General features: G+C 38.7%; 89 protein-coding genes and 5 tRNA genes (2 of these 94 running past the window's edge). 66 read left to right on the forward strand and 28 right to left on the reverse strand.

All coding sequences use genetic code 11. The features are described from left to right. On the reverse strand, positions 1 to 305 hold the 5' portion of the coding sequence (gene purM, locus MS2017_RS01990; RefSeq protein ID WP_122951094.1) for a phosphoribosylformylglycinamidine cyclo-ligase. 697 nt of this gene lie to the left of the window's left edge; the window shows 305 of its 1,002 coding nt (coding positions 1-305); it begins with the start codon at positions 303 to 305; its stop codon lies off the left edge, out of view. Positions 306 to 349: 44 nt separating this feature from the next. On the opposite strand from purM, the gene MS2017_RS01995 reads away from it, so the two are divergent. From MS2017_RS01995 to MS2017_RS02010, 4 genes are all read left to right on the forward strand, one after another. Continuing rightward, a complete protein-coding gene (locus MS2017_RS01995) occupies positions 350 to 916 on the forward strand; it encodes a CDP-alcohol phosphatidyltransferase family protein (protein WP_071565224.1) in 567 nt (188 codons plus the stop codon). Beyond that, positions 913 to 1,596 (forward strand): DnaA regulatory inactivator Hda, encoded by a 684-nt coding sequence (gene hda, locus MS2017_RS02000; RefSeq protein ID WP_071565225.1) that lies wholly within the window; start codon positions 913 to 915, stop codon positions 1,594 to 1,596. Before MS2017_RS01995 ends, hda begins: the two co-directional genes overlap by 4 nt. A gap of 110 nt (positions 1,597 to 1,706) precedes the next feature. Beyond that, positions 1,707 to 2,000 carry a hypothetical protein gene (locus MS2017_RS02005; protein WP_164707569.1) on the forward strand — a complete coding sequence of 98 codons (294 nt, stop codon included), beginning with the start codon at positions 1,707 to 1,709 and terminating at the stop codon, positions 1,998 to 2,000. Positions 2,001 to 2,340: 340 nt separating this feature from the next. Continuing rightward, the gene (locus tag MS2017_RS02010; RefSeq protein ID WP_122951096.1) at positions 2,341 to 4,026 is read left to right on the forward strand and encodes a multiheme c-type cytochrome; all 1,686 of its coding nucleotides are present in this window, start codon (positions 2,341 to 2,343) and stop codon (positions 4,024 to 4,026) included. A 13-nt stretch (positions 4,027 to 4,039) separates the two neighbouring features. On the opposite strand, the gene MS2017_RS02015 is transcribed toward MS2017_RS02010, so the two are convergent. After that, the gene (locus tag MS2017_RS02015) at positions 4,040 to 4,444 is read right to left on the reverse strand and encodes a hypothetical protein (RefSeq protein ID WP_122951097.1); all 405 of its coding nucleotides are present in this window, start codon (positions 4,442 to 4,444) and stop codon (positions 4,040 to 4,042) included. Between the two features lie 467 nt (positions 4,445 to 4,911). On the opposite strand from MS2017_RS02015, the gene cysG reads away from it, so the two are divergent. Next, positions 4,912 to 6,303 (forward strand): siroheme synthase CysG, encoded by a 1,392-nt coding sequence (cysG, locus tag MS2017_RS02020; protein ID WP_122952209.1) that lies wholly within the window; start codon positions 4,912 to 4,914, stop codon positions 6,301 to 6,303. Here the strand turns inward: cysG and MS2017_RS02025 are convergent. After that, complete coding sequence (locus MS2017_RS02025) at positions 6,300 to 6,527, reverse strand: YgaP family membrane protein (RefSeq protein WP_306822005.1); 228 nt, start codon at positions 6,525 to 6,527, stop codon at positions 6,300 to 6,302. The two genes, cysG and MS2017_RS02025, sit on opposite strands and share 4 nt — an antisense overlap. Positions 6,528 to 6,638: 111 nt before the next feature. On the opposite strand from MS2017_RS02025, the gene MS2017_RS02030 reads away from it, so the two are divergent. The 18 genes from MS2017_RS02030 to MS2017_RS11870 all read left to right on the forward strand — a co-directional run bounded on the left by MS2017_RS02030 (position 6,639) and on the right by MS2017_RS11870 (position 27,814). Then, positions 6,639 to 6,723, forward strand: a tRNA-Leu gene (locus tag MS2017_RS02030). Between the two features lie 191 nt (positions 6,724 to 6,914). After that, positions 6,915 to 7,733 (forward strand): phosphoserine phosphatase SerB, encoded by an 819-nt coding sequence (serB, locus tag MS2017_RS02035; protein WP_122951098.1) that lies wholly within the window; start codon positions 6,915 to 6,917, stop codon positions 7,731 to 7,733. Between the two features lie 6 nt (positions 7,734 to 7,739). Continuing rightward, on the forward strand, positions 7,740 to 9,650 hold the full coding sequence (locus MS2017_RS02040; protein WP_122951099.1) for a heme lyase CcmF/NrfE family subunit: 1,911 nt from the start codon (positions 7,740 to 7,742) through the stop codon (positions 9,648 to 9,650). Further along, positions 9,647 to 10,852, forward strand: coding sequence for a c-type cytochrome biogenesis protein CcmI (gene ccmI, locus MS2017_RS02045; RefSeq protein ID WP_122951100.1), 1,206 nt, complete (start codon positions 9,647 to 9,649; stop codon positions 10,850 to 10,852). Before MS2017_RS02040 ends, ccmI begins: the two co-directional genes overlap by 4 nt. Then, entirely contained in the window at positions 10,849 to 11,976 is a 1,128-nt protein-coding gene (gene dapE / locus MS2017_RS02050) for a succinyl-diaminopimelate desuccinylase (protein WP_122951101.1), read from the forward strand. The genes ccmI and dapE overlap by 4 nt, the downstream gene beginning before the upstream one ends. Before the next feature lie 5 nt (positions 11,977 to 11,981). Continuing rightward, a complete protein-coding gene (gene trmD, locus MS2017_RS02055; RefSeq protein WP_071565235.1) occupies positions 11,982 to 12,671 on the forward strand; it encodes a tRNA (guanosine(37)-N1)-methyltransferase TrmD in 690 nt (229 codons plus the stop codon). A 315-nt stretch (positions 12,672 to 12,986) separates the two neighbouring features. Then, on the forward strand, positions 12,987 to 13,325 hold the full coding sequence (locus MS2017_RS02060) for a P-II family nitrogen regulator (protein WP_071565236.1): 339 nt from the start codon (positions 12,987 to 12,989) through the stop codon (positions 13,323 to 13,325). Between the two features lie 11 nt (positions 13,326 to 13,336). Further along, the gene (locus tag MS2017_RS02065) at positions 13,337 to 14,611 is read left to right on the forward strand and encodes an ammonium transporter (protein WP_098008914.1); all 1,275 of its coding nucleotides are present in this window, start codon (positions 13,337 to 13,339) and stop codon (positions 14,609 to 14,611) included. 415 nt (positions 14,612 to 15,026) lie between these two features. After that, positions 15,027 to 15,536, forward strand: coding sequence for a hypothetical protein (locus MS2017_RS02070; RefSeq protein WP_122951102.1), 510 nt, complete (start codon positions 15,027 to 15,029; stop codon positions 15,534 to 15,536). After that, positions 15,533 to 22,738, forward strand: a complete 7,206-nt coding sequence (locus MS2017_RS02075) for an FG-GAP-like repeat-containing protein (RefSeq protein ID WP_122951103.1) — start codon at positions 15,533 to 15,535, stop codon at positions 22,736 to 22,738. Before MS2017_RS02070 ends, MS2017_RS02075 begins: the two co-directional genes overlap by 4 nt. A gap of 218 nt (positions 22,739 to 22,956) precedes the next feature. Continuing rightward, positions 22,957 to 23,502 carry a hypothetical protein gene (locus tag MS2017_RS02080; protein ID WP_122951104.1) on the forward strand — a complete coding sequence of 182 codons (546 nt, stop codon included), beginning with the start codon at positions 22,957 to 22,959 and terminating at the stop codon, positions 23,500 to 23,502. A gap of 3 nt (positions 23,503 to 23,505) precedes the next feature. Next, positions 23,506 to 23,949 carry a hypothetical protein gene (locus MS2017_RS02085; protein ID WP_071563521.1) on the forward strand — a complete coding sequence of 148 codons (444 nt, stop codon included), beginning with the start codon at positions 23,506 to 23,508 and terminating at the stop codon, positions 23,947 to 23,949. A gap of 590 nt (positions 23,950 to 24,539) precedes the next feature. Next, positions 24,540 to 24,716 (forward strand): hypothetical protein, encoded by a 177-nt coding sequence (locus tag MS2017_RS11070; RefSeq protein ID WP_164707570.1) that lies wholly within the window; start codon positions 24,540 to 24,542, stop codon positions 24,714 to 24,716. A 79-nt stretch (positions 24,717 to 24,795) separates the two neighbouring features. Next, entirely contained in the window at positions 24,796 to 25,230 is a 435-nt protein-coding gene (locus MS2017_RS02090; RefSeq protein WP_164707571.1) for a hypothetical protein, read from the forward strand. A gap of 1 nt (position 25,231) precedes the next feature. Then, positions 25,232 to 25,648 (forward strand): hypothetical protein, encoded by a 417-nt coding sequence (locus MS2017_RS02095; protein ID WP_122951106.1) that lies wholly within the window; start codon positions 25,232 to 25,234, stop codon positions 25,646 to 25,648. A 489-nt stretch (positions 25,649 to 26,137) separates the two neighbouring features. After that, positions 26,138 to 27,142: an IS5 family transposase gene (locus MS2017_RS02100; protein WP_122951107.1), complete on the forward strand. Its 1,005-nt coding sequence runs from the start codon at positions 26,138 to 26,140 to the stop codon at positions 27,140 to 27,142. 163 nt (positions 27,143 to 27,305) lie between these two features. After that, positions 27,306 to 27,440, forward strand: coding sequence for a hypothetical protein (locus MS2017_RS11765; RefSeq protein WP_277424492.1), 135 nt, complete (start codon positions 27,306 to 27,308; stop codon positions 27,438 to 27,440). Positions 27,441 to 27,640: 200 nt separating this feature from the next. Next, a complete protein-coding gene (locus MS2017_RS11870; protein ID WP_122951108.1) occupies positions 27,641 to 27,814 on the forward strand; it encodes an IS3 family transposase in 174 nt (57 codons plus the stop codon). A gap of 425 nt (positions 27,815 to 28,239) precedes the next feature. Here MS2017_RS11870 and MS2017_RS02110 read toward each other — a convergent pair whose 3' ends face one another. Further along, on the reverse strand, positions 28,240 to 28,752 hold the full coding sequence (locus tag MS2017_RS02110; RefSeq protein WP_122951109.1) for an Lcl C-terminal domain-containing protein: 513 nt from the start codon (positions 28,750 to 28,752) through the stop codon (positions 28,240 to 28,242). 235 nt (positions 28,753 to 28,987) lie between these two features. Further along, positions 28,988 to 30,610, reverse strand: coding sequence for an Lcl domain-containing protein (locus MS2017_RS02115; protein WP_122951110.1), 1,623 nt, complete (start codon positions 30,608 to 30,610; stop codon positions 28,988 to 28,990). A 791-nt stretch (positions 30,611 to 31,401) separates the two neighbouring features. Between MS2017_RS02115 and MS2017_RS02120 the strand changes: the two genes are divergently transcribed. From MS2017_RS02120 to MS2017_RS02155, 9 genes are all read left to right on the forward strand, one after another. Then, positions 31,402 to 31,932, forward strand: coding sequence for a hypothetical protein (locus MS2017_RS02120; protein WP_122951111.1), 531 nt, complete (start codon positions 31,402 to 31,404; stop codon positions 31,930 to 31,932). After that, positions 31,932 to 32,288, forward strand: a complete 357-nt coding sequence (locus MS2017_RS02125; protein WP_071565013.1) for a hypothetical protein — start codon at positions 31,932 to 31,934, stop codon at positions 32,286 to 32,288. Before MS2017_RS02120 ends, MS2017_RS02125 begins: the two co-directional genes overlap by 1 nt. A gap of 244 nt (positions 32,289 to 32,532) precedes the next feature. Next, a complete protein-coding gene (gene dapA, locus MS2017_RS02130; RefSeq protein ID WP_071565016.1) occupies positions 32,533 to 33,426 on the forward strand; it encodes a 4-hydroxy-tetrahydrodipicolinate synthase in 894 nt (297 codons plus the stop codon). Beyond that, positions 33,423 to 34,556, forward strand: a complete 1,134-nt coding sequence (gene bamC, locus MS2017_RS02135; protein WP_076982515.1) for an outer membrane protein assembly factor BamC — start codon at positions 33,423 to 33,425, stop codon at positions 34,554 to 34,556. Before dapA ends, bamC begins: the two co-directional genes overlap by 4 nt. A gap of 45 nt (positions 34,557 to 34,601) precedes the next feature. Continuing rightward, positions 34,602 to 34,751: a hypothetical protein gene (locus tag MS2017_RS11075; protein WP_164707573.1), complete on the forward strand. Its 150-nt coding sequence runs from the start codon at positions 34,602 to 34,604 to the stop codon at positions 34,749 to 34,751. Positions 34,752 to 34,783: 32 nt separating this feature from the next. Next, a complete protein-coding gene (locus MS2017_RS02140; RefSeq protein ID WP_122951112.1) occupies positions 34,784 to 36,676 on the forward strand; it encodes a helix-hairpin-helix domain-containing protein in 1,893 nt (630 codons plus the stop codon). A gap of 241 nt (positions 36,677 to 36,917) precedes the next feature. After that, the gene (locus MS2017_RS02145) at positions 36,918 to 37,265 is read left to right on the forward strand and encodes a P-II family nitrogen regulator (protein ID WP_071565011.1); all 348 of its coding nucleotides are present in this window, start codon (positions 36,918 to 36,920) and stop codon (positions 37,263 to 37,265) included. A 12-nt stretch (positions 37,266 to 37,277) separates the two neighbouring features. After that, positions 37,278 to 38,492, forward strand: a complete 1,215-nt coding sequence (locus MS2017_RS02150; protein ID WP_071565010.1) for an ammonium transporter family protein — start codon at positions 37,278 to 37,280, stop codon at positions 38,490 to 38,492. Positions 38,493 to 38,771: 279 nt separating this feature from the next. Beyond that, positions 38,772 to 39,356, forward strand: coding sequence for an ANTAR domain-containing response regulator (locus tag MS2017_RS02155; protein ID WP_098008896.1), 585 nt, complete (start codon positions 38,772 to 38,774; stop codon positions 39,354 to 39,356). On the opposite strand, the gene tatC is transcribed toward MS2017_RS02155, so the two are convergent. The 7 genes from tatC to gorA form a co-directional block, all read right to left on the reverse strand. Beyond that, positions 39,353 to 40,237 carry a twin-arginine translocase subunit TatC gene (gene tatC, locus MS2017_RS02160; RefSeq protein WP_122951113.1) on the reverse strand — a complete coding sequence of 295 codons (885 nt, stop codon included), beginning with the start codon at positions 40,235 to 40,237 and terminating at the stop codon, positions 39,353 to 39,355. The genes MS2017_RS02155 and tatC overlap by 4 nt on opposite strands. Further along, positions 40,221 to 40,502, reverse strand: coding sequence for a Sec-independent protein translocase protein TatB (tatB, locus tag MS2017_RS02165; RefSeq protein ID WP_122951114.1), 282 nt, complete (start codon positions 40,500 to 40,502; stop codon positions 40,221 to 40,223). The genes tatC and tatB overlap by 17 nt, the downstream gene beginning before the upstream one ends. After that, a complete protein-coding gene (locus MS2017_RS11770; protein ID WP_277424493.1) occupies positions 40,495 to 40,617 on the reverse strand; it encodes a hypothetical protein in 123 nt (40 codons plus the stop codon). The genes tatB and MS2017_RS11770 overlap by 8 nt, the downstream gene beginning before the upstream one ends. A 21-nt stretch (positions 40,618 to 40,638) precedes the next feature. After that, positions 40,639 to 40,839, reverse strand: coding sequence for a twin-arginine translocase TatA/TatE family subunit (tatA, locus tag MS2017_RS02170; RefSeq protein ID WP_371852050.1), 201 nt, complete (start codon positions 40,837 to 40,839; stop codon positions 40,639 to 40,641). A gap of 16 nt (positions 40,840 to 40,855) precedes the next feature. Next, entirely contained in the window at positions 40,856 to 41,173 is a 318-nt protein-coding gene (locus MS2017_RS02175; RefSeq protein ID WP_071565006.1) for a phosphoribosyl-ATP diphosphatase, read from the reverse strand. Continuing rightward, positions 41,166 to 41,546 carry a phosphoribosyl-AMP cyclohydrolase gene (hisI, locus tag MS2017_RS02180; RefSeq protein WP_071565005.1) on the reverse strand — a complete coding sequence of 127 codons (381 nt, stop codon included), beginning with the start codon at positions 41,544 to 41,546 and terminating at the stop codon, positions 41,166 to 41,168. The genes MS2017_RS02175 and hisI overlap by 8 nt, the downstream gene beginning before the upstream one ends. 260 nt (positions 41,547 to 41,806) lie before the next feature. After that, complete coding sequence (gene gorA / locus MS2017_RS02185; RefSeq protein ID WP_122951115.1) at positions 41,807 to 43,138, reverse strand: glutathione-disulfide reductase; 1,332 nt, start codon at positions 43,136 to 43,138, stop codon at positions 41,807 to 41,809. Positions 43,139 to 43,447: 309 nt separating this feature from the next. Here gorA and MS2017_RS02190 point away from each other — a divergent pair, with 309 nt between their 5' ends. Continuing rightward, entirely contained in the window at positions 43,448 to 44,098 is a 651-nt protein-coding gene (locus tag MS2017_RS02190) for a transposase (protein ID WP_122951116.1), read from the forward strand. Positions 44,099 to 44,119: 21 nt separating this feature from the next. Here the strand turns inward: MS2017_RS02190 and prfB are convergent, their stop codons facing one another. After that, a complete protein-coding gene (gene prfB / locus MS2017_RS02195; protein WP_122951117.1) occupies positions 44,120 to 45,214 on the reverse strand; it encodes a peptide chain release factor 2 in 1,095 nt (364 codons plus the stop codon). 69 nt (positions 45,215 to 45,283) lie between these two features. Further along, positions 45,284 to 45,544 (reverse strand): 30S ribosomal protein S15, encoded by a 261-nt coding sequence (gene rpsO / locus MS2017_RS02200; protein ID WP_071564799.1) that lies wholly within the window; start codon positions 45,542 to 45,544, stop codon positions 45,284 to 45,286. A gap of 154 nt (positions 45,545 to 45,698) precedes the next feature. Here rpsO and MS2017_RS11080 point away from each other — a divergent pair, with 154 nt between their 5' ends. After that, complete coding sequence (locus tag MS2017_RS11080) at positions 45,699 to 45,845, forward strand: hypothetical protein (RefSeq protein ID WP_164707574.1); 147 nt, start codon at positions 45,699 to 45,701, stop codon at positions 45,843 to 45,845. Here MS2017_RS11080 and MS2017_RS02205 read toward each other — a convergent pair. After that, entirely contained in the window at positions 45,842 to 46,738 is an 897-nt protein-coding gene (locus tag MS2017_RS02205) for an LpxL/LpxP family acyltransferase (protein WP_071564798.1), read from the reverse strand. The two genes, MS2017_RS11080 and MS2017_RS02205, sit on opposite strands and share 4 nt — an antisense overlap. 38 nt (positions 46,739 to 46,776) lie before the next feature. On the opposite strand from MS2017_RS02205, the gene dnaG reads away from it, so the two are divergent. After that, complete coding sequence (dnaG, locus tag MS2017_RS02210) at positions 46,777 to 48,582, forward strand: DNA primase (RefSeq protein WP_122951118.1); 1,806 nt, start codon at positions 46,777 to 46,779, stop codon at positions 48,580 to 48,582. A 248-nt stretch (positions 48,583 to 48,830) separates the two neighbouring features. Here the strand turns inward: dnaG and MS2017_RS02215 are convergent, their stop codons facing one another. From MS2017_RS02215 to MS2017_RS11085, 6 genes are all read right to left on the reverse strand, one after another. Then, positions 48,831 to 50,708 carry a peptidoglycan D,D-transpeptidase FtsI family protein gene (locus MS2017_RS02215; RefSeq protein WP_071564796.1) on the reverse strand — a complete coding sequence of 626 codons (1,878 nt, stop codon included), beginning with the start codon at positions 50,706 to 50,708 and terminating at the stop codon, positions 48,831 to 48,833. Next, positions 50,708 to 50,980, reverse strand: coding sequence for a cell division protein FtsL (locus MS2017_RS02220; RefSeq protein ID WP_071564795.1), 273 nt, complete (start codon positions 50,978 to 50,980; stop codon positions 50,708 to 50,710). The genes MS2017_RS02215 and MS2017_RS02220 overlap by 1 nt, the downstream gene beginning before the upstream one ends. Further along, complete coding sequence (gene rsmH / locus MS2017_RS02225; protein ID WP_071564794.1) at positions 50,974 to 51,909, reverse strand: 16S rRNA (cytosine(1402)-N(4))-methyltransferase RsmH; 936 nt, start codon at positions 51,907 to 51,909, stop codon at positions 50,974 to 50,976. The genes MS2017_RS02220 and rsmH overlap by 7 nt, the downstream gene beginning before the upstream one ends. Beyond that, positions 51,906 to 52,358 carry a division/cell wall cluster transcriptional repressor MraZ gene (mraZ, locus tag MS2017_RS02230; protein ID WP_122951119.1) on the reverse strand — a complete coding sequence of 151 codons (453 nt, stop codon included), beginning with the start codon at positions 52,356 to 52,358 and terminating at the stop codon, positions 51,906 to 51,908. Before mraZ ends, rsmH begins: the two co-directional genes overlap by 4 nt. A 13-nt stretch (positions 52,359 to 52,371) precedes the next feature. Next, a complete protein-coding gene (locus tag MS2017_RS02235) occupies positions 52,372 to 52,551 on the reverse strand; it encodes a hypothetical protein (protein WP_071564792.1) in 180 nt (59 codons plus the stop codon). Between the two features lie 328 nt (positions 52,552 to 52,879). Then, positions 52,880 to 53,032: a hypothetical protein gene (locus MS2017_RS11085; protein WP_164707575.1), complete on the reverse strand. Its 153-nt coding sequence runs from the start codon at positions 53,030 to 53,032 to the stop codon at positions 52,880 to 52,882. Between the two features lie 184 nt (positions 53,033 to 53,216). Here MS2017_RS11085 and MS2017_RS02240 point away from each other — a divergent pair, with 184 nt between their 5' ends. The 27 genes from MS2017_RS02240 (at position 53,217) to dnaE (ending at position 104,463) form a co-directional block, all read left to right on the forward strand. Continuing rightward, the gene (locus MS2017_RS02240; RefSeq protein WP_122951120.1) at positions 53,217 to 56,057 is read left to right on the forward strand and encodes a cadherin repeat domain-containing protein; all 2,841 of its coding nucleotides are present in this window, start codon (positions 53,217 to 53,219) and stop codon (positions 56,055 to 56,057) included. A gap of 174 nt (positions 56,058 to 56,231) precedes the next feature. Continuing rightward, positions 56,232 to 57,458: a malic enzyme-like NAD(P)-binding protein gene (locus tag MS2017_RS02245; RefSeq protein ID WP_122951121.1), complete on the forward strand. Its 1,227-nt coding sequence runs from the start codon at positions 56,232 to 56,234 to the stop codon at positions 57,456 to 57,458. Between the two features lie 350 nt (positions 57,459 to 57,808). Beyond that, positions 57,809 to 57,893, forward strand: a tRNA-Tyr gene (locus MS2017_RS02250). 22 nt (positions 57,894 to 57,915) lie between these two features. Next, positions 57,916 to 57,989 (forward strand) — tRNA-Gly (locus MS2017_RS02255). 36 nt (positions 57,990 to 58,025) lie between these two features. Further along, positions 58,026 to 58,101 (forward strand) — tRNA-Thr (locus MS2017_RS02260). A 30-nt stretch (positions 58,102 to 58,131) separates the two neighbouring features. After that, positions 58,132 to 59,322 carry an elongation factor Tu gene (gene tuf / locus MS2017_RS02265; RefSeq protein ID WP_122951122.1) on the forward strand — a complete coding sequence of 397 codons (1,191 nt, stop codon included), beginning with the start codon at positions 58,132 to 58,134 and terminating at the stop codon, positions 59,320 to 59,322. Positions 59,323 to 59,408: 86 nt separating this feature from the next. Continuing rightward, positions 59,409 to 59,484: transfer RNA gene (locus tag MS2017_RS02270), tRNA-Trp, on the forward strand. A gap of 40 nt (positions 59,485 to 59,524) precedes the next feature. Beyond that, complete coding sequence (secE, locus tag MS2017_RS02275; RefSeq protein WP_241156948.1) at positions 59,525 to 59,875, forward strand: preprotein translocase subunit SecE; 351 nt, start codon at positions 59,525 to 59,527, stop codon at positions 59,873 to 59,875. A 13-nt stretch (positions 59,876 to 59,888) separates the two neighbouring features. Beyond that, a complete protein-coding gene (gene nusG / locus MS2017_RS02280; protein WP_071564682.1) occupies positions 59,889 to 60,422 on the forward strand; it encodes a transcription termination/antitermination protein NusG in 534 nt (177 codons plus the stop codon). 81 nt (positions 60,423 to 60,503) lie between these two features. Beyond that, positions 60,504 to 60,932: a 50S ribosomal protein L11 gene (gene rplK / locus MS2017_RS02285; RefSeq protein ID WP_071564683.1), complete on the forward strand. Its 429-nt coding sequence runs from the start codon at positions 60,504 to 60,506 to the stop codon at positions 60,930 to 60,932. Position 60,933: 1 nt separating this feature from the next. Beyond that, positions 60,934 to 61,629, forward strand: a complete 696-nt coding sequence (gene rplA / locus MS2017_RS02290; RefSeq protein ID WP_071564684.1) for a 50S ribosomal protein L1 — start codon at positions 60,934 to 60,936, stop codon at positions 61,627 to 61,629. Positions 61,630 to 61,910: 281 nt separating this feature from the next. After that, entirely contained in the window at positions 61,911 to 62,432 is a 522-nt protein-coding gene (gene rplJ / locus MS2017_RS02295) for a 50S ribosomal protein L10 (protein WP_071564685.1), read from the forward strand. A 23-nt stretch (positions 62,433 to 62,455) separates the two neighbouring features. Beyond that, the gene (gene rplL / locus MS2017_RS02300) at positions 62,456 to 62,833 is read left to right on the forward strand and encodes a 50S ribosomal protein L7/L12 (RefSeq protein WP_071564686.1); all 378 of its coding nucleotides are present in this window, start codon (positions 62,456 to 62,458) and stop codon (positions 62,831 to 62,833) included. 161 nt (positions 62,834 to 62,994) lie between these two features. Continuing rightward, positions 62,995 to 67,077, forward strand: a complete 4,083-nt coding sequence (rpoB, locus tag MS2017_RS02305) for a DNA-directed RNA polymerase subunit beta (protein ID WP_071564687.1) — start codon at positions 62,995 to 62,997, stop codon at positions 67,075 to 67,077. A gap of 13 nt (positions 67,078 to 67,090) precedes the next feature. Further along, the gene (gene rpoC, locus MS2017_RS02310; protein ID WP_122951123.1) at positions 67,091 to 71,281 is read left to right on the forward strand and encodes a DNA-directed RNA polymerase subunit beta'; all 4,191 of its coding nucleotides are present in this window, start codon (positions 67,091 to 67,093) and stop codon (positions 71,279 to 71,281) included. 92 nt (positions 71,282 to 71,373) lie between these two features. Beyond that, positions 71,374 to 72,834: an anthranilate synthase component I gene (gene trpE / locus MS2017_RS02315; protein ID WP_071564689.1), complete on the forward strand. Its 1,461-nt coding sequence runs from the start codon at positions 71,374 to 71,376 to the stop codon at positions 72,832 to 72,834. Between the two features lie 124 nt (positions 72,835 to 72,958). Then, positions 72,959 to 73,303: a sulfur oxidation c-type cytochrome SoxX gene (gene soxX, locus MS2017_RS02320; protein ID WP_071564690.1), complete on the forward strand. Its 345-nt coding sequence runs from the start codon at positions 72,959 to 72,961 to the stop codon at positions 73,301 to 73,303. Between the two features lie 17 nt (positions 73,304 to 73,320). After that, positions 73,321 to 73,764 carry a thiosulfate oxidation carrier protein SoxY gene (gene soxY, locus MS2017_RS02325; RefSeq protein WP_071564691.1) on the forward strand — a complete coding sequence of 148 codons (444 nt, stop codon included), beginning with the start codon at positions 73,321 to 73,323 and terminating at the stop codon, positions 73,762 to 73,764. A gap of 26 nt (positions 73,765 to 73,790) precedes the next feature. Beyond that, entirely contained in the window at positions 73,791 to 74,093 is a 303-nt protein-coding gene (gene soxZ / locus MS2017_RS02330; RefSeq protein ID WP_071564692.1) for a thiosulfate oxidation carrier complex protein SoxZ, read from the forward strand. 27 nt (positions 74,094 to 74,120) lie between these two features. Further along, complete coding sequence (gene soxA, locus MS2017_RS02335) at positions 74,121 to 74,984, forward strand: sulfur oxidation c-type cytochrome SoxA (protein WP_122951124.1); 864 nt, start codon at positions 74,121 to 74,123, stop codon at positions 74,982 to 74,984. 11 nt (positions 74,985 to 74,995) lie between these two features. After that, positions 74,996 to 75,343 carry a putative periplasmic lipoprotein gene (locus MS2017_RS02340; RefSeq protein WP_071564694.1) on the forward strand — a complete coding sequence of 116 codons (348 nt, stop codon included), beginning with the start codon at positions 74,996 to 74,998 and terminating at the stop codon, positions 75,341 to 75,343. A 632-nt stretch (positions 75,344 to 75,975) separates the two neighbouring features. Beyond that, the gene (locus MS2017_RS02345; RefSeq protein WP_122951125.1) at positions 75,976 to 81,801 is read left to right on the forward strand and encodes a beta strand repeat-containing protein; all 5,826 of its coding nucleotides are present in this window, start codon (positions 75,976 to 75,978) and stop codon (positions 81,799 to 81,801) included. A 594-nt stretch (positions 81,802 to 82,395) separates the two neighbouring features. Continuing rightward, entirely contained in the window at positions 82,396 to 88,224 is a 5,829-nt protein-coding gene (locus MS2017_RS02355) for an FG-GAP repeat protein (RefSeq protein ID WP_122951127.1), read from the forward strand. Positions 88,225 to 88,807: 583 nt separating this feature from the next. After that, positions 88,808 to 94,930: a beta strand repeat-containing protein gene (locus MS2017_RS11090; RefSeq protein ID WP_164707576.1), complete on the forward strand. Its 6,123-nt coding sequence runs from the start codon at positions 88,808 to 88,810 to the stop codon at positions 94,928 to 94,930. Positions 94,931 to 95,506: 576 nt separating this feature from the next. Beyond that, a complete protein-coding gene (locus tag MS2017_RS02365; protein WP_122951128.1) occupies positions 95,507 to 99,541 on the forward strand; it encodes an FG-GAP-like repeat-containing protein in 4,035 nt (1,344 codons plus the stop codon). 436 nt (positions 99,542 to 99,977) lie between these two features. After that, positions 99,978 to 100,736, forward strand: coding sequence for a class I SAM-dependent methyltransferase (locus tag MS2017_RS02370; RefSeq protein ID WP_071565036.1), 759 nt, complete (start codon positions 99,978 to 99,980; stop codon positions 100,734 to 100,736). A gap of 262 nt (positions 100,737 to 100,998) precedes the next feature. Beyond that, a complete protein-coding gene (gene dnaE / locus MS2017_RS02375) occupies positions 100,999 to 104,463 on the forward strand; it encodes a DNA polymerase III subunit alpha (RefSeq protein WP_071565037.1) in 3,465 nt (1,154 codons plus the stop codon). Here dnaE and MS2017_RS02380 read toward each other — a convergent pair. From MS2017_RS02380 to MS2017_RS02400, 5 genes are all read right to left on the reverse strand, one after another. Further along, positions 104,460 to 104,696 carry a DUF1059 domain-containing protein gene (locus MS2017_RS02380; protein WP_071565038.1) on the reverse strand — a complete coding sequence of 79 codons (237 nt, stop codon included), beginning with the start codon at positions 104,694 to 104,696 and terminating at the stop codon, positions 104,460 to 104,462. The genes dnaE and MS2017_RS02380 overlap by 4 nt on opposite strands. Before the next feature lie 108 nt (positions 104,697 to 104,804). Continuing rightward, positions 104,805 to 105,293 (reverse strand): RDD family protein, encoded by a 489-nt coding sequence (locus MS2017_RS02385; RefSeq protein WP_122951129.1) that lies wholly within the window; start codon positions 105,291 to 105,293, stop codon positions 104,805 to 104,807. A 478-nt stretch (positions 105,294 to 105,771) separates the two neighbouring features. After that, positions 105,772 to 106,281: a hypothetical protein gene (locus MS2017_RS02390; RefSeq protein ID WP_122951130.1), complete on the reverse strand. Its 510-nt coding sequence runs from the start codon at positions 106,279 to 106,281 to the stop codon at positions 105,772 to 105,774. A 143-nt stretch (positions 106,282 to 106,424) separates the two neighbouring features. Further along, complete coding sequence (locus MS2017_RS02395) at positions 106,425 to 107,534, reverse strand: PIN domain-containing protein (protein WP_122951131.1); 1,110 nt, start codon at positions 107,532 to 107,534, stop codon at positions 106,425 to 106,427. Positions 107,535 to 107,836: 302 nt separating this feature from the next. Continuing rightward, positions 107,837 to 109,978, reverse strand: a complete 2,142-nt coding sequence (locus MS2017_RS02400; RefSeq protein WP_241156966.1) for a DNA internalization-related competence protein ComEC/Rec2 — start codon at positions 109,976 to 109,978, stop codon at positions 107,837 to 107,839. Between MS2017_RS02400 and MS2017_RS11095 the strand changes: the two genes are divergently transcribed. Beyond that, a complete protein-coding gene (locus MS2017_RS11095; RefSeq protein ID WP_164707578.1) occupies positions 109,929 to 110,111 on the forward strand; it encodes a hypothetical protein in 183 nt (60 codons plus the stop codon). The genes MS2017_RS02400 and MS2017_RS11095 overlap by 50 nt on opposite strands. Before the next feature lie 352 nt (positions 110,112 to 110,463). Here MS2017_RS11095 and coaBC read toward each other — a convergent pair whose 3' ends face one another. Together coaBC and ribD are read right to left on the reverse strand one after the other, a co-directional pair. Next, positions 110,464 to 111,654 carry a bifunctional phosphopantothenoylcysteine decarboxylase/phosphopantothenate--cysteine ligase CoaBC gene (coaBC, locus tag MS2017_RS02405; protein ID WP_071565041.1) on the reverse strand — a complete coding sequence of 397 codons (1,191 nt, stop codon included), beginning with the start codon at positions 111,652 to 111,654 and terminating at the stop codon, positions 110,464 to 110,466. After that, positions 111,651 to 112,700 carry a bifunctional diaminohydroxyphosphoribosylaminopyrimidine deaminase/5-amino-6-(5-phosphoribosylamino)uracil reductase RibD gene (gene ribD / locus MS2017_RS02410; RefSeq protein ID WP_277424503.1) on the reverse strand — a complete coding sequence of 350 codons (1,050 nt, stop codon included), beginning with the start codon at positions 112,698 to 112,700 and terminating at the stop codon, positions 111,651 to 111,653. Before ribD ends, coaBC begins: the two co-directional genes overlap by 4 nt. A gap of 50 nt (positions 112,701 to 112,750) precedes the next feature. Between ribD and recA the strand changes: the two genes are divergently transcribed. The 3 genes from recA to MS2017_RS02425 form a co-directional block, all read left to right on the forward strand. After that, entirely contained in the window at positions 112,751 to 113,776 is a 1,026-nt protein-coding gene (gene recA, locus MS2017_RS02415) for a recombinase RecA (protein ID WP_071565043.1), read from the forward strand. After that, positions 113,769 to 114,182: a regulatory protein RecX gene (locus MS2017_RS02420; protein WP_420885961.1), complete on the forward strand. Its 414-nt coding sequence runs from the start codon at positions 113,769 to 113,771 to the stop codon at positions 114,180 to 114,182. The genes recA and MS2017_RS02420 overlap by 8 nt, the downstream gene beginning before the upstream one ends. A gap of 675 nt (positions 114,183 to 114,857) precedes the next feature. Further along, positions 114,858 to 115,343: the 5' portion of a class I SAM-dependent methyltransferase gene (locus tag MS2017_RS02425; protein ID WP_164707579.1), read on the forward strand. The gene runs 363 nt beyond the window's last position; 486 of the gene's 849 nt are visible here — the first part of the coding sequence; it begins with the start codon at positions 114,858 to 114,860; the stop codon falls past the right edge of the window.

Genomic DNA, 115,343 nt, shown 5'->3' on the forward strand with positions numbered 1-115,343 from the left:
AATAACGGCTCTGCCCCTTGTACAATTAAATCATTGACACACATTGCCACCAAGTCAATGCCGATGGTATCGTGTTTATTAAGCATTTCAGCCACTTTAAGTTTGGTGCCAACACCATCAGTGCCTGAGATTAGCACAGGGTTTTTGTATTTGTTGATTGGCAATTCAAACATAGCGCCAAAGCCTCCTAGCCCTGCTAGTACACCATCTCTAGCAGTAGATTTGGCAATGGGTTTAATTTTTTCAATTAAATCATTGCCTTTGTTAATATCAACACCAGCATCTTGGTAAGTTAATGACGACATAGGTTTTTTTCCGTATAATTAATTTATTTTTCAACTGTCTAAAAATGAGCTTTTCTTCTCTTCCAAACGCACTGTCAATTTTACGCATTATTTTAACAGTACCTGTGGTTTTATTTTTGTTAAATCATCAGTTCTCTTGGGCGCTGATGTTGTTTTTTATTGCAGGTATTACCGATGCTTTAGATGGTTGGATTGCCAAGCGTTATTCATTTCAAACTCGATTAGGCTCTATGCTTGACCCAGCCGCTGATAAATTGTTATTGGTCAGCAGTTTTATAACGCTTTATATGATTGACTTATTGCCACTGTGGTTGTTGGCGTTGATTTTCCTACGAGATGTGATGATTGTCTCAGGTACAGTGGGTAGTTTTATGGGTAGCGGGCAATCTAAAAGTCTCTTATTAGCCCCCTCTAAACTGTCAAAAATTAACACCGCATTGCAAATCACATTGGTGTTATTCTTAGTCATTATGCAGTTATACCCCGCATTGTCCCAATGGGAAATGATTCTTTTTATTATCGTTGCCACCTCAACCATGTTAAGTGGCGCTGATTATATTTGGATTTGGACTGAAACAGTTCTACATCAAGAAAAACAACAAAAAAAATGAAGCAACTTAGTTTGCCAGTATTGCTCAATGCTAAAATGCGATTAAGTAATTTTGTTGGGGCTAAAAATAACCAAATTGTAACCCTGATCAACACACTATTTAACGATACCCACTCTAATGTAGTGGTAATTTCTGGCGACAAATCCAGCGGTAAAACACACCTTTTACAAGGTTGCACCTTTACCGCAATGGACAAGCAACTGAGCGCCGTTTATATTGACATTAAAGAAGAATTACCCACAGATTTCCTCGCCCAATTGTCTACAAATGACTGGGTATGTATCGACAATATTGAAGATGCAAATAACACACAACAACAAGAATTATTTGATTTATACAACCAAATCAAACACACACAAACCAAACTCATTATTAGCACACACCATTTACCAGCAGAATTAAACCTACTAAAAGACCTAAAAACCAGATTGTCTTTAGCCGTCAATTTCACCCTTGAAAATTTAACCGATGAACAAAAAACCGCCATTTTACAAAGCAAAATGACAGACAAAAACATCAATATTGACCCCAAAATATACCCTTATTTGTTCAAACATTATTCAAGAGATTTAAACGATTTACTCAACGCCATTAACCAACTAGACAAAGCATCTTTACAGAGGAAAAGCAATATCACCGTTCCATTGGTAAAACAAGTATTGGATTTTGACAACGACTAGAATGTGTTGTTTGAAGGGGCTTAAAAAAATCATTATCATTGTTCAATGCAGATTGGTTAAAAGTAAAGTCTCTTTATTTTTTTAAGTGTCAATCACTATGTCAAAATCAGTTGCCAAAATTAAAACCACTTCAAAAAGATATATTTGCTAATGAATCCAACAGAGTTAATTTTAATGCTGTAGCAGGTGAAAAAGACAAATACCCTTTACTTGGGCAGGAAAAAAACAATCTTTTTGAGTCATTTCACGCCCTTCATACGACACTCAATCCAAAAATCGATGAATCGGCTGATTTTGACAACGCTCAAAACCTCTTTATTGGAGGCGATTATTTTGAACGCATTGGTGTAACTGTATTTACTAACCACTCCTTTATACTGAGACCTTTGCATAAATATAAATAATCATCAAGAATCCACTTTTCACCCACTTGGTAATTTTTTAAACCCAGCCTTAGCCCCGCTAGGACAATATTTAAGAAAATTACCAAGTGGGCAAAAATTGAATTTTGCTAATCATCCATATTTATGCAAAAGTCTCATACTGTCATTTTACCCACTAGAGTAGTTAGGCATCCATTCTGTTGCTGTGTTTTGACAAGTTTTTCTTTGTATTTTTTATAATTCAACGGTCTCACGATCCTGTTTTTGAATTTGAAAAGAATATTTTTTTGACAAAACAATATATTTTCTAGTAGAATTATAGAACTTAACCATAATCTCGATTAAATAAAAGGAATTATTAATGAACACACAAAAGAGGATAAGTATCGCTAAAAATACAACACTAAAACTCTCCATCATCTTATCAGCTTTTGCGTTAGTTTCTTGTGGCGGAGGGAAGCCACCTGAGGCACCGCTCTTGCCAACAACCTTTCAAAGTGCTACATTTTCTAGTGCAGATAATTGTGCAATGTGTCATGATAATCTGACAGACTCAAGTGGCAATCCTCATTCTATTGTAAAAGACTGGAGGGCAACGATGATGGCGAACTCTAGTAAAGATCCATTTTGGATTGCAAAAGTTAGTAGTGAACTCAAAAGAACACCGAATATCAAAGATAAAATTAACGACAAATGTTCAGCATGCCATACGCCAATGGCAAATGTGGAGAGTAAAAAAAGCTCTATTGCGCCTAATATACTTGCTAGCAACGATGGGTTTTTAAAAGAAGATAATCCATATCACAAGCAAGCAGTTGATGGTGTCTCTTGTACATTTTGTCATCAAATCAAAAAAACCGAAGATTTTGGAACTGAAGCAGGCATGTCTGGGAATTATGCTGTTGAATCTTTTGTTAATTTAGTAGACAGAAAGCTTTATGGGCAGTACACTGACCCATATATTCGACCCATGCAAAAACATGTGTCGTTCACACCTACTCAATCAGACCATATAAGCAAATCTGCGCTATGTGCTACTTGTCACAATTTAAAAACACCTTATGCAGATGCTTCTGGAAATTTAGTAGCGAATGGGGAGTTTCCTGAGCAAATGCCTTATAGCGAATGGCAACATAGTAATTTTGATGATGAGGGCACATCGCCTAAGAGTTGTCAAACTTGCCATATGCCAAAAATTGCCAGTACAAAAATCTCCAATAGACCTAAATCTTTATCTGCCAGGTCTAATTTTTCTAAACATAATTTTTTAGGTACGAATAATTATATGTTAGATATATTCAAGAATAATGCCACCGAATTGGGTGTTTCTGGTGTTGATTTTGACACTGCAATTCGTGACAATAGGGCGTTTTTAAAAACGGCTACAACAATTGATATCGAGGGGCAATCTATTGCCAATAATATCTTAACGGTTACAGTTAAAGTTAACAACCTTTCGGGGCATAAAACCCCAACCTCTTATCCTTCAAGAAGGGCTTATTTACATTTATTATTAACAGATAAAACTGGTAAAGTTGTTTTCGAATCTGGAAAAACAAATGCCAATGGCTCTATTGTTGGCAATGATGCTGATAGTGATTCATTGAGTTATGAGCCTCATTACAATACAATCAACAGCCCGCAGCAAGTGCAAATTTATGAAGCAATTATGGTTGATACTGACGCTACATTGACCTACACTTTGTTAAGAGCAAAAACTTATAGTAAAGATAATAGACTGCTACCACAAGGATTTAACAAAGACACGGCAAATGCTGATATTGCTGTACATGGAAATGCCGCAACAGATGGTAATTTCATCGGCGGCAGTGATGATATAAATTATCAAATAGATATTTCCGAGGCATCCGAAGGTGCATTGACGCTAAAAATTGACTTAAATTATCAAACGGCTTCTTATCAATATTTACAAGATTTGTATAAAGACAAAGATTTGGAAGAAGTATCAAGATTAAAAAAATATTTAGATAAGAGTAATATTTTATTTGAAACGCTGAGTAGTCAAACTAAAGACATTACACATTAAAACGGTGTAAATTTTAACGCACTCTAAACTTAAACTTGGCAATTCTGGGCATTAGTTTTGAAAAAGGCAGTTTTTTAAAATCGCCATATTGATGCTTAATTGTATTAACCAGTGTGGCAATATCATCAATGTTATCAGCAGGAGATTGATGAATGATTTCTTGCAAAGCCAGCAAGCCGCCCATTTTAATTTTTGCTTGTTGTCCGACTGACAGATTGGATTGATGGTGTGATTTTAGTGCAAAGTTGCCATTGTTTCTAAGTTGCTGATACAGTGATTGGCAGTCGTTGGAGGTGGACTCATTGAGGCAAGTGCCAAATTCTTTTTCAGCAATGCAGTCTTTAGCGGCAAATTCACAGCCACAGCGACCACTTAAAATTAAATGTGAAAAAGGGCAGGTATAATGCTTGCTTGACATACGCAGACATTTTACACAGTGTGGAGACTTTTATATAATGCCATTTTCAAAAATAAACCAAACAATCTGGTACTTATTCTCACCCCAAGTATTAAGCACTACATTGAGCTCTTTGCGTCAATATGAATAATCGTCAAAAATCCACTTTCACCAAATTGGCAATTTTTTAAACCCAGTCTTAACCCTGCTAGGATAAGGTTTAAGAAAATCACCAAGTGGGCAAAAATTGAATTTTGCCAATCTATGTTTATGCCAAGGTCTCATATTATTCATTTTATTTTTGAAAAGGGTATAAATATGAGCAATCATTAAAAATTCACTTTATCCAGCAGTCTCAGAAGGGTAAATTCAGTCTTGGCTTTTGTTGGGGTCAATTGTTAATGGCGTAAAAATTGAATGACGCTAACCATCCATATTTATGCAAAGGCCTTTATAATACCTACTTTGAGTTTAGCGTGAAATGGCTTATGAATTACTTTCCTATTTTTATTGATATCACCCAAAAATCTTGTTTGGTTGTGGGCGGGGGCGATATTGCTTATCGAAAAATCAATTTATTATTAAAGGCAAATGCACAAATTACTTGTGTATCACCTGCGTGCTGTGATGGCGTTATTCAGTTGGCAAAAGACAATAAAATTAATTTGTTAACAAAAGCATTTGAGGCGAGTGATGTTACCACTCAAGTGCTGATTGTTTCTGCTACCGATGATGCTACACTTAATACGCAAGTATCTGAGTTGGCAAAAACTGCCAATATTCCTGTTAATGTGGTGGATTCCCCTGATTTGTGTAGTTTTGTGATGCCATCTATTGTTGATAGAAGTCCGATTGTTATTGCTATTTCATCTGCGGGCAAGGCGCCTGTGTTAGCGCGATTAATTCGTGCTAAACTAGAAAGTACCATTCCAAATGCTTATGGCAAATTGGCAACGCTTGCTGGTAATTTCAGAGGTCAAGTGAAGGCTAAATTTAGTCACATTGAAGACCGTCGTTATTTTTGGGAAAAAGCATTTTCGGGCGTGGTGGCAGAAAAAGTGTTTGCTGGTAAAGTTGAGGAAGCGCAAGCAGATTTACAAGCACAACTTGATGGGAGTACGGACAGTGATATTGGTGAAGTTTATTTGGTTGGCGGTGGTCCAGGGGATCCTGATTTATTGACCTTTAAAGCCTTGCGTTTAATGCAGCAAGCGGATGTGATTTTGTATGACCGTTTGGTTTCAGATGAAGTTATGGAATTGGTGAGGCGTGATGCTGAGTTGATTTATGTCGGTAAGGAGCGGGACAATCACAGTGTGCCACAAGATGGTATTAACCAATTATTGGTAGATTTGGCTAGGCAGGGCAGACGCGTTTGCCGTCTTAAAGGCGGCGATCCATTTATTTTTGGGCGTGGTGGTGAGGAGATTGAAACTCTGGCTGAAAATAACATTCCTTTCCAAGTTGTTCCAGGTATTACCGCTGCCTCTGGTTGTTCAACTTATTCAGGTATTCCGCTTACACATCGAGATTATTCACAATCCTGTCGGTTTGTTACTGGACATTTAAAAGACGGCAGTATGAACCTGCCTTGGAGTGAATTAGCAGTTGAACAACAAACCATCGTTTTCTATATGGCACTTAAAGGCGCACAGCATCTTTCAGAACAATTACAAGCACATGGGATGCGTGGCGATATGCCAGTTGCTTTAGTTGAAAAAGGCACCACACCTGAACACAAGGTGCATACTACCTCGTTGGCACAACTACCTGACTTAGTGGCAAACGAAACTATCCACGCACCTACTTTAATTATTGTAGGTGAAGTGGTTAAGTTAAGAGAAAAGCTAAATTGGTTTGACGCTAAGAAGCCGTCTTAAGAACAACAATCGTTGTCTTTCATACCTAATGCTTTAAGGATTTTAGCGGCTGGGCAAAACCCTGTAAACGATGATTGAAATAAATTAAAACCAACGAAGAAACTCAGCCACAGCCAATTTGGCTCATTGAAGTTGATGCCGCTTAATAGTAGTGAACCCATGATAAAAATCCCTGCTATTGCCATTACTGTGTTATTTACTGTCATTTTGTTGTCTTTTGTCATTATAAAGTTTGCATTTTAGCATTTTCAAAGTGAGACCTTTGCATAAATATGGATTCTTGATGATTATTTATATTTATGCAAAGGTCTCAAAGTGTATAATGCCACTTTTACGCGGGAGTGGTGGAATTGGTAGACACGCTGGATTTAGGTTCCAGTGCCGAAAGGCGTGAGAGTTCGAGTCTCTCCTTCCGCACCATATTACAGACTAATACCATTTTCAAGAAATAAACCAAACAATCTAGTACTCACCCTCATCCCAAGCATTAGTAGTAAAAGTATCCATGTTATCAAAAGTAGCACAGGTATTTTTACTACTAATGCTTGGGTGATTATAAGCCCTATATTATTCATTTTATTTTTGAAAATGGCATAACTAGCAAGTGACCTATGAATACGATTATTCTACACAGTCAAGACCAACAATTAGCAACACAAATATCAGAAAAAATTGCAGCGAGTGTTGAGGAAAAATCAACGCATTTTCGCCTGCACGCTGATTACTCGGCGCCTCTTGATGATTTAAGAAATGAGTTTCGGGTGGATATCAATTATTTGCCTGCGTTTGATTTTTCTAAGGCAGGGTTGTTTGTGAGCGACATGGATTCAACTTTGATTAATATTGAATGTATTGATGAAATTGCAGATTTTGCCCACCTTAAACCACAGGTGGCTGAGATTACTGAAAGGGCAATGCAGGGGGAATTGGATTTTAGTGCGTCTTTGATTGAGCGAGTTGCTTTATTGCAAGGTTTGGACATAGCAGTATTAAACCGAGTTTATGTTGAGCGATTGAAGGTTAACAAGGGCGGCGAAGCATTGATTCAATTTTTAAAAACGCAACACATAAAAACAGCAGTGGTATCAGGTGGGTTTACTTACTTTACTCAACGATTAGCGCAAGATATTGGACTGGATTATAATCGTGCGAATACATTGGCAATTGAGGATAATCGATTAACAGGAAAGGTTAAGGGGGGTATTATTGATGCAACTGCCAAGGCTGAGTTTCTTGCCGAGTTATGTGCAAAACACCAAATATTGCCGCACCAAGCAATTGCAATAGGGGATGGGGCAAACGATTTAGAAATGATGGCAGTGGCAGGCTTGTCGGTGGCTTATCGTGCCAAACCCGCAGTGCTTGAATATGCAGATATCGTGATTAATTATGGTGGTTTAGATATAATGGTAGACTTTTTTGAAGAGTAATTAGTTATGTTGCCTGAAATTGGACATTTTGCGTTAATTTTAGCCCTGATAGCAACTGTGTTTCAGGTGGTATTGCCTAGCGTGGGTTTGTGGCGGGGAAATTTTGCATTAACGCAAGTCTCTAGACCCTTATTGTGGATGCAGTTTTTTTGGATTTTGGTGTCATTTGCACTGTTGATGAATGCCTTTTTGGTTGATGATTTTTCTGTTAAATATGTGGCCAGTAATTCTAATACTCAATTACCTGATATCTTTAAGATGTCTGCCGTTTGGGGTGCGCATGAAGGCTCTTTGTTATTGTGGGCGCTGATATTATCAGTTTGGAGTGTGGCAGTATCAATTTTTTCTAAGCGTTTGCCGTCAGAGGTATTAAACCATATTTTGATTATATTGGGGCTGATTAGTATCGGCTTTTTGTTGTTTTTATTATTAACTTCTAATCCATTTGAACGCCTTGATATTATCCCTATGCAGGGGCGAGAGTTAAACCCGTTATTGCAAGATTTTGGTTTGATTATTCACCCACCTATGTTGTATATGGGGTATGTGGGCATGGCAATACCTTTTGCTTTTGTGTTGTCATCGCTTATTCGTGGGCAATTAGATTCTACTTGGTTAAGGTGGTCGCGTCCGTGGACATTGGTGGCTTGGGCGTTTTTAACCTTTGGTATTACGCTGGGTTCTTGGTGGGCTTATTACGAACTTGGCTGGGGTGGCTGGTGGTTTTGGGATCCTGTAGAAAATGCTTCGTTTATGCCATGGTTGGTGGCGACTGCACTGGTGCATTCTTTAAGCGTGAGTGAAAAGCGTGGTGCATTTAAGCATTGGACGGTGTTGTTGGCGATTTCTGGATTTTCTTTGAGTTTGTTGGGTACATTTTTGGTGCGCTCAGGTATTTTAACTTCGGTACATTCATTTGCTGCAGATCCTGAGCGTGGTTTATTCATTTTGATATTTTTGATAATTGTGGTTGGCGGTTCGTTAGGGTTGTATGCGTGGCGTGCTAATTCAATGCGTAGTAATCATAGTTTTGCGCCACTGTCCAGAGAAAGTGGATTATTGGTGAATAATATTTTATTAGTCGCAGCGATGTTGAGTGTGTTCTTAGGTACGCTATATCCATTGTTATTAGATTCATTGGGATTGGGAAAAATTTCAGTGGGTGCACCCTATTTTGATGCAGTATTTACCCCGATTATGATCCCCGCTGTGTTGGCGATGGCGCTTGGTGGATTTTTGCGCTGGAAAAAAGATAAGTTGGATAGGGTGGTGGATGTTATCATTCACACGGTATTTGTTGCGGCAACGATAACGCTTATTGCCTATTTCTCAATAGACAATACTTATGTGGTATTGGCCATATTTTTGTCTTCATGGATTGTACTTCATTCGCTATTGTTATTAGTGCAGAGATTGCGTCAAAAAGGCAATCCAGGTATTGCATTTTTAGGTATGGTGGTGGCACACATCGGTATTGCGGTATTTTTATTTGGTGCAACTATAACAACGCAATATGGTGTGGAAAAAGACATTAAGATGTCGTTGAATGAAACCGTTGAGATTGAAGGTTATGCATTTACCTTTAGGGGTGTTTCAGCACTCAAAGGTGCAAACTATACAGGCAATAAGGGCATGATTGATGTGGCATATCAAGGTGAAAAAATTGCCACTTTAGAGCCTGAAAAACGCCAATATGTAACGGGTATGCCAATGACTGAAGCAGCAATTGACCCGTCATTATCCCGTGACCTTTATGTTGCCTTAGGCGAGTCTTTGGGAGCAGGAGCGTGGAGTTTGAGATTGTATTATAAGCCCCTTATAAGATGGATTTGGCTAGGAGGCTTGTTGATTATGTTGGGCGCATTATTGGCGGCCTTTGATAGGCGCTATCGCTTAAAAGTAAGGAGAAAATCATGAGTTTATATGGTTGGTTTGCCATAATGTTAGCGGTGTCATCGGTGTGGTTGATTTGGTTTTTGTATCGTCCCTTAAAGGGCAATACATTGGATCTGGAAGCATCTAATATCGCACTAGGAAAACAAAAGCAAACGGAATTAGAGCAAGATTTACAAAGAGACTTGATTGATGACAGTGCGTTTGAGCAAGCCAAGGATGAAATTGCCCAAGTATTGGCTGTTGAAATGACGCAAACAATCACAACAGTTGAGGCTCAAAAACCTATTGCAATATGGCTAAGTGTAGTGCTTGTGGCGATGTTATCGGGTGCATCTTTGGTTGTGTATCAAGCACTTACTGCGCAATCAATCACTGCACAAAATGCGACAATGGCGCAGACTTTGCAAGCGCAAGAGCCGCCAACTTTGATGCAAAGTATTGTTAAAATCAAAAAGCATTTAGAAGAAAATCCTGATGATGCAAAAGCCTGGAAAACATTGGGTTTGGCGCTGTTTGATGCTGATAATCTTACCCAATCTTTAGAGGCGTATGAGCGCTCTTATCAATTAAATCCAAAAGATGTGGGTATGTTGGTTGAGTATGCTTCAACTTTGGCAAAATCTCAGGACAATCAATTTAAGGGTCGTGTTTCTACTTTAGTGCGTGAAGCGCTGGAGATTAATCCAAATTCTACAGATGCGTTGTATTTGGCAGGTTGGGTTGCGGCTAATTTACAACGATTAGAGTTAACACAGATGCTTTGGAAAAAAGCGTTGTCGTTATTGCCCGAGAATCAAGCTGAGAGAATGACTTTGCAGCGTATGCTGGATGAGTTGGCGCAAATACAAAATAATGGTGTTGCCGAATCTGTGAAAGACAAGCCAGCAGCGCAACATCAAGTGGTGATTAAAGTGGCGTTGTCTGAGCATTTGCGTCAGGCGAAGTTTAAAGACTATTATTTAATGGTGTATATTAAAGCGGCGCGTGGCAGACCGATGCCGATAGCCATTCAGAAGATTAAGTTAAAAGATTTCACAGGTATTGTTACTTTAACCGATGCAAACTCAGTGATGCCAACTAGAAAATTATCCCAGTCATCACAAGTGCTTGCTGTAGTGCGCCTTAGTCAGTCTGGTTCAGCAATGCGACAAGCGGACGATCTTGAGGCACTTAGTCAGGTTATTGATGTGAAAGACAATCCAACGGTAGAATTAAAATTATGACAAATAGTGTATTGCAATTAGCCAAAGAGTTGATATCTATTGATTCAATCACCCCAAATGACAAAGGTTGTCAAATTTTAATGACCGATAGATTGAAAAAAATCGGCTTTAAAATTGACGATTTAAAATTCGGTGAAGTTGATAATTTTTGGGCAAAACGAGGCGACCATTCACCTACATTTGTATTTGCAGGTCATACCGATGTTGTGCCAACGGGAGAACATTGGAACACCGATCCTTTTAAACCAGAAGTCATTGATGGATTGTTATATGGTCGTGGTACCGCTGATATGAAGGGCTCGTTAGCGGCAATGATAATAGCAACCGAACGATTTGTTGAAGATTTTCCAGCACACAAAGGCAGCATTGGTTTTCTCATTACTGCTGATGAAGAAGGCATTGCAGTGGAAGGTACAGTTAAAGTTTGTGAGTATCTAAAAGCGCAAAATCAGGCAGTGGATTATTGCTTGGTAGGCGAGCCATCTTCAAGTAAGCAATTAGGCGATGTCATTAAAAATGGCAGACGCGGCTCACTTAATGGCACACTTACCTTACTAGGAAAACAGGGGCATATTGCCTATCCACATTTGGCCAATAATCCTATTCATTTGTTGGCACCTGCCTTAAATAGTTTGATTGCCGAAGTGTGGGATGAGGGTAATGATTATTTTCCAGCCACCAGTTTTCAAGTGTCCAATGTTCATTCAGGCGCGGGAGTGACCAATGTTATTCCAGGTGAAGTGGAAATGGTTTTTAATTTTCGCTATTCAACCGCATCCACCCACGAAGGCCTGCAAAAAAGAGTGGGCGAAATTCTAGATGCACATGGGCTTGAATACAAAATCGATTGGAACCATTCAGGCTACCCCTTCCTAACGCCAAAGGGCGATTTGGTGAGCGCTTGCACTCAAGCGATTAAAACAGTGAAAGGCATTGACAGTGAATTATCCACCTCAGGTGGCACCTCTGATGGACGCTTTATTGCCCCTATATTAGATGCACAAGTGGTAGAACTCGGCCCTCTTAATGCCACTATTCATCAAGTTGATGAGTGTGTGAGTGTTAAAGACTTGGAAGATTTGAGTGTCATTTATTATCAAATTCTTAAAAATATTCTTCTTTAAAAGCAATGCATTTTGATGTCATTACCCTGTTCCCTGAGATGTTTTCAGCGATTACAGGGGAAGGGGTAATTGCTCGTGGGATTAAAAAATCACTGTTGTCTATTAATACTTGGCAATTACGCGATTTTAGCAATAACAAACATCGCAATATTGACGATGCGCCGTATGGTGGTGGCGCAGGTATGGTAATGCAAGTTAAACCTATTCGCGATTGCCTTAGTCACATCAAACAAAACAACCCCGATACAACCGTTATTTATCTCTCGCCACAAGGGCAGAAGTTGGATAATAAGCTGGCTATTGAGTTGTCTAAACTTAAGTCAATTACTTTGTTGTGTGGGCGTTATGAGGGCATTGATGAGCGGGTTATTCAGCACGATATTGATAGAGAAATATCAATTGGCGATTATGTTATTAGTGGTGGCGAATTGGGTGCAATGGTGGTGATTGATGCAGTTAGTCGACAAATTTCAGGCGTGTTAGGTAATCAAGATTCACTAAACGATTCATTTTCCAATGGTTTGTTAGATTATCCACATTACACCCGTCCTGAAACAATTGATAATCAAAGTGTGCCAGCAGTTTTATTGAGTGGTCATCAAGCAAATATTGACGCTTGGCGGGCAGAGCAAGCCAAGAAAAATACACGCAAAAAGCGTCCTGATTTACTTATACCATTTTCAAAAATAAAATGAATAATATGGTGCTCATAATCATCCCAAGTGTTAGTAGGAAAAATACTTAGAATGAGAATGAGCGTTAGATTGTTTGATTTATTTTTGAAAATGGTGTTAGTTGAGACGCTAAAAACTAGACTTATTAAGTAAATTGTAGGGGTCTTTATAAATATAGATGATGAGCAAAATTCAATTTTTTCCCTTCTAGAAAAGGAGCTACTGGGTATCGCTGGAAAAATTGCCAAGTGAGTGAAAAGTGGTTTTTTTGATGATTGCCCATATTTATGCAAAGGTCTCGTATAATAGACTTTTTTAATTATAAGGGAAAAGTATATGAAATTTGTAACAGCAATTCTCAGACCACATCAATTGGACGATGTGAGAGAGGCTTTATCAGAAGCGGGAGCACCTGGTATCACTGTCACTGAAGTGAAGGGTTTTGGTCGTCAAAAAGGGCATACAGAAATGTATAGAGGCGCAGAATATAAAATTGACTTTTTACCTAAAATTAAATTAGAAATTGCGATTCCAGCCTCAAAACTAGACGGTGTTATTGAGGCAATCAGCAATACTGCTAACACCGGCAAGGTAGGTGATGGCAAGATTTTTGTTAGTAATTTAGAAAAAGTGGTACGCATTAGAACGGGCGAAACCGACCAAGACGCACTATAAAAGGACAAAAAATGAAGAAATTATTAATGTTATTGGCGTTAATGCCAATGGGGGTATTTGCTGATGATTTAAATGGTGCAAATACATCGTGGATTTTAACTTCGACGGCGTTAGTATTGTTTATGAGCTTACCAGGATTAGCGTTGTTTTATGGCGGTTTGGTTCGTAGTAAAAACATTTTATCGGTGTTAATGCAATGTTTTTCTATTGCTGGCATTGTGTCGGTTTTGTGGTTAATAGTTGGTTATTCCATTGCCTTTGCTGATGGTAATGCATATTTTGGTAGTTTGTCTAAATTTATGCTTTCAGGTGTTTTAGAGGGTTCATTAAGTGGCGATATTCCCGAGAGTTTGTTTGCCTTGTTCCAAATGACTTTTGCGATTATTACGCCAGCGTTGATTGTGGGCGGCTTTGCGGAAAGAATGAAATTTTCAGCAGTCCTGTTGTTTAGTGCCATTTGGTTGATTGTGGTTTATGCTCCCGTTACGCATTGGGTATGGGGTGGCGGATGGCTGCAAGAAATGGGTTTATTAGATTTTGCCGGTGGTACAGTGGTACATATTACTGCAGGTGTTGGCGCCTTGGTTGCGGCAATTGTTCTTGGTCCACGAAAAGGATTCCTTACCACACCAATGCCACCGCACAATATGACCATGGTGGTAACGGGTGCAGGTATGCTATGGGTCGGCTGGTTTGGTTTTAACGGCGGTTCAGCGCTGGCAGCGAATGGCGATGCAGCAATGGCAATGCTAGTCACACATATTTCAGCGGCAACAGCAGCGATGGTATGGATGTTTTATGAATGGGTTAAGTTTGGCAAGCCAACCGCCTTGGGTACAGTAACAGGTATGGTTGCTGGTTTGGGTACTATTACGCCAGCATCTGGTTTTGTCGGCCCTGCAGGTGCATTGGTAATTGGCGCTATTGCAGGCATTGTTTGTTTTAATGCAGTGATTATTATTAAGCAAAAATTTAAAATTGACGATTCGTTAGATGTTTTTCCAGTGCATGGTGTGGGCGGTATTTTAGGCACAATGTTGGCTGGTGTGTTTGCTTCAAATGAGTTGGGTGTTTTTAGTGGACAAGGTCTGGCAAAAGGTATGACCATTATTTCACAACTTAATGTGCAATTTATTGGCGTAATCGCCACTTTTGCTTATACCGCAATTGCAACTTATATCATCCTTAAGATTGTTGGTATGATTACTGGATTGAGAGTCAGTGCAGAGGAAGAACAACAAGGTTTAGATATCACTTCACACGAGGAAGTGGGTTACAATTTATAGACTGTACTTTTAAACTTAAAACCCGCTGAAATTTTGTTTCAGTGGGTTTTTTTGTGTCTAAAAAAGTTATTATTTGCATAAGATTTTTGTATAAATACGGATGATTGGCAAAATTTAATTTGCACCCTAGAAGATTGTTGTGTAGTGCTAGCTCAATTGGCGATTTTTTTAAAACTTGTTTTAACAGGGGAAGGGCGGTTGCAAACCGTTCCCTATGGCAGAATTTACTCTTATGAAGACTACTTTTGTGTCGCTAGAAAAATTCTAAGTAAGTGAAAAAATGGATTCTTGATGATTATTTATATTTGTGTAAAAGGTTCGCTAATATTAAAAAATACTATCATCTTATGGGCATAACTCTATTTTTTATTTAAAGCCTTGCAATTCTCTAAATTTTAATCTACAATAAGGCACTATGACCCAAGTGCAACAAAAAAAATTCATCGCTGTTACCATCGTTATCATCCTAGTAGGTTTGATTTTCTCTCTCAATATAGACAATCCAATTCAGTCCAATACCACCTCGGTATTTAACACTTCTAACACCGAAACAACGCCAAACAATACACAATTAAACACACAATCCAGCACTTCAAAAACAACACTTAACAACAAACAAAATAACAACCCCTTTGACCCAAGCCAAGCCAATACCACCAACACCACCAATCCACACTTCCCCCCAGGTTTTCCCAAGCCCTTTCCTCCATTAGACCCAGAAAAACTCAAAGAAACCGATGATTTAATTGCCACAGGCGATGCCATCGTTGCAAAAATGGATGCCCTAATTGCCACACTTGATTTACCCAAAATCAAACTAAGCAAAGCTGAGCAAGCCCAATTAGACACCCAGCGTCAAGCCCAACAAGCCAAACTGGATGAAATTAAAGCCCAATTAGAGGCACTACAAGGAGATTTACCGTGACTGATTTATTCAAACAATCTATTAATTTAACCCTACCAATTTTACTGGTTTTATTATTAGGCACCCCTACTCAAGCAACCGCAAACATTGACACCACCGCACTAGTTGGCAGCACCGCAGGCAGTTTCAGCGTCAACCAAGGCACAGCAAACTACGCCATCCCCATTACCGTGCCACCAGGCATAGCTGGCATGAAGCCCGAACTTAGCATTAACTATAATTCCAATATGGGCAATGGACAATTAGGAGTAGGCTTTAGCCTAGGTGGCTTGTCTGCCATCCATCGTTGTGCCAAAACTATTGCCACTGATGGCGTAAAAGGCGGTGTTAACTATGACAATAACGACAAATACTGTTTAAACGGACAACGCCTCATTGCCATCTCTGGCACAAACGGACAGTCAGGCAGCGAATATCGCACTGAAATGAACAGTTTCAGCAAAATTAAATACAATGGCAATTATTGGACCGTAAAAACCAAATCAGGGCAAACTTTTAAGTATGGCAATACCCAAGATTCCAAAATTGAAGCACAAGGCAAATCAATCGTCAGGCTTTGGGCGGTAAATAAAATTATTGATGCTACTGGCAATGCTATTAACTATATTTACAATGAAAACAATGCGAATGGCGAATACACACTTAGTAGTATTAATTATGCCGACAGTTCGATTGGTCTTACTTACGAGGGTAGAAGTGATGCTTCCACCTCTTATCAAGCAGGCAGTAAACTGCGACAGACTAAACGCTTAAGCAATATCACTACCTATGTAAATAACAATATTGTCAGAACCTATGATTTAGAGTATCAATACTACAGTACACCTAAAAAGAGTCAATTAATCTCAATTAAAGAATGTGTTAATGGGCAATGTTTGCCGAAAACTGAGTTTGAATGGAAGGTAAGTAATATGGCCAGCTGGCAATCAGCGCCCCAATATACGCCACTTTATCATATAGCGGCTGATAATGCTGGAGATGTAGGTGCACGCTTTCAAGATGTTAATGGTGACGGCTTGGTTGATATGATTTACCATCGATGGATAGATGGCAATAACACGCAAAAAGGAGCTTATTTAAATACTGGGAATGGCTGGCAATCAGCACCTCAATATACACCACCTTATCATATAGCGGCTGATAATGCTAAAGATTTAGGTGTACGCTTTCAAGATGTTAATGGTGACGGCTTGGTTGATATGATTTACCATCGATGGATAGATGGCAATAACACGCAAAAAGGGGCTTATTTAAATACCGGGAATGGCTGGCAATCAGCACCTCAATATACACCACCTTATCATATAGCGGCTGATAATGCTAAAGATTTAGGTGCGCGCTTTCAAGATGTTAATGGTGACGGCTTGGTTGATATGATTTACCATCGGTGGATAGATGGTAATAACACGCAAAAAGGGGCTTATTTAAATACTGGGAATGGTTGGCAATCAGCACCTCAATATACACCACCTTATCATATAGCGGCTGATAATGCTGGAGATGTAGGTGCACGCTTTCAAGATGTTAATGGTGACGGCTTGGTTGATATGATTTACCATCGATGGATAGATGGTAATAACACGCAAAAAGGGGCTTATTTAAATACTGGGAATGGTTGGCAATCAGCACCTCAATACACACCACCTTATCATATAGCGGACGATGACAGTAAAGATACGGGTGTACGCTTTCAAGATCTTAATGGTGATGGCTTGGTTGACATGATTTATCGTCGATGGATAGATGATGATAACACACAAAAAGGAGCTTATTTAAATACTGGGAATGGTTGGCAATCAGCACCTCAATACACACCACCTCATCATATAGCAGCTAATGATACTGGAGATGTGGGGATGCGCTTTCAAGATCTTAATGGTGATGGCTTGGTTGACATGATTTATCGTCGATGGATAGATGATGATAACACACAAAAAGGAGCTTATTTAAATACTGGGAATGGCTGGCAATCAGCACCTCAATACACACCACCTCATCATATAGCAGCCGATGATACTGGAGATGTGGGGGTGCGCTTTCAAGATCTTAATGGTGATGGCTTGGTTGACATGATTTATCGTCGATGGATAGATGATGATAGTACACAAAAAGGGGCTTATTTAAATACTGGGAATATAATTTTTAAACTAACTTCTATCACCAACGGCTTCAACATTAAAACCACCATCAACTACAAACCCCTAACCAACCCTTCAGTTTACACCAAAGGCACTAACAGCAATTACCCCAACATTGACACCCAAAATGCCCGCCAAGTTGTCTCTTCCGTGGTCACTGATAATGCCATAGGTGGACAAAGCACCACCACTTATAAATACGGCAACGCCAAGGTAAACATTAAAGGCAGAGGCAGTTTAGGCTTCGGCTGGATCGAGAAAAAAGACCTACAATCCAACAAACTCACTCGCACTCAATACAATCAAACTTATCCTCATATCGGTCAAATCGCTTTCAACAAGGAATACATTGAACAAAACGGCAGTCGTCAATTGTTAAACAGTCAAACCAATACTTATCAAGACAAAATAAGCCATAGTAACAAAATACACACTTCTTACCTAACTCAAAGCCAAGAAAAATCCTACGATTTCAACTCAGGCAACCTACTAACAACCATTACCACTCAACAATCCAATATTGACAATTACGGCAATATCGGCACTGTCAAAGTCACCACCACAGGCAAAAACGAAACTTTCATCAAAACCACCCAAAACACTTATAACAATAACACCACCAAGTGGCACCTAGGCAGACTAACCGCCGCCACAGTAACTCACCAAGCCCCCAATACCCCTAACATAATACGCACCTCTCACTTCACTTACAACAACAAAGGCCTGCTCAAATCAGAAATCATTGAACCTAACACTACCAAAGCACTAACAACCACCTATGAATACGACAGTTTTGGCAACAAAATTAAAGCTACCACTAGTGCTAACGGCATTACCAACAGAAGCACCACTACTGAATACAGCACCAACGGCAAATTCCCCATCAAAACCACCAACGCCCTAGGGCACTCAGAAACCAAAACCTTTGACAGTAAAACTGGCAATATTCTAACCCTCACAGGTCCCAACGGTTTAACCACCACTTGGCAATACGACGCCTTAGGCAGAAAAAAACTAGAAATCCGAACCAGCACTACCACTAGTACCCATTACCAATGGGCAGAAGACGACTCACCCAACAGCCTATACAAAGTTATCACCACAACCAGCGGATCCAGCCCCAAAACCACCTATTTTGACGCCTTCAACCGCAAAGTCAGAGAACAACACACCGGCTTTGACGGCCGTAAAATCAACAGCGACACTTACTACGATAATCTAGGCAGAGTAAATCGTGCCACCTTGCCCTACTTTACAGACGAACAAGGCTACTTTATCACCACCCAATATGACGCTATCGGCAGACTCGCCAGCATCACCAAACCCGCCGACTACGGCAAAACCGCCACCGATTCCACCACTTACAACGGCTTCACCACCATCAGCACCAACGCCCTAGGCCACCAAAAAACCACCACCAAAAACGCCATTGGCAAAATCATCCGCATAGACGAACCCGAAAGCGCTTGGCTCATCCACACACACGACGCCATCGGCAACCTCATTCAAACCAATGCTGGCGGTGTCACCACCAGCATGACCTACGACAACCGTGGCAACAAAATCTCAATGAACGATCCCGACATGGGCAGCTGGACTTACACCTACAACGCCCTAGGCGAACTCATCAGCCAAACCGATGCCAAAAAACAAACCAGCACCATGACCTACGACAAACTCGGCAGAATGACCCAAAGAGTCGAAGGCGAAGGCACCACCAATTGGATCTACGACACCCAAACCAAAGGCATCGGCAAACTTACCTCTGTTACCGCCCCCTTAGGCTACAAAAAAGAATACCATTACGACAACCTAGGCAGAGTCAGCAAAACCACCACGCGCGCCAACAACCAAAGTTTCAACATTCGCAACCAATACGACCAGTATTCTCGCCTCAGCATCCAAACCCGTCCACAAGGCTTCAAAGTAGAAAATGTCTACAACCAATACGGCTACCTAATCGCAAAGCGTGCCCCTAAATCACAGGTTAATGACTATGACTGGACACATTTAACGCAATTAACACAACAAAGTTTAACCAATGCAACAGAAGCATCAACCAGAGCCAATGAATCCGAGGAAAGAGCTAACCTTTACCTCTCTCGTGCCAATACCTATAGACAATATGCAAATTCTGCCAACAATACATCAGCACAATTTACAAAAAAAGCACAAGCGCTTAGAAACAATGCTGATTTACTTGAAGAAGTAGCCAGCCAATTACAAAAAAAGGCAAAGTCATACACCGATTCAAGCAAGGCTTATCTTATTGCAGTGAGACGCTTCCAACATTTATCCAATGTTAATGTAACAAACAACAAAGCCAGAAGTTATATTGATAGTAATACTAATAGCAAGATAGGGGATCGTAGTTTTTCTGACACGAACGGTAATATTAATGCCAAATCCAACACCAACGGTTACGCATGGTGCAACAATCAAGCCGCCTGTGTTTATTGGGCAAATTCGTCAAGGCAAAATGCTGCCCATTATGCAAATCAGGCAGAACAAACGCTAGAATTAGCACAAAAATATATCAATTCCTCAGACACAGAAAGACAAACCTTTGCCAATCAAGAAGCAGGTAATTACGACCAAAGAGCCCGTAGCAACGCTAACAATGCAGTGCATTACACTAACAAATCGCATGAATATTTAGAACAAGCCCAAAAGTTTATCAATCAAGCAAAATACTGGCGCAAATCAGTAGTCAATAAAAACCACTACCAAGCCATGCTCGCCGACACCAACAACATCTACTTCTGGCGCGCCAAAAGCAGAGACGCCGCAGGCCGCCTCACCGGCCACATCATCGGCAACGGCTTATCCACTGAACAAGAATACAACCCAGCCACAGGTCACTTATTCACCATCAAATCAGGCTTTAACCCCACCAGGGAAATCCGCAGTCTTGAATACGAATACGACCTAATGAACAATGTCACCCAACGCCAAAACCACCAAAGCGGACTCACAGAAGACTTTCAATACGACCAACTAGACAGACTAACCCAATCCAACACCACAGGTACCATAGAAGGCGTCACCCATAACAACAGCACCAACTTCCAATACGACATCAACGGCAACATCACCCACAAATCCGACATCGGCAATTATCGCTATAACGCCCAAAAACCCCACGCCATTGCCTCAATTAACAACAATCCATCCTCAACCTCTTCCCCATCAACCGATGACTATAACGCCAACACCACAACCACAGGCATGTTCACCATTAACAGCAGTGTCACCGGCAACATCGAAACAGCAAATGACAAAGATTGGTTTAAAATAATCCTAACAGCAGGCCAGCAAGTAACCTTTGACCTAGGAGGCAAACCAACCCAATCTGGCACCTTGTCAGACCCTTACCTCAGAGGTATCTATGACAACACCGGCACCCTCATCTCAAACACAACCAGCGACGATGGCGGCATTGGAAGCAACTCAAAAGTCACCTTCACTGCCAACACAAGCAACACTTACTACATCTCAGCAGGCGCTTACAGCAACAACACAGGCACCTACACCCTAACAGCAACAGTAACCGGTAGCAACGCCAACATCACCCTAAACCCATCAGACAATTACCTCTACGACGCCAACGGCAACATGACCCAAAACAACAACAAACTCATCCAATGGACCTCCTTCAACAAGCCCAAACGCTTCACCAATAGCAACAGCAACGACACCACCACCTTCGCCTACGCCCCCAACAGAAACCGATACCAAAAAACCCAAACCAAAGCCAACAGCAACACCACCATTACCACCACCTACATCGGCAAACTCTACGAACAAATCAAACAAAACACCAGCACCGAACACAAACACTTCATCTACGCCGACGGCCAACTCATCGCCATCAACATTAAAACCAACACCACAGCAAACACACCCTCCATCCCCGACAAAACCCGCTACCTCCACTACGACAACCTCGGCTCCATCGACACCATCACCGACGGCCAAGGCAACATCGTCGAACGCATGGCATACACCGCCTTCGGACAAAGACGCCAAGGCGATTGGCGTGCCAACGACCCACTACTCCCCATCATCCCAACCCTAACCAACAGAGGCTTCACTGGACACGAGCACATTGATGAAATGGGCTTTATTCATATGAATGGACGGGTGTACGATCCACAGATAGGACGCTTCCTTAGTGCCGATCCAACCATTCAACATCCTTATAACACGCAAGACTACAATAGATATTCTTATGTCACCAATAATCCACTTAAGTATGTGGATATGAATGGGTTTGGCTGGCTGAGCAAGACTTGGGGGAATGTAGTCAAATTTTCTAAAAAATACGGTAGGCAGATGATGGCAGTAGTTGCCGCTTACTATACCGCAGGTGCAGTTAATGCCTGGATGATTGGTTCACAATGTGTTGCAGTAGGCTCTACTGTTGCTATTAACGCTTCAATTGTTGCAGGTGCAGCAGGCGGCGCTACCTTTGGGGCAAGTAACACTCTACTTCATGGTGGCAGTATTTCTGATGCTATCAAATCTGCCGCAACTGGCGCTGTTGCTGGCGCAATTAGCGGAGGTATTGCGGGAGGTTATGGCGATACTTGGAACATACAAAGAATTGGATCGAGTGCTTTTGGTGGTGGTATCTCAGCTGAGTTACAAGGAGGTAGTTTTAAAGATGGGTTTAAGGCTGGAATAATAAGTGCTTCACTTAGGCATCTTTATAATAAAACCGTGAGTTTTGATATTGATGGTAGAGCTGGGATCGGAGCCGCTGCGCCGATTAAAGGTAGAATCGGTAATCCAATTAAAGGCATGATTAATGTTGGAGGTCAAATAGATCCGGAAAATACACTTTATGAAGGAGAATTAGTCAGCAAAATTCTAAATGTTGCCCCATTGGGTATTAATGCAGTCGCTGGACTACATGATATGTTTCAAGTTTCTCTAGAACGCTGGGATGGCATTTGGGCTAGAACGGTTTTTAATTTTCCAGGAATGATACCAGCAGCTGCTATCACCTATGGTGGCATGATTGACAGTTATGGAATTAGTAGCCAGTTAGTGGCTAGATAACTGTTAACCATGCCATTATATAATTCAAAGATAACAATAAGCAAGTTGTTTTTATAATTGATCAGGATTATTGGACTTGTCTTGAAATATTAAAAAACAAAAGGAGTGTCCTTTTAAATAAGAGAATAAAGAAAATACCATTCTTTTATTGCAAACAAAATAAAGGATGAGTGGCAATTTTATAGAATGTTTTATGGGTTCAAGCAGCAGAAGGGCACATGGATAAAGGCCGAGATTGTTCAGATATTGTAAGGCGAACAGATATTGCCACTGCAACAGGTGGGGTTGTAGCAGAGTTAGGTGGGGGTAAATTTGCCAATGGGGCGCTTAGTGCGGCTTTTGTGTATTTGTTTCGTGAGTCGATGCATACTACCAGACAAGCATTAAAAATTCAGTTTAGAGGTGGAACAAAAACAGAAAGAGTTGGCGTGCTGTCAGACTTAAACGATATTTTTGGAACAAAAAGAAGGGCTAAAATGTTATCTAATACTCAATCACCCCTTGTTATAGATTTATCTGTTAAAAATAGAGCATACATACAAAATGTTCCGAGTGACACTATTTATATTGACCTAAATTTTCACCCAAAAATATCTACAGATTCAGGTGGTATTCCTGCCACTACAAGAAGAATATTGTCTCATGAATTAGGACACTCTGTTTTTGGAGCGTTAGATGATGGAATAAATCGAATGAATAACATTAATTTAAATGAGAACCCTATTATGAATGAACTGGGTATGCCATTGCGCTTGGAGTATTAAAAAATGAAAAAAAATACTATAATGACAATATTAATTTTGTTTTCTTTATTTTCTTCTATAGTACGAGGTAAGGCAAATGACACGAATCAATTTTTTACTTATAAAAAAACTCAGAATATTGGCGTACGCTCTATTCCAATTTTTACAGAAACATTTATCCCTCATACAACTATAATAGTTGATAAACTAAAGCAACGGCAACTTAGTAATTTACAATCAGAAAATTTACTAAAAATAATAAATAAAAATGCAAAAGGAAAAGGAAGTAGTGGATTTGATTTTCGCAGCGTAAGGGTAAAAATTGCTCTTGCAGATGGGGAAACAATTTACTTAGATAAATACGGTCAGATTCTTTATAATGGATACTTAGAAAATAGTATAGGCTTAAAAGCTCTTTCGGAAATTGATAATTTACTAGAGAATATAATGGGGGCAGACTACTTTTAAAGGAAATAGTAAAATAATTGGCAGACTTAAAAAAGTGCCGGCGCCTTTTTTTTCTTTAAAAAAACTCAGAAAATTAGTGTAGTAAATTTGCATTCATAAACGCACCACTTGGTTTAACCACAAAGAATGTATTTTGGCTTGGCTCTAGGTCAAGCCAAAAGCCAAAAATACATTCAATCTTTGAATTTAGGCTCAAAGATTAGCCAGTGTTTTATAATCATTGGTTTTTGCTTAGAAAACAGGTGGGATTATGCACAAACAATTAACCTTTGAAAAATAAGGGGACGCTACCCTTTTTAAGGAAATAGTAAAATAATTGGCAGACCTAAAACAGTAGTGGATTTTTGTTTGAGTGGTTAGGAGGTTCTGTAGGAAAGTTTGAAAAGCTTATGGTGCGTAACCGCGAACTCTTAGGGTTGTTGGTATGGTAGCCGCATTTGCAGTCGTTGCACTCTCTGTCAGATTAACACACCTCAAAGGCGATAGAAAGTGATGTAATTAAAGCAGGGATAACTGCGGGATTAGCCTCACTTGCTTCAGTTTATGCCTCAGAATATGTCGCAGGAATAAGTGGTGGCGCTGGACAAGTAATGGTCGGAGGTCTTTCTGGAGGGGCAATCAGTCTAATATCAGGTGGAAACTTTCAAGACGGGTTTATTGGCGGACTTGTAGGTACAATGGCAGGTGGATACATGGGTCAAAGTAGTGTTGGATGGGCAGGGCGCATAGCCATTGCCGCTGCAGCAGGTGGGGTTGTAGAAGATTAGGCGGGGTAAATTTGCCAATGGGGCGCTTAGTACGGCTTTTGTGCATTTGTTTCGTAAGTCAACGAGACCTGCGCAGGGGTTGAAGGTTTCTAATGGTGGGAAAAAATTGTATAGAATTGGCATACATAGCAATGTTAAATCAAATGCAGATTTTACAGATGGACATGTTTGGTTATCATCAGAAAAAAGTGGCACTAATGGAATGGGAACCTATGGTTTATGGAATAATAATTCTGGTGTTTTCGGGGTATTATCAAGCGGATTAGGAAATGGTGTTATATTGAATAAAGAAGGGGCATATCGACCTCAAGCAAGTAAATTTTTTCTAATTGACCGAGTTCAATATAACACATTTCAGAATTATATTAATACGCCTGATACATGGTATATAACTAATACATGTGCCGAATGGGCAAGAGATGCCATTTATGCAACAACAGGTAACTATTTAGATGTAGATGATAATTTTGGTATAGAAACTCCTAGAGAGCTTTCTAGAACATTGGGGAAATAATATGTTTAAAATTACACTTTTGCTTATAGTATTACTTGCTAGTTGTTCAAACAATAACACTCAAAGAGTAGAAAAAGATTTTTTACTTGAGTTAATGAGTTCCAATCCAAACAACAATTCATGTCATTGGTCTTGCAATACAGTAGTACTTCCTCAGGAAAAAAAGAACGATGCTTATGTGAATTTATATTACCATTGCATCCCCGTCCCTCTGGATGGAAAACCAAGGGGGAGCGTGCTCATTGAAAAATATGATTTAGAAATTTTAAGAAAGGAATACGAAAGCATTGATCCTGTAGTTATACACAAAGGTATTGAGATAAACCTCCCTCAAGAATCCTTACCTGAAGGTCAATGGGGACCGATTAAGAGCTATATAGACGACAACTTCTTTAACAATAAGTTCTACGCTGTTTAATACCATGTTGTTTTGTCAGTTTGTTTAAGCGATTAATAATCTTGATTACCAGTTTGGCATTTGAAATAAGGGGACGCCACCCTCTTTATGATAAAATACTCAAATGTCAAGACATGACAAGTCCAAAGGCATATTTGCCAACATTCCACACTAGGTACTGTAAATTCAACATAAACATTTTTTTGCTTGCAAAAATATGCACAGTAAAAAACAAAAAGATCTTGAATTTACATCAAATAAGTATAAAACTCAAAACCCCTCTATTTAAAAATTCAACAAGGTAGAATTTTGCTCTATGCAAACCCAAATTAATATACACCGCAACATTCAAAGGCCTCATATGTCAAGCACCTACCTTGGGGCATCCTAACAAAGACCCCTGCATTAAACTAAAAAACCCAACAAAAAATCACAAATCAACCCTCAAAACCTTATGCAAACATTAGCATTTATGATAAAATACTATAATTATCAGACACTTACAAAAAAATGCGAGTTAAAACCACTCAAGAACAAACCTTTGCTGATAGTTTTATCAACATACCAAACTCCCAACTAGACATCATTAACAAAGTTATCGATTGGGAAGTTATAGCCAAAGATCTGTCTCATATTAAAGTTGACTATTCTGCTGTTAGTCTGTTTAAAGCGCTATTAATAGGCACATGGCACAATCTCTCTGATGAGAAGTTGGCTGATAGTCTTAGTAGAGATTTAGTCTTTATTAACTTTTGCAACTTTAGCCTAAGTGGCAACAAACCTGATGCTACAACCATTGGCAGATTTAGAACCAAACTAATCAAACAAAATCTATTTGATAGACTTTTGAGTAGCATCAATCTTATGCTTGAGAACAATCAACTCAAACTCTCTAATGGCAAACATGTTGCCATGGATGCAACCTTAATTCAAAGTGCTAGACGCACTAAGAAGATTATTACAACACACAAAACTGGTGAGGTTTATGAGATTGATAGTAACCCAATTCAATATTCAGATGATAAAGATGCAAGATGGACATTTAAGGCGGGAAAATACACTTATGGATATTCATCAGTAGTAACAACTGATGCCAATGGATTAATTAACAAAGCCACTACGCACCCTGCTAATGATAGTGAAATGACTCATTTTGAAGAAAATGTTAAACAGGCAGGCAATCAAAAAGGCGTAAGAGTTTTATACGACAAAGGAGCAGCCTCTCAAGCTAATAGTGAAGCACTTAAAGCACAAAAGTTAAGAGATGGTATTATGCGCAAAAAACCCAAAGGCAAGCAAATGAGTCATTGGCATAAATTACGCAATAAAGCAATCAGCAAAAGAAGGTTTGTGGTTGAACGCACCTTTGGTACGCTCAAACGCACTTATGGTTTGGCAAGAAGTCGTTATATTGGTTTAGAGAAAGTTGCCAGCGAAGTTAATCTTAAAGCTATTGCTTATAATCTAGTTAGAGCGGCGAATGTTTATATTAACAAGGGATTAAATACAGCCTAGGGATTATTGTGTCTTTTTTGTGGAAACAGTACAAAAAAGAGTAGAAAATGAGCGATTTATAGTTGATATTGATGATTTTTTTAATGAAAGTTGGATTTTATATGTTTTTTGACTTTGAAAAGTCAAAAATTGAGGGTTTTGGGTTTTGATGGTTGGTTTTGGGATGCTATGCAGGGGTCTTAACACCCTAATCAACGACGATGGTGGTATTGGGCGCAACTCAAAAATTACCTTCACTGCCAATACAAGTAACATTTACTATATCTTAGCAGGTGCTTATGGCGACAAAATAATCTAACAGCAACAATAACAGACAACAACGCCAACATCACACCCAACCCATCAGACAATTACCTCTACGACGCTAACGGCAACATTGTAATCCCCCGTTTTCCGTACAACTCTAAAGTAGAAGCTTGACTGTTTGCAGTCATTTTGTTACGCCACTTTTGCTCTTGGCGGTATTCCACCCAGTGCAAAATGTGAAAAAAAGTTTATCTGAACGAGTATCAATCTATTGGTGAGTTGATCGTTGATGTGGATGATTATATTGAGTTTTACAATCATCGAAGATTTTATGAAACATTGGGGTATAGAAAACCAATGGATGCGTATCGGGAGAGTAGCATTAAATCAAGAAAAGGCGAAGGCTTTTTAAAATGGACTACATAAGAAATTTTAAAAAGTTGTCAGGGTTTTTGGGTGATGTATAAAACACCAAAACCAGCGGTTACACCAGTTTGACTAGGCTATCTACTACCATATTTCCCAACGGCTGTATCTTGGGAAAATATTGTCCACAGTAAAGCCAAGATGGTAATAAATAAACTCAATTCTATCGAGAAAATTTTGGATTTAAAGCATCTTATTGGATATTTTTAGCAATGACTGGCATAGATTCTCGTCAATTAGAGGTGGCGTGTTTGTCAAACTCACTATTTTTTTATTTCATCTAAAATGCCACCTTTCAGATGAAAGAGTAACTACATACCAGCAAAGTATTCTCTTAAAATATGATACTTATTTATTTTCATCACCTTATATCTTGGAGAAATATTAAACACAATAATCTGTTTTCTTGGAAAATCTTATTGTGCCTAGGGTTTAAACTGTCCAAGGCGAACTAGGCGAACCCCAGATTTTTCAAAGGAGCGTTTCTTCTCTCTCTCGCTGCCACTGAGAAAACGCACTTGAAGTGATTTGTGTTTGCGGAGATAACTAGGCGAAGACGACCAAAAAAAAGCAGAGGGCGTATTAGGGAACAACCTTTTATTGATACTTGGGCTGTGACAATTGCGCTTAACAAGGCTTGCTAATTCTTTGATATTTGGTAAGCGCCAATCATTATATCCTGCAAATTTACTTTCCTTTGCTGATCTTAATGCTTTCCTCCAAGTTACTTTAGAGGCGCCTCCTTTTGAGCATTGAATGTCTTCTAATCCCTCAGCACATCTTTTCCACATTAATTTGGTTTGTTTGTCAACGACAGTTCCATCATAATTATTATCATAACGACTGTTTCCCCAATTATCGACAATATTAGGGTTGCAAATTTGGGCGTTTGCCAAACCTGATAAAAATACTAAAGTAAAAAAAAATGATGTTTTCATGGTTATATTCCTATGGTTAAAAAATTGCCAAGTTAGATGGATTCTATTGCTGATATCTCGATCCAATTTAAAGTCGTTAGAAAAATTACTTAACTCCTTGTTATTTAAGGTGGTTACATATAATTCGATTGTTTTTTCTCTGTATTTTCAAATAAATACTTAAGAAATATTTGGATAACATTATCGTTAAACACAAAGGCTTTTAGAATTTTTTGCATGGCAAGAACATTCATAACTATTCCCCGAAACGCACTAAGCGTATCTTGCCACCTTTGTTGGCATCTCTACGCATACCATGACCGTCAGAGAAAGATATTCCCCATGGGTTACTTGTGAATTTACCAAGGCTAGGTGATTGACCAACATCAGGTGAGGACGACCAGAAAAAACTAGCAGGTGTACGGGGGAAATAAGTCTGATCTATACTAGGGGAACTAGAATAATCAACGATACTCCTAAGCTCTTCAATCGTTGGCAATCGCCAATCCTTTTTGCCACATAAACCTATCTTATTTATCTTGTTTACAAATGACTGGGTGCTCTTTTTACAAACGCCTTTTACCTCTAAAAGACCAGGCAGTCCGAACATGTCCAGAACTTTTTTAGCGCTGCTTTCATGACAAAACATAGTATTCGCCTTGCCACCATAATTTTCTTCATCTGTATTATGCCAATAGTAGAGATCCCACTCATTATGTAAATCAAAAACTTTGGGGATTTTTCTTTCCCATACAAGTCCAGTTACCTCATCTTTAACACAAGACCAATTTGTTGCAGTAGCTGCGAGTGGTGCACCTGTATTGCTGATTTTGGTGAAACTAAATCCCGCATGCCCATCACTGTCATTATTATGCGTTGCATCACGCCCTTGATGACAATCTTGCTTGCTTTTTATGTTGCTAGTGCAGTCAATATCATTACCTTTTTTGCCACGATTTTTCTTCGTAAGATCTGGCTCATATCCTCCAAAAGTAATACCTGTGTCGTTAAGCACGCCAAGTCCAGCTCGAGGTGTGACTTTTACTTGCTTACTCACATGACCCTCTACACCTTGAGAATCAACAGGGGTTACAACAACATAGTATTGTACATTATTAGACAAACCTTTAATCGTATAATCATAATTGTTACCATTCTTACACTTGGGAGAATTGGAGCATTTTTGTACTTTGGCATTTGGAATGAATGTGCCATCCTTTAAAGTTGAGTAGTTAACAATATGACCATCTAAAGATTTAAAACTTTGTTGTGCATAATATATATTGTAAGATTTCGCAGGAGAAAATGTATTCCAAGATACTTTGATTTGCCCATTACCTGCCACTGCCTTCGGTTTAAAAGGGCCTAACACCTGAACTTCGGATAGAGATAGGAAATTCTTATTAAGTAACTGTATTTTAACATAGCGACCTATCTTGCCTTTTTCACCTAATTTAATAGTCTTTTTGGGATGAGGCACAGTATGAAAGTCTTGTTGATAAGTGTGCTCATTAAAGTTTCTTTTAGAAGAGATGCTGACTCTATAGTTATTTATTCTCTCCATACAACATGCAGTACGGTTAAATATATTGATTTGGTTGATAACTTGCTGACTGCCCAAATCAACCATCCACCAAGCGCCTTTTTCTTTTTTAGTGTGGGTAATACCATTGGTTTTCCAAGATCCTGCGGTGTTGCCATTAACTGCATTTTTAGCAAAGTAGGCAAAAGGATACCCGTTGCTGGATTGAGTAGCATATTCGCCATAGGCTAAATTACTATAGGTTAAATTACTGTTAGCATGAACTGTGGTAGTAATGAGGGATGCTGTTAGTAGTAAAATACGACTAAGATTTTTGTTGATAACTATTAAGTTCATTGCGTTTTCCTTTTTAATTGGATTTATTTGATTAATTTAGATTTAACACAGTAAAATGATAACGCATCATTAAACTCTTGTCAAGTGCTTTTAGACTCAACAAGTTGCAAAGTTTTTTGTATTGGGTTATGATGAATTTATCACTCAGATTGAAGCACAACTTAAATGCAGAATTAAGCCAAAAACCAAGGGGAAAACCAAAGAAGTTTAAGTAACAAGGTAGAGTCGAATAACATTCACCCTTTTTTGATTTATGAAAAATAAAAACAGAAGCCGAAAAAGCACTTATTTAAAATTAATAAAAAGAGACATAAGTAAATGAAAATGTTCTTGATAGGGCGATAAAGAGCCACTCTAGATATTTTAAAGGCTTTAAATGAATAATATTTGAAACGGTTTGGTACAATCATAGATGTTATAAGTAGCCTATATAGAGACCTTTGCATAAATATGGATGATTAGCAAAATTCAATTTTTGCCCACTTGGTAATTTTCTTAAACCTTGTCCTAGTAGGGCTAAGGCTGGGTTTAAAAAAATTACCAAGTGGGTGAAAAGTGGATTCTTGATGATTATTTATATTTATGCAAAGGTCTCTTAATAATAATCCGTGCGAATTTTCGGCTTATATATACGATAATTTGAGAAACGATACCGTATTGCCAGCAGAAGCAATATGCGTATGCAGATTTTTGATGATGAGGATGATTATTACTTTCATTCCCAAGTTCCGCTTGAGAATGTGTATCAAAACCCCTTCATTTAAAAACTCAACAAGGTAGAATGCCACCTCATGCAAACCCAAATCAACATATGCCACAACACCCAAAAGATTCATACCTCAGGCGCCTACCTCAAAGACACTCGTGACAACACTAACGCCCTAATCTCAAATACAATCAACACCAATAGTGGCATTAGGCACAACTTAAAAGCCACCCCCACTACCAGCACAAGCGACACTCCCTATATCTCAACAGGCACTTGCAGTAACAACTACACCCTAATAGCAACAGTAACCAGTAGTAACGCCAATATCACGCCAAATCCATCAGGCAATTGCCTCTACGACGCCAACGGCAACACGACCCAAAACAACAAACTCATCCAATGGATTTCCTTCGACAAACCTAAGTGCTTCACTAAAGCCAGTAGCAACAATGCTACCACCTTTGCCTGCACCCCTAATAGAAGCCGATACCAAAAAAACCCAAACCCAAACTCAAACCAAAGCCAACAGCAACGCCACCGTTACCACTACCTACATCAATTTTGGCATCAAAACCCCCGGAGAGTTTTTCAGGACTTTGGGGTATTAATATAATGCATAAAACTATATTTCTGTTTGCAGCGTTACTTATTAATGGGTGTGGAAACAATGTTGAAATTCAAAGAGTAAATAAAGGATCGTTGCTTGAATTAATACACCTTAATCCAAAGAATAATCTATGTTATTGGCATTACGATATATTAAGATCTGAGAGAAGAATTGATGGCTACATTAATTTAGATTATACATGCTCTCCTTCTGCTAACTATCAAGGAAGTACGCTATTTTACAAATATAGACTAGAAATCTTAAAAGAAGAATATGAGGGCATAAATGCCACAGTTATGTATAAAGGAAAAAAGATGTCCATCCCTAAGATTCAACACCCTTTTCCATTCATAGATATCTGAACGCCTAACTTTTAGTCGTTTTAGCGTGTATCTCGCTGGTGTACTAACTGCCTTGGTATTAAATTACATTACCCCAAAACCCCTGACAACTTTTTAAAATTTGTCTTTTATTCAACATCCATGCCCAATGCAGAGGATTGTAGGGAATTGCTGGATATTGCTAGAAAATTGCCAAGTAGGTGAAAAAAAATGGATTCTTGATGATTATTTGTATTTATGCAAGGGTCTCATATATAATAAGGCGATGAAAATTGAACACCCATTAACAGGCGCAATGGTCGCCCTAATTACTCCGATGTTTGCAGATGGCTCAATAGATTTTGACGCCTTGGCAGACTTGATTGAATTTCATATTGAGAATGGCACTAAGGCTATTGTTTCTATGGGAACTACTGGCGAGAGTGCAACATTAAATCAGATTGAGCATATCAAAGTAATGCAAAAAACCATCGATATTGCCAAAGGGCGTATTGCTATTATTGCAGGCACAGGTGCCAATTCTACTGCCGAGGCGATTGAACTGACTCAGGCTGCTAAAGATATGGGGGCAGATGCGTGTTTATTGGTTACACCTTATTACAATAAGCCGACACAAGAGGGGTTGTACCAACATTACAAAGCCATTGCCGAGGCGGTTGATATTGACCAAATTTTGTATAATGTGCCAGGTAGAACGGCAGTGGATTTGTCTGTAGAAACTACCGTGCGTTTGTCTGAAGTTGATAATATTATTGGCATCAAAGATGCTACGGGGGATTTGAAAATTGCACAGGCATTAATAGACCATTGCCCAGCAGATTTTTTATTGTATAGTGGCGATGATGCAACCGCAGTTGAATTTATCTTAATGGGTGGCCATGGCGGTATTTCAGTAACGAGTAATATAGCGCCAAAAGAGCTGTCAAATGCCTATCAAGCGGCTTTTGAGGGTGATGAAAAAATGGCTCAAGAGATTGATGCAAATTTACACAATTTACATCAGCATTTATTTATTGAGTCAAATCCAATTCCAGTGAAATGGGCTATGTATAAAATGGGAAAATGTGGAAGTGGCATTCGCTTACCTTTAACAAAATTATCACCGAACGCTCGAGATATATTAGAGCAAGATTTAGTCAATTTAGGGATTTCAATATGATAAAAATATTCGCAATTACCTTACTTACCTTTTCTGTAATGGGTTGTTTTTCATTGGACCAAGACGAAAATAATAAACCAGTAAACCTTGGCGAAAGAGACATTCAATATTATGCAAATAAAACAGTAACTTCTTTAGAGGTGCCACCAGATTTAACGCAACCAAATTCTCAAGATGCCCTTAAATTGAATGAGTATGTATCGAATATTGCAGAAAATACAATTAGTTTTTCTAAGAATGATGCTGTTGCAGGCAGTGCGTCAAAAGCTTTGGATGCATCTATTGATGTTCAAGTTAAAAAAATGGGTCAAATTCGTTGGTTAGTGGTTGATAAAAAGTTAGGTGTGGTGTGGGATTTGGCACAATCTTTCTTTGAGTCGCATGGTTTTGAGATTAAAAAAACCAATAAAAAAATTGGCATAATGGAAACAGATTTTTTAGAAAATCGTCCTGAAATTCCAGATCAATCTATTGGTTTTCTTAGATCAATGTTGAAAAAGGCAGTTTCTGCAAGATATGCATTGCCAACTATTGACAAATACAGAATAAGAATTGAACCTACAGATGACGACAAGAAAACCGAAGTGTATCTAACACTAAGTTCTATGGAAGAAGTGATTACCGATTCAGGCAGTGAAAATGAAAATACTATTTGGCAGGTTCGTTCCAAAGATGAGACACTAGAAACTGAAATGCTGTATCGTTTTATGCTTTATCTTGGCAGCGATCAAGCACAAGCAAGAAATCAAATTGTTGCCACCCAAAAGAAAAGAAAATCAAATGTAGAGTTAGTTGAAGGGGTTGGTGGCTATGCAAAACTTAAATTTTCTTTAGATAAATACAACACTTGGGAGAGTGTTGGTTGGGCGCTTGATCAATTGGGTATTGATGTTGAAGATAAAGATATGAGAGAAGGCAGTTTTTATATCAATATTGCCAAGGAAAAAGACAAAGGCATTTTTTCAGATCTTTTTGGTGATGATGCGATTAAGGAATCATACCAAATTGTTGTGAGACAGATTAGCAGCGAGACAACAGAGGTGTATTTTAACGATTTGTCTGAACAAGATAATGAGGAGACAGTTGACTTTAGTCACGAGTTATTGGGCAATATAGCCGACCAATTTTAGTAAGGGCAGTCATATTTTCTTTTAATTAGAGACCTTTGCATAAATATGAATAATCATCAAGAATCCACTTTTCATCCACTTGGTAATTTTTTAAGCCCAGCCTTATTCCTACTAGGACAAGGTTTAAGAAAATTACCAAGTGGGCAAAAATTGAATTTTGCTAATCACCCATATTTATGCAAAGGTCTCAATTAGTAGGTTTATAAAATCTAACTACAGTAACCATTATGCAAAAATCTTTTATTCAGCAAATTATTCAGCAAGACATTTCACTGGATGATTTAACAGATGAAGATTTGGCACAATTTTGTCAAACTGCCAATCTTGCTTATCGAGCAGGCGAGCCTATTGTTAGCGACAAGGATTATGATTTTATTTATCTTGCTGCACTCAAGGAAAGACTACCACATCATTCATTATTTCAATCTGTAGAACCAGAAGGGCAAGGTTTTTCTGAAGAAAAGGTGTTGCTACCAGAAATTATGTTGTCTATCGATAAGGCGTATTCGTGGCAAGAAATAAGCAAATGGTTGGAACGCATTCAAAAATCTGCCTCCATTATAGACCTTGCTAATAACAAAATTCAAATCAAAGCCACGCCTAAGTTAGATGGCTTTGCAGGTTATGATGATGGTAAAAAACTATACACTAGAGGGGATGGCAAAAAAGGCAGTGATATTAGTCGTGTGTTTGAGCGTGGATTGCAAATTTATAATGATTCTGAGCGTGGGCAAGGTGCAGGTGAAATTGTGGTTAAGAAAAGTTATTTTGAATCTCATTTGTCTGATGACTTTGAATATCCGCGCAATTTTCAAGCAAGCCTTATCAAAGAAAAAGAACTTGATATTAAAGCACAACAAGCGATTGATGCTAAAGCTGCTTTGTTTGTGCCTTTTGCCCAGTTGCCAACCAAGTTAGTTGATATGAGTGAATTAGAGGGGCAATTTACACAAATTGTTGATTACATATTGGAAAGTGTTGATTTTGATGTAGATGGCGTGGTGTTTGCAGTAACCGACGATGCGTTGAAAAATTGTATGGGTGCCAATCGAAAGTTTCATCGTTGGCAAATTGCTTTTAAAGAAAATAGAGACAAGGCACAAGTCAAGGTTCTGTCAGTTACCCCTCAAGTTGGACGCACAGGCAAAATCACTCCTGTGGCAGAATTAGAGCCAACTTTGCTTAGTGGTGCAACCATTCATCGTGCAACAGGACATCATTACGGCTTAGTTAAAGAGCAAGGATTGGGCAGTGGCTCAATCATCGAGTTAACCCGTTCTGGTTTGGTTATCCCTAAAATCAATCAAGTTTTAAAATCAGCACCGACCGATATTCCAGCAGTTTGCCCAAGTTGTAGCGAACCGTTGCAATGGGAATCTGATTTTTTAATGTGTATTAATCACCAAGAATGCCCCGCACAAGTTATTGGGAAAATGGCGTATTTTTTTAAGATACTCGCCAATAATGATGGTTTTGGCATTGCTACTATTGAAAAATTATACGAACAAGGTATTCGTAAAATTTCAGAAATTTATGCCTTGAATGCAGAGCGTTTAATGGCAATGGGTTTTGGCGAAAAAACCAGTAGCAATCTAATTGGGCAATTAGAAAGGTCAAGCGCCGAGCAGATTGAAGATTGGCGCTTTTTAGCAGCATTCGGCGTTGTTAGATTGAGCATAGGAAATTGTGAAAACTTACTCAAAGCCTATCCACTCAGTGATATTTTTGCACTTAATATTGAGAAAATAGCGGAAATTGAAGGTTTTGCCGAACTCACTGCACATGCTATTGTTACAGGACTTAAAAGCATTAAAGATGAATTTGAATTATTAAGCCAACGCAATTTTAATTTAGAATTAACGCATTTGCAAAAAGATTTGGTGGCATTTGCACATGAACTTAACGGTAAAAAAGTGGTCTTTACTGGCAAGATGAATACCCCAAGAGAGGCGATGAAAAAACACGCTAAATCTATTGGCATTCAAGTGGCAACCAGTGTAAGCGCAAAAACAGATTATTTGATAATAGGTGAAAAAGTAGGGGATAAAAAAATTGAAAATGCAAAAAAATTCGGCGTAGAAATATTGACTGAAGAAAAGTATTTGGCAATCGTTCAATAATAAACGCTTGACAAAAAAATTATTTAATCTATAATTTCGCCTTAGTTACTTTCCAATGGTGGAATTTAATACAAAACATTGACGTTTATTCGAACTTTTTAATTAAGGGGTTTGGGTAAGCGTTTTTTTTTGCCAGTTTCAAGGTGGAACTGAAAAAAAGGTATAGAAGCCAACAACTGTGTTTGCATATTTTGCAAGTGTGGCTGTTGGCTTTTTTTGTTTTTGAAAATAGGAGAATTATATGAAAATGATAACAGCAATCATCAAGCCTTTTAAGCTTGATGAAGTAAGAGAGGCTCTATCTGAAATTGGTGTTTCAGGTATTACGGCGACAGAAGTTAAAGGCTTCGGTCGTCAAAAAGGCCATACAGAACTTTATCGTGGTGCAGAATATACAGTGGATTTTTTACCAAAAGTTAAACTGGAAATTGCGATTAGTTCAGACCAAATTGACAGTGTGATTAAGGTCATTAGCACATCGGCGAAGTCTGATGGCGAAGGAAAGATTGGTGATGGTAAAATTTTTGTTAGCAATTTAGAGCAAGTTGTCCGCATTAGAACGGGCGAAACTGGCGCAGTTGCACTTTAAGGGGAAATAATTATGGAAAATACAATATTAGAAATGCAATTTGCCATCGATACTTTTTATTTTTTAGTAATGGGTGCGCTGGTAATGTGGATGGCAGCAGGCTTCTCAATGTTAGAAGCAGGCCTTGTTAGAAGTAAAAATACCACAGAAATTTTAACTAAAAATATCGGATTGTTTGCCATTGCTTGTACCACTTATATGATATATGGTTATGACTTAATGTATGGTGGCGGTGTATTATTAGATGGCATTAATGGACAAGGTGATACATATTCAAATGCAGCAGATTTTTTCTTCCAAGTAGTATTCGTTGCAACAGCAATGTCAATTGTCTCTGGTGCGGTAGCTGAAAGAATGAAATTATTTTCATTTTTTGCTTTTGCCTTGGTATTTACTGCCATTATTTACCCATTAGAAGGCGCATGGACTTGGGGTGGCGAGGCAGTATTTGGACTCTTTAAATTGTCTGACTATGGTTTTTCTGATTTTGCAGGCTCAGGTATTGTGCATATGGCAGGTGCAGCAGCAGCACTCGCAGGCGTTATTCTCTTAGGCGCCCGTAGAGGAAAATATAACAAAGACGGTTCGTCGAACGCTATCATGGGTGCAAATATGCCCTTAGCAACACTAGGTACATTTATTTTATGGATGGGTTGGTTTGGCTTTAACGGTGGTTCTGTTTTGGCAATGGCAAGTAAAGAAAGTGCCAATGCAGTAGCAATGGTGTTTTTGAACACCAATGCAGCAGCAGCAGGTGGTGTGATTGCAGCATTGTTGTTAGTCAAAATATTATGGGGCAAAGCCGATCTTACTATGGCGCTGAATGGTGCATTAGCAGGTTTGGTTGCTATTACCGCAGGTCCTGATATGCCGAGTGCATTAGAAGCAACTTTGATTGGTGCAGTAGGGGGTATTTTGGTGGTATTTTCAATCTCAGTTCTAGACAGAGTGTTTAAGATTGACGATCCAGTTGGTGCGATTTCTGTGCATGGTGTGGTTGGATTATGGGGCTTATTAGCAGTGCCATTGACCAATCCTGATGTGTCATTTACTGGACAATTACTCGGTGCTGCCACTATCTTTGTTTGGGTATTCGGTGCATCTTTTGTACTTTGGTTGGCTATTAAGACAATTATAGGTGTTCGTGTTTCAGAGCAAGAAGAAGCGGAAGGTGTTGATGTTTCAGAATGTGGATTACACGCTTATCCAGAATTTACAACTAAGTAAGAAAATAAGTTATAAATATGGATGATTAGCAAAATTCAATTTTTGCCCACTTGGTAATTTTCTTAAATCTTGTCCTAGGGCTGGGTTTAAAAAATTATCAAGTGGGTGAAAAGTGGATTCTTGATGATTATTTATATTTATACGAAGGTCTCAAGTTAGAACTATTATGCTTTTGCAAAGAGTATAAATCTTTCTAATTTTCTAAAAAAATTCATTATTTTTTTTACCTTGCAAATGCAAGGTTTTTTTTCGCTTAAAAAACGGTATAATTCGCCCTCTATGAATATAGCACTTAAAATCATTCTTGTTGATGAAAACACAGGCCGCTCGGCGATGTTGCGTCGCGCCTTACAAGACAAAGGACATGAAGTGATTTGTCGTATGGACAGTAGTGCTAATTTGCAAAATAGCAATGAAATGACCCATGCAGATGTGGTGATTGTGAATGCAGATATCCCCGATGAGGAGGTATTTGCAAATTTAACTGATATCAACAAAACCAAGCCCAAACCGATTGTAATGTTTACTGAGGAATCTAACTCTGAGATGACAAGTTCAGCGATTAAATCTGGTGTAAATGCCTATATTGTTGATGGCCTTGAAGAGAATCGTGTGCAGCCGATTATTGATGTTGCAATGGCACGATTTAGAGAGTTTCAAGCGCTTAAGGATGAGTTGGATGCAACACGCAATCAACTTTCAGAGCGTAAAGCCGTTGAAAAAGCCAAGGGTTTATTGATGCAACGCAAGAACATTAGTGAAGATGAGGCTTACCAGTCTTTGCGTAAAATGGCAATGGATAAAAATAAACGCATTGTTGATGTGGCAGAAAGTGTGATTAACGCTTTTGAACTTTTAGGCTAGTCTTCGCTTTTGTCTAATTTTGTAAATTCTTCTTCGATTTTATCCATTTCATCGTCCAATTCATCTTCGTCCCAGTCTTCTTCTGTGCCTGAATCTGGTGAATGAGTTGGATCATTATCGGTTGGCTGTGTTGATGTTTGCTCTTTCTTTTGAGAGGTAAACATCGGTGCGAAAATTAACCCTGCTTCAAACAGCAGCCACATTGGAATAGCAATCAATGTTTGTGAAATAATATCAGGTGGCGTAAGTAACATTCCCAAGACAAATGCACCAATGACCACATAAGGGCGGTTCTTTTTGAGTTTTTCAATGGTTGTCATATTAAACATAATGATTAATATAGTAGCAATCGGCACTTCAAATGCCACACCAAATGCAAACGATACCTTTAAGACAAAATCTAAATAATATTGAATATCAGGGGTAAAGTCCACCACACTAGGTCCAATACTAGACAAAAAGCCAAAAATAACTGGGAAAACAACATAGAATGAAAACAACAAACCCACATAAAACAACAGCGTGGAGGAAATTACCAGCGGCACAATCATTTGTTTTTCGTGCTTGTAGAGTGCAGGTGCAATAAACGACCAAATTTGATAAAGCAAATAGGGCATTGCCAAATATACCGCAATAATAAGCGTCATTTTTAGCGGTGTTAAAAAGGGTGATATGATGCCAATGGCAATAATATTGCTGTCTGCAGGTAAGACATTGATAATCGGTGCAGCAATAAAAGCATACACTTCATTGGCAAAGGGAAATAACCCCGCAAAGATAATTAAAATGGCGATCACCGAATGTAACAAGATGTTACGCAGTTCAATCATATGTTGAACAAAGCTCATATTTTTAACTTCGGTACTATGATTTTTCGACATCTTTTTTAATATCGTTGACCGCTTTCTTGGTGTCGTCAAATACCTCTAAAATATTGGTATTTTTATCCATGGTGTGTAAATGTTTTTTAATCTCATCAGTGTCAATTTCTGCATCAATATCCGCTTGAACTTTAGCAACAAATTGTTTGGCTTTGCCAACATAGCGTCCAACCGTTCTCGCAATGGCAGGCATTTTTTCAGGGCCGACGATAATCAGCGTAATGACACCAATTAAGGCAAATTCCCAAAATCCAATATCAAACATAGCTTATTTTAAAGCCTTCGTATAAATACGAATGATTGGAAAAAATCAACTTTTCCCCGCTTAGTGGAAGAACCAAAGCTGGGTTTAAAAAAATGAGATTTTGATGATTGTTCATATTTATTACAAAGGTTTTGGTTTATACTTTGTCTTCTTCTTTGACAATTTTGGCGTCAATAACACTGTCTTTGTCATCAATTTTTTCACTTTCTTTCATTGATTTTTTAAAGCCTTTGATAGCACCACCTAAGTCACCACCAATATTTTTAAGGCGTTTACCGCCAAATAATAATAAGACAATGACTAAGATAATAATCAGTTCAAATGGTCCTGGCATCATATTTTTCTCCTGTTATTTAGTTATTTCTGTTGGCTTTTTCTTGTAAACCTGATAAGCCAAATCGTTTTGATAATTCTTGCGTTATTTCATTGATTTCAATGTCTTTATGGCGTAATAATACCAGTGTATGAAACCATAAATCTGCTACTTCGTAGATGATTTTTTCTTGTTCGCCACCTTTGGCTGCTATGATTACCTCAGCGGATTCTTCGCCAATTTTCTTTAAGATTTCATCTAAGCCTTTGTGGTATAAAAGCGCAACATAAGAATCCTCCGCCTCTGCACTTTTGCGCTGCTCCAATATGTGTTCTAATTTTTTTAAAATATCATCCATAAATGTCTTTTGGGTCTTTTAATACTTTGGTAATTGTTTGCCATTTGTCATTGTCTAATTTTTGAAAAAAACAAGACTTCCTTCCAGTGTGGCAAGCAATTCCCCCTGTTTGCACTACTTTGAGTAGGATGACATCATCATCGCAGTCGGTATAAATTTCTTTAATCAATTGTGTGTGTCCTGATTCCTCGCCTTTAAACCACAATTTTTTGCGTGAACGGGAATAATATATGGCTTGCTGCTTTTCAATCGTTAACAACAAAGCCTCCTCGTTCATCCATGCAAACATCAAAATTTCACCTGTCTCAAAATCTTGGGCAATGGCAGGAATTAATCCTTTCTCGTCAAATCGAATTTTCTCTAGTGCATTCACTCAGTATTAACAACTTATAAAATGAATGATTTTACCGCTAGTTTGCAACTTTAAATGAAATTATTTATTTTGAGACCTTTGTATAAATTATGAATCATCATCAACAATCCACTTTTCACTCACTTGGTAATTTTTTAAACCTAGCCTCGGCTTTGCTAGAACAAGGTTTGAAGAAATTCTCAATTAAGTAAAAATTGAATTTTACTCATCAATCATATTGACGCAAAGATCTCATTCAAGTACCAACCAGCAATTAAATATTAACGCATTGTTACCAATTCTTCGGCACTGGTTGGGTGAATTGCCACGGTATCGTCAAAGTCTTTTTTAGTTGCTCCCATCTTAATTGCTACCGCAAAACCTTGTAACATTTCATCAGCACCATGTCCTATGATATGACAACCGACCACTTTTTCATCTTCACCCACACACACTAATTTTAGTGCAGTTGTGGTTTTATGCTTAAGTAGTGCGTCTGCCATTGGTGTGAATTCTGATTGATAAATTTTAACTTGATCAAATTTATCATGCGCTTCATTTTCGGTTAATCCGATAGTGCCAATGGGCGGATGAGAAAATACCACAGTGGCAATATTGTTGTAATCCAAATGTCTATCGGTCATATTATTATACAACCTATCAGATAATCTTCTGCCAGCAGCAATGGCAACTGGTGTAAGTGGTGCGCGACCCGTGGCATCGCCAAGTGCAAAAATATTGTCAATATTGGTCACTTGAAATTTATCTGTTTGGATAAAGCCACGCTGGTTACATTTTACGCCTGCATTTTCTAAACCAAGATGTTGTGTCATTGGATTTCTGCCAACTGCCCAAATAATTTCATCAAAACCAGAAAACTCACCTTTGTTAGTTATTAAAGTTTTATGGTCAGTAACTTTTTCAATTTTTGAACTGTGGTGAATAGTAATACCATGCGCCACATAGTCTTTATCCAAGGCTTGTTGGATGATGGGGTCAAATCCCCTAAGTAAAGTATCAGCACGACCAAAAATATGTACTTCAGCGCCCAAAGCATTTAACACACCAGCAAGTTCCACACCAATATAGCCGCCACCAATCACAGCTACTTTTTTTGGCAAATCTTCTAATTCAAAAAAACCATCTGAAGTGATGCCGTATTGCGCACCTTCGATATGTGGCACAGCAGGCTCACCTCCAGGGGACAGTACAATATGTTTTGCCGTGTAAGTCTCACCGTTCACTGACACCGTATTTTTGTCTATCAATTTGCCAAAGCCATGAATATAATCAATGCCCAAATCTTCTAAATAACCGTCATACCAACTGGTGATATTTTTAATATATTTTTCACGCCCTTGCTTGAGTTTTTCCCATGAAAAGTTTTTGACATCAATTTCAAAGCCAAACCCTTGTGCATTATTAATCTGCGTAGCAGCATTAGCCGCAAACCACATTACTTTTTTCGGTACACAACCCACATTCACACAAGTACCACCTACAGTTTTCACCTCAACAACCAAGCATTTTTTCCCATATTCCGCCGCACGCTCTACAGCAGACAAGCCACCAGAACCCGCACCAATTGCAATCATGTCGTATTTTTTATTCATTTATTCCTCGTAAAAAAAGGACTTAATTGCCCTTAAAATTTAATGCATAATGAGTTTATCAGTAAAAAAATACCCCTTAACCCTTTACCAAAAATATCACTCTTTTCAAACACCTGTCAACACACAATTTTTTCCTATGCACCTCAACAAGCCCAACGCAATAATTATACCAATCAATTACCTTTTAATTTACCCATATAAACGCCAAATACCTCAGCATCCCATTCAAATAAACACCCCTCTAATTAACAAGAAGTTTTCTACATAAATATAATAACACTATAGAGGCCTTGCCTCTATAATTACATTATGTCAATTAGAACAACAGTTTTTGTGAAGGGTGAGTATTACCATATTTTTAATCATGGTGTGGAGAAGCGTACTATTTTTGAAGAAGAGCAAGATATGCATTATTTTTTAGATAGAATGCAAGATTTTAATGTTGCAGAAGCCATAGGTGGAAAATATGTTCAAAACTTGAAAAAGAACCAATGTAGAGGCAAGGCCTCTATATTGGTTGAGATTGTTGCTTATTGTTTGTTGCCTAATCATTTTCATTTGATATTAAAGCCAGTGGTTGATAATGGCGTGAGTCAATTTATGCATAAAATTTGCACGGGATATGTTATGTATTTTAATAAGCGTTATGCGCGTAATGGGGCTTTATTTCAGGGGAAATTCAAGGCAAATAGATTAGATGGAGATGAGGCGTTGGCGTTTTTATCTGTGTATGTTAATTTAAATTTTAAACATCATAAATTGGATCCTGAGCGGTATTTGATTCGCTCTAGTTTCAAGGAATATTTACATCCTGAAAATCCAAGTATTTGCAATGTGAAAATTATTAAAGACATCGTGCACGAATGTGGCGGCGTTGAACAATATCGAAAATATGCCAAGCAACAATCACAATATTTTTTGGAGCAAAAAGAAGCTATTAAGCAATTGGCAGAATTATAGAGGCCTTGCCTCTATAATTGGTTAGAGGCCGGCTTTTAGGCTGGCTTCGATAAATTTGTCTAAATTTCCGTCTAAAACATCGCCAGTATTTGAACTTTCTACGCCGGTGCGAAGGTCTTTGATGCGGGATTGGTCGAGGACATAGGAGCGGATTTGGTGCCCCCAGCCGATGTCGGATTTGGTGTCTTCTAGGGCTTGATTTTCGCTGTTGCGTTTCTGTATTTCTAGTTCGTATAATTTGGATTTTAATTGTTTCATGGCTTGGTCTTTGTTGGCGTGTTGGCTGCGGCCGTCTTGGCATTGTACGACGGTGTTAGTGGGTAGGTGGGTGATGCGTACGGCAGAATCGGTTTTGTTGACATGTTGTCCGCCTGCGCCAGAGGCTCGGTAAGTGTCTAGGCGAATGTCGGCTTTGTTGATTTCAATGTCGATATTGTCGTCAACTTCGGGGGAGACGAATACGGAGCAAAAGGAGGTGTGGCGTTTGCCGTTGGCATTGAAGGGGGATTTTCGCACGAGGCGATGAATGCCGATTTCACTACGAAGCCAGCCAAAGGCATATTCTCCTTCAAAATGAATGGTGGCAGATTTAATGCCGGCTACTTCGCCAGCAGAGGCCTCCATTAGTTTGACTTTGAAATTGTGTTTTTCACCCCAGCGTAAATACATGCGTAATACCATTTCTGCCCAGTCTTGTGCTTCGGTGCCACCTGAGCCAGATTGAATGTCTAAATAAGCGGAGTTGGCATCTAAATCACCGCTGAACATGCGTTCAAATTCAAGTTTTTCAATGGCAGATTGAGCGATATTTAAATCATCAATAACGCCATTTGCTGTATCTTCATCGTTTTCAGATTGTGCCATATCTAGCAGTTCTGTTGCATCTTCCAAAATGGCATTGGCTTGGTCAAAAATTTGGCAAACCGTTTCTAAGGTTGACTTTTCTTTGCCGAGTGATTGCGCTACTTCTAGGTTAGACCAAATATTTGGGTTTTCCATTTCTAATAGCACTTCTTCTAAGCGGCCACGCTTTTCTGTTAAATCAAGATGTTGAGATAATGCAGTTGAGCGCTGAATTAGGTCGTCAATTTTTTGATAAGTGGGTGAAAGTTCCATAATGATATTTTAATGAAGTTCAGAAACAAAAAAAGCCCCAAATGGGGCTTTTTTATCGCATCGTAAAAATTACTTTCTAAGTCCTAAGCGAGAAATTAAACTTGAATAAGCAGGCACATCATTGCCCTTAAGGTAAGTCAATAACTTTTTGCGCTGAGAAACCAAACGCAACAAACCTCTTCTTGAGTGATGGTCTTTTTTATGTGTTTTAAAATGTTCTGTTAAATGCTTAATGCGAGCAGTTAGCAAAGCAACTTGAACATTGGTTGAGCCAGTATCGCCTTCAGCAGATTGGTATTCTTTAATAATTGCTTGTGTGTTAATTGACATAATAGTGTTTATTTTGGTTAAAAATATAAAAAAAGCAATTATACGCTAATTGCTTTTGGTTTGCTAATATTTAGTGGAGAATTTTGCATAATAATATGAGCAATGCCATTATTCAAAAATAAAATGAGTAATATAGTGAGGCCTTTACATTAATATGAAGAATTATCAAGAATCCACTTTTCACCCAATTGGTAATTTTTTAAACCTAGTTTTAACCCTGCCAGAACAAGGTTTAAGAAAATTACCAATTGGGAAAAAATTGAATTTTGCTAATCATCCATATTTATACAAAGATCTCTAATAAAAATATTTTTCATTTTCAGGGCGACTTTTAAAACGCCGATGAATCCACAAATATTGCTCAGGTGCTTGAAGAATTTGCATTTCTAATATGCGATTGGTAATACTGGCGTTGTCCCGAGCATCTGCCAAAGGGTAATCTTTTATCGGATGAGAGAAATTTAATTCGTAACCCGATGTTTTGCGTGAAAAAGACAGAGGGATAACCACAGTATTTTCAATATTTGCCAGTTTTGCGGTAGCGTTAATAGTGGCGGCTTGCACGCCGAAAAATGGGGCAAAGGTTGAATTTTTAGTGCCTAAATCTTGGTCAGGTGCATACCAAATAGGCAATCCAGATTTAAGTGTTTTGATAATCGTTCTTGGGTTCTTGGCTTTAATCATGGTTGAGCCGTATCGGGTAAGTTGTTTGGTCATTTCTGCATCAAATAGTGCGTTGTTTTGTGGTCGATAAACATCAGCAACCTTAAAATTTTGTAGCAATATTCTGCCAGCCAGCATCATTGTGGTGAAATGTCCTACCAGTAGAATTACATTCTTTTTTTGTGCCAAGGCCTCCTCTAAGATGTGTGCATTGTTAATGTTATAACGCCTTCTTAGCGTGTCATCATCTAGGTAAAAACTGTTTGCCGATTCAAAAAAAGAAATACCAAGGGATTCAAAGTTTTGCTTGGCTAAATGCTGGACTTCAGCTGGGCTTTTATGGGGAAAGCATTTGGCAATATTGACGAGTGCAATTTTTCTAAATTTACTTAGCAATCGATACAAAACACGCCCCATGATTTTACCTATAGCCACTTGTGTTTTAAAAGAAAGCTTGGCGCCTAACTTCATTAAAGCAATTAAAATCCAAGTTGGCATAAATTTAAGGTGATAAAAATTCTGTTTTTTCATTAAAATGTATTTTTTATTGTGTCAGTATTGCCCATAATTTGCCTTATATTAGTCAAAATTTTATTAACGATTTACCCAATCAAATTGACATTGTTGATTTGATTAGTAAGCGCTTAACGCTTAAAAAAACGGGCAATAGTTATCGTGCGCCTTGTCCATTTCATGGGGGCAAAAATCCCAATTTTGCCGTGAATGGACATGAGCAATTTTATCATTGTTTTAAATGCGGTGAGAGCGGTGGTGCAATTAGTTTTGTGCAAAAGTACGATAATTTAGACTTTGTGGAGGCGGTTGAAGCCATTGCCAGTGAATTTGGGCTTAAGGTTGAATACGACAGCAAGACCAAACCCGTTGACCCTAAATTAGAGCGCTATCGTGCTTTATCTGAGAAAGTGAGTGAATTTTACCAGCAACAACTTAAAAATTCTCCAGCCAAAGAAAAGGCCGTGAATTATGCAAAAAATCGAGGCATTAACGGCGAAATTGCCAAGCGTTTTGATTTGGGTTTTGCACTACCGAGTAACAAGGATTTGTTGTTACATTTTGAGAATACTCAGCAGGATGTTGCTGATTTAAAGGCGCTAGGGCTGATTAAAACTGGCGAATATGGCGACTACGATTTTTTTCGTGATCGCCTAATGTTCCCTATTCACAATAGCAAGGGCAGTGTTATTGCCTTTGGTGGGCGTGCATTTGATAACAAGGCTAAGGCGAAGTATCTTAATTCTCAAGAAAGTCCTATTTTTTCTAAGTCAAGAGAGTTGTATGGCTTACATCATGCACGCAAGTATTCACGCACAACAGACTATATTTTGGTTGTTGAGGGTTATATGGATGTGGTTGCATTACATCAGGCTGGCATTACCAAGGTGGTGGCAACATTAGGGACAGCAACCACTCCAGAGCATTTGCAAACACTGGCACGCACCACCAGCGTTATTGTCTTTTGTTTTGATGGGGACGATGCAGGGCGTGCGGCTGCTTGGAAGGCGTTGAAGATTGCATTGCCGATGATTAAATCAGGTTTGCTGGTTAAATTTTTATTTTTACCTGATGGCGAAGATCCTGATACTTTGGTCAAAAAAGAGTCAACATCGGCATTTGAAAAGCGCATTAAAACAGCGCAGGCATTGTCAAAATTTTTATTTGCACACATTCAGGCAGAAGTGGATTTTAATACTATTGAAGGCAAAACCTCATTTTTAGAAAAAGTATTGCCGCTGATTGCATTGGTAACTTATAACACTTATCAACAACAGTTGTTAGAAGGGGTGGCACAAGTTGTAGGGCAAAGTATTGAGCAAGTTAAAGCCGTTTTTACCAAGCAAGTAAAGGAGGTACAAATACAGGCACCAGTCGTAACAGAATACGAGCCACCTATGCCTGACTTTGCAGATGAGGGTTATGGGGATTATGCTGAATTTAACGCTGCACCTAGGGAAAATAAGTCGGTTAACGCCTCAATGGCAAAAATGATTAGTTTGTTATTGAATTATCCGTCGCTGGCTGATGGTACTGTTGAAGTGCGGGTGCGTAATATTGAAAAATCAGAAGTGTTATTGGAATTAGTGCGTTCAGCGGAAATAGAGGAAGATATTTCGCAAGAAGATTTAATTCAGCCTTTTAAGTCTAAGTCAGGCGTTTATCAGCGTCTACAAGAATTGTGTGTACTTACACCATATTTAAGTGAAAACCAAGCCAAGGATGAATTCTTATCTGCCTTAAATGCAGCAGAACGATATCAGGAAAGTGCGAGAGTAAAAGACTTAATATCAAATGCTAATACGGAAGAAGCACAGCGAAAAGTAATGGAAGGCATTCAAAAAAGTAAAGGTAAAAAATAGCCTTTAGAGGCATAATGTCATTTTCAAAAAAATAAACTCAACAATCTGGTGCCGATATTTGGGTACTTATAGATACTGAGACCTTTGTATAAATATAAATAATCATCAAGAATCCACTTTTCACCCACTTGGTAATTTTTTAAACCCAGCCTTAGCCTTGCTAGGACAAGGTTTAAGAAAATCACCAAGTGGGCAAAAATTGAATTTTGCTAATCATCCACATTTATGCAAAGGTCTCACTATGCTGTTCATTTTTTAGACAATCGCTCAATAGACTGATCACTATTTAGAATATTTTCCATGGCATCCTTAAACACCATTGCTGCAGAATTTGAGCCCCCACAGCTAGTTTTCTTTTTAGGTTTGTAGTAGGTGTAACATTTTTTTGGATAATCCAGCCTAATAACCATAATATATTTTGGCTTTTTGACAGGCACAAAGCCAGCGAAGAAGGTGCGTTTTGCCCCATCTTTGTTGTAGCGACCATCTATGACCATCTCCGCAGTACCCGTTTTTCCTGCCACTTCATACCCTTTGATTTGAGCACGATAACCAGAGCCTTTTGAGGATGCAACTGAGTCTAATAAATCGGCAATTTTACGGGTTGATTTTTTACTAAAAACTTGCGCTCTTTGCTCGTAACTGTTGGTGTTTTTGACAAGTTTAAGCGGCGGCACGACACCTTCGTTGGCGAATACCAAATAGGCTCTGGCAAGTTGTGCCAAATTGGTTTGCATGGGTCCATAACCAAAAGACAGTGAGCGCTTGTCTGCCAGTGACCACGAATCAGGCGTTTTTAACACACCGGGCGTTTCAATGCTGGGAATCAGCCCGAGTGAATGACCAAAACCTAATTGATTCCAGGTGTGATAGAACTCTTCTTTTGTCAACCTTTCGGAGACATTAACTGTGCCAAGATTGTGTGATTTTTGTAGGATTTTTTTAATTGTTAGTTGATAATATTTATGATCAGGTTTAAGGTGTCCAATCCTTTTGGTCACATCAATTTTTTCATCCTCAGTGGCGGTAATCTTATTTTTATCAAGTGCTAAGAGCATGGTAAATGGCTTCATAGTTGAGCCGGGGTCAACTTTATCTGACAGCACATGGTTGCGATAATTTTCTACATTGTAAATGGTTTTGTCATTTGGGTCGTCAGCAGGATAATTGACGAGTGCTAAAACCTCACCATTTGGACTCAAGATAATAGCAGACCCTGAATTGGCATCGTGTTTTTCAACGGATTTTTTAATGGCAGTGTAAGCGTGAAATTGGGTGTTGGCATCAATGGTTAAGGTTATATTGTTACCATGCTTGAGTTTTTTGTGAGCCACAGGGTTGAAATAAGCACTTTGAGAGGCTTGGTTGAAACTTAAGAAATCAATACCATTTTGTCCAGAAAGTGTCGGCTCAAATTCGCCTTCAATGCCAGAAACGCCTTTGCCATTATGATTAACACGACCAATTAGGGATGCTAAAGTGGCAGATTTTGGATAATATCTGCGTGTATCCCCTTGTAGTGCCACACCTTCGATTCTTTTTTGTTTGCAGGTTTTAACGGTTTTGTAAGTAGGATTGTCCTTTTTGAGTTTGGCAAAAATTAGTGCTTTATCAAGCCATTCAACTTTTTCTTTCTTTTGTTTTTCCTTGCAAATCCTTAGTCTTAGTTTTTTCAGTTTTTCTATGTTTTTAACAATAGGATTGGACAGTTTGAGATTTTTTTGAATAATAAAGTTCCTTCTGCCTCTACGCGCCTTGTTTTTTCTCTCAAGTGCCGCTCGTAATTCTGTTTCTTCCATCATTAGTGCAGTAGCGAGTTTTGGAATGAAAGCTGGCTGAATTTTGGTCACATCTAAGTTGATTTTTTTCAAAATTAAATTACTGGCAAGCACTTCCCCATTTCTATCTAAAATATCGCCACGGCGTGCTTTGGTGTGAAAAGTATGATAAGTTTGCTGGTTACCTCTTTCTTGAAGGCTAATATCGCCAGCATTCAATTGATGAATGGTAATAATTCGATAGCCAAAGCCACAGACAAGTAAGATAAAAATCCCCTTAATAATATTTTGACGGCGTGAATAATGTTGTGTTCTGGAAAATTGGAATAACGCCTTAAATTTGCCCATCACAAAGGCAACATTCTGATTTTACTGGGTTGTTGCATATGCAATATTTTAACGGCTTTTGCTTTGATTTTATCCCCCCGCATTTGCTCCGAATGTTCAATGAGCAACTGCTTTTGCCTGGCGATGATTTTTTGATTGTCTCGTTGTGTAGACTTTATTTTTTTGTAAAGTAAGCGGTTCTGATTGTGCCAAGTAATGGTCAAAAAAGACAGAATAACAAGCGCAATAATAAGCACGATATTAATGCGAGTAGCGGTGAATATTTTTAACATACCTTGGTGGTGCGTTGAGCGATTCGTAATATGGCACTTCTGGAGCGCCTACTATTGTCTATTTCTGCCGTGCTGGCAAAAAATTTCCCTAAGTTTTTTAAGGGCATTTGCTCATTCTCGCCCTGCATAATCGGCAACCCCTTGGGCAATTGTTTTTGCTGTGAATATTTTTGAATAAATTGCTTAACAATGCGGTCTTCAATAGAATGAAAACTAATGATTGACAAGCGACCCATTGGTGCCAGTAAGTTGAGCGTTTGTTCTAGGGTGTCTGATAGTTGCTGAAGTTCTTGATTGATAAAAATACGAATGGCTTGAAAAGTGCGCGTAGCAGGGTGCTTGTTCTTTTTTGTTCTAACCACACTTGCAACAATATTTGCCAGTTGTAAAGTCGTTTCTAAAGGGGCATTTTCTTGAAATCTTTTAATCGCAGTGGCAATGTGTCGACTTTTTCGCTCTTCGCCAAATTTATAAATGACATCGGCAATCTCAGTTTCACTGGCAGTAGCAAGCCACTCAGCTGCACTAATGCCACTGGTTTGGTTCATACGCATATCTAATGGACCATCTGCATTAAAACTAAAACCACGCTGGGCATTATCAAGTTGCGGAGATGAAACGCCAAGATCCATCAAAATACCGTCAACTTTCCCCAATAAATTACGCTCATTTAACAAGTGATACATATTAGAGAAAGCACTGTGAATAACCTCTAATCGCCCATCCTTAAAATGCGCTTTTGCATAATCAATAGCCGTAATATCTTGGTCAAAGGCCATCACTTTGCCTTCGTTACCTAATTTGTTTAGAATACCTTGTGTGTGTCCACCTCGCCCAAAAGTTGCATCTATATAAATGCCGTTATCTTTGATTGCCAAACCCGTGATAGACTCATCAAACATCACAGATTGGTGATGGTGACTGGTCATAATGATAGTTGACTAACCGCCTCTGGAACACTTTCTTGCTTGCTAAGTGCATCAAGACTATCAAGCTGCTTATGCCACGCATCCTCATCCCAAAGCTCAAAATTATGCCCTTGTCCACTCATAATGATTTTTTTACTAAAATTAGCGTATTCCCTCAGCGTTGCAGGGATAAGCAATCGTGATACACCGTCCAATTCACAATCAGTCGCATGGCCAATAAGTTTACGCTTTAAGCGTTTTGTGTGAATATTCAGCGCAGGTAAAGCACTAATTTTCTTTTCAAGCACCTGCCACTCTTTCAAAGGATAAAGTAGCAAACAAGGGTCGTCTGGATGAATACTCAGCACCATCTTCCCTGCACAAATTTCATCAATTTGCCCTTGATGGCGTGTTGGAATTTTCAGCCTTCCTTTGACATCAACCGTTAAATTGTGAACCCCACGAAACATACTATTCTGCTTTTTAGTGGCGCTGTAAACGCTTCTGATAAATTGCCATTACACCAAGAATAGACACGACAACAGTAATAACAAGAAAAGGCTTAAAATTATTAATTTGCGCCTGTTGAGTACCTATTAACGCTAATGCGCTCAATGAAACGGTTGATAATAATCCGCCAATAACAAATCGTTTTAATTGCATTGTTCACTCCATTTTTAGATATTAAAAATACATTTTATACCACTTTATTCCACTTATATACACTTTTAATTATTTTAAAGACAAGTAAGGCACCTCGTCAAAACGCCATCTAAGCAAACAAAAAACTAAAAACTAAAGAGCAACCTTGTCCAAATTAAACCGCAAAAGCCCATATAGCGACCATTTTTATGGAATAATACAAGCACTTATGAATATACTACTAAATCACAACACACCTCACAATTTAACAACCCTTGCCTTCCTGTTAACCACTATCGGCTACTCTACTCGTGGTTTTTTTACCGCTCGATTTCATTTCAATGCGATTTTATTTGGTATCCGTACCTTCGTCTTTAGTGTTGCCAACTCTTCTGTGCATCACCACACCTATATATTTAGTATTAAATATTTTCCCTGCAAAAAAAACCATGCAAAACTCCAATCCAACAAAGATTTTTCCAAAATTTAACAAAACTTTCATTTTAATTCAACAAAACGGAGGCAGTCTCAATGAAAAGCAAAAGATGTAGCGAATTAAGCGACCAACTTAAGGCAATGAGTGTGTCTGCCTTTACCAAGCCCTAAAAACATCAGCCGAACTCAGATCCATCCTCGTTGCCGATACTATTTAATTTTCATTTTCATTCTTAACCTCGGAGTTTATTATGAACACATTTAATCGTTTTATTATCGCCACTTTATTGGTTTTATTTACCTCACAGGCATTTGCCGTCAAGCCACAAATTACAGATGTCAAAAGAATAAACCCCAAGACGGTTCTTGTTACTTTTGACCAATCTGTTAAAATGCATTCAACTAACCTTGACCCTAATCGTGGCGTGGCAGTAAACTTATATTCCAAAGCTGCACCTGGTTCTGGCGATGCCGACACATACTATTTAGGAGATTCTCAGGCTAATACTGTTTTTTTTCCTATAGCACTACAAAACCCAGTTGATGGTTACAGTCGACAGATAAAAATCTTATTTGGAGAGGATAGTTTTAAATTAGCTGACGAGAGTAATAAGGCTTCAGTTATGTTGTTTATTGGTGCTATATCTTTCGAAAACAAAAAACAAGAGCAAGGCGATCAATCGTATCGCAGTATTGTTACGCTTTCTGTTAGTTACGACTTCGCTGTTTTATCCGCTAGTACTTTTAGTGTTGACGAAGGTGTTAGTTTTACTTACATCCTTTATGGCAACGATGGTGGCGCTTCTTTTGACCTTGTTGAAGGTGACAGCAGTGTATTCCAATTCAGCGGTAACAACAACGAAATCTTAGACTTTAACGGCACCAACACTAACTACGAGAGCGACAAAAAAACCTATATCGCCAAAATCAAAGTCTCTCTCCCTGCCCACCCAGGTGCTTATTACACCATTGTCGTTACTATTAACAATATCTTTGAAAGTAATATCGCCATCGTTAAGGATCAATCTTTTGGTTTATCAACTAATGCGCCTATTGGTACATTAGTTGGCACAGTTGCAGTAACAGGAGACAGTGCAAATGCCTTTAACATTACCAATAACAATGGTTTGTTTGCTATCACTAACTCTGGTCGTATTACCAATGTTGCCATATTAACTACACCTGCCTCCTATGCACTCAATATTGAAGTTACTGGTAACGATTCTCCTGCCGTCGCAACCGCCTCAGTAACCATTAATATAAATCCCAACTCAGAGCCTGCCAGTATTAACAACATTGACATTAGTGTTGATGAAAATATGAACACCACAGTTCTTGTTATCAGTGCCAACGATACTACTGTCCCAGCACAAACTCTAACTTACAGTATCTCAGGCGACGATCAAGACAAGTTTGACCTTGTTGACAACACCCTTACCTTTAAAAATCCACCTGACTACGAAGAAAAAACCACCTACAGTCTAACTCTAGAAGTCTATGACACCATCTCCATCACATACAAGCCTATCGTTATCACCATTCTCAACATTAAAGAAAAGACCCTTGCCATTGACGACTCAATCCTATCCGTCAATAAAAACGCACCCGTAAATACTGTTATCGGCAATGTAAATGCCACAGGGGAAATAGCAACCTATGCCATTACTAGCGGTAATAATGACAGTTTTTTTAAAATCAACAACCAGGGAAGTATCCAACTGGCAAAGAGCTTAGCACAAGAAACCGCCTTAAGTTATCACTTTGTAGTAAAAATTACCGGCAACGATGCGGATGACAAAACCGCCCAAATCACCATTAATACCATCATCCAGCCCACTGTCAACCTAACCAACCGCAATATCACACTCGGCGCAGCAATTGGCGAAGTCATAGGTATTTTATCCACCGCCAATGCAAACAGTACCGATTTAACCTACAGCATTGAAAACAATGACTATTTTGAAATCATTGACAATAAGTTAAAAATCAAAAAAGTTACCACCACCCCAGGTACGCACCAAATCACCATTACCGCCAGTAATAACACCCAAGCCATCGCCACACAAAACTTTACCATTACTATAATTCCCACATTAATAATTAGCCAGTTCACCATTACCCAAGATGAAAACAAAGGTCGTCTAATTAAAAAAAGTGGTGGTAATGTTACTGTAAGAGCCACAGCAAGCGCAGGAACCTACCATTGGGATTCTGAACTTACTAATAATAGTAATAACGACAACATATTTGTTTTTAACCCTAATTCTTTGGATATCGGCACCCAAACCATTAAATTAAAAGTTACCATTGGTAATGCCTTTGTAGAAAGAGTGTTACAACTTAAATTGGTTGAAAATTACCCCGCCAATTGGAGCGATACAAATGGCAACGGCGTCTCCGACAACAAAGAATCAGGCGACACCCTTAACCAACAATTACCTGCTGGTGCAAATAAAAAAATCACCAGCCTAACAACAGGCACTAGACTATTGCTAGGCATCATGGGTGAAAACTCTGGACACTTAACCTTTGCTCAAATGGAACAATATACAAGAGATAATCATTTGACTACTATTGCCAAAGACACTTCAACCACTGGCGATATTTACGACTATGTTGTCGAAGGTCTGAGTGTTGCTGGCGCCTCCACTGAAGTAATTATTGAACTCAGTACCGCAATCCCTGCAGAAGCAGAATTACGCAAATACTCACTAACAACTAATAGTTGGTCTAATTTTGTGACTAACGATAACAATCTATTTGTATCCAAAACCAGTGCCACTTGCACCGACGATAGCCCTTGGCAAACTGGATTAATCAAAGACGCAACCTGCCTTAAACTCACCATCAAAGACGGCGGTGAAAACGACACCGATGGCAATCAAGCTAACGGCGTCATTGAAAGCACCATCTCAATAACAACCCCCCTCTCAATAACAACCCCCGTTATCGACAACAACAATAGCAGTAACGGCGGCGGTGGCTGTGTTTACAATCCCAACGCCGCTGCTAGATTTGATATTGGTTTTGTCTTATTGATGATATTAAGTGCTTATTATTTCATTAGAAGAAAGCGTTGTTTTATCCACTAAGTTATTAACCAATAAATAACAAGAGTCGCTGTTTCGGTGGCTCTTTTTGTTTGGGCTTTGGGTTGATAATTATGAATGTAAATAGGCTTTCTTTAAATTGAAGAAACACTGGGTTACGCAAACTTTTTAAATAAGTATAATTACCCGTGTTTTTTATCAATTTAATAAACCCTTATGAGTTCAGAATTACACCAAGCAGCACTTGACTATCACCAAGGCAATCGACCAGGAAAGTTGACTGTTTCTTCACACAAACCTTTGGAAACTCGTGAAGATTTATCGCTGGCTTATACACCGGGTGTGGCAGCACCTGTTAGAGAGATTGCAAAAGATGCCAGTAAGGTAGATTTATACACTGCAAAAGCCAATTTAGTGGCAGTGATTAGTGATGGTTCAGCAGTATTGGGATTGGGTAATGTTGGGCCTTTAGCGTCAAAACCAGTGATGGAGGGCAAAGCAGTTTTGTTTAAAAAATTTGCTGATATTGATGTATTTGACATTGAAGTTGACACCCAAGATGTTGAGGAATTTGTGCAAACAGTGAAAAATATTGCCCCTACTTTTGGCGGTATTAATTTAGAGGATATTTCTGCCCCCCGTTGTTTTGAAATTGAACGGCGTTTGATTGCAGCGTTAGATATTCCCGTTTTCCATGATGATCAACACGGCACCGCTATTATTGTTGCAGCAGGCTTATTGAATGCACTTGAGATTCAAGGTAAAGACATTGCTAGCGCAAAGTTGGTGTGTTTAGGAGCAGGGTCAGCGGGTATTGCCACACTAAATTTACTGTGCGAGTTGGGTTTAAACAAAAATAATGTTTTATTGGTAGACAGCAAAGGTGTGGTTGCCACACATAGGCCTAATTTAAGCGAAGTGAAATTACAATATGCCACGCAAAGCGACAAAAAAACTTTGGCAGATGCCATGAAAGATGCGGACATTTTTCTAGGAGTTGCGGCGGCTAACTTGGTTTCTAAAGCCATGGTTAAATCAATGGCAGACAAACCAATTGTGTTTGCTTTGTCAAATCCAGACCCAGAAATTTCACCCACAGATGCCCACTCAGTGCGTGATGATTTAATTATGGCAACAGGGCGTAGTGACTACCCTAATCAGGTGAATAATGTTTTAGGGTTCCCCTTTATTTTCAGAGGCGCTTTAGACGCTAAAGCCAAAGAAATTAATATTGAAATGAAAATTGCTGCCGTGCATGCGCTCAAAGATTTGGCAAAACTTGAAGTGCCAGCCGAAGTTCTCCAAGCTTATAATGCTGATACCATGAGTTTTGGTAAAGAATATATCATACCCAAACCGTTTGACAAAAGATTGATTGATGTGGTGCCAAAAGCAGTATTTGATGCTGCTATCTCAAGTGGTGTTGCAAATATAATGCCCTAATTAACTTTAGGCAAGCTTACATAAGGAGATCTTTGTATAAATATAAATAATCATCAAGAATCTACTTTTTACCCACTTGGCAATTTTTTAAACCCAGCCTTAGTCCTGCTAGGATAAGGTTTAAGAAAATCACCAAGTGGGCAAAAATTGAATTTTGCTAATCACCCATATTTATGCAAAGGTCTCATAAGTTTCTTTTTGCTGGTTTTGACGATTTTTTTGGTTAAAAATATACTATTTTCCGTATTTTATCAAAGCACATTAAGGTTTTTAAGAATACCTTTCATTTTATTTAAAAAAAACCTTGTGAAACGCAATAAGTTATGGGATAATACCTGATTGCTTTTTGGGGAGGGGTTCCCGAGTGGCCAAAGGGAACAGACTGTAAATCTGTCGGCTCCGCCTTCGAAGGTTCGAATCCTTCCCCCTCCACCAAAAAGCAAAATTTAAAAGATTTGCGGGTATCGTATATTGGTATTACCTTGGCCTTCCAAGCCAATGAGGCGAGTTCGACTCTCGCTACCCGCTCCAGGTAGAGAAGAGTAAGAAAAAGAAAAAAGAGGTTGCGCTCACCTAGCTCAGTCGGTAGAGCACTTCCTTGGTAAGGAAGAGGTCGGCGGTTCAAATCCGCTGGTGAGCTCCAAATTAATTGTAATAATAAGAGGAATATAAAATGTCAAAAGAAAAATTCGAAAGAACCAAACCCCATGTTAATGTAGGCACTATTGGTCATGTTGACCATGGTAAAACCACCCTAACAGCAGCCATCACTAAAGTTATGGCAGAAATCAATGGCGGTGAATTTAACGACTATGCAGATATTGATAATGCCCCTGAAGAAAGAGAGCGTGGTATTACCATTTCAACAGCGCATGTAGAATATGAATCAGAAGCTCGTCATTATGCCCATGTTGACTGCCCCGGACACGCCGACTATGTCAAGAATATGATTACCGGTGCCGCCCAAATGGATGGTGCTATTATCGTTATTGCAGCAACAGACGGCCCTATGGCACAAACTCGTGAGCATATCCTTTTGTCTAAGCAAGTAGGTGTTCCGTATATTCTTGTTTATATGAACAAAGCCGATATGGTTGATGACGAAGAATTGGTAGAATTGGTAGAAATGGAAATTCGTGAACTGTTGACCGAATATGATTTCCCAGGTGATGACACCCCCGTTATTTTTGGCTCTGCACTAAAAGCATTAGAAGGCGACACTTCAGACATTGGCGTTCCTTCTATCGTTAAATTGGTTGAAGCATTAGATTCATACATTCCAACACCTAAGCGTGATACAGACAAACCATTTATTATGCCAATTGAGGATGTATTCTCAATCTCTGGTCGTGGTACCGTGGTTACAGGTCGTATTGAAGCAGGTATTGTTAATGTTAATGATGAAATTGAAATCGTTGGTATTAGAGACACACAAACAACAACTTGTACAGGTGTTGAGATGTTCCGTAAATTACTAGATTCTGGTGAAGCAGGTGATAATGTTGGCGTTCTACTTCGTGGTACTAAACGCGAAGATGTAGAGCGTGGTCAAGTATTGGCCAAGCCAGGTTCAATCAAGCCGCATTCAAAGTTTGAAGCAGAAGTTTATATTTTAAGCAAAGATGAAGGCGGACGACACACACCATTCTTCAATAACTACCGTCCACAATTTTATTTCAGAACAACTGATGTTACTGGCGCTTGCCAATTACCAAAAGATGTAGAAATGGTTATGCCGGGTGACAATGTGAAGATGGAAGTAGAGTTATTATCACCAATCGCTATGGAAGAAGGCTTAAGATTTGCCATCAGAGAAGGCGGGCGTACCGTTGGTGCAGGTGTTGTTGCTAAGGTGACAGATTAGAGAGAAAATTGACTCAAATATTTTTTTTGAGTCTTATAAAAGAATGCCTTTAGCGGTCGTTTGACTGGTATAGGCATTCTTAATTTAGGCAAGTGGCTCAATTGGTAGAGTTACGGTCTCCAAAACCGTTGGTTGGGGGTTCGAGTCCCTCCTTGCCTGCCATATTAAAGGATGTAATGTGAGTAAGAATACAGAGAATCAAGTGAAAACAGAGTCATCAATAGGATCGATAATATCAATTCTTATTGTTATAGGCTCGCTTGTGTTTTTCTATTTAGATCCACTGGCATTAAATACAACGCTTTACAAGGTGTTGGTTTTGTTAGCGGGTTTAGTAGTAGCAGGGTTTGTTTTTTTAAAATCACCGCAGGGCATTCGTCTAACAGTATTTTCGAAAGAAACGAAGATCGAATTGCGAAAAGTTGTTTGGCCGACAAAAGATGAAACGCTTAAAACGACTGGTATGATTATGGTGGCAGTGGTTATTGTCGCTATTTTCTTATGGATTGTTGATGCGTTTTTTACTTGGGCTGTTCAGTTATTAACAAATTAAAAGGGATTATAAAATGTCTAAGAGATGGTATGTACTCCATGCAAGAAGTGGCTATGAAGCAAAAGTAAAAGTTGCAATTGAAGAGTCAATTGAGAGAGAGAATTTAACAGACTTACTGAGTGATGTTATGATTCCGACTGAGCAAGTGGTAGAGCTTAAAGATGGCCAGAAGAAAACCGCAGAGCGTAAGTTTTTTCCAGGTTATATGTTGATTCACATGGAACTGACTGAGCAAAGTTGGTTAGCAGTAAAAAACACCACGAATGTGATTGGTTTTATTGGAGGATCTTCAGGTAAGCCATCGCCAATTACTCAGCGTGAAGTTGATAAGATTATGGCACGCGTTCAGGAAGGTGCAGACAAGCCTAAACCTAAGGTTGCTTATCAACCGGGTGAAGAAATTTTGGTTATTGACGGTCCTTTTAATGAATTCAATGGCACGATTGATTCAGTTGATTACGAAAAGAATTTACTAAAAGTAGAGGTGTTGATTTTTGGACGCACTACCCCGGTAGAGTTAGAGTTTTCGCAGGTAGCGAAGACTTAAAAAAAGTGAAACCTTCGGGTTGATTTAACAGGGGAGCTTAATCTTAGATAGAGCGTTTGCACCCATAAGGAGATAAAAAAAATGGCTAAAAAAATTGAATCATATATTAAGCTGCAGATTCCAGCACAAGAAGCAAATCCTTCACCACCAGTAGGTCCAGCATTGGGTCAACATGGTGTGAATATTATGGATTTTTGTAAGGCGTTTAACGCTTCAACACAAGATATTGACAAAGGTATGAAAGTGCCAGTGGTTATTACGGTTTATAGTGACCGTAGTTTCACATTTATTACCAAAACACCGCCAGCAGCATTGTTAATTTTAAAAGTTACAGGCATCAAAAAAGGCAGTGGCGTACCACACCTTGATAAAGTGGGCAAAATTACTCGTGCGCAATTAGAAGAAGTTGCCACGATTAAAATGAAAGATTTGAATGCCAATGATATAGATGCAGCAGTAAGTATTATCGCTGGTACCGCCCGTTCGATGGGTATTGAAGTGGAGGGTTAAGATGGCCAAGTTAACAAAAAAACAAAAACAATTTGCAACAAAAATTGAAGCAGAAAAGCGTTATGCAATCATTGAAGCGCTTACCTTATTAAAGGAATGTTCAACTGCAAAGTTTGACGAATCTATTGATGTTAGTGTCAACCTTGGTGTTGATGCTAATAAATCTGACCAAAATGTGCGTGGTGCAGTGGTCTTACCAAACGGTACTGGAAAATCAGTGCGCGTTGCCGTGTTTACCCAAGGTGACAATGTGGAGAAAGCAAAAGCCGCAGGTGCGGATGTGGTTGGTATGGAAGATTTAATGAAAACCATGCAAGACGGCGATCTAAATTACGATGTGGTTATTGCCTCGCCAGATGCAATGGGTGTTGTTGGTCGCTTAGGACAAGTATTGGGCCCTAGAGGTTTGATGCCCAATCCTAAAGTTGGCACAGTAACCCCCGATGTTGCAACTGCGGTGAACAATGCCAAAGCAGGTCAAGTGCGTTACCGTACTGACAAAGCAGGTATTATTCATGCAGGCATTGGTAAAGCATCATTTACACCAGAAGCATTGGCTGAAAATATTGTTGCTTTGATGGAAGCATTGAAAAAAGCCAAGCCTAGTTCAGCCAAAGGTATTTATTTTAAAAGATTAAATGTGTCATCAACAATGGGTCCAGGTATTGGAGTTGATATCACATCGGTTGAGGTTTAAGTTTAACCAAAAAAAAGAATTCTTTTAGGTCTTAGATTATTCTACGACCTCAAAGACCATAGGTTCAAGCACTCCTCCTGGTGTGTTTGTTTAATTGACTGGTAATACAGTTGGCCTATGTAGAGGGTGGTGTTAGGATGTTCTAACAAATACTCTAGGGTGGAAGTTATATTAAATATAACTTTCTTTTTTTAAAACTGAGTTTAGGTAGAGAGAGGATATGAGTGTAAATTTATATTTTTTGTCTTTAAACTTAGTAGACTGTTTAGGAGAGAGACAAAATGGCTCTAAATCTTGAAGCAAAAAAAGTTGTTGTCAAACAAGTAAATGCACTCGCTAAGAGTAGTATTGCTGTTGGCGTAGCTGAATATCGCGGATTAACAGTTGCGCAAATGACCAACCTTCGCGCTAGTGCAATGGATGCCAGTGTTTCTTTACGCGTTGTAAAGAATTCATTGGCAAAAAGAGCGTTAGAGGATACCACATGTGAATGTGTGATGCCTGTGCTTAGTGGGCCGGTAATTCTTGGTTTTTCACAAGAAGACCCCGGTGCAGTAGCACGCGTATTTAATGATTTCGTTAAAGAAAATGAAGATTTGGTGGTTAAAGGTCTGGGCGTTTCAGGTGATTTTGTGGAAGCAAATGAACTTAAGCGAATTGCAGATTTGCCAACTAAAGATCAAGCGATTAGTATAGTTATGGCGTTAATGTTGGCACCAGTTGAGAAGTTAGCAAGGGGTTTAAATGATGTCCCTAGTCAAATAACTCGAGTGGTTTCAGCAATAGCACAACAAAAACAATAATAATAAAAAAGGAGAAAAATATCATGGCTAAATTAACCAATGAAGATATTTTAAATGCAGTTGCTGACATGTCAGTAATGGATGTTGTTGAATTGGTTTCAGCAATGGAAGAAAAATTTGGTGTATCAGCAGCGGCAGCAGCAGCACCAGTAGCAGTAGCAGCAGACGCTGGTGCAGCAGTAGAAGAAAAAGACGAGTTTGATGTAATGTTGACAAGTTTTGGTGAAAAGAAAGTTGCTGTTATTAAAGCGGTTCGCTCTATTACTGGTCTTGGTCTTAAAGAGGCTAAAGATATGGTTGAATCAGCACCTGCTGCAGTTAAAGAAGGCGCATCTAAAGCTGAATCTGAAGACATTAAGAAGCAACTTGAAGAAGCTGGCGCTAGCGTAGAGCTTAAGTAATTAGTTCTACAAAAAAAATACTAAAACACCCGCAAGGGGATTTTGGTGTTTTATCAGCCTATGATTTTTTATAGGCTGACCCTATTATTTAAAAGACTTTAGTTATATATTGTCTTTTAAGAAAGAAATGTTAATTGTAAGATCAAATAATGCGAGGTACTATGGCTTATTCATTTACTGAAAAAAAGCGAATTAGAAATAATTTTGGTTCAAGGGAATCGATTTTAAAGGAACCAGATTTACTGGCTATCCAGATTGAATCATTCAATGGTTTTATTCAAGCTGGAAAAGAAGCTAAAACAGATGTTGGTTTACATGCGGTTTTTCAATCCGTATTTCCAATTACTGCGAACAATGGTTACGCAGAAATTGAATATGTTGATTATGCATTGCAAGAGCCAAAATTTAATGTTGAAGAATGTAAGTTGCGTGGTGTAACTTTTGCCTCAATATTGCGAGTTAAATTAAACTTAGTTTTATTTGACAAAAATGGTTCAATTCTAAAAAAGAAGCGTCGCATTAAGCAAGTTATTGAGGAAGATGTTTATCTTGGTCAACTGCCATTAATGACAGACACAGGTACCTTTGTTATTAATGGTACTGAGCGTGTTGTGGTGTCTCAATTACACCGCTCTCCAGGTGTGATTTTTGAACATGATAAAGGTAAAACACACTCTTCAGGTGAAATTTTATTCTCATCTCGTATTATTCCTTATCGTGGCTCATGGTTAGACTTTGAATTTGATCATCACGAACATTTGTATGTGCGAATTGACCGTAGGCGTAAATTACCTGCAACCACTTTGTTGCGGGCAATGGGTCTTGATTCAATTGGTATTCTTGATACTTTCTTCGGAAAAATCAATGTCAAGCTTAAGGCAAAATCTTGCGATGTGGACTTATCTCCAGCTAAATTACGCGGATCAATTGCTGAATTTGATATTATGTCTGGCAAAGATGTGGTGGTTGAAAAGGGTCGTCGCGTTACCACTAAGCATACAAATATTTTAGAAAAAGCAGGTATCGAATCAATGACAACCCCGCTTGAATATTTGCTAGATAAAGTTATCTCTCAAGATTTAGTTGATAAAGAAACGGGTGAAATTTTATGCGCTGCCAATACTGTTATTTCTGAAGAAGTTTTGGAATTGTTGGTAACCAATAAAGTTAAGAAATTTGAAATTCTTTATATTAACGAGTCGCAAACAGGTGCTTATATTTCTAACACATTGCGTTTAGATGAAGTGCAAACTGAAATCGAAGCACGCATGTCTATTTACCATGTGATGCGTCCAGGTGAGCCAGCAACAGAAGATGCGGTTAACTTATTGTTTAACAATTTGTTTTTCAAAAATGACCGCTACGATCTTTCTAGAGTTGGTCGCATGAAACTCAATCGTCGTCTTGGCATTGAGTCTGAAACGGGCGAACATGTATTGACAAATGATGACATTTTGAATGTTATTAAAATGTTAATTGACATTAAAGACGGTAAGGATTCAGTTGATGATGTTGATACACTTGCTAACAGACGCGTTAGAGCTATCGGTGAAATGATTGAAAATCAATTTAGAATTGGTTTGGTGCGTGTTGAAAAAGCAGTTAAAGAAGGTTTGAACTTGGCTGAAACAGATGAATTAACCCCACAAGACTTAATTAACTCTAATCCAGTATCAGCTGCGGTTAAAGAATTCTTCGGCTCTTCACAGTTGTCTCAGTTTATGGATCAAGTGAATCCATTGTCAGGTGTAACTCATAAGCGTCGCATCTCAGCATTAGGTCCAGGTGGCTTGACGCGTGAGCGTGCTGGCTTTGAAGTGCGTGATGTACATCCATCGCATTATGGTCGTTTATGCCCAATTGAAACACCAGAGGGCCCTAATATTGGTTTGATTAACACTTTAGCAGTTTATGCCAAAACTAATAATTATGGTTTTTTAGAGACGCCATATCAAGTGGTGAAAAAAGGCAAAGTAACCAGTGAAGTTATTTATGTGTCTGCGATTGATGAAATCACACACACCATTGCACAGGCCAATGCTAATGTTGATACAAAAGGCAAGTTAATGGATGACTTGATTTCTTGTCGTCATAAAAATGAATTTGTCTTGGTAAACTCTGAAGATGTAACCTTAATTGACATTGATTCCAAGCAAATTTCATCAGTGGCAGCATCGCTTATTCCGTTTTTAGAACATGATGATGCGAACCGTGCATTAATGGGTTCAAATATGCAACGCCAAGCAGTGCCAACATTGCGTGCTGAAAAGCCATTGGTAGGTACAGGTATTGAGCGTGTAGTAGCAACCGATTCTCGTGTTTGTGTAACAGCAAAGCACAGTGGTGTGGTTGAGGCAGTTGATGCTTCTCGTATCGTTATTCGTGTTGATTCCAAGCAGGCTAAAGCGGGTGAGTTAGGTGTTGATATTTACAATTTAACTAAGTATTCTCGCTCTAATCAAAATACTTGTATCAACCAAAAGCCTTTGGTTAAAACTGGCGATAAAATCATTGCAGGTGATGTATTGGCAGATGGACCTTCAACAGACCTTGGTGAATTAGCACTGGGTCAAAATATGAAGATTGCTTTTATGCCATGGAATGGTTATAACTTTGAGGATTCAATTTTAATCTCTGAGCGGGTGATACAAGAAGATCGCTACACGACGATTCACATTGAAGAATTGACTGCTTATGCGCGTGATACCACTTTAGGTTCAGAAGAAATTACTGCTGATATTCCTAATGTGAGTGAATCTGCTCTAGCAAAACTTGATGAAGTTGGCATTGTTTATGTTGGTGCTCGTGTTAAAGGGGGTGATATTTTAGTCGGTAAAGTAACCCCTAAGAGCGAAACCGTCCTGTCTCCAGAAGAAAAATTATTGCGGGCTATTTTTGGTGAAAAAGCCAATAGTGTTAAGGACTCTTCATTGCGTATTGGTGCATCAAAATCTGGTGTGGTTATAGATGTGCAAGTTTTTACTCGTGACCGTGTTGAAAAAGATGCAAGAGCGTTAAGTATTGATGAAGGTCGCTTGGCAAAAATCAGAAAAGATATTGACGATGAATTTGGCATTATTGATGGTGATATTTTCCGTCGTATCCGCCTGAAACTTTCAGGTAACGAGTTAACAAAAGCCGTTGCTGGTCTTAAAGCAGGCGAGAAGTTAAATTCTAAGAATATGAAGTCTTTAGAAAATGAAGTCTTTGGCAAACTCAAGGTAAAAGATGCGGCCGTCAACAAAGAAGTAGCATCTTTGGTTAAACAGGCGAAAATCAAGCAGGTTGAATTTGATAAATTCTTTGAAAATGAGCGTGCTAAGATTGTTGAAGGTGCAGAATTACCACCGGGTGTTATGAAGATGGTTAAAGTGTATGTGGCAACGCGTAAAACTTTACAAGTTGGTGACAAGATGGCAGGCCGCCATGGTAACAAAGGTGTTATTTCACGCATATCTCCAATAGAAGATATGCCTTACTTGGCAGATGGCTCTACCGTTGATGTGGTGCTTAATCCACTGGGTGTGCCTTCTCGAATGAATGTCGGACAGGTACTGGAAGTTCATTTGGGTTATGCAGCAAAAGGTTTGGGTTATAAAATTGCCGCTATGCTTGATGAAAAGCGTACTGAAATGGTGAAAGAAATCAGAGCATTCTTAGATAAAGTTTACAATTCTCATGGTAAGCAAGAAAATTTAGAGTCGTTTAGCGATGAAGAAATCATTGAATTGGCAAACAACCTTCGTGAGGGTGTGCCAATGGCAACGCCAGTATTTGATGGTATTAAAGAAGAAGACATTAAGTCATTATTAAGGTTAGCCGACTTACCAGAATCTGGTCAAGAGCAGTTATATGATGGTCGAACGGGTGAGCCGTTTGACCGTCCAGTTACGGTTGGTTATATGCATATGTTGAAACTCAATCACTTGGTTGATGATAAGATGCATGCTCGTTCAACAGGTCCTTATTCACTCGTTACGCAACAACCGCTTAGTGGTAAAGCACAGTTTGGTGGCCAGCGTTTCGGTGAAATGGAAGTTTGGGCATTAGAAGCTTACGGTGCAGCACACACATTGCGTGAGATGTTAACGGTTAAATCGGATGATGTTGCCGGGCGCGCGAAGATGTATAAGAGTATTGTTGACGGGGTCAATTTGACAGAATCAGTAATGCCAGAATCCTTTAATGTACTGGTTAAAGAGATTCGTTCATTAGGTATTGATGTTGAACTTGAGCAACACTAATTAGGAGAGTAATATGCAAGATTTATTAAATATTTTAAAAAGTCAGAATAAAGAACAAGATTTTGACGCAATTAGAGTTGGTTTAGCCTCCCCTGAAAAAATTCGTTCTTGGTCGTATGGTGAGGTAAAAAAACCTGAAACCATTAACTACAGAACTTTTAAGCCTGAGCGTGAAGGTTTATTCTGTTCTAAGATTTTCGGACCAATGAAGGATTTTGAGTGTTTGTGTGGTAAATACAAGCGTATGAAATTTCGCAATGTTGTGTGTGAAAAATGTGGCGTTGAAGTTACTTTGTCTAAAGTGCGTAGAGAGCGTATGGGTCATATTGATTTAGCGGCACCTGTTGCACATATTTGGTATTTAAAATCATTGCCATCGCGTCTTGGATTGTTGATGGATATGACGCTAAAAGATATTGAGCGTGTTTTGTATTTTGAAGCCTTTTTGGTTACTGATCCAGGTTCAACACCGATGATACACAAGCAGTTGTTGACAGAAGAGATGTATTATGATGCCTTAGATGAATTTGGCGATGATGAATTTGAAGCAAAAATGGGTGCAGAAGCAATCCAAGATGTTTTGAAGGAAATGCAACTTGAAAAAGAAGCGGCAAATTTGCGTGAAGACAGTTTAAACACCAAAAGTCAAACCAAGCTTAAAAAGTATAACAAGCGTTTAAAATTGATTGATTCTTTGATTCAATCAGGCAATAAGCCTGAATGGATGGTGCTTAATGTGTTGCCAATTCTCCCACCTGATTTGCGTCCATTGGTGTCGTTAGATGGTGGTCGTTTTGCAACTTCTGATTTGAATGATTTGTATCGTCGTGTAATTAATCGTAACAATCGTTTAGCGCGTTTATTAGAATTAGACGCACCTGAAATTATTGTTCGTAACGAAAAAAGAATGTTGCAAGAAGCAGTTGATTCATTGATTGACAATGGTCGTCGTGGCCGTGCAGTAATGGGCAATAACCGTCGTCCACTTAAATCAATTGCCGATATGATTAAGGGTAAACAAGGTCGTTTCCGTCAAAACTTATTGGGTAAACGAGTTGACTATTCAGGTCGTTCAGTCATTGTTTGTGGTCCTTATCTTAAATTACACCAGTGCGGATTGCCAAAGAAAATGGCATTGGAATTATTCAAGCCATTCGTTTACAACCGTTTGATTTCACAAAGTTTGGCTTCAACGATTAAAGCAGCGAAAAAAATGGTTGAATCAGAAGTGCCTGAAGTTTGGGACATTTTAGAAAAAGTGGTACACCAGCATCCCGTGATGTTAAACCGTGCACCAACTTTACACCGTTTAGGTATTCAAGCATTTGAGCCGTTATTAATTGAAGGCAAGGCGATTCAATTACATCCACTTGTTTGTGGTGCATTTAATGCTGACTTTGATGGTGACCAAATGGCAGTACATGTGCCGTTATCTGAAGAAGCGCAACTTGAAGCAAGAACCTTGATGCTAGCATCTAACAATGTATTACACCTTGCAAGTGGTGAGCCGATTATTGTGCCTTCACAGGATGTTATTTTGGGCCTTTACTATATGACGCGTGATATGATCAATCAAAAAGGTGAAAATATGATTTTTGCCAGTGCAACTGAAGCACTTAATGCGTATGAGTCAGGTGCAGCTACTTTGCATGCGAAGGTTAAATTGCGTATTCAAGATTACAAGAAAGTTGACAATAAATATCAGCCTAGCGCTACGCGTATTGTTGAGACAACAGTAGGTCGTGCAATTTTCTCAAGAATTTTGCCAAAAGGATTGTCATTTGATTTAATTAACAAGGCCATTAGTAAGAAAGTGGTTTCTAACTTAATTCATGTTTGTTACCAAACGCAAGAATTAAAAGACACCGTTATTTTTGCGGACCAAATGATGTATATGGGTTTCCAATATTCAACCAAGTCAGGCATTTCATTTTGTTCAAATGATATGACAATTCCAGATAGCAAGGCCTCTATGGTTGACGAAGCGCAAGCGCAAGTCAAAGAAGTGCAAAAACAATATTCACAAGGTGTGGTAACAGATGGTGAGCGTTATAATAAGGTGATTGATATTTGGTCAAGAACTTCTGAAACCGTTGCTAAGGCAATGATGGACGAAATTGGCTTTGATGACTTTGTTAATGCCAAAGGCGAAACTGAAAAACTTCCTTCTTTTAACTCCGTTTATATGATGGCTGATTCTGGTGCTCGTGGTTCACCTGCACAGATGCGTCAGTTAGCAGGTATGCGTGGTTTGATGGCAAAACCAGATGGTTCAATTATTGAAACCCCAATTACCTCAAACTTTCGTGAAGGTTTGAATAATATGCAATACTTTATTTCAACACACGGTGCTCGTAAAGGTCTAGCAGACACAGCATTAAAAACAGCAAACTCAGGTTATTTGACGCGTCGTTTGGTTGATGTTGCACAAGACTTGGTTGTTAATAAAGAAGATTGTGGCACAGAAAATGGTTTGATAATGAAGGCAACTATTGAAGGTGGCAACATTGTACAAACATTAGGCGCCGCAGTTTTGGGTCGTGTTATGGTTGAAGATGTCATGGTGCCAGATTCGACAGAAATATTGTTACCTAAAGGTCATTTGGTCACATTAGAAGACTCAGATAGGATTAATGAGGTGGGTGTGGAATCTATCACAGCACGCTCTACTATTACTTGTGAGGCGCGTTATGGCGTATGTGCTTCTTGTTATGGTAATGATATGGCGCGTGGTCATAAGATTGGCGTTGGTGAAGCAGTTGGTGTTATTGCAGCACAATCAATTGGCGAACCTGGCACACAGTTAACAATGCGTACTTTCCACATTGGTGGCGCTGCTTCTGCATCGGCGACGGTAAGTAGTATCAATATTAATAATGATGGTGTGGTGCATTTTGAAAACCTTAAATCCATTACTAATGCAAGTGGAGATTTGGTGGTTGTTTCTCGCTCTTCTGAAGTGACTATTCGTAATATAAAAGGTCAAGAAGTTGAGCGTTACAAGATTCCTTATGGTGCGATTGCTCATGTCCAAGATGGAGGTAAAGTTAAAGCAAAAGATAAGATTGCAGATTGGGATCCTCACACGCATCCGATTATTTCTGAGCAAGCAGGTCGTGTTGTTTTTGTTGATTTTGTTGAAGGTGTAACGGTTAACAAAAACACAGACCCATTAACAGGATTAACTTTCTTCGAAATGATTAAAGAGGGTGAAAGGGTATCGGCAGCAAAAGGCTTGAAGCCAATGATTAAAATGGTTGACACAAAAGACTCTGAAGTTATGTTGTCAACACACTACTTACCATCAGAAGTTAAGATTAATTTAGAAGACGGCCAAGTGATTACCGCAGGTGAAGTTCTGGCAAAAATCTCTAAAGATCAGTCTAAAACCAGTGATATTACGGGTGGTTTGCCACGCGTTGCTGATTTGTTCGAAGCGCGTAAAGCGAAAGACCACTCTATTCTTGCAGAAGCAACAGGTGTTGTGAGTTTTGGCAATCCAACAAAATCTAAAGAGCGTTTGATTATCACTTCTGAAGAAGGTGAAGCGATAGAAATGATGATTCACAAATGGCGTCAAATTAATGTTTTTGACGGTGAAACCGTTGAAAAAGGTGATGTGATTTCTGATGGACCATCAAATCCGCACGATATTTTGCGTTTATTGGGCGTGGAAGCATTGGCAAGCTATGTGGTTAAAGAGGTACAAAATGTTTACCGCTTACAAGGTGTGAACATCTCTGATAAGCACATTGAAGTCATTGTTAAGCAAATGTTGCGCAAAGTAGAAGTGCTTGATATTGGTGATTCTAAATTTGTGAATGGCGAAACTGCTGAATATGCTCGTGTGATTGATACTAATAAGCAATTGATTGCACAGGGTAAAGACCCAGTGATTTATCAAAGATTGTTAATGGGTATTACCAAGGCATCATTGGCAACAGAATCGTTTATTTCTGCAGCATCGTTCCAAGAAACTACGCGAGTATTGACTGAGGCCTCAACCACAGGCCGTGTTGATGATTTACTAGGATTGAAAGAAAATGTTATTGTTGGTCGTTTAATTCCAGCAGGCACAGGTTTTGTCCATCATCAAGAGCGTCGTTCTAAGCGTGCAAAAAGTATTATGCAAGCATCAGAAGTAGAAGCGGCACTTTCAGCTGAGTTAAATGAAGTGGCAACGGAAACATCTACTAAAGAATAGTTGCGTTTATATGCTTAAAAGAAAAAACCGCACCAATAATTAGTGCGGTTTTTTTATGCCTAAATTGCAAGGCTGTGGTATAAAATACAATCATGAATAAAGACTCTTTTAACAAATATATAGCGGATGGATATAATCACATTCCTGTTTATCGAACCCTTGACATTGATGCAGATACAGACACTGCCTTAAATTTATATTTAAAATTAGCCAACACGCCTTACTCTTATCTTTTTGAGTCAGTTGAAGGGGGTAAAAAATGGGGTCGTTACTCTATGATTGGTTTGCATGCACAGACTGTTGTTAAAGTCTCGGATTACGATGTTCGCATTGAATGGAATGGTGAGTTGCGTGAATCAAGTCAAGTTAAGGACCCTCTGGTATGGATAGAGCAATATTTAGCAGGCTATAAAGTCCCTCAATTAGACGAATTGCCAGATTTTAACGGTGGATTGGTTGGTTACTTTGGTTATGAAATTATTCGCTATATTGAGCCAAAATTAGCCAAAATCAACAAACCAGATGAAATGAAAGTGCCTGATATTTTGTTGATGTTATCAAACGATTTGGTGGTGTTTGACAATGTGTTGAACCAAGCTTTTGTTATTACTCATATTGACCCAAACACGCAAAAATACGAAGATGCACAGGACAGATTGGATGAAATAATAACCAAAATCCAAGCGCCATTTAATCAGTCAGCGTACCAATCAAATCACCTCAATGGGCAAGATTTTGTTTCTAGTTTTGGTGAAGAAAAATACAAAGTAGCTGTTGAAAAAATACAAGAATATATTGTTGCTGGCGATGTGATGCAAGTTGTGCCATCACAACGCTTAAGCACCAAATTCAGCGCACCACCAATTGAACTTTATCGCCAGTTGCGCCGCCTTAATCCATCGCCATATATGTATTACCTTAATTTAGATGACATTTCTATTGTTGGCTCATCACCTGAAATTCTAACTCGTGTTGATAGCAATAGATGTGCCACCGTACGACCACTTGCAGGCACTCGCCCTCGTGGCAAAGATGAGGCGCAAGATTTGGCTTTAGAAAAAGATTTATTAGCAGATGCAAAAGAAATTGCCGAACACTTGATGTTAATTGACCTTGGGCGTAATGATTTAGGGCGTATTGCCAAAATAGGCAGTGTTAAAGTAACCGATAAAATGTATATTGAGCGTTATTCACATGTGATGCATATTGCATCCAATGTAGAGTGCAAACTGCAAGAGAATATGAGTGCGATTGATGTATTAAAAGCAACTTTTCCAGCAGGCACACTAAGTGGCGCACCAAAAGTCCGAGCGATGGAAATTATTAATGAAGTTGAACCAGTGAAGCGCAATATTTATTCAGGCGCCATTGGCCATCTTTCTTGGCATGGTTGCATGGATATGGCAATTGCCATTCGCACTGCAGTTATTAAAAATGAAACTCTTTATGTGCAAGCAGGGGCAGGTATTGTCCATGATTCCGACCCTCAATCTGAGTGGAATGAAACTTTACACAAGGCAAATGCAATAATAAAAGCAGCGGAAAAGGTTTAGAGTGCGCTAATATTATGCTTTAGTGATAGTGTTGCAATTGTTTTTTTTCTATGTATTATTATCGCCTAGTTGATTTATTTGAATCTACTAAATGTTCTATTTTTATATTAAAGAGGAGAAGACTATGAAGAAAAGCATTTCTATTGCGGCGGTTATAACTTTAGCGTCATTATTTATAATGCCACTAGAGGCGAACGCCAAAGAGATGACAGGTAAAGAGCTTGCTTTTGACCGTAAATTGGGTAATTGTTTGGCATGCCATTCAGTTTCAGATGGTGGACAACCGGGTAATATTGGCCCGCCACTGTTGGCAATGAAAGCCAGATTCCCAGATAAGGCTGTGTTAAGAGCACAGATTTGGGATGCAACAGCTAGAAACCCAAAATCTTTAATGCCTCCGTTTGGCAAACATAAAATGTTAACTGAAAATCAAATTGATAAAGTTACAGATTTCATTCATTCATTATAATTAAAGGAGAAAAGAAAATGAAAAGAAGATTATTTTTAAAAAGTGCAATGGCAGGATCAGCGGTTGTAACGGCAGTAGGCGCAGGCTTACTAACACCGTCAGCAGTTTTTGCTGCTTCAGCAAAATTTAAGGGCTTGTCGAATACGGCAGTATCAGGTGCAGCAAGTGCGGGCGCAGGTTCATTTAAGTTCAAAGCCCCTAAAATCGCTGAAAATGGTGCAGTTGTACCAGTAACAGTGGATGCTTCCAAGATGAATGGTGTTTCTAATATTGCTTTTTTAGTAAAAAAGAACAGCACACCATTAGCGGCTTCATTCAATTTGTCTGGCGCTGTTGGCTTTGTTTCTACTCGTATTAAAATGGGTAAAACTTCGGATGTAGATGCGATTGTTACTGCAAACGGTTCAATGACCAAAGTAACGAAAAACATCAAAGTAACCATTGGCGGCTGCGGCGGTTAACTAAATATAAAAAAGGAGAAAACATTATGTCAAAAATTAAATTAAAGCCAAAAGCTAGAAAAGGTGTTATTACTGTCAAAGCGCTTATTAAACATCCAATGGAAACTGGATTTCGTAAGAAAAAAGGTAAATTAATTCCTGCAAACCATATTGATCACATAACCATATCGCATAATGGTAAAAAGTTTGTAGATGCAGATATTGGTAGTTCTGTTTCTAAAGACCCATACTTTAAGTTTAAAGTTGCTGGTGCCAAAGGCGATACCATTGAACTTAAATATAAGGACAACTTGGGAAGCACAGGCACTATGATGAAAAAATCCAAGTAAGTTTATTTTTTATTTGAGGAGAGAATAATGAAGAAAATTATAACAACAGTAGCGGTGACAGCTTTATTGAGCTCAACCGCTGTATTTTCGGTGCAGCAATCATCAGTCGTTCAGTCTGACATTGACGCCTTCCAAGGTCACTTTAAAAAAAGGTTTCCTGAATTATCGTTAAATGACTTTTCCAAAGGTCCTTATGCGATGAGTGAAGACAAAATGTCACAGTTTGAAGCATTGATGGAGATGCCCCCATTTGAGGATCATGTAGAAAAAGGTGGGAAATTATGGAAAACAGCGTTTAAGAATGGAAAAACTTATTCCAGTTGTTTTTCTGGTGATGATGAAACCATTCGCACTCAGTATCCACGATGGGATGCAGCTAAGGGCAAGGTTGTTAGTTTGGAAAAAGCACTTTTAGATTGCCGTGTAAAAAATGGCGAGAAGAAAATTGGTTCTGGTAAAGGTAAGTTAGCTTGGATTTCGGCTTACTTAACGACCATTGCTGAAGGTCAAACCATTAATGTAATCGTACCTGAAGGTGATGAAAAGGCGTTGGCTGCTTATAACGCAGGCAAAAAGTTTTTCTATGCTAAGCGAGGACAACTCAACTTATCTTGTGCGAATTGTCATGTAGATAACCCTGGTCGGCGTATTCGTGGCAACACATTGTCGCCAGCATTAGGGCAAGTTACACACTTTCCTGTATGGCGTGGAAAATGGGCGAAGAAGAAAGGTGATGGTTTTGGCACCATTCAGCGTCGTTATGGCGGTTGCAACAAGCAAGTTCGTGCGCAACCATTTAAGCGACAAAAAGATGCGTATAGCAATCTAGAATACTTCCACACTATTATGAGTAATGGCATGGAGATTTCTGGTACCGAGTACAGAGAATAAAGGAGAATAACATGAAAAAGGTATTATTAATATTATCGTTAGCTTTTGGTTTGTCAGCTTGTGGAGGTAGTGGCTCTGGATATAAGTCTATGGCGCCTGCCACTATGGCTAAAGTCAAAGTTGAAGCACCAGTTCTTTCTTATGCAACTGCGCTGAAGGTGGCTAAATCTGAGCAGAAGAAGGCTAAAAAAGTAGGTATGGAATGGAACACGATCCGTAAACTTATGAAGTCTGCTAAGAAAAAGGCTAAAGCTGGCAATGAAAAAGCCGCCATTAAGTTGCTTGTAACAGCTGCTGAACATGGTAGGCTTGGTCAACAACAAGCTAAAGACCAAGTTAATGCAGGTCCTAATTTCTAGATTTATCTAGTTATTTAGAAAAAATACCCCTTTATTGGGGTATTTTTTCGTCTGTATTTTTTATTCGAGACTTTTGCATAGGTACTTGAATCCTTATCATAAGCATAACACTCTTTTGACCAACTTAATGAGTGTTGTGCTTATGTGAATTCAAGGGTGACTTAATAACTATTCTATTTTTTACCCCTAACCAAAGGGCAAAACTTAGTATAATGGATTGACTTTGAAAAGTTGGGGTTCAAAATAATCAGAAAACTAAGTGTGTATAACTTGTGCGTTTGGGGTGGCTTAGGTAAAAGGTATTTTGAAAAAATGGTGTCATTAGTGATTCTTCTAACCTCTTTTTTTAGTAGAGAAAGAACGGTTATAAACTGTTCCCTACGGACTATTGCGTCTTTTTTTTTTGCTTATGCAACGCTCTCTTTTTAGCGTGCACCCAAAATAGAGTCTAAAATAAAAAAAAATTTACTTTCTATGTAAAAACTATTATATAATATGCACGGGATTTATCTGCATAATCATAATTATAATCATAATTAATTATGCAGATAAACCTTAATTAAGTTTTTTACTAATTTTTTAAAGAAAGTTTTATCTGAATTAAACCCTAATAAAAGCAAAGGAAAGAAAGTATGCAAGCAAAAACACAGAAACAAGTTATGGCGTTACAAAATAAAGCTCAAAAAGTCGTTAATAAACTTAACGAAGAGGTTGTTGCCATTGCTGAGGGTGTCCAGCACATCCAAACTCAAGCAGGTGTAGCGTATCAATTAAACATTAAAGATTTTAACACTAAAAAGTTAAACTTAATTGCCAAAAAAATCGGCGATGATTTGGAAGTGACACTAAAAGAAGGTGTTATTATCTTTGATAACTATTTTAATATTTGCGCCACTGATTTATCTTGCTTGGTTTCTTTGCCCACCAAAGACGGTGGACTTTACCATATTGTTGCCGATGCTTTCTTTACTTTAGAAGACGACACCCAAGTGGTGTATTTTTATGGCGAACAATCTATTGTTTCCACAGAATCTAGTGCCGTAAGCACAGATAACAACCAAAGCTTTTTTGATGTTGTTACTTCCAACATAGGAATCGTAGCTGCAGTTGTGGTTGGGGCTGTTGTAGTTGCCACTAGTGGCAGCGACAAGAATGGTAATGACGATGATGCACCACTAACATTTACCCTTGCAGATGCAGGCGACTTTACCGACAGTGCTATGGTTATTGTCGATAACTTGAAAGAAGGAGTAACTTGGCAGTATTCTGTTGATGGTGGCGCTAGTTTCACTGATGGTGCAGGTAGTAGTTTTGTGCTGAACGAAGGCGCTTATGCCGAGAATGCCATTCAGATTAAACAAACCGATGCAGCCGGCAATACCTTAGCCGTCATTAAGAATACTTCCCCTGTTGTTGTAGACACCACAAATCCTTTATTTACCAGCGCAACTATAGTTGATGTTAAAACAAACACCGAGGCATCGGAAACGATATATGAGGCAACAGCAATAGACAATAATGCAGTTACTTACACCTTAGAAGATGGCAATCAAAAAGACAAATTTACGATTAGTAAGGAGGGGGAACTAAGATACAAGCAAAAACAAACGACAGTACATAATGACGACAAAGTTACCATTATTGCCACTGATGCTGCAGGCAATGAAACAAAGCAACTTGTTACTGTGTCGGTGAAAGATTTTGTTTTATCTACCTCAGTTGTTTGGAATAATATTGGTGATGATAATAATATCAATATTGCGGAATTGGCAATGGCTACTTTGAGTGGTACAGTTACTTCCACTGATAGCACATTTACTGACTTAAATATTGCCAGCATTGTTTTCAAACAAAATAATGCTGTTGTTCACACGATTAACACCGCTCTTCCTGTTATTAATAACAACACTTGGGCTTTAAACCACGACAACGCTTGGGCTTCAAAACTTGTCGATGGCAATTGCACTGTTGTTGTGAATCTTTCTGCTAATAGTGGCGGTATCACAGGTCAGGGGGAGGCGGTAGTAGTAATTGATATAGTCGCTCCAGTAACACCCGTATTGAACTTAAATGATGGCATTACCAAAAATAGCACAATGACTGTTGGTGGTTTAGAGGCAGGTGCAACTTGGCAGTATTCTATTGATGGTGGCACTAACTTTACCAGTGGCACAGGCAGTAGTTTTATACTAAATGAAGGTACTTATGCTGAAAATACCATTCAGATCAAACAAACTGATGTAGCTGGCAACACTTCAAGCGTTTTTAAAAATATGTCATCTGTTGTTGTGGACACCACAAATCCTTTATTTACCAGCGCAACTATAGTTAATGTTGAAATAAACACCGAAGCATCGGAAATGATATATGAAGCAACAGCAACAGACAATAATGCAGTTACTTACACCTTAGAAGATGGCAATCAAAAAGACAAATTTACGATTAGCAAGGAGGGTGAACTAAGATACAAGCAAAAACAAACGATAGCACATAATGACGACAAAGTTACCATTATTGCCACTGATGCTGCAGGCAATGAAACAAAGCAACTCGTTATTGTGTCGGTGAAAGAGATTGCTTTACTCACCACAGTTATTTGGAATGGCATTAGTGATGATAGTATTATTAATATTGCGGAATTGGCAGTAACCACTTTAAGTGGTACAGTTACTGGCTTAAGTAATGCCAGTAATGTCAGTATTACCAGTATTATCTTTAAACAAGAAGGTGTTGATGCTACTTATACGCTTGACTCCAGCCTTCTTCCGAGTATTAATAGCGATAACACTTGGACTTTAGTCAACGACAATACCTGGACTTCACAACTTAGTGACGGTAATAATTACATAGTTACCGTCAACCTTTCTGACAATAATGGCAGTGATAGCAATATTTTATTAGGTCAGGGAAAAGCAACAGCAGTAACGATTAACAAAATTGTTCCAGCAACGCCAACACTTAATTTTACAGATACTGGTTCAGTGAATGACGATGGTATTACCAACAATGGCATAATTACTGTTGGTGATTTAGAGTCAGGTGCAACTTGGCAGTATTCTATTAATGGTGGCGTTAACTTTACTAATGGTACAGGTAATAGTTTTACGCTAATTGAAGGCACTTATGCTGTCAATGCCATTCGGATTAAGCAAATTAATGCAATTGGTAATGTTTCAATCGTAATGACAAACGATTTAACTATTGTTGTGGACGCCACCCCTCCAGCAATGCCAACATTTAACTTTATAGATACAGGTTTATCGCACGAAGATCGCATTACCAACAATGGTACAATGACTGTTGGCGGTTTAGTGGTAGATGCAACTTGGCAGTATTCTATTGATGGTGGCACTAATTTTACTAGTGGCACAGGCAGTAGTTTTACGCTGACTGAGGGTACTTATGCTGAGAATAGCATTCAGATTAAACAATTTGATGTGGCTGGTAATGCCTCAAGCGTCTTTAAGAATACTTCGCCTATTGTCGTGGACACTACCCCTCCAGTAGCGCCAGGGTTAACTTTTGTAGATACAGGTTCATCAAGTATTGATGGCATTACCAGTAATGGCACGATTACTGTTAGTGGCTTGGTAACAGATGCAACTTGGCAGTATTCTATCAATGGTGGCACTAGCTTTACTAGTGGCACAGGCAGTAGTTTTACGCTGCCTGAGGGCACTTATGCTAGGACTATTATTCAGATTAAACAATCTGATGTGGCTGGCAATACCTCAAGCGTCTTTAAGAGTGATTCACCTATTGTTGTAGACACTACCTCTCTGGCAGCACCGGTGTTGACTTTTATAGATGCAGGTTTAACAAATACAGATCATATTACCAACAATGGCATGGTGCTTGTTGGCGGTTTGGTAACAGGTGCAACTTGGCAGTATTCTATTAATGGTGGCACTAACTTTACTGATGGCAAAGATGACAGTTTTGTTCTGGCTGGAGGCACTTATAGTACTGATGCCATTCAGGTTAAGCAAACTGATGTAGCGGGCAATTCTTCAAGCGTCGTTAAAAATACTTTCTCTATTGTTGTGGACACTACAGACCCAATATTTGTTCCACAACCTACTACAGCCAGTATCCTTGTTAACAGCCCTGTTGCAACTACTGTTTATAGCGCTCAAGCAAGCAACCTTAGTGGTGGTGATGTAAATTATGGTATAACTTATAGTATAAAAAATGCGGACACCAGTAAATTTACAATTACTACTAATACTGGCATAGTCACTTACAAAACAATGCAAACGACAGTGCATGACAATGACACAGTTACCATTATTGCCACTGATGTTGCAGGCAACACAGCAGAGCGAGTCGTTGCTGTATCGGTGAGACCTCCTGCTGCACAAGGATTTACTATTAATGGTGAAAAAGCTGGTGATTTGAGTGGATACTCAGTCTCATCAGCAGGTGATGTCAACGGCGATGGTTTGGACGATTTGATTATTGGTGCTAAGGATGCAAGCGCTGCTGCTAATAAAGTCAAATCAGGTAAATTTTATGTTGTATTTGGAAATGTTAGTCATGAAGCTATTAATTTATCAGACATAGCCTTAGGCACAGGTGGCTTTGCTATTGGTGGAGAGCATGTTGATGATTACATTGGTCATTCAGTATCCTCAGCAGGTGATGTAAACGGCGATGGATTTGACGATTTGATTGTTGGTTCGTTCGGAGTAGATGCGTATGGGCGCAGATCTAATGTCGGTAAATCTTATGTTATATTTGGAGCAACTAAGGTAGTATATGATGAAACAACATCTTACATTAATGTATTAGGCTTTGCAATCTATGGTTACGATCTTGAAGAGGGTGATCAAAGTGGATACTCAGTATCCTCAGCAGGTGATGTCAACGGCGATGGCTTTGACGATTTGATTATTGGGGCACCTTATGCAAACCCTGATGGTAAGAACAATGCGGGAGCATCTTATGTTGTGTTTGGAAAGAATAATGCAACTACAATTTATTTAAAACCCAGCTCCTCAATTTTAGGTGGATTTGTTATTAAGGGTGAGAATGCAGGTGACTACAGTGGATACTCAGTATCCTCAGCAGGTGATGTCAACGGCGATGGCTTGGATGATATGATTATTGGTGCCTATCATAACGGCGCTGGTAAATCTTATGTTGTATTTGGTAAAGCAAATAGTAATTTGGTTAATTTATCAGACATAGTCTCAGGCACAGGTGGGTTTGTTATTAATGGTGAGTTTTCAAGTAGCTGGAGTGGATTCTCAGTATCCTCAGCAGGTGATGTGAATGGCGATGGGTTGGACGATTTGATTATTGGTGCCTATAGGACATATGGTGGATATTATGATGTTGGTAAATCTTATGTTGTATTTGGTAAAACAGACAAAACTGCCATTAATTTATCAGACATATCCTCAGGTACAGGTGGTTTTGCTATTAAGGGTGATAATGGGGTTGCTTGGGATAAAAGTGGATACTCAGTATCCTCAGCAGGTGATGTGAATGGCGATGGTTTGGATGATTTAATTATTGGTGCCCCAGGGGCAAGTCTTACTGAGAGTCATAATATTCTTCCGGAAGGAGGGCTTGATGCTCATAGAGATGAAGGCAAATCTTATATTGTATTTGGCAAAACAGACGGAACTGTCGTTAATTTAACAGAAATATCTTTAGGCAGAGGTGGTTTTGTTATTAATGGAGCGAATCACGGCGATCAAAGTGGATCCTCAGTAGCCGCAGCAGGTGATGTGAATGGTGATGGCTTGGATGATTTGATTGTTGGCGCTTATACGGCAAGCTCCAATGGTAAATACAAATCAGGTAAATCTTTCGTCGTGTTTGGTAAAGCCGACACAGGAGCTATTGGTTTAGCAGATATTAATGCTACCAAAGGCGCTATTGCCCATACAGTTGATTTTCTAGGTGACGATAATAATGACACACTAACAGGTGCCGCTGCTGATGAGTTGTTTGTTGCTGGTTTAGGTAATGATGTTTTAACGGGTAACGGCGGTACCGATGTTTTTAATGCAGGCAAGGGCGACGACATTATTATTATTAATGCGGACAACCTTGCTAAACTCTCCAGTAAGGTGCTTAGTAGTCATTTACTCGCTCGTGTTGATGGTGGCGGCAATATTGATACGCTAAAATTAGCAGGCACTGACCTAACCTTAGATCTTACGCAAATAGACAATGGCCGCATTCAAGACATTGAAATCATTGATTTAACAGGTTCAGGTAACAATACTTTGAAACTTAATCTTAATGACTTATTGGATATTTCCAGCTCAACCAATGTTCTTAAAGTTATGGGTGATGCGGGTGATAAAGTTGATATAGAACTTAGTAGCAATGCTTTTATTCAAGGTTCTGCAGAAACAAAGGATGGCATTACTTATGATATTTATAGCAATGCTAACGCCTCCACTGCAAAATTGTGGATAGATCAAGATTTAGCGGTGGTTTAACTGTTCTTTGTTTGTCTCAGCCAAAGGGCAAAACTTAGCGTAATTGCCTTTGAAAAGTTGCTGTTCAAAGTAATCAGAAAATTAAGTATGTTTAATTTTTGCGTTTGCTGGCTTAGGTAAAGGGCATTTTGAAAACTGGTGTCACTGGTGATTCCTCTAACATCTTTTCTTGGTAGAGAAGGAATGGTTATAAACCGCTCCCTGCGGATTGTTGCGTCTTTTTTTAACAAAAAACGCAAAAATTAGAGATGAAAAGTAATAATATGGGTGTTTTTTCGGATAAAAAAATTGGATTTTTTTTGCAGATTTTTTGATTTTCTTAGAAAAATAGAGGTTCTGAAATCCTGAGGTTTTGGTGGTTTTTTTTGGCTTATACAACGCTCTCTTTTTAGCGTGCACCCAAAATAGAGTCTAAAATAAAAAAAATTTACTTTCTATGTAAAAACTATTATATAATATGCACGGGATTTATCTGCATAATCATAATTATAATCATAATTAATTATGCAGATAAACCTTAATTAAGTTTTTTACTAATTTTTTAAAGAAAGTTTTATCTGAATTAAACCCTAATAAAAGCAAAGGAAAGAAAGTATGCAAGCAAAAACACAGAAACAAGTTATGGCGTTACAAAATAAAGCTCAAAAAGTCGTTAATAAACTTAACGAAGAGGTTGTTGCCATTGCTGAGGGTGTCCAGCACATCCAAACTCAAGCAGGTGTAGCGTATCAATTAAACATTAAAGATTTTAACACTAAAAAGTTAAACTTAATTGCCAAAAAAATCGGCGATGATTTGGAAGTGACACTAAAAGAAGGTGTTATTATCTTTGATAACTATTTTAATATTTGCGCCACTGATTTATCTTGCTTGGTTTCTTTGCCCACCAAAGACGGTGGACTTTACCATATTGTTGCCGATGCTTTCTTTACTTTAGAAGACGACACCCAAGTGGTGTATTTTTATGGCGAACAATCTATTGTTTCCACAGAATCTAGTGCCGTAAGCACAGATAACAACCAAAGCTTTTTTGATGTTGTTACTTCCAACATAGGAATCGTAGCTGCAGTTGTGGTTGGGGCTGTTGTAGTTGCCACTAGTGGCAGCGACAAGAATGGTAATGACGATGATGCACCACTAACATTTACCCTTGCAGATGCAGGCGACTTTACCGACAGTGCTATGGTTATTGTCGATAACTTGAAAGAAGGAGTAACTTGGCAGTATTCTGTTGATGGTGGCGCTAGTTTCACTGATGGTGCAGGTAGTAGTTTTGTGCTGAACGAAGGCGCTTATGCCGAGAATGCCATTCAGATTAAACAAACCGATGCAGCCGGCAATACCTTAGCCGTCATTAAGAATACTTCCCCTGTTGTTGTAGACACCACAAATCCTTTATTTACCAGCGCAACTATAGTTGATGTTAAAACAAACACCGAGGCATCGGAAACGATATATGAGGCAACAGCAATAGACAATAATGCAGTTACTTACACCTTAGAAGATGGCAATCAAAAAGACAAATTTACGATTAGTAAGGAGGGGGAACTAAGATACAAGCAAAAACAAACGACAGTACATAATGACGACAAAGTTACCATTATTGCCACTGATGCTGCAGGCAATGAAACAAAGCAACTTGTTACTGTGTCGGTGAAAGATTTTGTTTTATCTACCTCAGTTGTTTGGAATAATATTGGTGATGATAATAATATCAATATTGCGGAATTGGCAATGGCTACTTTGAGTGGTACAGTTACTTCCACTGATAGCACATTTACTGACTTAAATATTGCCAGCATTGTTTTCAAACAAAATAATGCTGTTGTTCACACGATTGACACCGCTCTTCCTGTTATTAATAACAACACTTGGACTTTAAACCACGACAACGCTTGGGCTTCAAAACTTGTCGATGGCAATTGCACTGTTGTTGTTAATCTTTCTGCTAATAGTGGCGGTATCACAGGTCAGGGGGAGGCGGTAGTAGTAATTGATATAGTCGCAGTAACACCCGTATTGAACTTTACAGATACAGGTTCATCAAATGATGGTGTTACCAAAAATGGCACAATGACTGTTGGTGATTTAGAGGCAGGTGCAACTTGGCAGTATTCTATTGATGGCGGTGTTAACTTTACCAGTGGTACAGGCAGTAGTTTTATACTAAATGAAGGTACTTATGCTGAAAATACTATTCAGATCAAACAAACTGATGTAGCTGGCAACACTTCAAGCGTTTTTAAAAATATGTCATCTGTTGTTGTGGACGCCACAAATCCTTTATTTACCAGCGCAACTATAGTTAATGTTGAAATAAACACCGAAGCATCGGAAATGATATATGGAGCAACAGCAACAGACAATAATGCAGTTACTTACACCTTAGAAGATGGCAATCAAAAAGACAAATTTACGATTAGCAAGGAGGGTGAATTAAGATACAAGCAAAAACAAACGATAGCACATAATGACGACAAAGTTACCATTATTGCCACTGATGCTGCAGGCAATAAAACAAAGCAACTCGTTACTGTGTCGGTGAAAGAGATTGCTTTACTCACCACAGTTATTTGGAATGGCATTAGTGATGATGGTATTATTAATATTGCGGAATTGGCAGTAACCACTTTAAGTGGTGCAGTTACTGGCTTAAGTAATGCCGGTAATGTCAGTATTACCAGTATTATCTTTAAACAAGAAGGTGCTGATGTCGCTTATACGCTTGACTCCAGCCTTCTTCCGAGTATTAATAGCGATAACACTTGGACTTTAGTCAACAACAACACCTGGACTTCACAACTTAATGACGGTAATAATTACATAGTTACCGTCAACCTTTCTGACAATAATGGCAGTGATAGCAATATTTTATTAGGTCAGGGAAAAGCAACAGCAGTAACGATTAACAAAATTGTTCCAGCAACGCCAACACTTAATTTTACAGATACTGGTTCAGTGAATGACGATGGTATTACCAACAATGGCATAATTACTGTTGGTGATTTAGAGTCAGATACAACTTGGCAGTATTCTATTAATGGTGGCGTTAACTTTACTAATGGTACAGGTAATAGTTTTACGCTAATTGAAGGCACTTATGCTGTCAATGCCATTCGGATTAAGCAAATTAATGCAATTGGTAATGTTTCAATCGTAATGACAAACGATTTAACTATTGTTGTGGACGCCACCCCTCCAGCAATGCCAACATTTAACTTTATAGATACAGGTTTATCGCACGAAGATCGTATTACCAACAATGGTACAATGACTGTTGGTGGTTTAGTGGTAGATGCAACTTGGCAGTATTCTATTGATGGTGGCACTAATTTTACTAGTGGCACAGGCAGTAGTTTTACGCTGACTGAGGGTACTTATGCTGAGAATAGCATTCAGATTAAACAATTTGATGTGGCTGGTAATGCCTCAAGCGTCTTTAAGAATACTTCGCCTATTGTCGTGGACACTACCCCTCCAGTAGCGCCAGGGTTAACTTTTGTAGATACAGGTTCATCAAGTATTGATGGCATTACCAGTAATGGCACGATTACTGTTAGTGGCTTGGTAACAGATGCAACTTGGCAGTATTCTATTGATGGTGGCACTAATTTTACTAGTGGCACAGGCAGTAGTTTTACGCTGACTGAGGGTATTTATGCTGAGAATAGCATTCAGATTAAACAATTTGATGTGGCTGGCAATACCTCAAGCGTCTTTAAGAATGATTCACCTATTGTTATAGACACTACCTCTCTGGCAGCACCGGTGTTGACTTTTATAGATGCAGGTTTAACAAATACAGATCATATTACCAACAATGGCATAGTGATTGTTGGCGGTTTAGTAACAGGTGCAACTTGGCAGTATTCTATTAATGGTGGCACTAGCTTTACTGATGGCAAAGATGACAGTTTTGTTCTGGCTGGAGGCACTTATAGTACTGATGCCATTCAGGTTAAGCAAACTGATGTAGCGGGCAATTCTTCAAGCGTCGTTAAAAATACTTTCTCTATTGTTGTGGACACTACAGACCCAATATTTGCTCCACAACCTACTACAGTCAGTATCCTTGTTAACAGCCCTGTTGCAACTACTGTTTATAGCGCTCAAGCAAGCAACCTTAGTGATGGTGATGTAAATTATGGTATAACTTATAGTATAAAAAATGCGGACACCAGTAAATTTACAATTACTACTAATACTGGCATAGTCACTTACAAAACAATGCAAACGACAGTGCATGGCAATGACACAGTTACCATTATTGCCACTGATGTTGCAGGCAACACAGCAGAGCGAGTCGTTGCTGTATCGGTGAGACCTCTTGCTATACAAGGATTTACTATTCATGGTGAAAATACTGATGATTTGAGTGGATACTCAGTCTCATCAGCAGGTGATGTCAACGGCGATGGTTTGGACGATTTGATTATTGGTGCTAAGGATGCAAGCGCTGCTGCTAATAAAGTCAAATCAGGTAAATTTTATGTTGTATTTGGAAGTGTTGGTCAAGCAGCTGTTAATTTATCAGACATAGCCTTAGGCACAGGTGGCTTTGCTATTAATGGAGAGCATGCTGATGATTCCATTGGTTATTCAGTATCCTCAGCAGGTGATGTAAACGGCGATGGCTTTGACGATTTGATTGTTGGTGCGGTCGGAGTAGATGGGCGCAGATCTGATGTCGGTAAATCTTATGTTATATTTGGAGGAAATAAGGTAACGGATAATGGCACAACTTCCGTTGATTTATTAGGCGGCTTTGAAATCTATGGTTACGATCTTGATGAGGGTGATGGAAGTGGACACTCAGTATCCTCAGCAGGTGATGTAAACGGCGATGGTTTGGATGATTTGATTGTTGGGGCAGCTTTTGCAAACCCTGATGGTAAGAACAATGCGGGAATGTCTTATGTTGTGTTTGGAAAGAGTGATGAATCTTCAATTTATTTAAAATCCAGTTCCCCAATTTTAGGTGGATTTGCTATTAAAGGTGAGATTCAAGGTAGCTACAGTGGAGCCTCAGTATCCTCAGCAGGTGATGTAAACGGCGATGGCTTGGATGATGTGATTATTGGTGCCCATAACGACACTGGTAAATCTTATGTTGTATTTGGTAAAGCAGATAGTAATTCGGTTGATTTATCAGACATAGCCTCAGGCACAGGTGGGTTTGTTATTAATGGTGAGCTTTCAGGTAGCCAGAGTGGATTCTCAGTATCCTCAGCAGGTGATGTGAATGGCGATGGGTTGGACGATTTGATTATTGGTGCCTATAAGGCATATGGTGGATATTATCATGTTGGTAAATCTTATGTTGTATTTGGTAAAACAGACAAAACTGCCATTAATTTATCAGACATATCCTCAGGTACAGGTGGTTTTGCTATTAAGGGTGATAATGGGGTTGCTTGGGATAAAAGTGGATACTCAGTATCCTCAGCAGGTGATGTGAATGGCGACGGTTTGGATGATTTAATTATTGGTGCCCCAGGGGCAAGTCTTACTGAGAGTAAGAGGATTGTTAACGGAAGAAGTGATATGCATAGAGATGAAGGCAAATCTTATATTGTATTTGGCAAAACAGACGGAACTGTCGTTAATTTAATAAACATATCTTTAGGCAGAGGTGGTTTTGTTATTAATGGAAAGAATCACGGCGATCAAAGCGGATTCTCAGTAGCCGCAGCAGGTGATGTGAATGGTGATGGCTTGGATGATTTGATTATTGGCGCTTATACGGCAAGCTCCAATGGTAAATCCAATGCAGGTGAATCTTTCGTCGTGTTTGGTAAAACCGACACAAAAGCTATTGGTTTAGTAGATATTAGTAATACCTCAGGTGTTACTGCCCATACAGTTGATTTTCTAGGTGACGATAATAATGACACACTAACAGGTACCGTTGCCGATGAGTTGTTTGTTACTGGTTTAGGTAATGATGTTTTAACGGGTAACGGCGGTACCGATGTTTTTAATGCAGGCAAGGGCGACGACATTATTATTATTAATGCGGACAACCTTGCTAAACTCTCCAGTAAGGTGCTTAGTAGTCATTTACTCGCTCGTGTTGATGGTGGCGGCAATATCGATACGCTAAAATTAGCAGGCACTGACCTAACCTTAGATCTTACGCAAATAGACAATGGCCGCATTCAAGACATTGAAATCATTGATTTAACAGGTTCAGGTAACAATACTTTGAAACTTAATCTTAATGACTTATTGGATATTTCCAGCTCAACCAATGTTCTTAAAGTTATGGGTGATGCGGGTGATAAAGTTGATATAGAACTTAGTAGCAATGCTTTTATTCAAGGTTCTGCAGAAACAAAGGATGGCATTACTTATGATATTTATAGCAATGCTAACGCCTCCACTGCAAAATTGTGGATAGATCAAGATTTAGCGGTGGTTTAACTGTTCTTTGTTTGTCTCAGCCAAAGGGCAAAACTTAGCGTAATTGCCTTTGAAAAGTTGCTGTTCAAAGTAATCAGAAAATTAAGTATGTATAATTTTTGCGTTTGCTGGCTTAGGTAAAGGGCATTTTGAAAACTGGTCACTGGTGATTCCTCTAACATCTTTTCTTGGTAGAGAAGGAATGGTTATAAACCGCTCCCTGCGGATTGTTGCGTCTTTTTTTAACAAAAAACGCAAAAATTAGAGATGAAAAGCAATAATATGGGTGTTTTTTCGGATAAAAAAATTGGATTTTTTTTTGCAGATTTTTTGATTTTCTTAGAAAAATAGAGGTTCTGAAATCCTGAGGTTTTGTGTGGTTTTTTTTTGGCTTATACAACGCTCTCTTTTTAGCGTGCGCCCAAAATAGAGTCTAAAATAAGAACAATTTGTTTGCTATGTAAAAATTATTCTATAATATACACGGGATTTATTTACATAATCATAATTAATTATGCAGATAAACCTTAATTAAGTTTTTTACTAATTTCTAAAGAAAGTTTTGCCTAAATTAAACCCTAACTAAAAGCAAAGGAAGGAAAGTATGCAAGTAAAAACACAAAAACAAGTTATAGCGTTGCAAAATAAAGTGCAAAAAGTCGCTGACCAACTCAACGAAGAAATTATTGCAATTACCAAAGGCATTCAACACATCCAAACCCAAACAGGTGTGGCATATCAATTAAACACTAAAGATTTTGACACTAAAAAGTTAAACTTAATTGCCAAAAAAGTCGGTGATGATTTAGAGGTAACACTAGAAGAAAATGTTGTTATTTTTGACAACTATTTTAATGTTTGCACCACTGATTTATCTTGCTTGGTTTCTTTACCCACCAAAGACGGTGGACTTTACCATATTGTTGTTGATGCTTTCTTCACTTTAGAAGACGGCACCCAAGTAGTGTATTTTTATGGCGAACAATCTATTGTTTCCACAGAATCTAGTGCCGTAAGCACAGATAACAAACAAGGCTTTTTTGATGTTGTTACCTCTAATATAGGAATTGTGGCTGCAGTTGCAGTTGTGGCTGTTGTAGTTGCCACTAGTGGCAGTGACAAGAATAATAATGACGATGAAGTGTTGCCAACATTTACCTTGGCAGATACAGGTGGCACTACCAACAATGCTACAATTACTGTTAGTGGCTTGAAGGAAGGAGCAACTTGGCAGTATTCTATTGATGGTGGCGCTAGTTTTACCGATGGTACAGGTAGTAGTTTTGTGTTGAACGAAGGCACTTATGCTGAGAATGTCATTCAGATTAAACAAACCGATACAGCTGGCAATATCTTAATCATCATCAAGAACACTTTCCCTGTTGTTGTGGACACCACAGATCCTTTATTTACCAGCACAACTACAGTTGATGTTAAAACAAACACCGAAGCTTCGGAAACGATATATGAGGCAACAGCAATAGACAATAATGCAGTTACTTACACCTTAGAAGATGGCAATCAAAAAGACAAATTTACGATTAGTAAGGAGGGGGAACTAAGATACAAGCAAAAACAAACGACAGCACATAATGACGACAAAGTTACCATTATTGCTACTGATGCTGCAGGCAATGAGACAAGGCAACTCGTTACTGTGTCGGTGAAAGATTTTATTTTATCTACCTCGGTTGTTTGGAGTAATATTGGTGATGATAATAATATCAATATTGCGGAATTGGCAATGGCTACTTTAAGTGGTACAGTTACTTCTGCTGATAGCGCATTTACTGACTTAAATATTACCAGCATTGTTTTTAAACAAAATAATGCTGTTGTCCATACGATTAACACCGCTCTTCCTGTTATTAATAACAACACTTGGACTTTAGACCACGACAACGCTTGGGCTTCAAAACTTGTCGATGGCAATTGCACTGTTGTTGTTAATCTTTCTGCCAATAGTAACAGTATCACAGGTCAAGGGAAAACGGTAGTAGCAATTGATATAGTCGCTCCAGACACACCCGTATTGAACTTTACAGATACAGGTTTATCAAATGATGGTGTTACCAAAAATGGCACAATGACTGTTGGTGATTTAGAGGCAGGTGCAACTTGGCAGTATTCTATTGATGGTGGTGCTAACTTTACCAGTGGCACAGGCAGTAGTTTTATACTGAATGAAGGTACTTATGCTGAAAATACTATTCAGATCAAACAAACTGATGTAGCTGGCAACACTTCAAGCGTTTTTAAAAATATGTCACCTGTTGTTGTGGACACCACAAATCCTTTATTTACCAGCACAACTACAGTTGATGTTAAAACAAACACCGAGGCATCGGAAACGATATATGAGGCAACAGCAATAGACAATAATGCAGTTACTTACACCTTAGAAGGTGGCAATCAAAAAGACAAATTTACGATTAGCAAGAAGGGGGAACTAAGATACAAGCAAAAACAAGCGACAGCACACAATGACGACAAAGTTACCATTATTGCCACTGATGCTGCAGGCAATGAGACAAGGCAACTCGTTACTGTGTCGGTGAAAGATTTTATTTTATCTACCTCGGTTGTTTGGAGTAATATTGGTGATGATAATAATATCAATATTGCGGAATTGGCAATGGCTACTTTAAGTGGTACAGTTACTTCTGCTGATAGCGCATTTACTGACTTAAATATTACCAGCATTGTTTTTAAACAAAATAATGCTGTTGTCCATACGATTAACACCGCTCTTCCTGTTATTAATAACAACACTTGGACTTTAGACCACGACAACGCTTGGGCTTCAAAACTTGTCGATGGCAATTGCACTGTTGTTGTTAATCTTTCTGCCAATAGTAACAGTATCACAGGTCAAGGGAAAACGGTAGTAGCAATTGATATAGTCGCTCCAGACACACCCGTATTGAACTTTACAGATACAGGTTTATCAAATGATGGTGTTACCAAAAATGGCACGATGACTGTTGGTGATTTAGAGGCAGGTGCAACTTGGCAGTATTCTATTGATGGTGGTGCTAACTTTACCAGTGGCACAGGCAGTAGTTTTATACTGAATGAAGGTACTTATGCTGAAAATACTATTCAGATCAAACAAACTGATGTAGCTGGCAACACTTCAAGCGTTTTTAAAAATATGTCACCTGTTGTTGTGGACACCACAAATCCTTTATTTACCAGCACAACTACAGTTGATGTTAAAACAAACACCGAGGCATCGGAAACGATATATGAGGCAACAGCAATAGACAATAATGCAGTTACTTACACCTTAGAAGATGGCAATCAAAAAGACAAATTTACGATTAGCAAGAAGGGGGAACTAAGATACAAGCAAAAACAAGCGACAGCACACAATGACGACAAAGTTACCATTATTGCCACTGATGCTGCAGGCAATGAGACAAGGCAACTCGTTACTGTGTCGGTGAAAGATTTTATTTTATCTACCTCAGTTGTTTGGAATAATATTGGTGATGATAATAATATCAATATTGCGGAATTGGCAATGGCTACTTTGAGTGGTACAGTTACTTCCACTGATAGTACATTTACTGACTTAAATATTGCCAGCATTGTTTTTAAACAAAATAATACCATTGTTCATACGATTAACACCACTCTTCCTGTTATTAATAACAACACTTGGACTTTAGACCACGACAACGCTTGGGCTTCAAAACTTGTCGATGGCAATTGCATCGTTATTGTTAATCTTTCTGCTAATAGTGGCGGTATCACAGGTCAGGGGGAGGCGGTAGTAGTAATTGATATAGTCGCTCCAGTAACACCCGTATTGAACTTTACAGATACAGGTTTATCAAATGATGGTATTACCAAAAATGGCACGATGACTGTTGGTGATTTAGAGACAGGTGCAACTTGGCAGTATTCTATTGATGGCGGTGTTAACTTTACTAGTGGTACAGGCAGTAGTTTTATACTGAATGAAGGTACTTATGTTGAAAATACTATTCAGATCAAACAAACTGATGTAGCTGGTAACACTTCAAGCGTTTTTAAAAATATATCAACTATTGTTGTGGACACCACCCCACTAGCAACACCGACATTTACCTTTGTAGACACAGGTTCATTAGATAACGATCGTATTACTAACAATGGTACGATTACTGTTAATGGTTTAGCGTCAGATGCAACTTGGCAGTATTCTATTGATGGCGGCACTAACTTTACCAGTGGCACAGGCAGTAGTTTTATGCTGTCTGATGGCAATTACACTGAGAATGCCATTCAGATTAGACAAACTGATGTAGCTGGTAATATTTCAGGTGCATCTGTAAACACTTCAACTATTGTTGTAGATACCACAGATCCTTTATTTTTCAGCACAGGTAATACTGTTAATGTTAGAATAAATTCAGCTGTTACAACTACTATTTACGACGCTCGAGTAGTTAACCATACTGGTGGCAATGCAGATGAAGGCATTACTTATAGCATAAAAGGAGCGAATGCCAGTAAATTTTCGATTACTACTGACACTGGAATAGTAACCTACAAAACAATGCAAACGGTAGCGCATAATGATGCAATCACCATTGTTGCTACTGATGTTGCGGGCAATGAGAGCGAGCAATCTATTGTGGTATCAGTGAAAACTTTATTACAAGGCTTTGCTGTCAATGGTGAGAGTGCTGGTGATTATAGTGGCTTGCCAGTCTCCTCAGCAGGCGATGTCAACGGTGATGGCTTAGATGATTTGATTGTTAGTGCTCAATATGCAGAAAACAAAGCAGGTAAATCTTATGTCGTGTTTGGTAAAGTTGATGGAGTCGCTGTTGATTTGTCAACCATAGCCTCTGGCACAGGTGGCTTTGTTATTAATGGTGAGAATGCTAATGATTGGAGTGGCACCTCAGTCTCCTCAGCAGGCGATGTCAACGGCGATGGCTTGGATGATTTGATTGTTGGTGCTTATAAAGCAACTCCCAGTGAGACAAAAAGTAAAGCAGGTAAATCTTATGTCGTGTTTGGCAAAGTTGATGGAGTCGCTGTTGATTTGTCAACCATAGCCTCTGGCACAGGTGGCTTTGTTATTAATGGTGAGAATACTGATGATTGGAGTGGCAGTTCAGTCTCCTCAGCAGGCGATGTCAACGGCGATGGCTTAGATGATTTGATTGTTGGTGCCCATAATACAGGCCCCATGGGTGAATCTCTAGCAGGTAAATCTTATGTCGTGTTTGGTAAGAAGGATAACACAACTGCCATTAATTTATCAACCATAGCCTCTGGCACAGGTGGCTTTGTTATTAATGGTGAGAGTGCTAATGACTATAGTGGCTATCCAGTCTCCTCGGTAGGCGATGTCAACGGCGATGGTTTAGATGATTTGATTATTGGTGCTTTTAGGGCAGATCCTGATGGCAGAGACCAAGCAGGTAAATCTTATGTCGTGTTTGGTAAAGCTGATGGAGCCGCTGTTGATTTATCAACCATAGCTTCTGGCACAGGTGGCTTTGTTATTAATGGTGAGAGTGTTCTGGATGAAAGTGGCTTCTCAGTCTCCTCAGCAGGCGATGTCAACGGCGATGGTTTGGATGATTTGATTGTTGGTGCTTGTAAAGCAACCCCCAGTGAGACAAAAAGTAAAGCAGGTAAATCTTATGTCGTGTTTGGCAAAGCTGATGGAGCCGCTGTTGATTTGTCAACCATAGCCTCTGGCACAGGTGGCTTTGTTATTAATGGTGAGAGTGCTTGGGATGAAAGTGGCTTCTCAGTCTCCACAGCAGGCGATGTCAACGGCGATGGACTGGATGATTTGATTGTTGGTGTTTATATGGCAAAATTCGATGGTAAAGTTCAAGCAGGTAAATCTTATGTCGTGTTTGGTAAAGCTGATGGAGCCGCTGTTGATTTATCAACCATAGCCTCTGGCACAGGTGGCTTTGTTATTAATGGTGAGAATGCTGGGGATTATAGTGGCTACTCAGTTTCCTCAGCAGGCGATGTCAACGGCGATGGCTTGGATGACTTGATTATTGGCGCTTATGGAGCAAGTCCTGATGGCAGTGGGGATAAAGTAGGTAGGTCTTTCGTAATATTTGGCAAAACCGACACAACAGCCGTTAATCTAGCAGATATTAGCGCTGCTGGAGGCGACATTGCCCATACAATTGATTTTCAAGGTGATGCCAATACTGATAAAAACGACACACTAACAGGCACCTCTGCTGATGAGTTGTTTATTGCTGGTTTAGGTAACGATGTCTTAACGGGTAATGGCGGTACCGATGTTTTCAATGCAGGTGCAGGTGACGATACTATTATCATCAATGCGGACAACCTTGCCAAACTCTCCAGCAAGGTACTGAGTAACCATTTACTCGCTCGTGTTGATGGGGGCGGTAATACCGATACGCTAAAATTAGCAGGCACTGACTTAACTTTAGATCTTACGCAAATAGACAATGGTCGCATTCAAGACATTGAAATCATTGATTTAACAGGTTCAGGTAACAATACTTTGAAACTTAATCTTAATGACTTATTGGATATTTCCAGCTCAACCAATGTTCTTAAAGTTATGGGTGATGCGGGTGATAAAGTTGATATAGAACTTAGTAGCAATGCTTTTATTCAAGGTTCTGCAGAAACAAAGGATGGCATTACTTATGATATTTATAGCAATGCTAACGCCTCCACTGCAAAATTGTGGATAGATCAAGATTTAGCGGTGGTTTAACTGTTCTTTGTTTGTCTCAGCCAAAGGGCAAAACTTAGCGTAATTGGCTTTGAAAAGTTGCTGTTCAAAGTAATCAGAAAATTAAGTATGTTTAATTTTTGCGTTTGCTGGCTTAGGTAAAGGGCATTTTGAAAACTGGTCACTGGTGATTCCTCTAACATCTTTTCTTGGTAGAGAAGGAATGGTTATAAACCGTTCCCTGCGGATTGTTGCGTCTTTTTTTTAACAAAAAACGCAAAAATTAGAGATGAAAAGTAATAATATGGGTGTTTTTTCGGATAAAAAAATTGGATTTTTTTTTGCAGATTTTTTGATTTTCTTAGAAAAATAGAGGTTCTGAAATCCTGAGGTTTTGGTGGTTTTTTTTGGCTTATGCAACGCTCTCTTTTTAGCGTGCGTTCAAAATAGAGTCTAGAAATAAGGGCAATTCATTGTTTATGAAAAATTATTGTATAATTTACAGAATTTATTTGCATAATCATAATTGATTATGCGGGTAAGCCGCAATTAAATTTTCTCTAACCTTTAAAGAAAATTTATTCTAAATTAGACCACATAGAGGCAAAGGAAAGAAGTATGCAAGTAAAAACACAAAAACAAGTTATAGCGTTGCAGAATAAAGTGCAAAAAGTCGCTGACCAACTCAACGAAGAAGTTATTGCCATTACCAAAGACATTCAACACATCCAAACCCAAACAGGTGTGGCATATCAATTAAACACTAAAGATTTTGACACTAAAAAGTTAAACTTAATTGCCAAAAAAGTCGGCGATGATTTAGAAGTAGCACTAGAAGAAAGTGTTGTTATTTTTGATAACTATTTTACTATTTGCACCACTGATTTATCTTGCTTGGTTTCTTTACCCACCAAAGACGGTGGACTTTACCATATTGTTGCTGATGCTTTCTTCACTTTAGAAGACGGCACCCAAGTGGTGTATTTTTATGGCGAACAATCTATTGTTTCCACAGAATCTAGGGGAGTAAGCGCAGATGACAAACAAAGTTTTTTCGATGTTATTACTTCAAACATAGGAATTGCAGTCGCAGTCGCAGCCATTGTGGTTATCGCTAGTATTGGCAGTGATAATGATGAAGAGTCACTAACATTTACCTTTGCAGATGCAGGTGGCACTACCAACAATACTACGATTACTGTTAGTGGCTTGAAGGAAGGGGAAACTTGGCAGTATTCTGTTGATGGCGGTGCTAGTTTTACTGATGGTACAAATAGTAGTTTTGTGTTGAGAGAAGGCACTTATGCTAAGAATGCCATTCAGGTTAAGCAAATTGATGCAGCCGGCAATATCTTAATCGTCGTTAAAAATGCTTCCCCTATTGTTGTGGACACCACAAATCCTTTATTTACCAGTGAAGCCGTAGTTGATATTGAAATAAATGCCGAAGCATCGGAAACGGTATATATAGCAACAACAACAGACAACAATACAATTGCTTACACCCTAGAAAATGGCAATCAAAAAGAAAAATTTACGATTAACAGAGATACGGGTGAACTAAAATATAAGCACAAACAAACGACAGCACATGATAACGACAAAGTTACTATTATTGCTACTGATGCTGCAGGCAATGAAACAAAGCAACTTGTTACTGTGTCGGTGAAAGATTCTGTTTTATCCACCTCAGTTATTTGGAATAATATTGATAATAATATCAATATTGCGGAATTAGCAGTGGTTACTTTGAGTGGTTCAGTTGCCCCCACTAATACTACATTTACTGACTTAAGTATTACCAGTATTGTTTTCAAACAAAATAATACCATTGTCTATGTAGTTAACATCGCTCTTCCCGTTATCAATAACAACATTTGGGCTTTAGGTCATGATGATGCTTGGGCTTCAAAACTTGTCGATGGCAATTGCACTGTTGTTGTTAATCTTTCTGCTAATAGTGGTAGTGTCACAGGTCAAGGGGAAACGGTAGTAGTCATTGATATAACCGCCCCAGTAACACCAGGATTGAACTTTATAGATACAGGTTTATCAGATGATGGTATTACTAAAAATAATACGATAACTGTTGGTGATTTAGAAGCAGGTGTAACTTGGCAGTATTCTGTTAATAGTGGCGCTAATTTTATTGAGGGCGAAGGCAATAGTTTTACGCTAGATGAAGGCGCCCATGCTCAAAATACCATTCAGATCAAGCAAACTGATGCAGCTGGCAATGTCTCAAGCGTGACTGTAAACGCTTCAACTATTATTGTAGATACCACAGATCCTTTATTCTTCAGCACAGGTAATGTCGTTAATGTTAGAACAAATTCAGCGGTTACAACTACTATTTACGACGCTCGAGTAGTTAACCATACTGGTGGCAATGTAGATGAAGGCATTACTTATAGCATAAAAGGAGCGAATGCCAGTAAATTTTCGATTACTACTGACACTGGAATAGTAACCTACAAAACAATGCAAACGGTAGCGCATAATGATGCAATTACCATTGTTGCTACTGATGTTGCGGGCAATGAGAGCGAGCAATCTATTGTGGTATCAGTGAAAACTTTACTACAAGGCTTTACTATTAATGGCAAAAGTGCTGGAGATGAAAGTGGCTACTCAGTCTCCTCAGCAGGCGATGTGAATGGCGATGGCTTGGATGATTTGATTATTGGTGCCTATAAAGCAGGCTCCGAAAACCAAGCAGGTCAATCTTTCGTCGTGTTTGGCAAAGTTGATGGAGTCGCTGTTAATTTATCAACCATAGTCTCTGGCACAGGTGGCTTTGTTATTAATGGTGAGAGTGCGGGAGATTATAGTGGCTTCTCAGTCTCCTCAGCAGGCGATGTGAATGGCGATGGCTTGGATGATTTGATTATTGGTGCCTACAAGGCTAAAAACAAAGCAGGTCAATCTTTCGTCGTGTTTGGCAAAGCTGATGGAGCCGCTGTTAATTTATCAACCATAACTCCTGGCACGGGCACAGGTGGCTTTGTTATTAATGGTGATAAAGATGAGACTGCCGATAGGATTGGGGATTATAGTGGCTTCTCAGTCTCTTCAGCAGGCGATGTGAATGGCGATGGCTTAGATGATTTAATTGTTGGCGCCTATGGTGTAGACCTTGTAGATAAACCACAAGCAGGTCAATCTTTCGTCGTGTTTGGCAAGGCTAATGGAGCCGTTGTTAACTTATCAACCTTAAACACGGGTGGTTTTGTTATTAATGGTGAGAAGGATTATGATTGGAGTGGCTATTCAGTCTCTTCAGCAGGCGATGTGAATGGCGATGGTTTGGATGATTTGATTATTGGTGCCTATAAGGCAGGATCCGATAGTAAAAACAAAGCAGGCAAATCTTTCGTCGTGTTTAGTAAAATTGATGGCGCTATTATTGATTTATCAACCGTAGCCTCTGACACAGGTACAGCTGGCTTTGTTATTAATGGTGAGAAAAGTTATGATGGGAGTGGTTTCTCAGTCTCCTCAGCAGGCGATGTGAATGGTGATGGTTTGGATGATTTGATTGTTGGTGCCTATAAGGCAGAAAACCAAGCAGGTAAATCTTATGTCGTGTTTGGCAAAGTTGATGGGGCTGCTGTTGATTTATCAGCCATAGCCTCTGGCACAGGTGGTTTTGTTATTCATGGTGAAAGTGCTTGGGATAAAAGTGGTTTCTCAGCCTCTTCAGCAGGCGATGTGAATGGCGATGGCTTGGATGATTTAATTGTTGGTGCTTCTCAAGCAAACTCCGATGGTAAAAGCAACACAGGTAAATCTTATGTCGTGTTTGGTAAAGATGATGGATTTGCTGTTAATTTATCAGCCATAGCCTCTGGCACAGGTGGCTTTGTTATTAATGGCGAGAATGCTGAGGATTATAGTGGCTTCTCAGTTTCCTCAGCAGGTGATGTTAACGGCGATGGTTTGGATGATTTAATTGTTGGTGCTTTTGGGGCAGATCTCGATGGTATAGGCATAGGTAAATCTTTCGTAATATTTGGCAAAACTGACACAAAAGCCGTTGATTTAGCAGATATTAGCGCTGCTGGAGGCGACATTGCCCATGCAATCGATTTCCAAGGTGACACTAATGCCGATAAAAACGACACACTAACAGGCACCTCTGTGGATGAGTTGTTTGTTGCCGGTTTAGGTAACGATGTCTTAACAGGTAATGGCGGTACCGATGTCTTTAATGCAGGCAAGGGCGATGACACTATTATCATCAATGCGGACAACCTTGCCAAACTCTCCAGCAAGGTACTGAGTAACCATTTACTCGCTCGTGTTGATGGGGGCGGTAATACCGATACGCTAAAATTAGCAGGCACTGACTTAATTTTAGATCTTACGCAAATAGACAATGGTCGCATTCAAGACATTGAAATCATTGATTTAACAGGTTCAGGTGACAATATTTTGAAACTTAATCTTAATGACTTATTGGATATTTCCAGTTCAACCAATGTTCTTAAAGTTATGGGTGATGCGGGTGATAAAGTTGATATAGAACTTAGTGGCAATGCTTTTATTCAAGGTTCTGCAGAAACAAAGGATGGTGTTACTTATGATATTTATAGCAATGCTAACGCCTCCACTGCAAAATTATGGATAGATCAAGATTTAGCGGTGATTTAACCGCTCTATTGCTTGTCTCAGCCAGAGGGCAAAACTTAGCGTTCAAAGTAATCAGAAAAACTCAGTGTATAATTTGTGTGTTTGATGGCTTAGGTAAAGGGTATTTTGAAAAATGGTGTCATTGGTGATTCCTCTAACATCTTTTCTGAGTAGGGGCGGTTACAAACCATTCTCTGCAGTTGGGTTTATCCTCTTGGGACTGGGACTGCTGAGTGTTGTTGGAAAAATTGTCAAGTGGGTGAAAATGGATTCTTGATGATTATTCATATTTATACAAAGGTCTCATACTTATACAAAGGTTTTATGGGTTACTGTTAGGCCTACAACAGAAGGGTATGATTTGCATGCTTGTTCTTTGTTATAGATTGGGTTCAATTTAATGACGATGGCTCAGTTGTTGTTAATATTTATAAAAAAGTAATTTTTGGAGATTGTGATGGATAATTTACCTTGTCCCGTCTGTAATGGTACTTGTGAATCATTAGATGTTGTAGATTTTAATAAATCTTGCGAAGAGAGTAGAGGGATATTTCTGCCAATGTCTGGGCATTCTGTTTATTATTATCTTTGCAATCAATGTAGTTTTTGTTTTGCTCCAGCAATGTATCAATGGTCATTAGATGATTTTTCTAAAAAAATTTATAATGATGAATACATAAATATTGACCCTGACTCTCTAAAAACCAGACCAGAGGAAAATGCAAACAATATTAACCAATTTTTTTTAGAAAAGAAAAAAGAAATTAGACACTTGGATTATGGTGGTGGCAATGGCTTGTTGAGTGATTTGTTGACAAAACAAGGTTGGGATTCATCAAGTTACGACCCTTTTGTTAATCGCGATGTCAATATAAAAAATTTAAAAAAATTTGATTTAATCACTGCTTTTGAGGTGTTTGAACATGTGCCCGATGTTGATAATTTAATGTTAGAACTCAGTACATTAATTAAAGAAGATGGCATTGTTTTATTTAGTACATTACTATCTGATGGAAATCTTGAAAAGAATAAGCGCATTAATTGGTGGTATGTCTCGCCTAGAAATGGACATATTAGTGTGTTTTCCAAGAACAGTTTGGCTATTCTGGCTAAAAATCACCAATTTAATACGAATAGTTTCTCTGCTGGGTTTCATATTTTGTTTAAACAAATTCCAAATTGGGCGTCACATATTATTACTGTTGATAAAACTTAAATGTTTTGTTTTTCAATCTTATGGTCGGAATTTTTTCTAAAACTAAGCATCATATTGATAACTAATCATCTCAGTGTGAGAGGCCATTCTAGCGGAGCCAAGATGGGCTTTATAAAAATTTACAGATGAGTGAAAATGTCATTATGTAAAAACCTCTTTATTTTAAAATTTTGCCAACTATTCATATTTATGCAAAAGCCTCTATTCATATTTTTTAGTTGTAAAATAGAACTTAAATTACTTTATGCTTTAGTATTATTAGATGTCTACCACCGAATTTGTTCACCTTCATTGTCATAGCGAGTATTCTGTTGAAAACAGTTTGATTCGCATACCTAAATTGGTTGCTCAAGCGAAAAATTTAGGTTTAAATGCGATTGCATTAACCGATAAGAACAATTTATTTGCTGCTATTAAATTTTATAAGGCAGCAAAGGGTTCTGGCATTAAACCCATCTTTGGTGCTGAAATTACCCTTCAAGAAGATCAGCAAAATTCCTCTTTATTACTCTTATGCCAAGATCGGCAAGGCTATTTGAATTTATCCGAACTGATTTCTTTGTCTTATCAAGGGGGGCAGGGCATGGAGGGTGCAAGTGTCAGCCTTGAGCAGTTACAGCAATACAATCAAGGTTTGATAATGATAGCATTACCTGTGCATAGTAATGTGGCACAAGCATTGATTGGGAATCAAATACCTGAAGCGCAAGAAAAAGCGATTGCTTGGCAACAAATGTTTGGCGATCGGTTTTATTTAGGCCTGCAACGCACTAATCGTGTCCACGATGAGCAACACTTACACCTTTGCATTGAGTTAGGCTTGGCGCTTGATATTCCTATGGTGGCAACCAATAATGTGGAATTTTTGGAGAAGGATGAATTTGAGGCGCATGAGGCACGCATTTGTATCTCCCAAGGTGGCTTGTTGGATGATGCGCGGCGTGAAAAGAATTATTGTGATGACCAGTATTTAAAATCTGGTGAGGAAATGAACACATTGTTTTCCGACTTGCCTGAAGTTATTGCCAATAGTGTTGAAATTGCCAAGCGTTGCAATGTGCATTTTGAATTAAACAAAAAGAATTATTTGCCAAATTTCCCTGTGCCCGAGGGCTTGACTATGGCAGAATTCTTTTCTCAAGAATCTGAAACTGGTTTAGAGAAGCGTTTAACGGGGCTTGTTGTTGATAGAAAAGTTTATGATGAGCGCTTAACATTTGAACTTTCAGTGATCAATGAGATGGATTTTCCTGGTTATTTCTTAATCGTTGCCGATTTCATTCGCTGGTCTAAAGACAATGGCATACCGGTAGGCCCCGGTCGTGGTTCGGGCGCAGGTTCACTGGTGGCATATGTCTTGGGGATTACTAATGTTGACCCGATTAAACACGAGTTGCTGTTTGAGCGTTTTTTAAATCCTGAGCGGGTTTCTATGCCAGATTTCGATGTAGATTTTTGCACCGATAGGCGTGATGAGGTTATTGAATATGTGTCGAAAAAATATGGCGCTGAAAAAGTTTCTCAAATCATTACTTACGGCACGATGGCTGCCAAAGGTGTGGTGCGTGATGTGGGGCGTGTTTTAGGGCATCCGTATGGTTTTAGTGACCGTATTTCAAAATCGATACCCAATGATTTAAAAATTAATTTGTCACGCGCATTAGGGCGTTTTGCAGACAATGATTCTCAAGAAAATAAAGACAAATGGTTTTCAGAGGAATTAAAACAAAGATACGATTCCGAGGAAAGCGTTACAGCCTTGCTTGACTTGTCCTTAAAACTAGAAGGTTTGGTGCGAAATGTAGGCACACATGCGGGTGGCGTACTCATTGCACCAAGCAAGATTAGTGATTTCTGCCCAACTTACAAAGCCAGCGATGAAGACGGTGTGGTTTCACAATTTGATATGAAAGATGTTGAGGCAGTTGGACTGGTTAAGTTTGATTTCTTGGGCTTGTCAAATTTAACGGTTATTGATAAAACCGTCAAACTTATTCACGCCAAAGGATTGAGCGAAGAATTGATAGATATTGATGCCTTATCGCTAGACGATGAAGCCGTGTATAAATTATTGCAAGCTTGTGATACCACCGGTATTTTTCAATTAGAGTCAGATGGAATGCGCGGTTATTTAAAGAAATTACAAGCAGACTCTTTCGAAGATATCGTTGCAATGCTAGCCCTATATCGCCCAGGTCCACTGGATGCAGGCATGGTAGATGATTATATTAATGTTAAGCATGGCACGCAAAAAGTGAAATACCCACACCCAATGCTGGAAGGGATTTTGGCACCAACCAACGGCGTATTTTTATACCAAGAACAGGTGATGCAATCTGCCCAAGTAATGGCAGGATATTCGTTAGGTGGTGCAGATTTACTTCGCCGTGCAATGGGCAAAAAAATTGCCTCCGAAATGGATGCACAGCGCAGTGTATTTGTCAAAGGTGCGGCAGAAAATGACATTGACGAGAAAAAAGCCAATGAAATTTTTGATTTGATTGACAAGTTTTCAGGCTATGGTTTTAACAAATCTCACTCCGTAGCATACGCTTATGTCTCCTATCAAACCGCATGGCTAAAATCACATTATCCCGCCGCCTTTATGGCATCTGTACTTTCAAGAATGATGGATGACACAGACAGGGTCAGCTTTACTGTGAACGAAATTAGAGCCATGACACTCACCATTAAAGGCCCAAGTGTTAATGAATCTTTATATGAATTTAGCATTAAAGATGATGCAACCATCATTTATGGTTTGGGCGCAATTAAAGGCGTGGGTGAAGCCTTAGTTGAAGTGCTGGTTGCCGAGCGTGATGCTCATGGCGAATATCAAAATTTATTCGATTTCTGTATGCGTATAGAAAAAAGAACACTCAACAAACGCGCACTTGAAGCATTAATTTATAGCGGTGCTTTAGATAAATTTGGCATTGATAGAGCCGTTCTAATTCAAACTTATCCCAGCGCAATGAAACAAGCAGAGCAACGACAAAACGACCGCTCAAGCGGGCAAAGTGGCTTGTTTGCCGAGGCACAGGGCTGTCAGGAATATGACATAAATTACGAATCAGCACCGTCATTTTCATTCAGAAGAACCTTGCAGCTTGAAAAGATCGTCATGGGCTATTATTTTTATCAACATCCCACAGATGAGCATAAAAATGACATGAAATCCCTCAGTGCCACGCTACCCAAAAATCTCACTTTTAGAAACAATAAAGAAGCCCGCGTGCTGGCACTTATCTCCGAAGTGCATTACCGAACCACAAGAAAAGGCAACCAAATGGCATCCATTGTCCTTGAAGATGGTCAAGTGATACTAAACGCCGTCATTTTCTCCAAAACACTAGAAACAGAAGGCACCAGCGAGCAGTTAAATATCGATACTGTTGTCATTGCCTCTGGAACCATTGAAAAAGACGATTACCGAGACGGATGGCAACTGGTCGTTAATAAAGTTGAAAATATCGACGCAATCAAAGAAAAATACGCCAAAAGTTTCGATATCTTACTCAACCACCAACATTCAAAATTATTTGAACAACTTGCCACCACACTTAAGCAAAATCAAGGTCAATGCCCAGTCAGATTGTATTATCAAGTCAAGCAATCCCGAGGCTCCATGTTATTAAACAACGAATACTCTGTCAGCCCAAATCAACAATTAGTAGAAACAATCAACGCCCTATTAGGCAACAACACCAGCCGTATTAACTACTAGCCGTTAGGCAATGCCTCAAATTCTTTGCGTTTTAACTCAAACCACTCTTCCATTTTCCCCGGCACCTTCATCAGGGTTTGCATTTTATTCATAGCATTCAAATGCGCTTCATCCTGCTCTTTAAACATCTCCATCCCATGCTGCTTGCTCATCTCAGCCATTTCCTCAAATGTCTCAGCACAAAATTCTTTTTCACATGCACCACCAAGTTGATTACAGGTCATTGTTTTCATAAAATTTTCCTTTTATTTTTATACTATATATTCTTGCTTTCAAACTCTGCCTATATGCAACTTCTATTTGATCTAATGCATCCATAGTAGAGGCCACACTTAAACGATTTATCGGCAATTAACAACCATTGTGCCTGCAAAATAATCATGGGCGCAGCGCCTTTTCTTTCCAAAAATTATCAAAACATTAATGATTGAGAGAGGTGGCCCAATAATGGGAATTTGACCTGTTAAAAAGTAAGTGCCATATCTTTTTAACAGATGTTCTTTGACGCTAAGGCGTTCACCTGTTAGCGTTACTATTTTTATACCTAAAGCCTTTTTTCCAATTGTTTGCCCTTTGTTTATAAGTAATTTCCCATTTAAGACTATAAAAATTACAATCGAAAAGATACTCAAAAGCAAGGTATAAGCAATTGATAATGAGGTGGCGTTAGAAATATTATTAAAGCCATCTGTGAAATATATTGCAGGCATTGCAACAATTGCGATGATTATTGCATCTAGTGTCGACGCCCATAATCGACGCCACCGACTTGCCAAAATTAACTTATTCTCAACATTTTCTTGTAAAGCATTGTGATCTTTTTCTTCCATGGTTTCCCCTTTTTATAACAAACGATTATTATAGGGACATATTCCCCTATTGAGAGATTAAAAACAACCCCTTGTCTTTATTGTAAGATAAAAGTTAAAGACTAGGTTGAATACAATTTAGATTGGATTTTAGCAAAATACGACAACAGAAAGTAGGTTAATTATTTAGTAAATGCGTGAAATAATTGGCATTATGGGTAATGGGAACGAGGCACAACGCTATAACGAGGATACGATGTGTGCTAACTAGTCTAAGTTTTACAAAAAAATACTTTAATTGCCATTTTTAAAAACCATCAGATTTGTCGAAAAAGTTTACATAGAGTTCAACAAACACGCAAAAAAATAAACCACTAGTTGAGGCAGTTAATGACAGAACAAAGGCATTTATTATCGCCCAAAAACATCTACGACATCAATCACACCTTTTACCTCTAAATAAAACTTGAAATGAAATGCGAGCACCCTGTTGGGTGCATTAGTACTTTCTATAATTATCAAGTGGCAAACCATGTCCACCAGATATTTTAAGTATGTTACAAATTATCTCAAAATATTGAGGCTGAATACCCTCTATTTCCTTATACTCTCTGTGGTCATTTAACGAGCGAATTGTTCTAAATTGATTCCAAATGCTCCTTTGGGTTATTATTTTATTGACCTCATGATGCTTTTCACAGTCACAAGCTCTATATATTTCGATATAATCACTAATTTCTCGGGATTCATCACTGGTAAGTGCTTTGCCATTTATAGTAGATTCAGAGATTACCTTTTTGCTAGAATATTCTCGGTATAGTAAAACCCTTTTTGAAAATCCATCAGTGCCGATTGAAATCAATAACTGTAATTCATGCCACCGTAATTTTATGATATTCGTTATATGAATATCACTCATTATTCCTTTTCTATTTGTGACTCTCACAATTTCGTTAATTTTAAAGTTTGCTATTTCTTTGTATAGGTTATTATCATATTCAATTTTCAAAAAATCCTCCTATTATCTAAGAACCCAACGCCGTATAAATGCCAAAAGTTGCAAAGTGAAGCAGTGTAACTTTACTCGTTTCCAAGCAGAGCTTTAGAGATGAGGAACAAGTGATGTTTTAAATTATCTATTAGATCTATTTGTTAATACTTTTCTATATCTGTAATTTCATCAATATTATATTTAGTTATGTATTCTGATATATTCTCTAAGTTGATGTTGTTAATGTTGAGAGAGATTGATGCCAAACCAACGACATTTAATTTGAATTCATCCTCAGCTTCAAAATAATGGTCATTATGGTCTGTAACTGACGGAGGAGCGTGCTCTTCATCAGAAATCATATAATAATCTGATTTGAATATATAATAATAAGCCGACACTGTTATTGTTAAGTTGAATGGAATTCCAAATTGACCGTTTCCATAATATCTTATTTCTGAAAAGTCTAGATCAATATGTTCCACCTCTTCATAGCCACTTATAGTGGCTTCATTATTATCATCGGGTATTGATTGATCGGTAAATGTTTTCCACATAATAGTTTCGCCAATATTATTTGAAATAAAGTTTGTAATTTCTCTACATTTCTTTTCATGTTGCCTTATCGCTTCTATCAGTTGACTAATAATAAAATCTGTATCTTTCAGTTCTGCTTGTATGAGATCAGATTTTATAAAGTCCGAAAGACTGTTATAAGTAGTAATCTCCCCTTCGTTTGAGAATGTATCTTTTATCTTGTTATCTCCTGAAACAACATGAATGTCATTATTTTCTTTATTGAGTTTAAATATTGATTGCACAATAAAGCTGTCAGGAATATCTTCTCGTTTTTTGATTGATTTTAAAGGTGGGGTACCTTGAAAATAAGCTTCCAATGCAGCGTTAGCTTGTTCTAAGCAAAGTGGATATAAATTTGCACCTATATTATTAGCCCAGTTAGTTATTTGATTCTCAGTATTAGACAGTGTGTTTTCTAATTCATCCTCAAGAAGATCCTTCAATATTTCTAATTTATTTAATATATCTGTATTTAATTGCTTTTCAGATAGTTTTGATAATCCCGATATTACCTTGGAATGAGCCTTTAAATATATTTCTTTTTGCTGTGTTTGAAATTCACGTAGTACCACATACGGAATATGAAGGCGAATGCTATTTGCCTTCGCAAGTTCTTCAAGGGCTTTGAAATCTAGATTTTCTCTGTTTGGATTTTTACGATATATATTTGTATCTAAAATTACATGAATCAAGTTTCAACCTCCTTTGTAATAATTATTTTTATGAAAAATATATTTTACTATATTGCAATATTAAAAATATTTCTTGTTTTTTTTGTAAGATAAAAGTTAAAAACTAAGTGCAATTTAAATTTAATATTAGCGAAATATGATAACAGAAAGCAGTCAACCATTCAATAAATGCGTGAAATAATTAGCGTTATAGGTAACAGGAGCAATGTATCCGCGTTCCCGAGCAGAACTTGGGAACAAAAAGGGCTATGTGGGTTGTCTAAACAGCTTGAGAGTGAGGGATTACTCATTTTGGCTTTTGATTAATAACATTGTCGAAGGTAGTAGCGTTTGGCATCTTTACGATATTCTTTGATGTTTATGTCGTGAGTGAAGAGGAGGTCGATTTGTCCAGAGCATTGGGTTTGGAGGGTTTGGATGTTGTTGGCTTGGTAGCGTTGTAGAATGGTTTTATGGGGGTGGTGGAAGCGGTTTTGAAAGCCGCTGGAGATGATGACTAGGGTGGGGGATACGGCGGTGAGGAATGCTTGGGTGGAGGAGGTTTTGCTGCCGTGGTGGGGTGAGATTAGGACGGTGCTTTTGAGTTTTTTTGTAAAGTTTTGTACGAGGTGGCGTTCGGTTGCTTTTTCGATGTCGCCGGTGAGTAGGATACTGTATTTTTGGTTGGAGACTTTTAGGACGCAGGAGGCGTTGTTGTCTGTGAGTTTGGATTTTTTGTTGGGGCTGAGGATTTCGAAGAGGACGCCGTCCCATGTCCAGTTTTGCCCTGCTTGGCAATTTGTGGCTTTGGTTGGGATTTTTTCGGGTACGGAGCTGAGTATTTCGGTGATGTCGAAGTTTTGTAAAATGTTGTTAAGTCCGCCAATGTGGTCGTTATCATCGTGGGAAATAATCACTTTGTCTAAGTGCTGAATGTGTTTTGCTCGAAGGTAGGGGGTAATGACGCTATCGCCAAGATCAAAGCCAGAGGCGTATCTTGCGCCAGTGTCAAATAATAAAATATGGTTACGGGTTTGTATGACATGTGCCAATCCTTGTCCAACATCCAGTGTAGTCACGAGCATTGAATTGTGTTTTATCGTGTGGTTTGGTGTTAAGAATAGCAGTCCTAAAATGGGGATGGATAGCCAGCGTAGTTTGAGCCCTTTAGGCGATAGGGCGATAAACATTGCTAGGATGAAGAGGGTTAAATCAACCAGTGAAGTCTGTGAATAATGCCATTGATTAAATTCAAATTGTTGTAGTTGTTCTAATATTTTTGTTAAATAAAGCAAGATTTGATTGGCAATTGAAAAAACCATGACCGACAAATAAGCCAATCCAGTAAAGTGCAATAACGCCCCGATTAGAGCAAGTGGGATAACGGCAAAACTGAAGATTGGAATAGCAATTAAGTTGGCAATGGGGGAGACTATAGAGCCTGCTGAAAAGAACCAGATGGTGAGTGGCAGGGTGGCAAGATTGATCAATAATTGTAGGTAAATGAGGCGATAAAGCCAAGATTTATCCTGATGTTGGTGACTGCCATAGATAATCACGGCAACCACATAAAAGGACAACCAAAACCCGACACTAAAAATATTTAGCGGGTCGTTGGCCAATACCAAGAACAATGCTATGCCATATAATTGCCAAGTATTGTGATGGCGTCTAAAAATAATTGCCAGAAAAAGCACACTTGCCATAATAAAAGCACGACCTGTTGGGACAGAAAATCCAGCAATCAATGCATATACAAATGCCGACCCAAGGCCAAAAAATGCAGCAGCAACTTGCGAAGGCATTACCCTGCTTAAGCGCATAGAATATCGCCACAAAAATTGTATCAACAAGAACATAAAGCCAGAAATAAGCCCAATATGTAAGCCAGAAATAACGCTCAAGTGCGTGGTATTAGTGGCTTTAAATAACGCCCAATGCTTGGTGGAAATCAAAGAACGGTCGCCAATAATCAGTGCATTGATAATGCCACCGAATTCTTGTTGTTGCAGAATAGGGGCGAGAGAATGGCGGATGGCTTGCCTAATTTGGTCTATGGATAGCGTTTGATTGGCATCATCAATGCGCTGATTGGAGGGCGAAGCTCGCACATATCCAGTGACATCAATGCGTTTGTAAAACAACCATTTTTCATAATCAAATCCCCCTAGATTTTGATAACTGTTATTGTGTTTGATTTTGACGAGCAATTGCCAAGCATCGCCTGTGCGTAAATTGGGAGAGTGGTGATACCAAGCCAGTTTTAATTTCCCTTGAAAAGGACTGTGTGCTTTAAAGATAAACTTGGTATTGCGGGTGGTATTTTTAGGCAATTCGACAACTTTACCGGTTACTAAAATGGGTTTGTTAAGGTAAGATTCTTTGATTTGAGTGCTTAGGGTTTGTGCTGATATAATGCCCATCCAGGTAAAACCAAGCAAGAAAAATCCCAAACTTAAAGCCACGACTTTGTGGCGCTTAAAACTGAGCAAAATCGTCAAAATTATGACAAACAATGCCGACCACTCTAGCACCGTTATCAACAAGGCATTTTTCAGCGAAAACAGCAGGATTCCAAAGAGAAAATTTAAGGCATAAATAAACATAAATAAGGGTAATAAAGTTGCGACATAATTAAGTTGGAATTAAATGAGTTTATCATTTGCTAATATACTGTGAAACACCTGTTTTAATGCGTGAAACAGTAAAAGTTTTCCCCCATAATAAAATAAAAGTTAAATTGTTTCATTATTGAATAATATTGTTTTTATAAATTTTTACAAGTCATTGATTTTTAATCAAAAAAAATATATGATTACTTTTTATTCAAAACCATAAGAAAGTGCAATATAACAACACTTTCTCTTATTTTTACGAAGATATCAACAGAGTTATCCACAGTTTTGTGGGTAACTCTATTGAGTGTTGATTTAACAAGGTTTTTGATTGTTTATAAAAAATTTTCACTCAGTGTTTCAACAATTTTTCGGGCAATCTTTTGCTTGCTGTTTTTTTCAATTTTTAGGCTACTTTTTGAGGTTAAAAATACCACCTCATTTTCCTCACTTTTAAAGCCAAAATCAGTACCAGAAACATCGTTTAGAATAATGGCATCACACCCTTTGTTTTTCAGCTTATTTTCAGCATTTTCCATCAAATTCTGTGTTTCTGCGGCAAAGCCAATGCAAATGGGTTTGTGTGTTAATTGGCACACATCTTTTAAAATATCTGCTGTGGGTATTAACTCTAAAATTAAAGCTTGATTGGATTTTTTAATTTTATTTTTTTCCACATTTTTGACACGGTAATCACTCACCGCCGCACAAGCAATAAAAAAATCTTGTGTGGCAATATTCGCCATCACCGCTTGGTACATTTCTTCAGCACTTGTTGCGGAAATTGCGGTAGCTTTTTGGTTAAGAGGGACGCTGATATTGCCATACACAAGGGTTACTTTTGCACCTGCTTCAATGCAAGCATCAGCAAGTGCCGACCCCATTTTGCCACTAGAATGGTTGGATAAATATCTCACGGGGTCTATGGCCTCAATGGTTGCACCCAAAGTAATCAATATTTTTTTGCCACTCAGTTTGGTGTGTTGAAAAAGTGCGCCGACTTGTTGGGCGATATCCGTGGCATCAGCCAAACGACCTGCGCCAATATCGCCACAAGCTTGTTTGCCATTGTCAGGTTGAATGATGGTTATTTGGCGTTCCAACAAGGTTTTTAAATTTTCTTGCACGCTATCAGCAGCATACATTTGTTGATTCATTGCCGGTGCAATTAAGAGGGGGCAATTGCTTGCTAGAATGATATTGCCAAGCAAATCGCTTGCCTTGCCTGAGGTCAAATTGGCAATTGTGTTAGCGCTAGCAGGGGCGATTAAAACCACATCTGCCCATTTTGCCAATTCAATATGCCCCATGGACAATGCCATTTCTGGATCCCATAAATTATGATGAACTTTGTTTTTAGAAGTTACTTGGAGTGACAATTCCGTGACGAATTGCGCACCATTTTGCGTTAGCACAACACGCACCTCAGCCCCTAGATCTTGCAATCGACGCACAATATCGGGTGCTTTGTAAGCGGCAATTGAGCCACTGACGCCAAGAATAATGTTTTTATTGGTTAAAGTCATTTTAAGGTTGCGGTTGTTTTAATATCTTTACCGACCATTCTAATGTCTTGAATGTTGAGTTCTAACTTATTATTCATTTTTTGAATGGAGAGATTCATCATAGAATTAGCATCACTGCCCATTAGTATTGGTGCTGTGTAGATGACAAATTCATCAATCAGCCTAGTTGTCACCATGGCACCAATTAAACCGGGCCCTGCCTCAAGCAAAACACTGTTAATATCTTGTGTGGCTAATTGTGTAAGAATGTCGTGTAAATCTAATTTGCCAGTGTCATTGATTTTGGTATTTTCAGGGTTAAATACTTGGGTGCTGGCATCTGTTGAAAAAATATTAAGATGGGGGCTGGTAATTTGATTTTTGCCATCCACCACCACACGAAGTGGCGTGTTGCTTATATTGTCAAGTCGCACCGTCATTGATGGATTGTCTGCCAATATTGTGCCAGAACCCGTCATAATTGCTTGATTTTTAGCGCGTAATTTTTGCACATCAAGTCTCGCTGCCTCTCCTGTGATCCACTTGCTTTCGCCAGATGCCATGGCGGTTTTTCCATCCAAACTCATGGCGATTTTACAAGTAACAAAAGGCAATCCCGTTTCCATACGCTTTATAAAAGCACGGTTAAGTTGCTTGGCTTCATTTTCAAGCAGTCCAATGGCAACTTCAATGCCAGCAGTTTCCAGCATTGTTACCCCCTTGCCACCGACTAAGGGATTGGGGTCAAGTGTGGCGACAATTACTTTTTTAACCCCCGCATCAATAATGGCTTGCACACATGGCGGTGTTTTGCCTTGGTGGGCGCAGGGCTCTAAGGTTACATATAAAGTAGTATCGTTTGCCTGATGATTAATTTGTGCCAGCGCATTAACTTCTGCATGGGCGGCGCCAAAAGTTTGATGATAGCCTCGGGCAATAATGTCATTATTCTTAGTAATAACACAGCCTACCATAGGATTAGATTTCACACCGTATTGACCCTTATGCGCCAGTTTGAGCGCCAGCGACATACAATGTATATCATTTTTTGAAAAAGTTGCCACAATAGTTTAATTGCTCGTAAAATTAAATCCTATTTTACCTAAGGAGAAACACTGTGGACGAGCAGAAAAAACAGGCCCTAAAAGCCGCATTGGCGCAAATTGACAAGCAGTTCGGCAAAGGCTCTGTTATGTTTTTGGGCGATGAGGGAGCGCAAACAGATATTGAGGCGGTTTCTACTGGTAGTTTGAGTTTGGATATTGCACTCGGCATTGGCGGATTGCCTCGTGGGCGTGTGGTTGAAATTTATGGCCCCGAATCATCTGGTAAAACCACCTTAACCCTACATGTTATTGCAGAAATGCAAAAACTTGGCGGTACAGCCGCATTCATTGACGCAGAACACGCACTTGATCCACAATATGCCAAAAAACTTGGCGTCAATACAGACGAATTACTAATTTCCCAACCCGACACAGGCGAGCAAGCATTAGAAATCACCGATATGTTAGTGCGTTCAGGTGGCGTTGATATCGTAGTCGTAGATTCGGTAGCCGCATTGACACCCAAGGCTGAGATTGAAGGCGAAATGGGTGCATCACACATGGGTTTGCAAGCGCGTTTAATGTCTCAAGCGCTGAGAAAACTCACTTCCAATATTAAGAAAACCAACACCATGGTGATTTTCATCAACCAATTGCGAATGAAAATTGGCGTTATGTTCGGCAACCCCGAGACCACCACAGGTGGCAATGCCCTAAAATTTTATGCCTCAGTGCGTTTAGACATTCGTCGCATCGGCGCCATTAAAAAAGGCGATGAAATCTTAGGCAACGAAACCCGTGTCAAAGTATTAAAAAACAAAGTAGCAGCCCCATTCAAACAAGCAGAATTTCAAATTCTTTACAACGAAGGTATTTCTCGTGAAAGTGAAATTATTGATTTGGGTGTCAAACACGGATTTGTCGAAAAAGCAGGCGCATGGTATAGCATTGGCAGTGAGAGAATTGGACAAGGCAAAGACAACGCCAGAGATTACCTCAAACAAAACATCGAACTGAGTCAAAAAATTGAAGGCCAAATCCGTGAAAAACTCATGGCCAAAGATGACGATTTAAATCAGGAGACAGATTCTGAATAAGTCAGCTTACAACAGCGCATTAGAAATGCTCGCTAAACGCGAGCATTCTTGTCTTGAGCTCACGAGAAAACTCGCACAACATTATGCAGAAGACATAATAGCGCAAGTCTTAGAAACACTTAAAAATCAAAATCATCAATCCGACGAACGCTTTACCAATGAATTCATCCAAATGCGCTTTAACCAAGGCAAAGGCTCCATCAAAATAGCCATTGACTTAAAGCAACGAGGCATTGAAGATTTTGATTTATCCGCATACGACTTTTTTGCCCTAGCAAAAGAAGTTAGAGTATCAAAATACGGCGAAGCAGCCCCAAGTAATTACAAAGAAAAAGCCAAGCAACAACGCTTTTTACAATCTCGTGGATTTGACTTTGATGAAATTAATCTTTCTTTTGAACCATGATTGTAAGCCACACAAGAAAACGCCCATCAGAGATAGGCATCGGGTCAAACGCATTTAATACCATTTTCAAAAATAAAATAAACAATCTGCCGTCTATCCTCACCCCAAGTATTAATCGTAAAAATCTCTGTGTTATCAATCTGTAAAGCACCTGAAATAAAAGACTCTGAAACAGAACCAATTAAAGTTGTAATGGACTAACAAACTTAGACACAAAGATAGCCTTATAATAGTTACATAGAGGTCAAATACATTAAGGGCTGTTTTAAGTAAAATAGCACAAGATTGGTAATATAGCGCATTAGTAGAAAGAGTTTTCAAGAATCTAACATTATTACACCAGTTTTATCTATAACCTTATGATTGGGTGAATTATGTAAATATGTCAATTTATCAAAAATAATTGGATAAAATTAGAGGCAATCAACAGATAGGCACCACTTGACAATAAGAACTGGACTGCAAATATAGTAAATAAATGCGGTTTATTATCAACTTTAAACTCAAGAGGAAGACCGAAAAATGAAAAATATATATGATAAGACCTTTGCATAAATATGAATAATCATCAAGTGGGCAAAAATTGAATTTTGCCAATCATCCATATTCATGCAAAGGTCTTATGATAAAAGTAGCTTACCTCCATTATCTCTTATACAAAAAGTAGAAAAAAAAATGAAACACGAAGACAACCCAAAAAGTATTAAATATTATATGAAACAGTTTTTTTTACGAGAAAAACTACGCTTTAAAGGAAAGAGAATATTAGATTTCCCTGCAGGAAGTGGTGTTACATCAAATATACTCAAATCTATAGGAGCAATACCTTTGCCATATGATTTGTTTCCTGAATTTTTCAAAGTTAAAAATTTAACATGTTTAAAAGCTGATATAAATAAAGGTATTCCACTTGAAAATCAAAGTGTAGATGCTATTGTTTCTCAAGAAGGAATTGAACACTTTGAAAATCAACTAAAAGCTTTACATGAATTTAATCGAGTTCTAAAAGTAGGCGGAAGCTTAATTATTACTACTCCAAATTATTCAAACATGGTGGGAAGGTTGAGCTATTTTTTGTCTGAAAATGAACTGTTTAATAAACAAATGCCTCAAAATGAGTTAAATGATATTTGGGTCACTAAACAAGAAACATCGACAGAT

Origin of the sequence: Bathymodiolus thermophilus thioautotrophic gill symbiont (genome assembly GCF_003711265.1) — a bacterium.
GTDB lineage: Bacteria > Pseudomonadota > Gammaproteobacteria > PS1 > Pseudothioglobaceae > Thiodubiliella.

What these genes read in the sequence shown, in the direction of transcription:
- MS2017_RS02215 (WP_071564796.1), bottom strand. Translation starts at nt 50,708, where the DNA reads ATGGGCAAATTTAAGGCGTTATTCCAATTTTCCAGAACACAACATTAT.
- soxY (WP_071564691.1), top strand. Translation starts at nt 73,321, where the DNA reads ATGAAAAGAAGATTATTTTTAAAAAGTGCAATGGCAGGATCAGCGGTT.
- MS2017_RS02095 (WP_122951106.1), top strand. Translation starts at nt 25,232, where the DNA reads ATGTTTAAAATTACACTTTTGCTTATAGTATTACTTGCTAGTTGTTCA.
- serB (WP_122951098.1), top strand. Translation starts at nt 6,915, where the DNA reads ATGAATACGATTATTCTACACAGTCAAGACCAACAATTAGCAACACAA.
- nusG (WP_071564682.1), top strand. Translation starts at nt 59,889, where the DNA reads ATGTCTAAGAGATGGTATGTACTCCATGCAAGAAGTGGCTATGAAGCA.
- cysG (WP_122952209.1), top strand. Translation starts at nt 4,912, where the DNA reads ATGAATTACTTTCCTATTTTTATTGATATCACCCAAAAATCTTGTTTG.
- MS2017_RS02150 (WP_071565010.1), top strand. Translation starts at nt 37,278, where the DNA reads ATGGAAAATACAATATTAGAAATGCAATTTGCCATCGATACTTTTTAT.
- MS2017_RS02060 (WP_071565236.1), top strand. Translation starts at nt 12,987, where the DNA reads ATGAAATTTGTAACAGCAATTCTCAGACCACATCAATTGGACGATGTG.
- MS2017_RS02040 (WP_122951099.1), top strand. Translation starts at nt 7,740, where the DNA reads ATGTTGCCTGAAATTGGACATTTTGCGTTAATTTTAGCCCTGATAGCA.
- rpsO (WP_071564799.1), bottom strand. Translation starts at nt 45,544, where the DNA reads ATGTCAATTAACACACAAGCAATTATTAAAGAATACCAATCTGCTGAA.
- MS2017_RS11090 (WP_164707576.1), top strand. Translation starts at nt 88,808, where the DNA reads ATGCAAGTAAAAACACAAAAACAAGTTATAGCGTTGCAAAATAAAGTG.
- rsmH (WP_071564794.1), bottom strand. Translation starts at nt 51,909, where the DNA reads ATGACCAGTCACCATCACCAATCTGTGATGTTTGATGAGTCTATCACG.
- MS2017_RS02235 (WP_071564792.1), bottom strand. Translation starts at nt 52,551, where the DNA reads ATGCAATTAAAACGATTTGTTATTGGCGGATTATTATCAACCGTTTCA.
- soxX (WP_071564690.1), top strand. Translation starts at nt 72,959, where the DNA reads ATGAAGAAAAGCATTTCTATTGCGGCGGTTATAACTTTAGCGTCATTA.
- MS2017_RS02205 (WP_071564798.1), bottom strand. Translation starts at nt 46,738, where the DNA reads ATGAAAAAACAGAATTTTTATCACCTTAAATTTATGCCAACTTGGATT.
- tatC (WP_122951113.1), bottom strand. Translation starts at nt 40,237, where the DNA reads ATGTCGAAAAATCATAGTACCGAAGTTAAAAATATGAGCTTTGTTCAA.
- rplK (WP_071564683.1), top strand. Translation starts at nt 60,504, where the DNA reads ATGGCTAAAAAAATTGAATCATATATTAAGCTGCAGATTCCAGCACAA.
- MS2017_RS02190 (WP_122951116.1), top strand. Translation starts at nt 43,448, where the DNA reads ATGTCAATTAGAACAACAGTTTTTGTGAAGGGTGAGTATTACCATATT.
- MS2017_RS02015 (WP_122951097.1), bottom strand. Translation starts at nt 4,444, where the DNA reads ATGTCAAGCAAGCATTATACCTGCCCTTTTTCACATTTAATTTTAAGT.
- MS2017_RS11085 (WP_164707575.1), bottom strand. Translation starts at nt 53,032, where the DNA reads ATGAAAGTTTTGTTAAATTTTGGAAAAATCTTTGTTGGATTGGAGTTT.
- dapE (WP_122951101.1), top strand. Translation starts at nt 10,849, where the DNA reads ATGACAAATAGTGTATTGCAATTAGCCAAAGAGTTGATATCTATTGAT.
- MS2017_RS02155 (WP_098008896.1), top strand. Translation starts at nt 38,772, where the DNA reads ATGAATATAGCACTTAAAATCATTCTTGTTGATGAAAACACAGGCCGC.
- MS2017_RS02110 (WP_122951109.1), bottom strand. Translation starts at nt 28,752, where the DNA reads ATGAAAACATCATTTTTTTTTACTTTAGTATTTTTATCAGGTTTGGCA.
- MS2017_RS02140 (WP_122951112.1), top strand. Translation starts at nt 34,784, where the DNA reads ATGCAAAAATCTTTTATTCAGCAAATTATTCAGCAAGACATTTCACTG.
- MS2017_RS11070 (WP_164707570.1), top strand. Translation starts at nt 24,540, where the DNA reads ATGGTCGGAGGTCTTTCTGGAGGGGCAATCAGTCTAATATCAGGTGGA.
- MS2017_RS02120 (WP_122951111.1), top strand. Translation starts at nt 31,402, where the DNA reads ATGCAAACCCAAATCAACATATGCCACAACACCCAAAAGATTCATACC.
- MS2017_RS11770 (WP_277424493.1), bottom strand. Translation starts at nt 40,617, where the DNA reads ATGAACAATCATCAAAATCTCATTTTTTTAAACCCAGCTTTGGTTCTT.
- MS2017_RS02175 (WP_071565006.1), bottom strand. Translation starts at nt 41,173, where the DNA reads ATGGATGATATTTTAAAAAAATTAGAACACATATTGGAGCAGCGCAAA.
- tatA (WP_371852050.1), bottom strand. Translation starts at nt 40,839, where the DNA reads ATGATGCCAGGACCATTTGAACTGATTATTATCTTAGTCATTGTCTTA.
- MS2017_RS02240 (WP_122951120.1), top strand. Translation starts at nt 53,217, where the DNA reads ATGAACACATTTAATCGTTTTATTATCGCCACTTTATTGGTTTTATTT.
- MS2017_RS02145 (WP_071565011.1), top strand. Translation starts at nt 36,918, where the DNA reads ATGAAAATGATAACAGCAATCATCAAGCCTTTTAAGCTTGATGAAGTA.
- MS2017_RS01995 (WP_071565224.1), top strand. Translation starts at nt 350, where the DNA reads ATGAGCTTTTCTTCTCTTCCAAACGCACTGTCAATTTTACGCATTATT.
- trpE (WP_071564689.1), top strand. Translation starts at nt 71,374, where the DNA reads ATGAATAAAGACTCTTTTAACAAATATATAGCGGATGGATATAATCAC.
- dapA (WP_071565016.1), top strand. Translation starts at nt 32,533, where the DNA reads ATGAAAATTGAACACCCATTAACAGGCGCAATGGTCGCCCTAATTACT.
- gorA (WP_122951115.1), bottom strand. Translation starts at nt 43,138, where the DNA reads ATGAATAAAAAATACGACATGATTGCAATTGGTGCGGGTTCTGGTGGC.
- MS2017_RS02245 (WP_122951121.1), top strand. Translation starts at nt 56,232, where the DNA reads ATGAGTTCAGAATTACACCAAGCAGCACTTGACTATCACCAAGGCAAT.
- bamC (WP_076982515.1), top strand. Translation starts at nt 33,423, where the DNA reads ATGATAAAAATATTCGCAATTACCTTACTTACCTTTTCTGTAATGGGT.
- rplJ (WP_071564685.1), top strand. Translation starts at nt 61,911, where the DNA reads ATGGCTCTAAATCTTGAAGCAAAAAAAGTTGTTGTCAAACAAGTAAAT.
- hda (WP_071565225.1), top strand. Translation starts at nt 913, where the DNA reads ATGAAGCAACTTAGTTTGCCAGTATTGCTCAATGCTAAAATGCGATTA.
- MS2017_RS11075 (WP_164707573.1), top strand. Translation starts at nt 34,602, where the DNA reads ATGAATAATCATCAAGAATCCACTTTTCATCCACTTGGTAATTTTTTA.
- ccmI (WP_122951100.1), top strand. Translation starts at nt 9,647, where the DNA reads ATGAGTTTATATGGTTGGTTTGCCATAATGTTAGCGGTGTCATCGGTG.
- soxA (WP_122951124.1), top strand. Translation starts at nt 74,121, where the DNA reads ATGAAGAAAATTATAACAACAGTAGCGGTGACAGCTTTATTGAGCTCA.
- MS2017_RS02115 (WP_122951110.1), bottom strand. Translation starts at nt 30,610, where the DNA reads ATGAACTTAATAGTTATCAACAAAAATCTTAGTCGTATTTTACTACTA.
- coaBC (WP_071565041.1), bottom strand. Translation starts at nt 111,654, where the DNA reads ATGACTTTAACCAATAAAAACATTATTCTTGGCGTCAGTGGCTCAATT.
- MS2017_RS02340 (WP_071564694.1), top strand. Translation starts at nt 74,996, where the DNA reads ATGAAAAAGGTATTATTAATATTATCGTTAGCTTTTGGTTTGTCAGCT.
- MS2017_RS02125 (WP_071565013.1), top strand. Translation starts at nt 31,932, where the DNA reads ATGCATAAAACTATATTTCTGTTTGCAGCGTTACTTATTAATGGGTGT.
- MS2017_RS02070 (WP_122951102.1), top strand. Translation starts at nt 15,027, where the DNA reads ATGACCCAAGTGCAACAAAAAAAATTCATCGCTGTTACCATCGTTATC.
- rplA (WP_071564684.1), top strand. Translation starts at nt 60,934, where the DNA reads ATGGCCAAGTTAACAAAAAAACAAAAACAATTTGCAACAAAAATTGAA.
- MS2017_RS02355 (WP_122951127.1), top strand. Translation starts at nt 82,396, where the DNA reads ATGCAAGCAAAAACACAGAAACAAGTTATGGCGTTACAAAATAAAGCT.
- MS2017_RS02065 (WP_098008914.1), top strand. Translation starts at nt 13,337, where the DNA reads ATGAAGAAATTATTAATGTTATTGGCGTTAATGCCAATGGGGGTATTT.
- tuf (WP_122951122.1), top strand. Translation starts at nt 58,132, where the DNA reads ATGTCAAAAGAAAAATTCGAAAGAACCAAACCCCATGTTAATGTAGGC.
- MS2017_RS02085 (WP_071563521.1), top strand. Translation starts at nt 23,506, where the DNA reads ATGAAAAAAAATACTATAATGACAATATTAATTTTGTTTTCTTTATTT.
- trmD (WP_071565235.1), top strand. Translation starts at nt 11,982, where the DNA reads ATGCATTTTGATGTCATTACCCTGTTCCCTGAGATGTTTTCAGCGATT.
- mraZ (WP_122951119.1), bottom strand. Translation starts at nt 52,358, where the DNA reads ATGTTTCGTGGGGTTCACAATTTAACGGTTGATGTCAAAGGAAGGCTG.
- dnaE (WP_071565037.1), top strand. Translation starts at nt 100,999, where the DNA reads ATGTCTACCACCGAATTTGTTCACCTTCATTGTCATAGCGAGTATTCT.
- MS2017_RS11095 (WP_164707578.1), top strand. Translation starts at nt 109,929, where the DNA reads ATGCCCATCCAGGTAAAACCAAGCAAGAAAAATCCCAAACTTAAAGCC.
- MS2017_RS02025 (WP_306822005.1), bottom strand. Translation starts at nt 6,527, where the DNA reads ATGACAAAAGACAACAAAATGACAGTAAATAACACAGTAATGGCAATA.
- rpoC (WP_122951123.1), top strand. Translation starts at nt 67,091, where the DNA reads ATGCAAGATTTATTAAATATTTTAAAAAGTCAGAATAAAGAACAAGAT.
- MS2017_RS02365 (WP_122951128.1), top strand. Translation starts at nt 95,507, where the DNA reads ATGCAAGTAAAAACACAAAAACAAGTTATAGCGTTGCAGAATAAAGTG.
- soxZ (WP_071564692.1), top strand. Translation starts at nt 73,791, where the DNA reads ATGTCAAAAATTAAATTAAAGCCAAAAGCTAGAAAAGGTGTTATTACT.
- MS2017_RS02010 (WP_122951096.1), top strand. Translation starts at nt 2,341, where the DNA reads ATGAACACACAAAAGAGGATAAGTATCGCTAAAAATACAACACTAAAA.
- MS2017_RS11765 (WP_277424492.1), top strand. Translation starts at nt 27,306, where the DNA reads ATGCTATGCAGGGGTCTTAACACCCTAATCAACGACGATGGTGGTATT.
- rpoB (WP_071564687.1), top strand. Translation starts at nt 62,995, where the DNA reads ATGGCTTATTCATTTACTGAAAAAAAGCGAATTAGAAATAATTTTGGT.
- MS2017_RS02220 (WP_071564795.1), bottom strand. Translation starts at nt 50,980, where the DNA reads ATGTTAAAAATATTCACCGCTACTCGCATTAATATCGTGCTTATTATT.
- MS2017_RS02100 (WP_122951107.1), top strand. Translation starts at nt 26,138, where the DNA reads ATGCGAGTTAAAACCACTCAAGAACAAACCTTTGCTGATAGTTTTATC.
- MS2017_RS02370 (WP_071565036.1), top strand. Translation starts at nt 99,978, where the DNA reads ATGGATAATTTACCTTGTCCCGTCTGTAATGGTACTTGTGAATCATTA.
- rplL (WP_071564686.1), top strand. Translation starts at nt 62,456, where the DNA reads ATGGCTAAATTAACCAATGAAGATATTTTAAATGCAGTTGCTGACATG.
- MS2017_RS02385 (WP_122951129.1), bottom strand. Translation starts at nt 105,293, where the DNA reads ATGGAAGAAAAAGATCACAATGCTTTACAAGAAAATGTTGAGAATAAG.
- MS2017_RS11080 (WP_164707574.1), top strand. Translation starts at nt 45,699, where the DNA reads ATGAAGAATTATCAAGAATCCACTTTTCACCCAATTGGTAATTTTTTA.
- MS2017_RS02345 (WP_122951125.1), top strand. Translation starts at nt 75,976, where the DNA reads ATGCAAGCAAAAACACAGAAACAAGTTATGGCGTTACAAAATAAAGCT.
- prfB (WP_122951117.1), bottom strand. Translation starts at nt 45,214, where the DNA reads ATGGAACTTTCACCCACTTATCAAAAAATTGACGACCTAATTCAGCGC.
- tatB (WP_122951114.1), bottom strand. Translation starts at nt 40,502, where the DNA reads ATGTTTGATATTGGATTTTGGGAATTTGCCTTAATTGGTGTCATTACG.
- MS2017_RS02080 (WP_122951104.1), top strand. Translation starts at nt 22,957, where the DNA reads ATGGATAAAGGCCGAGATTGTTCAGATATTGTAAGGCGAACAGATATT.
- MS2017_RS02380 (WP_071565038.1), bottom strand. Translation starts at nt 104,696, where the DNA reads ATGAAAACAATGACCTGTAATCAACTTGGTGGTGCATGTGAAAAAGAA.